Origin of the sequence: Anoxybacillus sp. LAT27 (assembly GCF_022030075.1) — a bacterium.
GTDB classification, from domain to species: domain Bacteria; phylum Bacillota; class Bacilli; order Bacillales; family Anoxybacillaceae; genus Anoxybacillus; species Anoxybacillus kestanbolensis.
Window position 1 is genome coordinate 344,187 of record NZ_JAIWYK010000445.1, and the last position, 112,307, is coordinate 456,493.

The following is a 112,307-nucleotide window of genomic DNA, read 5'->3' on the forward strand; positions in this document are numbered from 1 at the left end:
AACGTATGGATTGCGATTGCAGGCTTTTTAATAACCGGCGTCGGGTTGCCTGTGTTAGCAGTCAGCGCCATTGCAAGAACAGGAAGTGATTTACAACAATTAGCTAGCCGAGTACATCCTATATTTGGTGTTATCTTCACAACTGTTATGTATTTAGCAATTGGTCCGTTTTTTGGTATTCCGCGGACAGGTACGGTATCATTTGAAATTGGCGTGACACCATTTTTACCTGAAACGGTCGATCGATCCGTCATGTTAGCGGTGTATACTGTTGTTTATTTTAGCATATCCCTTTGGTTAGCGTTAAACCCTTCGAAATTAGTTGACCGAATTGGGAAGTTGTTAACACCGCTTTTGCTCGTTGGTCTTACATTATTTTTTATAAAAAGCATATGGACGCCTATGGGCACAATCCAAAAACCGACGGATACGTATGCAGACGCTCCGCTATTTAAAGGGTTTATTGATGGATATTTAACGATGGACGCCATTGCAGCACTCGTTTTTGGCATTATCGTCATTCAAGCGATTCAACAAAAAGGAATTACAAATACAAAACAAATCACTAAACTTTGTATTCAGGCTGGCTTTATTGCTGCTTCTGGATTGACGCTCGTTTATTTATCACTCGCTTTCATCGGTGCCTCAAGCGTACAAGCGATCGGCTATCGCGATAACGGCGGAGAAATTATTAGTCAAGCAGCCACTTACTTATTTGGTCAAGCTGGTACAATCATTTTATCGATCATTATTATGCTAGCATGCTTAACAACATCTGTCGGTTTATTGTCATCATGCGCAAGTTATTTTTCGAAAATTTCGCCAAAGTTTTCTTATCGAACTCTTGTCATCGTGATGAGCGGCTTTAGTGCTGTCATCGCAAATGTCGGTTTAACAAAGCTTATTTCGTTATCGATTCCTGTGCTTATTATCATTTATCCGTTAGCCATCACTCTTGTCGTTTTATCATTTTTACATGACTATTTCAACGGAAAACAAGCGGTTTACATCGGAGCGCTAGTTGGTACGTCTCTCGTTAGCATCGTCGATGGCCTGAAAACAGCAGGATTTGACGTATCAGCGATTTTATATGTATATGAAAAAACATTGCCGCTTTTTGAACAAGGAATTGGCTGGCTCACACCAGCACTTATTGGTGGACTGATCGGGCTATTACTAAACAAAACAAATCATGTCGCACGTACCGAAAGAAAAGCAAGCTAAAACGAGTGAAAGGGTCACCCCTTTCACTCGTTTTCTTTTAACCACTGGCGGATGCGTTCGAATGCCCCTTCCTCCACTTGTTCTACCGCAGCGATGGCTTTTTGTAACGCCAGTTCGTATTCGTATCGTCGGAATAGTTGTTCCGCTTCCTCTAATCCCGCATTTACCGCATGAAAACGGCGACGATAGCGGTTGCCGTATTGAATCACGCTCTCCGCTAATTGAGCTTGCTCAATCATTTCTTTCGTTTGATCATATACGTTTTGCACGAAAACAGTTGCCTCATCCAACGCTTGATGAACAGCTTCCATATTTAACGGTTTCCCATCTAGCGTAAGCGATACGCGCGTTAAACTTTCACGCGCCTCGCTTACTTGCAACATATAAGATTCTGGCAACCCAGGAAGTTTGCTTTTTTTCACGAGTCGAATCGCTTCAGACAATTGTTTTTTCATTTCTGCTAACTTTTCGCGCGCCGCTAGCTCGTCTTTGCGCAACGCATATAAATGTTCGCGGAATTGAACATGTTTTTCTTTCACCGTAGCAATTTGGGCCAAAATTTCTTCTAGTTCTTCACGAATCAGCGAGTAAGCTAAACGTTCTTCAATCATTTTCTTTTGAATTAACATGAATCGTTTCATTAACTGTTGTACTTGCTTTTCGATTTGTCGATATTTGTCAAGATCGCTTTGCGATAAATGGTAGCTTTGTTGTACAAACAACGTTTCATCGCGTGTTTCTTTCGTCTCTTCTTCTAATTCGTAAAGCGTTTGTTCAATTTTTTCTGTTTCTTCATGGACAAAACGTTCTGCATACACTTCTTTCTCTAACAAATCGTACAGCGTATCCACATCTTCTTGCACCTCACGAAGCAGTTTTTCTGCTTCATCTACAGCAAGCGTTTCTAACAACGCAAGCACTTCCGATACTTTTCCACGGATCGCTTCCACTTCTTTTTCCACCGGAAGATGATCAAGTACATATTCTTTTTCTAACAATTCACGATATCCTTCAATAATGTTGTCCAGTTGTGCCGGAATTTCAACTTGCACATCGCTTAACAAAAGCGGAATATGTTCAATAAAACGATTTAATTCATTTAGTTCGTTTTGAATAAGCAGCACAACTTCACGAGCAGCCAAATAATTTCCTTCCGTCGTTAGCTGCTCAAATGATTGAAACTGTTGTTGAAGCTCGTTTAATCTTGCTTCAAGCGCAGCTTCCGTACACCCAAACGTATGGCGTTGGGTAAGCATCGCTTTTTTCACGTGACGATACTTTTCTTTTAGCTGTTCAATTTCTTCACGATTTTTCTCTTCACTTCCGACTAATTCTTGCAGCTCTAATAAAATACGCTGAATGTTCCCTTCAATTTCTCGTAGTTGTTGCTCCGTTTGACGTAACGCCTCTTTTGCTTTCATAAATCGATATTTGACAACCGCTTCTTCAATATCAAATAGCTTTTCTTCAATATTCGGCAATTGAACAGTAACAATATCATCCCATTCATTTCGCCACTTTTCAAACAGCTGCTCCGTTTCTCCCATCATATTTAATGATTTAATTTTTGACAGCTCTTCTGGAACAGGACGATTCATTAAAGAAATCTTCCACTGCTCCAATTGATCAATTTGTTTATATAAACGTTTTCGATGCACATATGTATATGTAAGTCCTCCGATGACGAGGAGCGCACTAATCGCTACAAATTCCATAATGGGCCTCCTTGTTGTCAAACTTTCTTTTTTTATGGAGAAGGCATTTTCTTTTCAATGATTTTATGATACCATGTTAGCAACATTTTTTGAGCAAAAATTTTAATTTTTTTCCTAAAAAACGTGATTTTTGTCGAAGTTTGCGCCTAAAGGAGTGACTAATGTGCGCGATGGGCATATTCATACACCATTTTGCCCTCACGGAAGCGACGATGCGCTCCATGAATATATTGAAAGAGCCATTTCGCTCGGTTATACAGATATTTCATTTACTGAACACGCACCGCTTCCGAAAGGATTTATAGACCCAACCCCTTACCAAGATAGTGCAATGAAAGAAGAGCAACTAGCGTCGTACGTATCCATTTTACAATCATTAAAAAAACAGTACGAAAGAAATATTCGTATTCGCATCGGATTAGAAGTTGATTTCATTCTCGGATATGAACAAAAAACGAAGGAGTTTTTAAATGAAATTGGTCCACAATTAGATGACAGCATTTTATCTGTTCATTTTTTACACGTTGACGATCGATACATGTGTATCGATTATAGCGAAGACATGTTTGGCGACATCGTTACATCATTTGGTTGCATTGAACGAGTGTACGATGCATATTATCGTACTGTTTTAGCTTCTGTTGTAGCCGATTTAGGGGTGCACAAACCAAAACGGATCGGACATATAACACTCATCCGCAAGTTTCATCGCGCATATCCGTGTGAATACGATGCAACAAACATCATCGCACACATTCTCGATGAAATGAAAAATCGTCAACTGGAGCTTGATTATAACGGCGCTGGCGCAGTAAAACCGCTTTGTTTAGAGCCATACCCACCTCATTGGGTAGTCAAGGAAGCCGTCAAACGCGGCATCCCTCTTGTGTATGGTTCAGATGCCCACTCGGTCGCTGGCCTTCACCAAGGAGTCGAACATATGTTGATATAAAGGAGTGAAGAACATGTTTCATGCACAAACATATACAGGGACAAGAGAGGAAAATTATACACTTGTCATCGAACAACTGAAAGCGTTAATTTCAGATGAAAAAAATGTTGTAGCGAACTTAGCGAACGCTTCCGCTTTATTGAATTATTTTTTGCACGATATTAATTGGGTCGGTTTTTATATAGCCGAAGGAAACGAACTCGTTCTCGGGCCGTTTCAAGGGTTACCGGCTTGCGTGCGCATTCCGTTCGGCAAAGGGGTATGTGGAACGGCTGCTATTGAGAAACGAACAGTACGTGTTGCCGATGTTCACACCTTCCCGGGTCACATCGCATGCGATGCGGCATCTCAATCTGAGATTGTCGTCCCAATGATGAAAAACGGTGTTTTCATCGGTGTGCTCGATATTGACAGCCCGATCAAAAATCGCTTTGATGAAATAGATGAACAATATTTACAACGTTTTGTTGAAACGCTTGTTCAGCATCTCAACATATAAGAAAGAGGCCGATGAATTGGCCTCTTTTAATATTCTTGCACAACAACTCGGTTCTTTCCCGTCCGTTTCGCTGTATACAGCGCTTCATCCGCACGATTAAATAGCTCTTTCACAGAGTCAACACGATTTTTCTTCCAATACGACACGCCACAAGAAATGGTCACAGGTGGATTCGTTAGTTCACGAACTTTTTGTACTAAACGATTGGCGATCGATACACCCGCATGAATGGACACTTTCGGTAAATAAATAGCAAGTTCCTCTCCACCCCATCGAGCTCCAATATCGTTTTGGCGAATGTTTGCTTTAATAATGTTTGCCACTTGAATAATGATTTCATCACCTACTTGATGTCCGTACGTGTCGTTTACTTTTTTGAAATTATCAATGTCTATTAAAATAAACGTACCTAATCCGTCCTCTTCCATCGAACGTTGGATGCGTTCGTCTAAGTAATGACGTGCGTATAAATTCGTTAACCGATCGGTAATGACCATCCGTTCGAGTTCTTCACGCAACGCCGCGTTTGTAAACGCCAACGTCGAGTGATGAATAAGCGACTGCAACAATTTAAACATATCAAACGAAAAATGATACGCCTCTTGATGCAATACAATTGCTACACCTTTCATCATACCACGCATCATCGGCACAGCCATAAGCGAGCGAAAACGTTTCGTATCATTGCTATGGATTTTCACATCACCTAAAAATAACGTATCACGTGGATGTTGAATACGATGAAAAACGAAATCTACATATGCTTTTGCTTCACGCGATTGAAAAAAAGATGTACTACCCGGAAGCACTTTTCGCTCTTTTTCTTGTAAAATAATAAAACCGACTTCTTCCGCATCAAACGATGTTTTGATTTTTTCGATCATAAACTGCAAGGCGTCTTGGAAACGTAAATTTGTGTTCAAGTGGTGAATCGTTTCATTAATGAGTTGTAAGTCAGCAATTAATCGTTTCGACTGTTCGTACAATTTTGCATTTTCTAAGGCGCTACCAGCTGTATTTGCCAGCAAGGAAATAAAACGCATCTCTCGCTCTGGAAGTTCCATAACTGTCGGAGCAATCATTTCGATGACGCCATAAATCCCTTGCGCCCCTTTAATCGGAGCATAAATGACAGACTTTTTATGGACAAGCGAATCGTGGAGCTGAATTTGCCCCGTCACGTACGCCTGCATTGCTCCCATATGCTCATCTTCATTTTCAAATGTGAGCAATTTAATCGGCAAATCACGATCTGTCGTGCTGTCATACGACAAAAACAAGTGGCAAGTAAACGCCGGATACACTTCCTTTAACGTTTTCACAATTTCTTCAAGCACATCTCCGATATTCATTGACGCATGAATTTTTGTTGCTGCTCGATGCAACTGTTCATATCTTTTTTCCTCGCTTAACACCTCGGACACTTTACGAATGCGAGCAAACACTTTTAAAAAATCTTGCTTTAGTTTGTTTATAAACGCTTTCGGCAACATATTTCGTTCATGTAGTTGAAAGCGAATAAGTCCGAATGAATCTTCTGAAAAATGTATACCAAATTGAACCGTTTTGATTTCGCTTCTTTCATCCAAAATCACAACGTCATCAAATTGTTTTTTTAACTGTTCATCAAACGGAATCGTATGTCTTTCTCGATGTCGCTCAATCGTTCGGTCTGTCGTCATTTCAGGCTCAAAGACATGCTTAAACGGGTTAAGCGTGTAAAACGTAACATTTGACAGGTGAAACTCGTTTTGTAATAGGGTGATAAGTGCTTGAATCATGCGAGGTAAATCGGTAAAATCTTCTTCACTTAAAAACCAATCAAAAAACTTTTGTTTAAATATTGCGTATTGATCGCGCTCTTGAACGTTCATTTTTTTCACTCACCCGCACATACTTCCTCTCTTTATATGTACAAACCATATAAATAAAAAAATGAGAGTTTCTGTAATATCCCTAAAGCTTAAGACCTATTAATTATATCATACCATAATCCTTATTACAAAGACCATACAAAAATGATTGACTCAGACGCAAAAAAAAACTATAATAGCCTTTGTGTAAAATATTGCAGCCTTTGTGCTCACATTTGTATGTCCATTTTGTTCCCCTTAGAGACGTGCGTCTCTAATTGGAGGTTGTATCGTGTAACTCTCAGCTGCTAGGGCGAGGATACATGAAAACAAAATGGCGATAAATGGTGAGGCACGACTGTTTTTATTTTACCAAAAATAAAAACAAAGGAGGAGCATTTATGGCTCGTTATACAGGTCCAACATGGAAAATTTCTCGCCGCCTTGGCATTTCATTAAGCGGCACAGGTAAAGAGTTACAAAAACGTCCTTACCCACCAGGTCAACATGGTCCAGGACAACGCAAAAAACTATCTGAATATGGCATTCAGCTTCAAGAGAAGCAAAAACTTCGCCATATGTACGGTGTAAACGAACGTCAATTCCGTAAAACGTTCGAAGAAGCAGGTAAAATGGCTGGTAAACACGGTGAAAACTTTATGATCTTACTTGAGTCTCGCTTAGACAACCTTGTTTACCGTTTAGGTTTCGCACGCACTCGCCGTCAAGCTCGTCAGTTAGTTAACCACGGTCACATTTTAGTTGATGGCAGCCGCGTTGACATTCCTTCTTACCGTGTAAAGCCAGGCCAAACGATTTCTGTTCGCGAAAAGTCTCGCAACCTTCAAATCATTAAAGAAGCGCTTGAAGTGAACAACTTCGTACCTGACTATTTAACACTTGACGCAGACAAATTAGAAGGTACTTACACTCGTTTTCCTGAACGCTCTGAGTTGCCTGCGGAAATTAACGAAGCATTAATCGTTGAGTTCTACTCTCGTTAATGAAAAAATCCTCTCTGCCGAAGCAGAGAGGATTTTTTATGCATAACGAATTAAGTAATACTTTTTCTTACCACGACGAATGATGGTAAAACGTCCTTCCATACGGTCTTCTTCTGTCATCATTTTATTCACATCTTGCACACGCTCACCATTGATATAAATCGCTCCGTTTGTGACATCCTCACGAGCTTGACGCTTCGATGGGCAAATACCGCTTGCTACAAGTAAATCAACAAGCGCCATCTCTTTTTCATCGCAGACATACGATGGCACATCTTTAAAACCTTGTTCAATTTCATCCGCTGTTAGTTTGGCTACATCTCCGCTAAAGAGCGCTTCAGAAATGTTGATCGCCTGCTGCAACGCTTCTTCCCCATGAACGAGGCGCGTCATCTCAGCAGCTAGCGCTTTTTGCGCTGCACGTTTTTCCGGTGCTTCAGCCGTTTGTCTTTCCAATTCGATAATTTCTTCATGGGATAAAAACGTAAAGTATTTTAAATATTTCACAACATCACGATCATCAGTGTTAATCCAAAATTGATAGAACTCATATGGCGACGTTTTATCAGCATCAAGCCATACTGCCCCACCTTCTGTTTTTCCAAATTTTGTTCCATCTGCTTTCGTTACGAGTGGAACGGTTAATCCAAACACTTTCGCATCTTCTTCTGTTTTCCGAATGAGCTCTAATCCTGCTGTAATGTTTCCCCATTGGTCACTGCCACCTACTTGCAACTTACATCCGTACATTTCATATAGCTTGAGGAAATCGTACGCTTGTAAAATCATATAACTAAATTCTGTAAATGAAATCCCTGTTTCTAATCGCGATTGTACGGATTCTTTTGCGAGCATGTAGTTAATCCCAAAGTTTTTCCCAACATCGCGCAAAAATGTAATGACATCAAGCGAACCAATCCATTCATAGTTATTTGCAATAATGGCTGGATTGTCGACTTTCTCAAAATCTAAAAAACGGCTTAGCTGTTGTTTAATTCGCTCACTGTAATAAGCGACTGTCTCTTTTTCATTTAATTTTCGCTCTGCTTTCTTTCCGCTTGGGTCTCCAATGAGTCCTGTTGCCCCACCGACGAGCGCAATCGGTTGGTGCCCTGCTTGTTGAAAACGACGCAACATTAAAATTGGAAGCAAATGACCAATATGTAAACTATCTGCCGTCGGGTCAAAGCCGCAATATACTTTTACGCTTTCTTCTGCCAACAACGCTTTTAATCCATCTTCATCTGTCATTTGATTAATTAAACCACGAAATTGTAAGTCTTGAAGCAAATCCATCTCAACCACCCTTTCTTTTTTCGAATTCAAACAAAAAACTCGTCCTTCACACGAAGGGACGAGTTTCATCGCGGTACCACCCTACTTAGAGAACGTACGTGTTCTCTCACTTCATTGACATAACGGTCTACACCGTCTTTTGCTACTTCGCATAAGCGGTTCACAAAAGATGCTCACGGAGGTAATTCATGCTCATCTATGCGCTAGTTCGCACCAACCACTAGCTCTCTGTTCGCAGGGAGATAAGCACTACTCGTTCCGCTCATCGCTCGATTATTTACATGTCAGTATATCCTCTTGTATCATAAAACACCAACTGTTGTCAAGATCTTCAAACAAATTTAAACATTCTTCGATACGAAAAGACAAATTATGATATAATAATGAAGATACAACACAGATGGGAGGTCACTATGTCAGAAAAACAAGTGCGATTCTCATGGCAAAAACTATGGCGTCATTTTACGATCACATATGAAGTCATCTGGAACGTATGTTTAATTATATTCATCGTAAGTTTATGTGCGTTCAGCTTTGCTTTCGGTGTCGGGGCAGGATATTTCGCCTCGCTCGTGAAAGATGCCAAGCCGATTCCATACAAAGAAATGAAAAAAGATATTTATAACTATGAAGAAACAACACATATTTACTTCGCCAATCGCGAATATCTCGGCTATTTTCGTTCAGACCTAGAACGCGATGAAGTCAAACTTTCGCAAGTTTCTCCTTATTTCATTCAAGCCGTCATTGCGACGGAAGATGAACATTTTTATGAACATAAAGGGGTTGTACCAAAAGCTATTATACGTGCCATTTTTCAAGAAGCAACAAATTCCTCTACACGTAGTGGAGGAAGTACATTAACACAGCAACTTGTAAAAAATCAAATTTTAACGAGCGAAGTGTCATTTGAGCGCAAAGCAAAAGAAGTGTTACTTGCTTTACGCCTTGAGAAATTTTTTACGAAAGATGAAATTTTAGAAGCCTACATTAACGTTGTACCGTTTGGACGAAACGCATCCGGACGAAATATCGCCGGTGTCCAAGCTGCTGCAAAAGGCGTTTTTGGCATCGATGCGAAGGAACTCACATTGCCACAAGCGGCTTTTTTAGCAGGATTGCCACAAAGTCCGTTTCGCTATACACCGTTTACAAGCAAAGGGGAGTTGAAAAACGATTTATCCCCAGCGTTAAATCGGATGAAAACTGTATTATCGCGCATGAAAAAAGCAGGATACATTTCGGAAAAACAATACAAAGAAGCGCTAGCGTATGACATTGCAAAAGATTTTGTGTCTTCCTTGCCTTCTCCTGTTGAAAAGTATCCTTGGCTCACGTTTGAAATCGAACGACGCGCAAAAGATATTTTTATTGATTTATTAGCGAAAAAAGACGGATACGAACGACAAGATGTACGATCAAATGATCAACTATATAGGGAATATGCTGAAAAAGCGGAAAAACAACTGCGTCAAAATGGGTATACAATTTATACGACAATTGATAAAAACATATATGAACGAATGAAAGCAATTGTTGAAAAATATCCTTACTTTGGAAGCGATACGATTGTGCGAAAAAAAGATGAAAAAACAGGGCAAATGGTTTCTGTTCGTCAACCAGTCGAAGTGGGAGCGATTTTAATCGAAAACAAAACAGGCCGGATCATTAGTTTTGTCGGCGGACGAGATTATAAACGGGAACAGCTCAATCACGCAACACAAGCATATCGTTCAAACGGTTCAACGATGAAGCCACTTCTTGTTTATGCACCAGCGATGGAAATGGGCATCGTTCAGCCTGGCTCTGTTATCCCAGATGTCGAGTTGGAAATCCCAACGAAACAAGGTCCGTACCGACCGAAAAACGCGGATGGAAAAACGCATGGCTTAACATCCGTACGTCATGCGCTGAAAAAATCGTATAACATTCCTGCTATTCGGACATATGCGCGCATCATCGATCAACGACCAATCTCATATTTGGAAAAAATGGGCTTTACAAGTTTAACAACAGGAGATGGACACAACTTATCGCTTGCGCTTGGCGGATTAACAAAAGGTGTAACGATTGAGGAAAATGTAAATGCATATGCTACGTTTGCAAACGGAGGAAAGTTTATTGACGCGTATTTAATTGAAAAAATCGTCGATAAAAATGGACAAATTGTATATGAGCATAAATCCAAGCCGACGGAAGTATTTTCACCACAGACTGCTTACTTAACAATTGATATGATGCGTGACGTCATTCGTTCTGGTACAGCAGCTTTCTTAAATGGCAAGCTGAAATTTTCGGCCGACTGGGCGGGAAAAACCGGAACGAGTCAAAATACGAAAGATGCGTGGTTTGTTGCAACAAATCCAAATGTTACGTTCGGCACTTGGATGGGGTACGATACGCCCAAACCGCTTCAAAAAAGCTATAAGGGATTATCATATTCGCAAAGAAACTTATTGTTATGGGCACAGTTAATGAATGGGGCATATGATATTCGCCCAGAACTCATTGCGCCAAAAGAGCGATTCCGCATGCCTGGCGGAATTGTTAAACGTTCGTATTGTGCTATTTCTGGATTACTTCCATCAGAGACGTGTAAACGATTTGGACTGATAGAAACTGACTTGTTTAATACCGCATTTGTGCCAAAACAAGAAGATCGGTACTTAATCAACGGTACTTTCGTTGAACTAAACGGAGAACGATACGTTGCCTTGCCGACAACACCAAAAGAATTTACAAAAGAAGGCGTCATGATTGACACTTCGTTACTTGAACAATGGGGAATTCAGCAGATAAAAGATACGAGCAAATTGTTCCCTCAAAATGATCAATGGAAGCATGTATTTGTCGCAAAAGCGCTTCAAGAAAACGGAAAAAAACCTGACCCAATCGCTGTATATCAAAAAGGAAATACGCTCGTTTGGAGCGAACATCATGAACAAGATGTCATTGGATATCGCGTATATTATACAGCATCAGAAACAACACCGTTTCAAGTCACGGCGACGATACGTAAAGGAGAACAAAAGAGCATACTGTTAAAACAAGGGATGTATTACGTTACTGCTGTCGATATTGCTGGATTGGAGTCGAATCCGTCAAATATCGTTCGCATGCTGCCTGCTACACCACCTGAGCAATCAACCGATGAACAACCGATAGAAATACCAGCAGAAGAACAGTCATCAACAAACTAAAAAAATCGGGCCATGCCCGATTTTTTTAATCTTCCATTGTTGATAAGTCACCTGTCGGTAAGTTTAGCTCCCAAGCTTTCAAGACGCGGCGCATAATTTTTCCGCTTCTCGTTTTTGGAAGTTTGTCACGAAACTCGATTTCGCGTGGCGCTGCATGCGCAGCTAAACCTTTTTTCACGAAGTTGCGAATGTCTTCTTTTAGCTCTTCAGACGGCTCATACCCTTCACGTAAAGCGACAAATGCTTTAATAATTTCGCCGCGCACCGGATCTGGCTTTCCGATGACACCCGCTTCAGCTACGGCTGGATGTTCAACGAGCTTACTTTCTACTTCAAACGGGCCAACGCGCTCTCCAGCTGTCATAATGACATCATCAATCCGCCCTTGGAACCAGAAATATCCATCCTCATCCATATATGCCGAGTCTCCAGAAACGTACCAATCCCCCGGTAAAAAGTACGATTCGTATTTTTGTGGATTATTCCAAATTGCGCGCATCATCGACGGCCAACCTTTTTTAATCGCCAAATTCCCCATGCGATATGGCGGCAACTCATTTCCTTGATCGTCAACGATCGCTGCTTTGACTCCAGGAATCGGTTTCCCCATTGATCCTGGTTTAATTTCCATACACGGATAGTTGCAAATGAGTTGTGCTCCTGTTTCTGTCATCCACCACGTATCGTGAATGCGACGATTAAATACTTTCATTCCCCAGCGCACGACTTCTGGATTGAGCGGTTCACCGACACTTAAAATATGGCGAAGTGAACGTAAATCAAATTTTTTCACAAGCTCGTCCCCAGCACCCATTAGCATGCGGAACGCTGTCGGTGCACTATACCATACTGTTACACCATAATCTTCAATCGTCTTATACCACGCTTCAGGATTAAAACGTCCACCGACAATGACGTTGGATGCGCCGCAAAGCCACGGGCCGAAAATGCCGTATGATGTTCCAGTCACCCAACCTGGGTCAGCTGTACACCAATATACATCGTCTTCTTTTAAATCTAATACCCATTTTGCTGTTTGATAATGTTGAATCATGGCGTTATGCACATGCAATACACCTTTTGGTTTTCCTGTTGATCCAGATGTATAGTGTAAAATGAGTCCATCTTCACGTCCGACCCATTCAATATCAAAATGTTTGCTTGCTGCGTTCATTCGTTTTTTCAAATCAAAAAATGGACCTTCTTCTTTAATGTCATCGCCAACTAAAAATACGTATTTTAATGCTGGCAACTCATTTACCGGTACGCGCGGTAAAAGTTCAGGTGTTGTAATAATCACTTTTGCCTCGCTATCTTCTAAACGGTCACGGACTGCTCCTTCCATGAATGCCTCAAAAAGAGGGCCAACAATTGCACCAAGTTTAATTGCACCAAGCACAGAGAAGTAGAGTTCAGGCGAGCGAGGCATAAAAATGAAGATGCGATCACCTTTTTCTACATCAGCTACTTCTTTCAGCACGTTGGCTACTTTATTTGAAAACTCCTTCATTTCTTTAAACGTGTACTTTTCTTCTCTTGTCGCATCGCGATAATAAAGAGCTACTTTGTTTTTTCGAAACGTTTCCGCATGGCGATCGATCGCCTCGTACGCCATGTTTACTTTCCCGGTTTCATACCACGAAAAATGTTTCTCTGCTTCAGACCAGTCAAACGTTTGATACGTTTCTTCATAGTTTTTCAGGTTGAAATCCCCTTGAATGACTGGTAGCGTTTCCACTTTAATCATCCCAAACTCCCCCTTGTTTGAATTGTTACACTCGTATTATATTATACTATAAACAATTTCTCAATTTTTAAAAAATTTTCATTTATGTTTATTATGAAAACGATTTAATTTTTATTTTTTTATGTATAATTGAAGTGAGATTATTTCAGTAGGCGGTGGGGCAATGGAACATAGAAAAACATATAACGCAAAACAATTAAAAACGCCAAAAGGAACGTTAATTATTGAGGGACCAATTTCTCCTAAAACATTGGCTAGCTATGAATTTCACCATGACTTAACAGCATTTCGGCAACCGCATCAACAACATCGAGCACTCATCGAGATTGCTGGCCTTCCAGAAGGACGCATTATTATCGCCCGCCACGGTCATACGATCGTTGGTTATGTTACGTTTTTATATCCCGATCCACTTGAAAGATGGTCACAAGGAAAAATGGAAAACTTAATCGAGCTTGGGGCCATCGAAGTCATCCCTGATTTTAGAGGTTGCGGGGTTGGGAAAAATTTATTGAAAGTGGCTATGATGGATGATGCGATGGAAGATTACATCATTATTACAACAGAGTACTATTGGCATTGGGATTTAAAACGAACCGGATTAAACGTATGGGAATATCGAAAGGTCATGGAGAAAATGATGAACGCAGGTGGGCTTGTTTGGTACGCGACCGATGACCCGGAAATTTGTTCGCATCCAGCGAACTGCTTAATGGCGCGTATTGGAAAACGGGTCGATCAACAATCGATTCAAAAATTCGATCAGCTACGTTTTATGAACCGTTTCATGTATTAAAAATAAAGGGGATGGGGAAATGATTGTCGAACAAATGATGAAAACGGATGTCATTGCACTAAAGCCGTCAAACACAATCGCCGACGCACTAAACATTGTTAAGCAAAAAAATATTCGACATTTACCGATTGTTGATGATGAATATCGTGTTGTTGGTATCGTTACGGATCGCGATTTACGCGATGCAAGTCCATCGATTTTCCATGCAAATGAACATCTCGAAGATTTACAAAAGCCGTTAAGTACCATTATGAAAACAAACGTCATTACAGGACATCCACTTGACTTCGTCGAAGAAATAGCCGCTTTATTTTACGAACATCGCATTAGCTGTATGCCCATCACGAAGGAAAACAAACTCGTAGGCATTATTACGGAGAGCGATTTGCTATATACGCTTATCCAATTAACCGGAGCACATCAACCTGGCTCCCAAATTGAAATTAAAGTGCCAAACCGGACAGGAATGTTAAGTGAAGTCGCTTCCGTTTTTCACAAGCGAAATATAAATATTTCAAGCGTTCTCGTTTATCCTCATGAAGATGATATGTACAAAGTGCTCGTCTTTCGCATTCAAACGATGAACCCGATGGCGATTATTCATGATTTAAAAGAACAAGGATACGATGTATTATGGCCGAACTTGCCGGGGGTTTCATCATGAGCAAAAATAGCGTATTTATTTATTCCGATGCGTTTCAAACGTATAAATTCCACGATCGCCATCCATTTAACCAACTACGTGTCAAACTGACATATGACTTATTGCAAACACTCGGCGCGCTACATGACGGACAAATTGTAGCACCACGCCTAGCGACAGACGAAGAATTAGCGCTTGTTCACGATGTCGATTACATTGAAGCAGTAAAGGAAGCTGGAAAAGGCCAACTATCAGAAGATGTTGCGCTTAATTATGGTCTCGGCACGGAAGATACACCGATTTTTCCAAACATGCATGAAGCGAGTGCCCTTCTCGTTGGCGGAACGTTAACAGCCGTTGATTATGTACTTTCTGGAAAAGCTGAACATGCGCTCAGTTTAGGTGGAGGACTCCATCATGGATTCCGCGGTAAAGCATCCGGTTTTTGCATTTACAACGATAGCTCTGTCGCCATTAAATATATGCAGGAAAAATACGGTGTTCGTGTCTTATATGTTGACACAGATGCCCATCATGGCGATGGAGTACAATGGACATTTTATGATGATCCGAATGTGTGTACATTTTCGATTCATGAAACAGGACGCTATTTATTTCCGGGAACAGGAAACGTGAATGAGCGGGGACAAGGAAAAGGATATGGCTACTCATTCAACATTCCTGTTGATGCATTTACAGAAGATGAGTCGTGGCTTGCTGCATATAAAGAAGCTCTCATGGAAATCGCCGACTTCTTTCGGCCTGACGTCATTTTAACTCAAAACGGTGTGGACGCTCATTATTATGATCCGTTGACTCATTTATGTGCGACGATGCGCATTTACCGCGAAATTCCAAAACTTGCGCATCAAATTGCTCATCAATATTGCAACGGACGTTGGATTGCGGTTGGTGGTGGGGGATACGACATTTGGCGCGTCGTTCCGCGTGCATGGGCGCTATTGTGGCTCGAAATGACAGAACAATCCGATATTTCTGGACGTTTACCGGAAGAATGGGTCGCTCGATGGCAACCTCATGCTCCTGTTTCTTTACCACTCGAATGGGATGATCCAGAAAACTTATATTCACCCATTCCGAGAAAAGCAGAAATTACAGAAAAAAATGCCCAAACGGTCATGAAAGCGCTTCAGCCCATTCGAAGTAATAAACAACGATTAAACTTATAACAAAATAACAAGGGTGTTCCGAAAGTAGCGGACACCCTTCTCTATGTTTGTTCGCACGTGAAATATGCGTTTTTCTTTAAGAAAAAAGTTTAGTTAGCCACCTATTTTGTCGAATCGCGATATTCAATTCGGTGCGGCAACACAACGATGTGATTGTCGACATGCTCTTTATTCATATATTTCGTTAATAAACGCATCGCCACTGCACCAATATCGTACATCGGTTGCACGACTGTCGTCAGCTTCGGACGAACCATGGTAGCTAAACGCGTATTATCAAAACCGACAACTTCTAACTCATCAGGAATGCGTATACCATGATCTTGTGCCCCGTGAATAACGCCGAGCGCCATTTCATCGGTTCCAACAAAAATCGCCGTTGGTCGCTGTGCAAGTTCGGCTAGCTTTTCATACGCTTCCATGCCTGAATCGTACGTATAGTCCCCCTCCACAACGAGCGCCTCATCATAAGCGATATTCGCTTCTTCTAAAGCACGACGATAGCCAGCTAATTTTTTTAATCCGTTAATTGGATCATTTAAAGGGCCTGTTACATAAGCAATGCGTTTATGCCCTTTTTCTATTAACATATGTACCGCATCATACGCTGCTTGCTCGTAGTCAATGTTGACGGACGGAATAATATTGTTTTTTTCAATTGTGGCAGCTAATACGATCGGTACATCTGACTTTTTAAACTGCTCGACATGTTCTTCCGTTACGTCGCCACCCATAAATAAAATACCATCAACTTGTTTAGCGAGCATCGTGTTTAATAAATGCAATTCTTTTTCTTTATTTTGATCCGAGTTACTTAAAATGATGTTATACTTGTACATTGTTGCAATGTCTTCAATTCCGCGTGCCATTTCTGCAAAAAAGATGCTCGAAATATCCGGAATAATGACGCCGACTGTTGTCGTTTTTTTACTTGCTAATCCGCGCGCTACCGCATTCGGACGATAACCAAGCCGTTCAATCACTTCCAACACTTTTTTGCGCGTCGAAGGCTTTACATTTGGGTTTCCATTCACAACGCGTGAAACGGTTGCCATCGACACGTTTGCTTCTCTTGCTACATCATAAATTGTTACATTCATCACATACACTCCTTTTTTACGCTCTATATATCGAAAACTGTCGTACATCGCAATTTTATGTAAAATTATCATACGATAAATGATTGCCTAAGTGCAACGTTTTCACAAATAAATTCATAAGAAAAGCTGGTGAACAATCACCAGCTAATTTGCTATGCTTTGACAAATTGTTTTTGGAATGATTTTAATTCTTCCATAAACTCATTGAATTGATTAATATCCATTTGTTGTGCGGAATCAGATAACGCAACCGCAGGATCTGGATGTACTTCCGCCATGACCCCGTCTGCTCCGATGGCAAGCGCAGCTTTCGCACAAGGTAAAAGTAAGTCACGACGTCCTGTTGAATGCGTTACATCGACAAAAACAGGCAAATGCGTTTCTTTTTTCAAAATCGGTACGGCTGAAATATCAAGCGTGTTGCGCGTCGCCTTTTCATATGTGCGGATGCCACGCTCGCATAAAATGATTTGCCCATTTCCTTGCGACATAATGTACTCCGCTGCATGAATAAACTCTTCGATCGTTGCAGCTAATCCCCGTTTTAATAATACCGGTTTATTCACTTGACCCGCGGCTTTTAACAACTCAAAGTTTTGCATATTGCGCGCTCCGATTTGAATAACGTCAATATAATCGAGCGCTGTTTCAATATCTGTTGGCGTTACAATTTCACTAATGACTGCTAAATCAAATTCATCTGCTACACGCTTTAAAATTTTCAATCCTTCTACGCCAAGTCCTTGGAAGTCATACGGTGACGTACGTGGTTTGTAAGCACCACCGCGCAATAATTTTAGTCCGTGTCGTTTGATCGCTTGCGCCACTTCCGCCACTTGTTCATAGCTTTCAACCGCACATGGTCCCATAACGAAATATTGATTACCATCGCCGATTTTTTCCCCTTTTACATCGACAATCGTATCCTCCGGCTTTTTCTTTCTTGATACAAGCAACGCCTTTTTATGGTCATCTTCTTGCAAATCGAGCCCTGCTTTAAAAATTTCTTTAAAAATATGTTTCAACGTCGCCGTATCAAACGGTCCGTCGTTATGTTCTAGAATTAAATCTAACATTTTTCTTTCACGAACAGGGTCATAAAAGTACGTCCCTTGAGCATCTTTAATTTTCCCAATTTCTTGAACAACACGCCCGCGTTCATTAATTAACTTTAACAGCTGTAAATTTAACTCATCAACCTTTGCTCTCAGCTCGTCTAATCGTTCGTTACTCATACATCTCATCCTTTCTTTATATAAGCTAAAAAATATGGTACATTTCTATATAATTAGAGATTATTATAAACGAAGTGGATAAAGTTGTCACCCCTTTATTTATAAAACGCGTTTAAGTAATAAAGAATTTTTTAATTTTCGAAAAAGAAGGTGGGAAGCTTGATTTTTGCATTAGACATTGGCACACGTTCAGTAGTTGGCATTATTTTAAAGGAAACAGACGGACGATATCAAGTTGAAGACATTGTCATAAAAGAACATGAAGAACGAGCGATGCTTGACGGACAAATTCATGACGTACTTGCTGTTTCTAACGTCATTCTCGACATAAAGAAAACGTTAGAGGAGCGGCACGGGCCTTTGACGCGCGTATGCGTCGCAGCGGCAGGTCGTTCATTAAAAACAGAAAAAGGAAAAGCAAGGATTTCAATTAAAGGAAAGCCGCTTTTAACTCATGAAGATGTCGCGTACTTAGAACTCACCGCCGTACAGCAAGCTCAAATGACGTTAGCAGAAAAATCAGCGAATGAAAAAAGTTATCACTATTATTGCGTCGGTTATTCCGTCACGCGCTATGAAATTGACGGCGAAGAAATTGGTAACTTAATTGATCAGCAAGGAGACGAGGCAAGCGTTGAAGTGATCGCTACATTTTTACCGAGACTCGTTGTTGAGTCACTTCTTGCAGCACTACAACGCGCTCATTTAGAAATGGAGGCGCTAACACTTGAGCCGATCGCCGCACTAAACGTGCTTATTCCTCCAACGATGCGACGATTAAATGTAGCACTTGTAGACATTGGCGCAGGAACATCTGACATCGCCATTACCGATCTCGGTACAGTCATCGCCTACGGCATGGTACCGATGGCAGGAGATGAAATTACTGAAGCAATTTCAGACGCCTATTTGCTTGATTTCCCTCTTGCTGAACAAGCGAAACGCGACTTGCATTCGAAAGAAATGGTAACAATTACAGACATTCTCGGGTTTGAAACAGAAGTGACTCGCGAACAAATGATTGCCACGATTTCAGATGCCATTGATCGACTTGCTGATGCGATTAGCAAAGAAATTTTACGATTAAATAATCATCAATCTCCGAAAGCAGTTATGCTTGTTGGAGGAGGGAGCTTGACGCCTGAACTTCCAAAACGGCTTGCTCACAAGCTTCATCTTCCAGAAAATCGCGTTGCTATTCGTGGTATTGATGCTATTCAAAAATTGCATATCGATCGTGAAGAAATGAAACATCGACCAGAACTCGTCACCCCGATCGGCATCGCAATTGCCGCAAAGCAAACACCGATCCAGTACGTGACAGTTCATGTAAATGAACAAACAATTCGCCTATTTGACATGAAGCAACTAACAATCGGTGATGCCTTACTCGCTGCAGGCATTCAACTACATAAACTATACGGAAAACCTGGCTTAGCGTGCGTCGTTACGTTGAATGGACAGGTTATTACAGTTCCCGGGACACACGGAGAACCACCAACCATTATAAAAAATGGTGAGCTAGCGACATTTGATACACCAATCAAAAGCAATGACCATATCATAGTCGAAAAAGGAAAAGATGGGAAACAAGCTGTGATTCGGCTTCGTGATTTGCTCGAATCATTGCCGACAAAGCATGTAACGATAAATGATCAACACTACAACATTGAGCCACTTATATTACGAAACGGAGAAGCTGTTTCTCTCGATGTCGTCTTATGTGATCGTGATGACATTGTCGTTCATATGCCTGAAACGATTGAACAGCTTCTAAAAGCAACAAAAAACGACCACCTTCTGAAACAACTTGAACCGTTTACAATCACGTTGAACGGAAAACAAATAAAATTTCCTGAATGGTGCGGAACAGTGTATCGAAACGGAATGGAATGTCAACTTTACGCAACGTTTGAAGACGGCGATCACATTGTCGTTCATGAACAAAAAGAGCGAACGATCGCTCAAATAGCGGAAGCAAGACAGTTGAAAGTTCATTACTCGCTTCCCATTATATTTAACGGTGAAACGTTAACATTAACAAAACAAATTGGTGTATTTTACCGTAACGGTGAACAGCTTCATAAGGACGATCTCGTTCAACATGGAGATGAGCTTCAATTTAGCGAGCGAAAACTCGAACCGTTTATTTTTCAAGATATTTTTCAATACGTTGAAGTTGATATTCCTCACGGGGCATCAACAACATTTACATTGCTAAAAAACGGAGAACCAACAACATTTTATGAACCACTTACACCAGGAGATCAACTTGAAATTGTTTGGCATAAGAAAAAGCAACTATGAGCGAGTCATAGTTGCTTTTTCTTTATTTTAAGTTTTCTGGATTTAATGGTTCTAGCTCTGGAAGGACAAAACGGCCGTCTTTTCGGATGAGCACACCATCAAAATATATTTCACCGCCGCCATATTCCGGACGTTGAATCATAACCATGTCCCAATGAATATTCGAGTGATTGCCGTTGTACGCTTCGTCATAACATTGTCCCGGCGTAAAATGGAAGCTTCCATCAATTTTTTCGTCAAACAAAATATCTTGCATTGGATGTTGAATATATGGGTTTACTCCGATCGCGAACTCACCAATATAGCGCGCACCTTCATCTGTATCAAAAATTTGATTAATGCGTTCTGTGTCGTTTGCTGTTGCTTCAATAATTTTTCCATCTTTAAACGTTAATTTCACGTTTTCAAACGTAAATCCTTGATAAGGAGAAGGTGTATTAAACGTAATGGTACCATTGACAGAATCGCGAACTGGAGCCGTATATACTTCTCCGTCTGGAATGTTCATTTGACCTGAACATTTTATAGCAGGAATATCTTTAATGGAGAACGTTAAATCTGTACCCGGTCCTGTAATGCGCACTTGATCCGTTTTATTCATTAACTCAACTAGAGCATCCATCGCTTTATCCATTTTCCCGTAATCTAAGTTACATACGTTGAAATAAAAATCTTCGAACGCCTCTGTACTCATTTTTGCAAGCTGTGCCATCGATGGATTCGGATAGCGGAGCACCACCCATTTCGTTTTCGGTACACGAATGTCACGATGCACTTTTTGCATAATTGTTTTTCCATGAATTTTCATTTTATCCGCTGGCACATCAGCAAACTCATTAATGTTGTCTCCAGCACGCAAGCCGATATAAGCATCCATCTCTTTCATAACATTCGCTTCGAACTCAGCCATCATGTTAAACTGTTCTTCTTGTGCTCCAAGCAAAAGGGCACGATCAACTTGGTGGTCTTTTAATGAAACGAACGGATGCGCACCTACTGCATATGCTTCACGCACAAGCGCGATCACAAGCTCCCGTTGCAAACCGAAGTTTTCGATTAATACCTTTTCTCCTTTTTGTAAACGAAGCGAGTAATGAATTAAGTTTTTCGCTAACTTTTCAATACGTGGATCTTTCATTTGTCTTCCTCCATTCCATCATATGTACATGTATATTGTAACCGATCTACAAAAAATTTGGAGTTTTTTGCAGGATTTTTTCTTTTTTTGTCGAATGAAATGTAAAGTATACAGAAAGGAGTTTTACAATGAACGTTATTTTATACGGGAGCATTGCACTCATCGCCATCGCCTTTCTCATTTTAGTCATTTATGTTATCCAAACGTTAAAAACGTTGCAAACAACGTTACAACACGTTGCGAAAACCGTCGAAGAAGTTGAAAAACAAATGCATGAAATCGGAAAAGAAACGGCACAATTACTACATAAGACGAACGCGCTTGCGGATGATGTGCATAAAAAAGCAGAAAGTTTGCAAGGTGTATTTGATGCAGTCAAACAAGTAGGAGTCACCGTTCAAACATTTAGCGACTCCATTTCTAAAACGTTAACAACAAATGAAAAAAAAATTACACAAGCCATTCAATGGGGACAAACGCTTGTAGAAATATGGACAAAATGGAAAGGGAAACGAAAATAAGGAGGGTTTCATATGGCTAAAAATAGTTCTTTTCTACTTGGGACAATTGTCGGGGGAATTGCAGGCGCAGCAACAGCACTATTCTTGTCGAGCGAACGTGGAAAGCAGTTATTAACCGAATCAGCACAACATGGAAAACAACTGCTGAATGATTTAAAAGAAAGCAATATAAATGAATGGAGAAAAAGTGAAGAAAAAGAAGAACTGATAAAAAGCGAACAAGAGAAATCACATTCCGTTTCATCTATTCCGATTCCGCTTCCTTCATCAGATGTGGAACAGTTGTTAAAAGAGACAGAGGAAGCTGTGAACGATGTGGAAAAACATTTGAATAAAGGAATGGACACGCATGGAGAAAATTGAGACAGTAGAACAGTTTGAACAAATTTGTTTGTCCCATCGTCCATTTTTATTGATGAAACATAGTCTCACGTGTCCGATTAGCCATCGGGCATGGGGGGAGTTCGAACGTTTCACAAAAGATTTTCCGCACATTCATGCATATTATTTACATGTACAACACGCACGCCCATTGTCGCAACATATTGCAGAAACGTTTCATGTTAAACACGAATCTCCTCAAGTGTTATGGGTGACAAATGACGGAGTAGCGTGGCATGCTTCGCATTGGAACATCACATACGAACAAATGCAAAAAGCAACTATGAACGCATCATAGTTGCTTTTTGCTTATACGTGAACGGATTGTTCATATCTTTGTTGAAATTTTTGAATATCGCCTGCTCCCATAAAAATAAGCACAGCGTTATCATGTTGCTTTAATACATCGACTTGCTCCTCGTCTAAAAGCTTTGCCCCTTCGATTTTAGCACGCAAATCCTCGATAGATAATTTCCCTTGATGCTCACGAGCAGAGCCAAAAATATCGCACAAATATACCGCATCAGCTAACGATAAGCTTTCAGCAAATTCATGTAAAAATGTTTGTGTACGCGTGTATGTGTGCGGTTGAAAAATCGCAACAATTTGACGATCTGGATACTTTTGTCTTGCTGCTTCGATCGTTGCACGTATTTCAGTCGGATGATGCGCATAATCATCAATAAGCACTTGTGAACCAAACGTTTTCTCATGGAAGCGACGTTTCACGCCAGGAAACGTTTTTAATCGCTCTTGAATAATGCTTACATCGATCCCTTCATAATGGCAAAGCGCAATGACAGCAAGCGCATTAAGCACGTTATGATCGCCATATCGCGGAATATGGAAAGAAGCAAAAAACGTATGGCGCACAAACACATCAAACGATGTCCCTTCTGGTGTTTTCACAACATTTCGGGCTTGAAAATCGTTATCTTCACCGAACCCGTAAAAAACGACAGGAACTTTAGCTTGAATTTTTTGTAAATATTCATCATCCCCACAAGCAATAATTCCTTTTTTCACTTGCCACGCCATTTGTTGAAATGCTGAAAACACATCTTCAATATTTACAAAGTAATCTGGATGATCAAAATCAATATTTGTCATAATCGCATAATCAGGGGAATATGCTAAAAAATGACGGCGATATTCGCACGCTTCAAATACAAAATACTTGCTCCCTTCTCTTCCTTTTCCAGAACCATCACCGATCAAATACGATGTCGGTTCTGCTCCCTGCATCACATGAGCGAGCAATCCTGTTGTTGATGTCTTCCCATGGGCGCCTGTCACAGCGATACTCGTAAATTTTTGTAAAAATTCACCTAAAAACTGATGGTAACGAATGACGGGTACACCGAGTTCACGAGCGGCTACAATTTCTTCATGTGTATCAGGAAAAGCGTTTCCAGCAATCACAACCATATTTTCTTGAATATTTTGAGCACTAAATGGGAAGATAGGAATCCCACGTGCTTCTAAAGCTTCTTGCGTGAAAAACCGCTTATCATAGTCCGATCCTTGCACGACGCATTTCATATCATGTAATACTTGTGCGAGTGCGCTCATTCCAGTTCCTTTAATGCCGACAAAATGGTAAATAGTCATAAGAAAACCTCCACCAACTATCGTTGATCTATATCACAGTATATGACATAAATTCCGTTTTGCTATTTTCACGATATGTAACAAACTTCATTATACCATCGTTTGCCCACGATGATAAGAAAAACTGATAGAAGAACGTTCTTCTATCAGTTTTTCCGTGTTATTGAGGCGTATACTCCACTTTTTCAAGGCGCGGATTTGGACGATAACGCCGTCCTGCTTTCGCTTGATGTTTTCCATTTAACAATACATTATCTCCTGTAAAACCAATGTGCACTTTCAATAAACTACTTCCCACACCATACATATCAACTGGCACACCTTGTTTTTCAAACTCAATAATGCGCTGTTCATTAAAACCGCCACTAACAACGATTTTAACATGTTCAAATCCTTCGCGATCAAGCGCTTCGCGTAAAGCAAAAATAAGCGGTGGATTGACGCCACGTGGATCAAATGTGCCAAGCACTTCTGGATGGCGAATAAAATATTGATCGATCATCGTCCGAGACGTATCAACGCGAACAGCCTTTAGCTTATCGCCAAATTCACGGGCCACTTTCAGCGCATCTGTAATACAGTCATTGTTGTAATCAACAAGAACAATTAAATCATCATCTGGATATTTTGCATGATACGCTTTTGCTGCCGCAACTACATCGCCATCAAACAATTGAATGAGGGCATGCGGCATCGTCCCCATGCCTTGTTTTCCCCACCACTCGTTCATCGCATGGGTCGCTTGAGCGGTGGAACCACCAATAAACGCAGCGTATCCATCACCCGCTTGCATCATAAAATGATCATCCCGATCTCCCATAAAAATGACCGGCTTTTGTACACCAGATAATGCCGCCGCTTTAACTACATTGTATACGTTTGTTGCTACAGATGTTCGGCGCGCTAAAATTCCATCAATAATGCCTTCTAAATACCCAAAATTTTGATACGGCCCTGTAACCGTAAGCACCGTCTCAAACGGACTAATTTTGTCTCCATCTTTTAACGAGTAAATCTCTAATTTTTCTGGTTCATCTGCAAACGTATGCAACAAGGCGATCACTTCATCGGTGCCACATAAGACAGCATGTTCTTTTTGAAAAAATTGCATTGTGACGATATTATCCGGACGAAATTCTTTGACGATTTCACGCGTTTTTAAAAAATATACGGCTGAAAACCATCCGTCTCGCACACGCTCATCAAATTTAAACGTTTTATTTGTTAGCCGTTTAATTTTCCCTTGTAATTTCAACTCGATCTCTTTCATTTTTCTTTCCCCTTCAGCCATCGTTTTCACGTCTTTAGCATAGCACGTTTTCTATTTCACGACTACTCCGTCTAAATTGTATCTTGTAGTTGCTCAAGATCTTGCTCGTCAATTAGCACATCGCGTGGCTTGCTTCCTTTTGGTGCCGATACAATCCCACGCTGCTCCATCATTTCAATTAAGCGCGCTGCCCGATTATAGCCGATACGAAAACGACGTTGCAAACTCGACGTCGAAGCACCACCTTGTTGAACAACAAACTCACATGCTTCATAAAAGAGCTCATCATCTTCCTCAGCTTGTACATGTTGTTGCAACAACTCATCGTGTTGAAATAAATAAGACGGTTCCATTTGTTGACGCACATGGGCAACGACGCGCTCAATTTCTTCATCCGATACAAAATTGCCTTGTAAGCGAATTGGTTTTGCTGTTCCGTTTTCTAAAAATAACATATCGCCTCGCCCAAGTAATTTTTCAGCACCGTTTATATCAATAATTGTACGTGAATCAATTTGTGACGATACAGAAAAGGCAATGCGCGTTGGGATATTTGCCTTAATTAAGCCGGTAATGACATCAACAGACGGTCGTTGTGTAGCAACAAGTAAGTGCATCCCACACGCCCGCGCTTTTTGGGCAATACGGCAAATGGCTTCCTCTACATCGGCTGGAGCAACCATCATTAAATCCGCAAGTTCATCAATGACAATAACGATATACGGTAAGTGTTGTTCCGGTTTTTGTGCTTTTCGTATTAACTCATTATAACGAACAATATCGCGCACCCCTGTATGTGCAAACAACTCATATCGCCGCTCCATTTCAGATACGGCCCATTTTAATGCTGCTGTTGCTGCTTTTGCATCTGTAATAACTGGGCTAACTAAATGTGGAATATGATTGTACGGTGCAAGTTCGACCATTTTCGGATCGATCAATAATAACTTCACTTCGTGCGGTGTTGCTTTATATAACAAACTTACTAACATCGCATTCATGCAGACGCTTTTCCCTGATCCAGTTGCTCCCGCAATCAATCCGTGCGGCATCTTTTTTAAATCAGTAACAACTGGTCTCCCTGAAATATCTAATCCTAAGGCAACAGCTAACGGGGATTGTGATTGTTGGAACACCTCGCTTTGTAATACTTCACGAATGAAAACAGGGCGGCTTGAGCGATTAGGCACTTCGATTCCGATCGTGTTTTTCCCAGGAATAGGCGCTTCGATACGAATATCTACAGCCGCTAAATTTAATTTAATATCATCCGCTAAATTCGTAATTTTATTCACTTTTACTCCAAGTTCTGGTTGCACTTCAAAACGAGTCACCGTCGGACCTTGGGTCACGTGAACGACTGTTGCTCCAACATTGAAATTTTTAAACGTCTCATTTAACCGCTCTGTTTGCTCTTTTAGCCACGTTTCATCGCCCTCATGCTGAATCGCTGGAGCATGCAATAGCGATAACGGCGGAAACGTATAAGATCCCTGTTGCTGTCGCTCTTTCCATTTTTCTCGATCTTGTTTTAACATTATCACGTTATATGGCACACCGCTTCTCTTTCTCTCTCGTCCCTCATTCGCCTGTTCAATTTTTTCTTCTCTACACTCCTGCTCTTTACTTTCTCCTACTTGTGTTTGCGTAACTTGTTCTTCACCAGCTTCCCTCTGCACTTCTTCTTGTTGCATTTCTTCTTTTTCATGAACAACATCTTTCTCTTCATGATGAATTGGCTCACTTGCTGGCATATGCACATGTTCGTTTGTTTCATCAACAAGCTGCTTTCCTACAGATTCATCTCTTTGTGTATGCGCATATTCGTTTGTTTCAGCTTCTTCAACGATCGGAAGTTCAAATTCAACAACCGCATCATGTTCTTTTTTTCGCTCAACACGCTCCATTCGCTTATAACCAAATATAGGCGATGGCACATCTGTCGGACGAAACGTGCGTGATTCGTTTACTGTGCGCTCTATGCGTGTTATTTTTTTCTCAGAGGAAACGGTTTGCGGTGATGAGCGCTTTTGTTCATATATTCGCTCTTTTTGTCTTTCTTTTGGTTCATCTGGAATTAATGGAAAGCGAAATTTCCCTTTCGGATATTCATAAACAACTTTTGCCTCTACATGTTTATGATCATTTTTTTGTACGGAAGGGGGGCGTTTGCGCGTTTCTTTTGCCTTATCATTTTCTCCAAATAAATAACGAAGTAATGCCTTAAACCAACCCATTTAATCCTCACTCTTTCTTTTGTACATTCGGTTTTATTTTACCACAAAAAAAGCTGACTGCCGTGACGGAAGTCAGCTGAAAAATGGTTGACCTACTTCGTACTCATCATCTAAAACGAGAATCCCTTTCTCTTGTGGGGCGTTTGGCAAATCGAGTTCACGGGCAGAACAAATCATTCCGTAAGACTTCACCCCACGAAGCTCTGCTTCTTGAATGACTAGACCGCTTGGCATGACCGCTCCGACTTTTGCGACAACGACTTTTTGTCCCGCTTCTACGTTCGGAGCCCCGCATACAATTTGCAATGTTTCCGTACCAACGTCTACTTGACAAACACTTAACTTATCAGCATTCGGATGTTTCTCTTTTTCTTTCACGTAACCGACAACAAATTTCGGTGAAAAATCAGCCTTTAATTGTTCATTTACACCATTTTTTTGCAATATGTTGTTAATCGTAGCGATTACTTGTTCGTTTAGTTCAACGACTCCATTTCCTTCAAATGTGCTATATGTAGACGCATGAAAAATATTGTAACCAACTGTTTCACCTGTTTGCTCATCATAAATGCGCACAACATCCCCTTTTTTCTCAAAAGCACGCACTTGTGGATCAACAACTTTTAAAGTAATGAGTAACGTGTCGCCAATGCCTTCTCGATTGTAAAATACGTTCATCATTTCTCATCCTTTCGACGATTTTTTCCAAGAATAAAAATCGGTTGCAGTTGCCCACCTTCATATAAAAATGAAAGCGCAGTAATCGGCACTCTGCCACTTGCAAAAAAACTCATCGTTAACTGCGCAAGTACATCATAGCCGATTTCGTTTTCAATGTCAGCAATAATGAGCACATCTTGATGAGGAACCGAAAGCAACATCGTTCCTTTTATTTTTTCGGAAAAACTTTTCAAAAAAGCATCATTCAATATGCGACTTGCATCATATCCATCGTTTGTATTCAAAAAATAAAACGTATTGCCACCGACACGATCTTCTTTTACTGTCGTAGGCAACGAACGAACGTTAAAACGGGCAATTTCTTTCAATTGTTGCACATTCCAACGCTCGGATTCAACTAAACGTTCATCAATGAGCCGATACGTTGTTCCTAAATCGAGCGCATAATAAATGCGCGTTTCTGCTGTATGATCGTCATAAATAAACGCAGCGCCTTCGTTCGTCGTTGTCGGGAATGAGGTAGAGCGAATAACCGGATATATATGTTTTTCTTTTCCATGTAACGGCGAATCATCATGTAACGCCGTTAACGTTTGTTCGACATAATAAACAATTTCGTCAATGGCACGCTCTTTCTCAACCTCCCATTTTGCGATAATAGGGGGTAACGAAATCGTCACCCCTTTTTTCGTGTCACGATGCTCAATGCGAAGTGTATCTTTTTTTCGATCCCATCGAAATTCCCATGGGTAGTGGGATAATCGTTGTTGAATATGCTCACTTATTTGCTTACTATTCATCACGCTCACCTAAGCTTTGAATAAAAGCGACGATTTCTTCTTTCGTTTTCCGATCTTTGCTGACAAATCGTCCTTTCTCTTGGCCATTTTCATATGCAATAAAACTCGGAATACCAAAAACGTTGTGCTCCGCAAACAAGTCGAGCAATTGATCGCGATCGACCGCATAAAACGTATAATCGGAAAATTGTGCTTCAATTTCTGGTAAAACCGGTTTGATGAATTGACAATCCCGGCACCAATCAGCTGTAAACATCATAATGACTTTCCCATGTTGAATCGCTTCGTTATATTGTTCGATCCGTTCAATCGTTTTCATTGATTTCTCCATCCTTTCTTTTGATGTTCGTATTGCCCTTTCAACATATGAACAATATGTGTATACATCGTTGTTCGGTCGATGGCTCCGTTCGTCAAAATGCCGATCGCTCCTTCATTTGAACGAACATCGCGACGATCGGCGTATTCGTCTATCACTTCAGCTAATTCTTTCCCAGTTTTTAATTGTTCACTAATTTCGGCAGGAAGCGGAATGCGCGCCCCTCCTGCCACAACGACAACGCCGTCCCGATCTACAAGCGCACCCCAATTACATAGCCAGACTGTTCCATTACGTGCAACAAATACGCCTCCTTCTAAACCTATTCCGATATGTGCTTGTTGTTCATGAACAGCTAACGTTGCACGCTCAATCGCACCTTGCAACGTTTCTTCATCGGAAAACGGTTGTTTTGACACACTCGGCTGCACGTCACTCGCTATAATCGCATGATGTGCCTCATGAAATACAGCTTTTACCGCTTTTACTTTCGTATTGTTTTTTGTTCCAACTGCAATTTTCATCGCTTAATCACCTTAACCGTTATGACGAATCGCATCGACTGTCGCACGGTCACATTGTTTTACAAGCGCAATTAATAACTGTTTTGCCGCTTCATAGTCATCCACATGAATGATAGAAGCATGTGTATGAATATAGCGTGCACAAATGCCAATGACAGCCGAAGGAACACCACTATTTGCGACATGTACTCTGCCTGCATCTGTTCCCCCACCTGGTGAAATAAAATATTGGTATGGAATATTGTTCGTTTCCGCTGTATCTAAAATAAATTCGCGCATGCCGCGGTGAGTAATCATTGTACGATCATAAATGCGCACGAGCGCCCCTTTCCCAAGATGCCCGAACTCTTTTTCGTCTCCTGTCATGTCGTTCGCTGGGCTTGCATCTAGCGCAAAGAAAATATCTGGTTTAATCATCGTTGCTGCCGTTTGTGCACCGCGCAATCCGACTTCTTCTTGAACCGTTGCTCCAGAATATAATACGTTCGGCAACGTTTCATCTTTTAATTCCTTTAACAACTCGATCGCCAAGCCACAACCGTAACGATTATCCCATGCTTTCGCCATAATTTTTTTCTCGTTTGCCATCGGTGTAAACGGACAAAGCGGTACAATTTGTTGCCCCGGACGGATGCCCATGCGCTCTGCATCGGTACGGTCATCTGCTCCAACATCAATAAGCATATTTTTCATATCCATCGGCTTTTTTCGTTGCTCTTCATCAAGCAGATGAGGCGGGATCGAGCCGATGACTCCAACAATCGGACCTTGATCTGTTATGATTTGTACACGTTGAGCGAGCAGTACTTGACCCCACCAACCTCCAAGCGGTTGAAAGCGAATCATTCCTTGTTCTGTAATGGCAGTGACCATAAAACCCACTTCATCCATATGCCCTGCAACCATCACAACTGGACCATCTTCCGTTCCGCGCTTCACTCCAAAAATGCTCCCAAGCCGATCTTGCACAATTTCATCGGCATATTTTTGTAACTGTTCACGCATGAAGGCGCGCACCGCATGTTCATTTCCCGGTGCTCCCGGCAATTCCGTTAACGTTCGAAATAACTGCAAATCCATCGCTGTATCCCCTTTCTTTTCTCGCTATTTGTCATTGTAGCGAATTTTACATGTAGTTTCCACTCGAACAATTCGGTATACTAAAAGAAAAAGTGGAGGAATGCATATGCGCATGAAAACATTTCTTACCGGTATCGTTGTCGGTGCAACAGCAGCATACATATTTGACCAATGGCAACATAGACGTTTGATTTCATCTGAACAAGCGCTTCAAAAAGCGAAAGAAGCTTTTCAACAAACGGGTGACATTACAGGATCGTGGATTCAAACAACCGTTGAGATGATTGAAAAAAACGGGTTGCGCTATACTGTCTATCGAGGAGGAATCACTCGTCCAACCGATGCATATGAATGTCTCATTGATGCAAAAACAGGGACGATTATTGAAGCACGAAAATTGTAAAACCCAAGCAAAGCCGCTTGGGTTTATTGACGTTTAACGGATTCAACAATTTGAAACTCATCATTCCAACGAACAGCCCGATAGTACGCATCGTGATAAAATGTAAACCATGCGTTTTTTTCCATTCCATAGGCGAGCCATTTTTGCTTAGCAAAAATAGACGTCATCGGGTAATCATCGTATGCCATAACCCAAAGCGGATTTTGATGGGCGTGTGTCGGCATTAAGTCACCGAGATGAATGGCTGTTTCCCCTTCGGATGTGATCATAATGATCGCATGTCCGTCACTATGACCGCCTGTATGAATCATCGTTACCCCTGAAACGACTTCCAACTGTTCCGCAAACGTATCGACTTGATCAACAATGGCTTCCCAGTTTTCTTTCCAATACGTGTTGCGCGAGCGCATGTTTGGTTCTTTCATCTCCGCCCACTCTACCGCCGACGTAATAATGCGCGCACGTGGAAACGTTGGAACGAGCGTATCTCCTTCCCATGTTGTTAAACCGCTCGCATGATCAAAATGTAAATGTGTCATTAATACAACGTCAATGTCTTCAGGTGTTAAAGAAAGAAGCGCCAATTGCTCTATTAAAGAAGATTCTTCTGTTACCCCAAAGTTCCGCTTTTGTTTTTCATTCAGCTTTCCACGTCCAATACCCGATTCAATAAGTATGTTTTTCCCATCCACTTGCAATAAAATCGGATCCGTACGAAGTGGAATTTGATTTTGTTCGTTGCATGGGTATTTTTTCGTCCAAAGGGGCTTTGGTACAACACCAAACATCGCTCCCCCGTCTAAATGTGTAATTCCCCCATTCAACCACGTCATTGTTATTCGACCGATCGTTAATTTCTCCATCTTTTCTCCCCCTTGTCTTCTCTCATCATCCATTTTAACATTACGAAAATATTCAGAAAAGAAGAAAAACCTATGCCCAATTATGACATAGGTTTTCGATACTTCACTTCACAACGGTAAATCGGATTTCCTTTTTCTGAAAATTTTTGTTCATATTCAGTCATCACATTTCCTTCAAAATCACTTCGGTGAAGATCAAGGCTGACGTATTGAAGAACTAAACCGTATTGTGAAAAACTAACAAGGGAATATTCAAACAACCCACGGTTATCCGTTTTAAAATGAATTTCTCCCTCATCCATTAAAATATTTTCATATAACTCCAAGAACGAGCGATACGTTAGACGTCGTTTTTCATGGCGCTTTTTCGGCCACGGATCGGAGAAGTTCAAATAAATACGCTCTACTTCTCCTTTAGCAAAAATATTCGTTAAGTCTTTTGCATTGACATTTAATAAGCGCAAATTTGGCAAATCGTTCTCGATCAATTTGTCGAGGGCGCATACAATGACGCTCTCATATAACTCAATTCCAATATAGTTAATGTGAGGATTCATTTTTGCCATTTCGGTAATAAAACGGCCTTTCCCTGTCCCAATTTCAATATGAATCGGACGATCGTTTGAAAACAATTCATGCCAACGTCCTTTATATTGCTCTGGTTGTGGAATAATGTATTGCGGATATGATGCAATTTTTTCTTTCGCCCAAGGCTTATTTCGTAAACGCACGTCTCATCCTCCGTTTCTCTGTATATAAAAAGATAAAAATGGCCATATTATAAAGCGAATAGGGGGATGAACATGGCCATTAATCATGAACATCAATTAACTGTGTTAAAAGATATTTTATCGGAACATCACCTTGATCGTTCAGGAACCGTTTCAGAATGTGAACAAATTGAACGGCTCGCCAAATCGTTAATGACGAACGATGCTGTCCATTCTGAACTGAAACAAACATTGTCCCATATTTACACGTATAGTCAAAACGGCAAAAATGCAACCGATCTTTCTTTACACATCGATCAACACGAACAGCAACTTGCGAATTGGATGGATCAATTAACGTAGCACATGTTCAAGGAAATGCAACAGTCGTTGCATTTCCTTTTCATTATTCCGTCCTTTATGCCATGCAAGCAACGTAACCGTTTGAACAATCGTATACCATTTCATACGTAACTGTAATTGTTCATCGAACTCCATACCGTATTCTTCTAGCCAACTCGCCCACTGCTCTCTTGGAATGTAAGCATATAACAACATTCCGATATCAATCGCCGGATCCGCAATCATTGCGCTATCCCAGTCAATTAAATACAATTGATCATCTTCTGTTAACAGCCAGTTATTATGATTCATATCGCAATGACAAACGACATATTCCATACAATACACATCATCTACGTGTCGCTCTAAAAATGCCAATGCGTCCCGAACGGTCGGATGCGCCTTTAATTCAACGTATTCATTTTGCTTTACTTCCTCTAGCAAACGATGAGGTACTAAAGGTTTTTTACCAAGGCGCTCCATCATTCCCAACAATTCTTTCGAGCGATGAATTTTCCGAAGCAATTGAGCAACTTGTTTGCTAGTCATATCACTCGGCTTTAATTCACGCGCTTGTAAAAATTGTTGGGCGGTAATTACGTCTCCATTTTCCATTCGTTTCGTCCATACTAATTTTGGGACGATTCCTTCCGCTGATAAAACAGCTAAAAATGGTGAAGAATTGCGCTTTAAAAACAACTTCTTCCCATCGTACTCCGCAATATATGCATCCCCTGTCGCACCACCTGCCGGGGAAATTTCCCACTCCTTACCTAGTAACTGTTCCAAGTGAGCTCACCTTTCGACTTAGTCAAAATAAAAATTGCAATTGTCATCTTACTAGATTTTATCTTTCCCATCGTTTCCCCGTCAACATTCAATTAATACCCACGTCCCAATTCCATTAATTTCAATAAAGCGTTCGCACTTTTTCTCTACTTCTTCCCGATTTGAGCTGAAAACGACTTTCCATTTTCCTCTAGAAAGAGGTAATGTCGTTTTTTTCTCCTCATTATGATGAACGACAACAATTTGTTCCCATGGACCATACACACCCACATCGACAAGCTGATAGGCGATCACGGATGGATGGGTATCGTAAAACTTGATATGACGCCGAACTTGATCGGCAGTAAAAAAACGAAAAGCAGCATGTTTTTTACGAAGCGCAATAAGAGCCGCTATCTCTCGAATATCTTCTTCCCATTCACTTTTCCGCTCCCAATCGATTCGATTCACTTCATCAGGAGCGTTATAGCTGTTTTCAATCCCTTGTTTCGTTCGATAAAACTCTTGACCGCTGTGCAAAAATGGAATACCTTGGGATAATAAAACGATCGCGGTCGCTAGCTTTTGGCGCTTCCGACGAATATATTCGCTCTCATGCGCATTAGCAATCATCATTTTATCCCATAATGTATGGTTATCGTGACATTCGACATAATTGACACTTTGCCTTGGCGAAAAAAATAGATGAATGCTTCCTCGAATAACTTCCATTACCGCTTCCTTATATGAGCAATCTCCTAACGCAAATCCTTGATCGTGGACTTGAAACGTACTTCCTTTTACATAATCCCGAAATCGATCGTTAAAATAAGCAATACGAGGCGTATGTTTCGCGTTTGCAATCGTTGTCTTTTTTTCTTGAGGTAATGGAGTAGCTAACTCCCATCCCTCTCCAAGAACAAGAACAGTCGGATCAATTGCATCGATAGCTCGGCGAACGTCATTCATTGTGTCGATATCTAAAATGCCCATTAAATCGAAACGAAATCCATCGACACCATATTCACTTAGCCAATACGTCACCGAATCAACGATAAATTTTCGTACCATTTTCCGCTCAGATGCTAAATCATTCCCAACTCCTGTTCCATTCGATGGATAACCGTTTGATTCGTATCGGAAATAATAACCCGGTACAAGCTGTTCAAACGATGATGTTTCTCGAATATATACGTGATTATAGACGACGTCTAAAATGACGCGAATGCCTTCTTGTTGAAACGCACGAATCGCCTGCTTTAACTCGATGATACGTGCATATGGATCGGTTGGATCCGTCGCATAACTTCCTTCTGGAGCGTTGTAATGAACCGTGTTATATCCCCAGTTGTATTCAAATGGCTCGAGCTCATCCACTCCTTCGAAATCTTGCACAGGCATAAGTTGAACATGTGTCACACCGAGCTGTTTTACGTACGAAAGACCCGTCACCGTTCCGTTTGGTCCTAATGTGTCCTCCTCCGTTAAACCGAGATATTTCCCTTTATGTTCCACGCCACTTTTAGGATGGATCGTAAAATCACGAACATGCATTTCATAAATGATCGCATCCGTCATAGAAATAAACGGAGGCATCGTTGGTTTTTGTATGTTTGTCTTCGAAAGGTCAACAACAACACCGTATGTGCCGTTAACTGAAACTGCTTTTGCATAAGGATCCACTGCTTCTCGCCAAACAAAATTGATATATGTCTGATACGTATACAAAAAATATTCCATGTTTTCATAAACCGTATAAGTCCATACTCCTTTTTGTTCGCGCACCATGGCATAAGTTGTTTCTTCTTTCGTCTTCGGATGAGTAAGCTTTAATAACACCTTTGTTGCCGTCGGCGCCCACACTTTAAACGTCGTTTTCTCTGGTTTGTACGTTGCACCAAGATCATTTCCGTCATATGCGTATAAATCGTCAAACGCTTTTGTTCGCATCACCGCCCCTACCAGTAAAGGTGTTTGCCATCCTTCTTCGGTATAAACGACATATCGTTTCCCTAACGGAACGATAAAAGGGGCGAGACACTCATATTTTGTAAATGAGTGTTGTTTCTCACTTGAACGAACTGTTAAACGGTATGCTGTTTGTTCTTCATCGCATAAAAAAAATATTGGTGCACGTTCGTGAACAACATCGTTCGGTACCAAAATAGTAATTAACGTCAACTCATCTAAATAGGCTTCAAACGAGTGTTGTTTTGTCATCATTATCGGTCACCAACTTCCAGTTTTGAAGTCAATTATTTTTGTTGTAAAATGAACTCAATAAAAAAGAGGGGGAAAATCATGCATTCATGTATTTCATGTAGCGTTCCATTTCCGCTTTTACCATCTGGTTACTTACTTATTATGCAAGAAGAACAAAAAAAGTATTTATCCTTACCATAATTATAAAAAATCGAAAAAGAGGCTACGCTTCATTCGTCAGCCTCTTCTATTTCTTCAATAACGAGCGGATCGTAATAGCGTGCATCACAATATGTGAGCAATGATTGCGCCGCCTTCAGTTGCGTATGTTTCAATGGCATCGTCAACTGTCTGAGTGACATAAACCATGTCTCATAATGACGGCGATCGACGATATCAAGATCGCTCGGTGCGTAGCGATAATCAATATACCCTTCTCGATTAATCAACACTTTTTTGATCGGCATATCGACGGAAAATTGCTTATAAATCGTTTGAACAACTTTTTCCGTTCGATGAAGCGAAATCATCGGAGTGACGATTTTTCTCTCCACATCATCGACAATCTCCGTCCAAAAACGTTCAGCTGAGCCAACAATAATGTTATTTTTCCGTTCTTCCGTAAACGCAACGCACCACGTCGTTGTTGGACTAATCAAAATCGTATTAAGCTCGACAGGAGCTTTTTTTAATAAAAATACAGGCTTGTACATACATAAGTATGTATCTGGAAAACGTTGCAAAAAATATTTTAAATATACGTCATAATAATATTTCGGATCAATAACGGATTCTTCCGTTAACGTCGAGCTCGCCCAACGAATTTGCAGTTGAAACAGCTTTTCTAAAAATAATATTTTCAATTCTTCAATCGTTCTTGGTTCGGACGGAATAGAAAACATAAAGTCTTCCTCTTCTTGCGACCGTTCATTTTCATCCGTCACATCTTTTACTTTTTTCCGTTTCCATATTCGCTTAATCTTATCAAAAAGTGACGGTTCCTCTTCAAGCCATTTCCATGACTCATGTACATGCGACTCCACTTGTGGCACCAATTGACCCGTCTCCCATGCATGCTTCATTCGTTCCCATTGCTTCTTTTTTAAACGAATAAACTCGCTCGGATAATGATAAATATCTAGCTCGTAGCGCGAAATATAGTCTTGAAGCTTAATGAGCTGTCCCACGCCTTAACCTCCAGCAATCAATTGTTACTTTCATTCTACAACAAAAGCAACAACGGGCAAAGAAGTGAAGCGAAAATTGCACTTAATGTCATCGCTACCGAGCTAATCGCTGCTTCTTTTTTACCAATTTCAAGCGCTTTTGCAGTACCGATGCCGTGTGAAGCCGCTCCTAGTCCGCTCCCGACCCCTAAAGCTGTGGTCAGACGCAAGCGTTGAAAAATAGTCGGTCCAAACATGGCACCAAAAATCCCTGCAACCATGACATATACCGCTGCAAGCGTCGGTATACCGTCAATCAACTTTGCAATATCCATCGCAACAGGCGAAGTAACCGATTTCGGAATAATCGAGCGAACAACTCGTTCTGGTAAATGAAAAAGACGCGCTAATAATAAACCGCTACCCATTCCAATGATCGTCCCGAAAAATGTACTACATAACAACGGCCATAAAAACTGTTTTAACGTATGCCGATGTTGGTAAAGCGGCAAAGCTAGCGCGACAACGGCTGGTCCAAGCAAATGAACAAGCCATTTTCCTCCGCTCATATATTGTTCATACGACAAATGAAAAAGCGATAACATGATGATGATGACTACTGTGCTCGTAGCGATTGGCACAAGCAAAGGAAAATAAAAGCGAGCATACAATTTGCGCATCGCCATATACACGACAATCGTCCACAAAAGCATAATTGCGCCGATCATGCTCCTTTCACCTCATGCATTCGCTTTTGTTCACGTGTTTGTGCCCATTGACCGATGAAACCAGCAAACAACATGACGATCATTGTGCTCACGATGACAACGAAAATAGACCATATCCCTTTCCCTAAAAAAAGTTCAACATAATCAATGATGCCAACAGTTGCCGGAATAAACAAAAGTGTTAAATGAGACAAAAGCATGTTAGCACCACGGGAAATCCACTCTTCCTTCACCATTCCGGTCATTAACAATAAAAATAGCAACAACATCCCTATCATACTACCTGGAATAGGGATGTGTAGCAGTTGCTGAATAATTGAACCAAAAATATACAGCATATACAATACCCCGATTTGAATGACCGTAACCCCCATCTCTTCTCCCCCTGTTATTAAATTATGAAAGAGGAAAACGCATCAACGGCTTATATTTCGGCGTTTGATCCATATGTGTTTCGTATAGCACAACGTCGTGTACGAAAAAGCGAATGTCTTCTCCTTCAATCTTTCTCGGATATGTTTCAAGTGAGAACGGAAACGATCCGTTCCATTTTTTCGCCAACGTAATATGTGGCGTGAACGGTCGAGCATCAAGAGAAAAACCTATCTGCCGGCAAACGTCATACACATCTTGACGAAGGGAAAACAAACGGGACTCTTCTTTTACGCCATACCATAAAATACGAGAACCAAACGAATAAACTTCGCTCAGCTGTAACGAAAATGACTGATGTTTTCGAACTACTTTTGGCATATACCCTGCAATTTGTTTCCGCTCTTCTTCCGTTGTCCTCCCTAAAAATGCAAGTGTAATATGATAATCTTCTTCATGAACGAACAAACGAAATGGCGCTTTCCATTCAGATATAAAGCTATACAACTGCTTTTTTACTTCATTTGGCAAAGGTATTGCCAAAAAGTAATGCATATATCGTCCCACCTTTAATTTTCTAAATTTTATCAAAATTCATGTAGTTTTCGCAACGCCTTTTTTGACTGCCAAGCAAAAATGACCATTCCTCCAAATGTCAACAATCCAAAAAATAAATATACATGCTCGATTGTCCAACGTTCTAAAATATATCCACCTACAAATGTACAAAACCAACTACCCAGTCCATTTCCAACTGTCGCATAAAGCGATACAGCCGTCGTACGCACGTGTGCAGGGGTAATGTCACGCACATATTGAAGGGCAGCTGGAATAAACAAACCGACAGACGCCCCTTGTACAATTGTCGTGGCATACACGATCATTAAAGGTGGTTCAAAAAAATAAAACAACCAACGAGCACAAGACAAAGCTGTCGCAACGAATAACACATTCATCATCCCAAACTTTCGGACGACGCCGTCAGCAAATTTCATAAACGGCGCTTCACTTCCCGCCGCTAATAAAAAAGCAAGTCCTACCCCTGTAAGCGTTCCACCTAAATCAGTAATCAAAATGCCGAAATAAAAATTATTAGCATAAACGGGACCGAAAACAAGAAACGTCGTTAACAAAAATAAAAGAAACCGAGGAATATGAATTAACTCTTTCATTCCTTCTCGGATGTTCACTTTTGCACTTGACTGTTCTCGCGGCAACTTCCATGCAAGCACACTCGAAATAATGAGCAAAGCAACGAAAATGTAAAAAATAAAACGAAGATCGAACCACTCAGCTACTTGCCCAGCAACTGGAACAGCAGCAGCAAATCCAAGCGCACCCCAAAGACGGATCGATCCATATCGTTCATTCGCCTTTTGTACATAATGAAGCGTAATACTGTCAGACAATGGAACGATACCACTTTGCGTGACTGCAAGCAGTGCGGCAATCACAAGCAACCATGCATATGAATGAACGAACGAATACATAAAACCAAAAAAAGCTGTACCTAATAAAGATACGATTAACACTTGAACTGGCTTACGCGTATAATCGCTTATCATTCCCCAAATTGGCTGGATAAAAATCATAACGATCGGACTAATCGACATAATCATCCCGATTTCCGTTCCCGACAATCCGACTTCATCTTTTAAATACACAGATAATAATGGAAAAAGCGAGCCGAAACTAAAAAACTGCAAAAAGTAAAATATGCGAAAAATACGTGTATACACAAAAAATCCCCCATATCAATATAAAATGACGAAAAGTACCGTCATGATCGACGGCACTTTTCATTATAACATATTTTTGGAAATTGTCATTTTGCTAATTCATAAATCGCTTGGGCGTAAATGGCTGTTGCTTTAAGTAAATCATCGATAAACATATACTCATCTTTTTGGTGCGCAACATCTGGGCGATTTGGGAATAACGGACCAAACGCTACCCCTGCTTGTAAAGAACGCGCATATGTCCCCCCACCGATCGCAAGCAATGATGCTCGTTCTCCCATCTGTTCTTCATAAACGCGTTGCAACGTTTGAACGAGCGGATGGTCTTTTGCTACATAGTGGGGTGAAGAGTTAGAAAAGTTTGATAACGTAAAGTGATGACCGTTTGCGACTCGCTCGATCACTTCTTTCGTATGGGCAATGTCGCTCGTCACAGGGTAACGTAAATTGATACCCATCTTCCCACCATGCTCACTCGTATATGAAAGAACACCGACATTGATCGTTAAATCTCCTAATTCCTCATTTGTATGCGCAACCCCTAATTGCTTTCCGCGCGTATCTCCATAAAAGTATTGAGAAACGAAACGAACAAATTCGTTTGCTTGTGGATCGAGTGTTTCATCTGCTAAAAATTTTGCAAGCCATAGCCCTGCATTCACTCCGTTGTTTGGTTCCATCCCATGCGCAGAAACACCGCGAACACATAACTTCATCGTTTCGCCATCTACATACACCTCACCTTCAAGTGTGTGTACTTGTAAAAATTTGATAAAACGATCTTTCATATCGTTTCCGTTCGTTAACTGCAAAACAGCCTCTGCAAAATCAGGAACCATATTGTATCGACGACCGGCTTGAAATGAAAGAAGAACTGCATCCATTTGTTGATTCATTGGTTGTTGAATAAGATCAAAATCGGCAATGCCTTTTTCAGCGTAAATAATCGGAAAGTCGGCATCTGGGGCAAATCCGAGCGTCGGCATTGGCTCGGTTTGAAAATATCGTTCGACGCATTGCCAATCGCTTTCTTCGTCTGTTCCAATAATCATGCGCACGCGTTTAGATAATGGTAATCCAAGCTCTTTTACAATTTTCATTGCATAAAAGGCAGCAATCGTCGGCCCTTTATCATCTAATGCACCACGTGCGTAAATTTTCCCATCTACAATCGTTGCCCCAAACGGATCAAACGTCCATCCGTCACCAGCAGGAACAACGTCAACATGACATAAAATACCAACCATCTCTTCTCCATGACCCATTTCAATATGTCCAGCCAACCCATCAACGTTTTTCACAACAAATCCTTCTTCTTCCCCACGTTTCAACATGTAACAAAGTGCTTCATACACTTCTTTTCCTAGCGGGGCTTCTTCTGTTGCTGTTTGTTCATTGCGTACACTCGGAATACGCAAAAATGTTTGTAAATCTTGCAAAAGCGCTTTTTCTCGCTTCTTCACTTCTTCCATCCAGTTCATACTCGTCATCACTTTCACCTTTCCTTAAGAAAAATATGGTATTAATTGTGTAAATATTGTGTAAAATTCAGCAAATTTATAGCATTTTTCGTATGTTTTCGTGTAAAATAAATAGTGAGACATCTAGTTTTTCATCTTTGTTGTACCATGCGAATGATGTGACGATAGGGAGTGATCATTTGAAACCATCTACCGATCGCATGCTAACCCGTATTAAGTCCGTCTACATGTTCATTAATGAGAGAGGGACAGTGACAACGCAAGAGCTCGTGGACGAATTCGGCATTACTCCACGAACGATTCAGCGGGATTTAAACGTGTTAGCATACAACGACTTAATTCACAGCCCTAGCAAAGGTAAATGGACAACAACTAAAAAAAGAGTGAAGATGTCGTCATAACGAAATGGATATAGACGGAACCTGAGCGGTGCAGGTTCCTATTTTTTGTCTTCTCCTTTTAATAAAGCAATTTCTTCATCTGTCAATTCACGATACTCTCCCGGTTCTAACGTTTCATCAAGCGGGATTGGCCCCATTTGTATGCGCTTTAAGTAAATGACACGTTTACCGACCGCTTGAAACATTCGTTTAATTTGATGAAACTTTCCTTCTGTAATTGTAATTCGTACGTCTGAACGCAAACCCGAGCGGATGACCACAAGCTCTGCCGGCTTTGTTTCGTATCCATCATCGAGCACAACACCGCGTTGAAAAGCGACAACATCATCTTCAGTCACTTCCCCATCAATAATTGCTTCATATATCTTCGGCACATGTTTTTTCGGCGACAGTAGCTGATGGGCAAGTTGTCCATCATTTGTTAACAACAATAGCCCTTCCGTATCTTTGTCAAGCCGTCCGACAGGAAATGGATTGAACATACGATCTTCCTCTTCTAACAAGTCAACAACCGTTTCTTCCACCGCATCTTCCGTTGCTGAAATGACCCCTTTTGGCTTGTTCATCATTAAATAAATGAACGGTTTATACTCCACTTCTTCTCCCCACACAGTGACAACTTGTGCTTTTGGATCGACATGTATTTTTGCATCTTTAACGATCGTTCCATCGACTTTGACAACGCCTGCTTTCAATAATTTTTTCACTTCTTTTCTCGTTCCATAGCCCATATTTGCTAACAGTTTATCAATTCGCAGCACTAAAACCCCTCCAAATGTTTTTCATTTTTAGGCGTTCGTCCATACATCGATGTCAATTGTCACATATACTGCCTACGTAACAACTAAAGCGAAAGGAGTTTTCTAAATGGACGAACGCCAACAACAGCAACAACAAATGCCGGGCATGCCGTATTACGGAGGCTCTCCGTTTACACCGGGATTTCCGATAGGATTTCCAGGAACACCAGGATTTCCGGGTACACCAAATTTTCCAAGTGGTTCCCTTGAACGCCGTGTTGATCGCCTTGAGCGCATAACAGAACGTCAACAACAACAAATTAACAATTTAAACCGACGTCTCCAACGCGTTGAGCGCCAGCTCGGATTCCCGTTTAGCAGCGACTTCTAATACAAAGGAGAAGGCTATGACACAGCCTTCTTTTCTTTTTTTCTAAAAAATGAAAACCGATTTCCAAATAACGCATATAACAAGTTCGAACGTTCACTTAAATAAAAATAAACAGCTGCTCCGATTCCCCCACCACATGCAACAATAATCACCGATTGGATCATGCTACCGTTGTAATGAAGGAAACGATCGAGGAGCTTCACAATCGGCCAAACGACTGCGCACATCATTGTCGTCAAAATTCCCATAAACAATACACGCTTGGCAACAAAATGATACCGATAATTTGTATAACGCTGAATAACCCATAAGTTTAACCCGACCGATAAAGCATATCCGATTGTCGTTGCCAAAATAGCCCCTACCGTTTCAAACGAAACGATCAGTATATAGTTAAACAACAATTTAAACAAAAGCCCAATCGTTAAACTAATTACAGTAAATTTTTGTTTATTAATTCCTTGCAAAATAGCTGCTGTCACAGAAAATAAGGCAAAGAAAATAGCTGTTGGCGCATATGCCCGCAACACTTCCGTTCCTAGTGGATCATAGCTATAAAACGCAGCATATACGTATTCAGATAAAAGAGCCATGCCAATAACTGCAGGCAACGTAATAAACATAACGACTTGAAACGTGTCGTTTAAATATTTTCGTAACCGCTTGCTTTCCCCTTGCACGTAAGCTTTCGTAATGGTGGGAATAAGCGTTAAGCTAAACGACGTTGCTAACGTGACCGGAATAATGACGAGTTTTTGCGCCCATACGTTAAAAATACCGTATGCGTCCTCAGAAATCGCACCGAGCCCGATACTTGCCATCGCTTTATTAAACGTAAATTGGTCAATCAATTGATATAATGGCATCGCTAAGCCAACAAAAGCAAAAGGCGCAGCATAGGCGATCAATTCTTTATACATTTCTGTTAATGACATATGGACCGTGCCACGATCTTGTTTTAATAGTTCATCTAAAAACGATTTCCGCTTAAACCAATACATAAATAAAACAGCTAGTCCACCAACGGCACCGATAAATGCTGCAAACGTCGCCACTTGAATAGCCGTCACAAGTGAGCCATCGAAAATGCGCAGCACGATGTAGCTACCCGCAAGCAAAAAGACGATGCGTACAAGTTGTTCAACAACTTGCGACAACGCTGTCGGCCCCATTGACTCATGCCCTTGAAAAAAACCACGAATTAAACTCATCATCGGCACAAGCAATAAAGCGAAACTGACTGCACGAATGACAGAAGTGACATCAGCAATGGAATTGCCATGTCCGTCATCATTGACAACGAACGGTGCTAATAGCGGTGCACTCATATACAAAACAAGCCAAGCGAGGAACCCTGTAATTGCCATTAACGTTATCCCTGAACGAAACAATTTTCGGCCAATCGCATATTCTCCAAGTGCATTGTATTTCGAGACAAACTTTGATACCGCAAGCGGCACCCCCATCGTTGCAATACTAATAAACAACGTATATGGAACGTAACCGTACGAATAAAGCGCTCCCCCTTGTTTCCCAACAAGCTGATAAAATGGGAAGACATATATAAGACCTAATATGCGCGATAAAAACACGCCTCCCGTTAAAATAAATGTGCCTCTTAACAACTTTGATGATGACATATTATCCCTTCCTTAACGGATTCATTGCTTCACTTATTTTAGCACACTTTTTTCTTTTTCATAAAATCATTATAATCATAACAGAAAGGGCGTGAAAGTGATGACATATGATGTTATAGTCATCGGTGGAGGACCGTCAGGACTCATGGCAGCCATCGCCGCTGGGGAACGAAGTAAGCGTGTGCTCCTCCTTGATAAGGGAGATAAGCTCGGACGAAAATTAGCTATTTCTGGCGGCGGGCGTTGCAATGTGACAAATAGACGACCAGTCGATGAACTTATTCAACACATTCCAGGGAACGGTCGTTTTTTATATGGCGCATTTTCAATGTTTAATAATGAAGATATTATTCGCTTTTTTGAACGACTCGGTGTTCCGTTAAAAGAAGAAGACCACGGTCGTATGTTTCCGGTGAGCGATAGTGCGCAATCTGTCGTACAAGCCCTTCTTCGCGAGTTAAAACGATTGCGCGTCGACATTCGCGTCCATACCCCTGTAAAAGATATTGAATATAAAGACGGGGCTGTTTATGGCGTGAGGCTACAAACAGGGGAAGTCATTCAAACGAAAGCAGTTGTCGTCGCCGTCGGAGGGAAATCTGTGCCACATACCGGTTCGACAGGGGACGGCTACGCATGGGCAGAAAAAGCTGGACATACGATTACAGAACTGTTTCCAACCGAAGTGCCGATTGTTTCACATGAACCATTTATTCAAAAGCGAACGTTACAAGGATTATCACTACGCGATGTAGCATTAAGTGTGTTAAACGAAAAAGGAAAACCAATCGTCACACATCGAATGGATATGATTTTTACACATTTTGGTATTTCTGGGCCCGCTGCACTACGATGTAGCCAGTTCGTTGTGAAACAGTTAAAAAAACAGCCTTCTACGATCATGACAATCGATGCACTGCCAGACGAAAAAGAAGAGACATTATTTCAACGTATTGTGCACACGATGAAAGAGGAGCCGAAAAAAACGATAAAAACTATTGTCAAGGGAACGATCTCTCTCCCAGAGCGATATGTATTGTTTTTATTAGAACAGACGAAGATCGATCCACAAACGGTCGCAAGCACACTCAGTCGTGAGAAAGTGCGGATGTTCGTTTCGTTATTAAAAAAATTTTCTTTTTCCGTACATGGCACGTTGCCGCTTGAAAAAGCGTTCGTCACAGGTGGAGGAGTATCCGTCAAAGAAGTCCACCCGAAAGAAATGGCATCCAAGCTGATGAATGGTCTTTATTTTTGTGGGGAAATTTTAGATATTCACGGCTATACAGGTGGCTATAATATTACCGCAGCGCTCGTGACCGGTCGGCTTGCAGGTATGCATGCTGCTATGTATGCAAACCAATAAGATCGCCGATCAAGCGATCTTATTGGTTCCTTCTATGTTATACAAGTTCTCCATTCCAGCCAAGCATGCCATCAATGACGTTACAAACATCATACCCATGTGCCTCTAAATAACGGCAAACGTGTTCACTACGCACGCCAGAACGACAAATAATCACATATGTTTTCTGTTTGTCTAGTTCACTCATTCGTTCAGGAATGTCCCCCATTTTTATATGAATCGCTGATGGAATCATTCCGAAAGCGACTTCTTCATCTTCGCGTACATCAATGATATGGACACGCTCTCCCGTTTGCATTATTTGTTTTAATTGAGCGGCTGTCATTTCTTTCATCAATCTCTTCCTTTCTTTAGCGAAAGCCCCCCGCCACATGTGCGAGAGGCTTTGTACATTAATTTGCAACAATGTTCACTAATTTTCCTGGTACAGCGATCACTTTACGCACCGTTTTTCCTTCAATTTGTTCTTTAATTTTTTCGTCTTCCATCGCCAATTGTTCAAGTTGCTCTTTCGTTGCATCTGCAGGAACGTGTAATTTCGCACGCACTTTTCCGTTTACTTGAATGACGATTTCAACTTCATCTTCAACTAATTTCGCTTCATCATATGCTGGCCAAGCTTCATATGCAATCGTATTGTTATGTCCAAGCTTCTCCCATAATTCCTCAGCAATATGAGGACAAACTGGCGACAATAACTTCACGAATCCTTCCATATACACTTTCGGTAATACAGGCGCTTTATATGCTTCATTAATAAACACCATTAACTGTGAAATCGCTGTATTGAAACGAAGCGCTTCGTAATCTTCGGTTACTTTTTTCACTGTTTGATGATATACGCGCTCAAGCGTATCTGTTTCTGGATTGTCAACGATTTTTGGATTTAATTCACCGTTTTCTTCAACAAATAAGCGCCATACGCGATCTAAAAAGCGACGTGCACCGTCAAGCCCCTTTGTCGACCATGCAATCGATGCTTCTAAAGGCCCCATAAACATTTCGTATAAACGTAATGTGTCCGCCCCATGACTTTCAACAATATCGTCTGGATTGACGACATTTCCTTTTGATTTGCTCATTTTTTCATTATTTTCCCCAAGAATCATTCCTTGGTTAAATAGCTTTTGGAATGGCTCTTTTGTCGGTACAACGCCAATATCATATAAAAACTTATGCCAAAAACGCGCGTATAACAAGTGCAATACAGCATGTTCTGCCCCACCAATATAGATGTCAACAGGTAGCCATTTTTCTAGTTTTTCAGGATCGGCTAATTGTTTATCGTTATGCGGATCGATGTAACGCAAGTAGTACCAGCAGCTTCCTGCCCACTGTGGCATCGTATTCGTTTCGCGGCGACCTTTTTTGCCTGTTTTCGGGTCAACAACGTTCACCCATTCTTCGATGTTTGCTAGTGGAGACTCTCCTGTGCCTGACGGTTTAATTTCATCTGTCTTCGGCAACACAAGCGGCAACTCTTCCTCTGGCACTGGTGTCATCGTTCCGTCTTCCCAATGGATAATCGGAATCGGTTCGCCCCAATAACGTTGTCGGCTAAATAACCAATCGCGAAGGCGATACGATACTTTTTTCTCTCCTTTTCCGTTGGCCTCTAGCCATTCGATCATTTTTTTCGTTGCTTCTTCTTTATTTAAACCGTTTAAGAAATCAGAGTTCACATGTTCCCCATCGCCTGTGTACGCTTCTTTTGAAATGTCGCCACCGGCAACGACTTGTTTGATCGGCAAATTGAATTTTTTCGCAAATTCATAATCTCGCTCATCATGCGCTGGTACCGCCATGATGGCGCCTGTACCGTAGCTCATTAGCACGTAATCAGCGATCCAAATCGGCAATTTTTCCCCATTGGCTGGGTTGATCGCGTAAGCTCCTGTAAATACACCTGTTTTTTCTTTCGCTAAATCGGTGCGCTCAAGATCGCTTTTGCTTTGAATTTGTTTTAAATAAGCTTCAACCGCTTCTTTTTGCTCAGGTGTTGTAATTTTCTCAACGAGCGGATGTTCAGGGGCAAGCACCGCATAAGTGGCTCCAAATAACGTATCTGGACGCGTTGTAAACACCGTAAACGTTTCATCATGTCCATCAACTTGAAAATGAATATTTGCTCCTTCTGAACGGCCGATCCAGTTGCGTTGCATTTCTTTTATGCTTTCAGGCCAGTCTAATTCTTCTAAATCTTCAAGTAAACGGTCCGCATATGCCGTAATGCGAAGCATCCATTGTTTCATCGGCTTACGAATGACTGGGTGTCCCCCGCGCTCGCTTTTTCCATCGATCACTTCTTCATTCGCTAATACCGTTCCTAATGCTGGGCACCAGTTGACCGGCACTTCATCCATGTACGCTAATCCTTTTTCATATAGCTTTAGGAAAATCCATTGTGTCCATTTGTAATAGTTTGGATCAGTTGTATTCACTTCGCGATCCCAGTCATATGAAAAACCGAGCGATTTAATTTGACGGCGGAAGTTGTTAATATTTTTTTCTGTAAATTCGGCTGGATCATTTCCTGTATCCAGTGCGTATTGCTCCGCTGGCAATCCGAACGCATCCCACCCCATCGGATGCAATACGTTATACCCTTGCATGCGTTTCATGCGCGCTAAAATGTCCGTCGCTGTGTATCCTTCTGGATGACCAACGTGCAATCCCGCCCCTGATGGATACGGGAACATGTCAAGCGCATAAAACTTTCGCTTTCCGTCGTCTTCTGTCGTTTTAAACGTTTTATTTTCTTCCCAATACTTTTGCCATTTTTTTTCGATTTCTCGATGATTAAAACTCACGTGACAAACCTCCTTTTAATCCATTTTTAACAAAAATGAAAAACAAAAAACCTCCCATCCCAAAAAGGGACGAGAGGATTCTCCCGCGGTACCACCCTTGTTAGCGCACGAATCGTGCACTCACTTTCATCATTAACGCAGATTCACGGCGCATGCTACTTCATTCGCACACGCGACTCCAAGGCGAGTTCGTAAACAAACTTCGGTTGACTCGCACCACCCGTCAACTCTCTGCATGCCATTTGTTTACTACTACTCCTTTTCACCGTCATTTTCCATTATTTCGTTATACACATTATTTTAAAAAATTTACACCCTCGTTGCAAGTGTATTTAAGCATGGCTGCTCAATCATATAGATGATACACATGATACAAAAAGTATAAAATAATTAAAAATATTTCAGGTAGTTATTTTATTATGATTAGGTTATTATACACTAAAATGAAAGGGAGTTGACAATAAATGATGAAAAAATTTTTTCTCATCTTCTCTATTCTCATCAGTTTTCTTATTCTCGGATGCCAGTCGGAACAAATGAAAAAATTTATTGTTTTCGGGAAATGGGACGGTGTATATGTAGCAAAAAAAGATGCTCCTTTTGTTCTTAACTTCATTTTATTAAGTGACAGCTCTCTAACAAACGTGACATCTATCGATTTTCCCGGAATCTCACACGCAATCGATGACATGCAATATGATCTTATCAAAGGTGATAAATACAAAGACTTTCAATTATTTAATATCGCTGTAAATTTACGTTTAAAAGAGGTAAGTAGCGCGACACTATCTAAAATAACTCTCATATTTGATCAAAAATATAAAGAGACATTCCCGATCGGTCAAATCAAGTTAGCTGTAGACGAGAAAGAAATATTTACTCCACAAAATGAGTATGTGACAGCTTATCCAAATACGCAATTTTTTCAAGCAAAGCTGAAAAACATTTCAGAACATACGATTCAAATAAAGGGTGTAACTGTAGAAAACACTTATTTACAGACAAAAGATGTAAAAATAAACGATAAATCAGAAAAACGGAGTGTAAGTCCAAACGAAACAATAAATATGTATTTTACTCTTGCTGAAAAGGCAGAACAAAACGCTCACTTTTATATTGTTTCACCAAAAATTGAATATGAATTAGCAGGAAAAGCATCAAGCACATATATTGATCCTGTTTTTTACGGGGTGACAAACCTTACTAAAGAAAAACTAGACAATATTTTTTTAAAAAACTGAGTGATTCCCCACCCGGAGCATGTCCGAGTGGGGAAATTACGTTTCATTATGATATTCCGCTTTTGCTTCTTGCCCTTTTTTCACATTCCTTTGTTTCACTTCTTTTACCGGATCACCGAAATCTTTCGCATGCAACGTTTTTTGTTCTGGATTGTTTTGTTTCGAACGTTTTTTCATCGTTTTCCTCCTAGTGACGAAGTAAAATCATATCGTTTTGTAATTGTTCAAGCTGCAGGCGCATGCGATGCAATTGCTCGCGCTGTTGGGCGTTACAACTTAACGAAAAATGCGCCAAATCGGTCACGGCATGTTCGAGCATTTGCTGGGCTTTTACATATTCTGTATCGTTATAATGTTCAAGCTTGCTTGCTTCTGTATATTGCTCTTTTGCATAGCGAAGCACATCTTCACAATGCTGCAAAAATTCATCCATCGACTGTCTTGTTGCCATACGCATCCCTTCCTTTCTTTCGTATCGCTTTATAGTTTGTACATTTTCTTGTCATTTATCACAGCACCGTTGAGTTTCTCGCTTGAAACGTGCTACAATGCTAAAATGATGCGAGGTGATAAACATGAATCCTTTTCCATATACAAACGACAAGAAACGATACCATACATGGAATTATCATTTACGCCAAACGTTCGGTGAAAAAGTGTTTAAAGTGTCGCTTGATGCAGGATTTGATTGTCCGAATCGTGATGGCACCGTCGCGTATGGCGGTTGCACATTTTGTAGCGCTGCCGGTTCCGGTGATTTTGCAGGTAGACGAACGGACGACTTAGTAACGCAATTTCATACGATTAAAGAAAAAATGCATACGAAATGGAAAGATGGCAAATACATCGCCTATTTTCAAGCGTTCACAAATACGCATGCACCCGTTGACGTCTTGCGTGAAAAATTCGAAACGGTGTTACATTTAGAAGGTGTCGTCGGTTTATCAATCGCTACACGCCCCGATTGTTTACCTGACGATGTCGTTGACTATTTAGCCGAATTGAATGAGCGAACGTATTTATGGGTCGAGCTTGGCTTGCAAACCGTTCATGAACAAACGGCTACTTTAATTAATCGCGCACATGACTTTTCGTGCTATGTAGAAGGAGTACAAAAGCTACGTAAACATGGCATTCGTGTTTGTGCCCATATTATTAACGGATTACCGCTTGAAACGTATGACATGATGATGGAAACAGCAAAGACGGTCGCTCATTTAGATGTGCAAGGGATTAAAATCCATTTGCTTCATTTGTTAAAAGGAACGCCGATGGTGAAACAATATGAAAAAGGAATGCTTCGCTTTTTAACGTTCGATGAGTATGTTCAACTCGTTTGTGATCAGTTAGAAGTATTACCGCCAGAAATGATTGTTCATCGGATTACAGGGGACGGCCCTATCGATTTAATGATCGGTCCGATGTGGAGCGTCAATAAGTGGGAAGTGTTAAATGCCATCGATGCTGAATTGGAGCGACGCAATAGTTATCAAGGGAAAAAATATGTGCGAAAGGAAGAAAGATGATGAAACTGATGCGCATTTTGCCGTTTGCGCGCTCGCTTATCGACTTAGCAGTCAAAGAGGGCGATATCGTCGTCGATGCAACGGTTGGTAACGGCCACGATACGCTTTATTTAGCGGAACGTGTTGGCCAGTCTGGACATGTGTTCGGGTTCGACATTCAAGCGCAAGCGATTGAAAATACGACAAAACGATTGCACGAACATCATATGGAAACACGTGTCACGCTCGTGCAAGCAAGCCACGCGGAACTTCATGCACATATCCCTTCCGAATATAAAGGACGCATTACCGGAGCGATGTTTAATCTCGGTTATTTGCCCGGGGGAGATAAACAAATTGTCACAAAGCCAAACTCAACGATTGCTGCGATTGAACAATTGCTTGAGATCATGGCCCCTGAAGGAATCATCGTTCTCGTCATTTACCACGGTCATCCCGAAGGAGCAATCGAACGTGATGCCCTTTTGCAATACGTTTCAACAATCGATCAACAACGTGCACACGTCGTACGATACGAATTTATAAATCAAATCAATCATCCACCGTTTATTGTTGCGATTGAGAAGAGGTAAAAAAGTAGCGATCGGTTCTCCCTATCGCTACTTTTGTTTTGTTAGTGAAATATGTCTTCTAAATGAACAAACAAGCTTCCATGATACATCCGTTTTCTTACGCATACATCCATCTTTGCCATTTTCGATACATTCGGCCATTCCAGTAAAAGAAGTGGGATGTCATGCCGCCAGAACGCAACAATTGTTTCGCTAGCTTACGAATGGTTTCTTGCTCATGCACTTTTTCATCTGATAAATATAATCCGAGCAAGCCACGATGAATAAAGCGATGAAATTCACGATGTGGCAATTGTGCAATATGGCGATCTGCCTCTTCAATGAAATGACGTAAACGAGCAAATAGCGTCTCCTCATTCGGATAATAAAAGCAAAAATTTAAATCTCCACCTTGTCGGTCTTCCTCTTGATCAATGAAATAATCAAGCAAAATGTGCAGCCCTTGTACGTATGGAAAATAGCTGTTGCGCACACGTTGTGCAAGAAGCTGATCGAACGCATCGTTGCAGGCGTAAGCAACTAGACAAAAAATACCGAGCGTTGAACCAGAACAAGCGGAAAATTCGTACCACTCCATTTTCGGCAACGATGCTTCATGTTTAGCGAACCATTGCTTCAAGCGCGGAATGCGCTCTTCTTTTTTTACATGTTTATGTACTTGTAAGTCACAATAATATGATGCAAGTTCATGTAAAAATGGAGCGATCACTTCATAATGTTGAACTCCTCCCAACATTTCTTGGCACGTATCGACAAGAGCATGCAAATAGCCATCGTCATCTTGTTCGGCACGATAACGATAATATGCCTCTTTTTTTGCTCCAATAGTTAACGCATGGATCATTGAATCGTGCAACGCACGAAAGTCAGTCGGATCAAGCGACGTACTGCGATCGCATAAATTATCGAGGTAATCGCTAATCGTTTGATAAGCAACGATAAAACGAATGCATCGCTCCATTTCTTTTCCCGCCAGTAAAGCTAAAATCGCGCCCCCTTCGCAATGAAACGTTTTTGTTGCGATACTCGCTAACGCCTGTTTGCGCAATTCTTCATCTGGAATAGCTTCTGCTCTTTTTTTCCAAACGGCTAGTTCCCGGTGAACAAGCGGAAAAACGCGATGATAGACAGCTCGCATTAGACTAAACGGATTTGTTGGAACGTTCAATGAGTTCACCCCTTTGCAGCTGCAAAGTTAAAAACGTATGGGCATATAAAAATACTTGTTCACGTTCAAGTTCGTTAAAAATCTCGTGATATAGTTTTGGCCATTCTTTATACACTTTTTCACTTACCGTCAACTGATCAAACCATGATTTCACTGCACTTTTATCGACAATTTTATCATCTCCCGCCTGCATGACAAGCATCGGAACGTCTGGTAAGTCCGCAATTTTATCATGAGCAATCCGAATGGCTTTGACTAGCTCACGATACCAGCGAACAGACACTTTCGTCACGTATAATGAATCGTTTTTATCCATCTCACGCACTTCTTCATTTCGAGTCGCCATCTCCACCGTTAACCCTGATGGAAAACGCTTTTTCGGATGAATGACATTTAAAATGTGCGAAGCGATTTCAAGTGCTTTGGACGGATAGTGAACGAGCCCTAAACATGGAGAAGATAAAATGACACCGCGCACAGGAAGACGCTTTTCTTGCAATGTACGAATGACGACGAGCCCCCCCATGCTGTGACCGAGTAAAAAAACAGGCTGTTCATACACGCTTGCTTCATGCACCCAACTGGCAACCGCTTCGATATATTCGTCAAAGGAATCAATATGTCCTCTTCGACTGCGTGATGTCGTTCCTTGCCCTGGTAAATCTCCTGCAACAACATGAAAACCGTGCATGCGAAACATTTCAATAAGCCATTTATATCGTCCATGATGCTCAGCCGCACCGTGAACGATCACGATCGTTCCTTTTGCATTTTCTCCTTCCCATTTCCACATATACACCCCTCCTTTATGTTTACGAATAGCCGAAAAATTTGTACACTAAATATAACAAAACGAAACGAAAGGGACGAGTGAAATGATTTATCCATATAAAGAACATACACCAAACATCGCACGTTCTGCTTTCATCGCCGATTACGTCACTATTACAGGTGATGTAACAATTGGAGAGGAAACGAGTGTTTGGTTTAACACTGTCATTCGTGGAGATGTCGCACCAACGATCATCGGCAACCGTGTAAACATCCAAGACAACTCTGTCCTTCACCAAAGCCCAAACAATCCACTGATCATTGAAGATGATGTCACCGTCGGACATCAAGTCATTTTGCATAGTGCGATCATCAAAAGAGGCGCACTCATCGGCATGGGTTCGATCATCTTAGACGGTGCCGAAATTGGTGAAGGTGCGTTTATCGGCGCTGGCAGCCTCGTTCCACAAGGAAAAAAAATCCCGCCACGCACACTTGCATTCGGTCGTCCTGCGAAAGTGATTCGTGAATTAACTGAAGAAGATGAGCGTGAAATGGCACGCATTCGTCGCGAATATGTCGAAAAAGGACAATATTATAAATCACTTCAAGTAAACAAACCACGCGACAAATAAGCGTGGTATTTTTACATTGTTTTATTATTGACTTCACATATGTATTTTATCATAAAATCAGGGGGATTTGCTTATGTTACGAAAATGGTACGATTGGGAGTGCAAGTTGTTTTACAGCATTAATCGTTATTTTGATCAAAAATGGCTAAACACCTATTTTCGTTCAATTACACACGTTGGAGGGGCTACATTTTCAATTACATCGGTTATGCTAGCCATTTGGCTATTGCGGGATGAATGGCGCGATACTGCTATCGCAAGTGCGATCGCCTTAGCACTCAGCCATATTCCTGTCGCAATGATGAAAAAAATATATCCTCGCAAACGACCGTATATTTCACTGCATAAAACGAAAGTAACAAAAAACCCATTAACTGACCATTCATTTCCATCAGGACATACGACTGCAATATTTTCTGTCATCGTCCCATTTTTACTATACGCCCCGTCATTAACAATCTGGCTCTTGCCGATCGCATGTAGCGTTGCTATTTCGCGCATTTATTTAGGGCTTCATTATCCTTCTGATGTACTTGCTGGTTGTATGCTCGGTACGTTATTTGGTATTGCTTCATTTTCTGTTCTTACTTAAAAAATAGGAAAGGAGAGCTACATCTTGTAACTCTCCTCTTTTCCTTACTTCGCTAACTCTAATGCTTGTTGTTTTAACGCTTCTGCTTTATCTGTACGCTCCCAAGGGAGATCAATATCTGTGCGACCAAAGTGGCCGTAAGCAGCTGTTTGTTTGTAAATTGGACGGCGAAGGTCAAGCATTTTAATAATGCCTGCTGGGCGAAGATCAAAGTTGTTGCGCACCACTTCAATTAATACATCTTCAGACACTTTGCCTGTGCCGAACGTGTCGATTGAGATCGATACAGGTTGTGCCACACCGATCGCATATGCTAATTGCACTTCACATTTATCTGCAAGGCCTGCTGCGACAATGTTTTTCGCTACGTAACGAGCCGCATATGCTGCCGAGCGGTCTACTTTCGTTGGGTCTTTTCCTGAGAAAGCCCCACCGCCGTGACGAGCATAACCACCGTAAGTGTCAACGATAATTTTGCGTCCTGTTAACCCTGCGTCACCTTGTGGACCACCGATGACGAAACGACCTGTTGGGTTAATGAAATATTTTGTATTTTCATCGATCAACTCCGCTGGAACGACAGGTTGAATAACATGTTCTTTAATGTTGCGCACAATTTGATCTTGCGTAATTTCTGGATGATGTTGTGTGGAAACAACGATCGTATCAATGCGTACAGGTTTGCCGTTTTCATCATACTCCACTGTCACTTGCGTTTTTCCGTCCGGGCGTAAGTATGGTAAAATGTCCTCTTTACGCACTTCTGCTAAACGGCGCGCAAGCTTATGGGCAAGTGAAATTGGAAGCGGCATAAGCTCTTTCGTTTCGTTGCACGCGAAGCCAAACATTAATCCTTGGTCTCCTGCACCGATCGCCTCGATTTCTTCATCTGTCATTTGTCCTTCACGAGCTTCTAACGCTTTGTCAACACCCATCGCAATATCTGGAGATTGTTCATCAATGGATGTTAATACGGCGCACGTATCTGCGTCAAAACCGTATTTTGCACGCGTATAGCCAATTCCACGAATCGTTTCACGGACAATTTTCGGAATATCTACATATGTAGATGTTGTAATTTCTCCGCTCACTAAAACAAGTCCTGTTGTTACACTCGTTTCGCACGCAACACGCGCATTTGGATCATTTGCTAAAATCGCATCTAAAATCGCATCGGAAATTTGGTCACAAATTTTATCCGGATGCCCTTCCGTTACAGATTCAGATGTAAACAGACGACGTTTAGGCATTCAAACATTCCTCCTCAGTATAATGACAAATGATACGGTACTCATCCCTCTTATTATGGTCTATCGTGAAAAAAACCTTTCCCTCAGAGGAAAGGTTTTTGCATTTGTCTGCGCCTTTCACTCTTATCGTTCAAGGGCGTTCCCTTGCCACAGGTTAGCACCTTTTCACGTATGTGACGGTTGCTGGGTTTCATCGGGCCTGTCTCCCTCCACCAACTCGGGATAAGAGTATCCGTTCATTTCAGCATCATACCACATCCGTACGAAACGAGTCAACGTTTTTCTATATGGATTATTTTGAAATTAAACTGAAGAAAAATACACGAATTAGTATGGACTATTTATTAAAATGTGTTATACTTTTTACATAAAGATAAATCAAACAAAGGTAGGTTTTGTCCAATGAATTCCATTGAACTGACAAACAAATTATCAACACTCTTACAAAGGGATGGGGTTTTTCATAACTTATCTGTACCACGACTAGTAGAAAAAGTACTAACTCGGAAAGAAGGCATCCTAACTTCATCAGGAGCAATTTGTGCAACAACTGGGAAATATACAGGCCGTTCTCCAAAGGATAAATATATTGTCGAAGAACCGTCTGTGAAACATAAAATTGATTGGGGAACTGTCAATCAACCTATTTCTGAAGAGGTATTTGATAAGCTTTACAACAAAGTGATCGATTATTTAATGACAAAAGAAGAACTATTTGTATTTAATGGCTTTGCAGGCGCAGATCCAGCTTATCGTTTGCCGATTCAAGTGGTCAACGAATTTGCTTGGCATAACTTATTTGCTCATCAATTGTTCATTCGTCCAACAGCGGAAGAATTACAAACACATGAACCACAATTTACAGTCATTTCTGCACCAACATTTAAAGCTGATCCATCTATTGATGGCACGCGTTCAGAAACGTTTATTATCATCTCATTCGAGCGCCGCACTGTACTAATTGGTGGAACAGAATATGCAGGGGAAATGAAAAAATCGATTTTCTCTGTCATGAACTTTTTATTGCCAGAGCAAGGAATCTTCCCGATGCACTGCTCAGCAAACGTCGGTCAAGAAGGCGATGTCGCGCTCTTTTTCGGTTTATCAGGCACAGGGAAAACAACGCTTTCTGCTGATCCAAACCGTCGGTTAATTGGCGATGACGAGCACGGTTGGTCAAACAACGGTGTCTTTAATATTGAAGGCGGATGTTATGCCAAATGCATTAACTTATCACGTGAAAAAGAGCCACAAATTTTTGATGCGATTCGCTTCGGCTCTGTATTAGAAAACGTCATCGTTGACCCAGACACGCGCATACCAAACTATGACGATGCAACATTAACTGAAAATACGCGCGCAGCATATCCGCTCGAAGCGATGGATAATATCGTGCAGCCGAGCGTTGCTGGCCATCCGCATACAATCGTCTTTTTAACAGCAGATGCGTTCGGCGTATTGCCGCCAATTAGTAAATTAACGAAAGAACAAGCAATGTACCATTTCTTAAGCGGCTATACGAGCAAGTTAGCGGGCACAGAACGCGGAGTGACAGCGCCGGAAGCAACATTTTCTACATGCTTCGGTTCACCGTTTTTACCGCTTCCTGCAACGCGTTACGCAGACATGCTTGGTCAAAAAATTGACGCCCACGGTGTTCAAGTGTTTTTAGTAAACACCGGTTGGACTGGTGGTGGATACGGCGTTGGTGAACGAATGAAGCTATCGTATACACGCGCGATGGTAAAAGCGGCGTTAGAAGGAGAATTAAACAACGTAGAAACTGTTCAAGATCCTATTTTCGGTCTTCATATCCCGCTTCACGTTCCCGGTGTGCCTGATGAAGTGTTACAACCGAAAAGCACATGGGCAGATCAGGAAGCATATGAACAAAAAGCAAAAGAGCTCGCGGCGAAGTTCCGGGAAAACTTTAAAAAATTCACAAACGTTGATCCACGCATTGAACAGCTCGGCGGACCGATCGCAATCGAGTAGGAGGAGGTGATTAACCTCCGTCCTCTCACACCACCGTACGTACGGTTCCGTATACGGCGGTTCAATCAAGATCAGTGACGCAAGAAATTTTTTTGATTTAAGAGCATCGTTCTTCTTCCTTCCGTAAATAGCTGATCTTCTTATGCCAGTCGTCACTCCACCCTCCAAGAGATCCCCCACGGGATTCACCGTTTCCTTTCTCTTGGGAGGCACTTCGTTTTCTGGGTTCATCATGACGGACTGAAGCCAAGGGCTATTTTCTCTTGATTGTTCGGTTCTTCCGAATCGTTCTAGACCGATTCGTACGACGACCTCTGCTGACTTCTGATGGTTCAGCTACTTATCACGAAGTAGGTTATGAAGCGTACTTCACGTATCCATCAGACCTCCTCGGGTAAGAGTGCAATCTTTCCTTCCATCTATCTGCTTCATTTACTCTGTATCACCTTCGGCAGAAAGGGCTTTGTTTTGTTTAGCAAACTCACCCAATGATACCTAGCCTTATATGAAGTTCTAGCCTTATATGAAGTTCTAGCCTTATATGAAGTTCTAGCCTTATATGAAGTTCGTGTTCCTCAGACCGGAAGTTTGCCGCCCGCTTCCTTCAGATTCCGCGTCACCACGGACACCCTTGCGTTAAACTAACTGCTACTTCTGCCTTCGCAGTTCGGGACTTTCACCCTAGAGATTGCACCCATGCCGAGCACACTAAAAACGCCAAATAACCCTCTCCAAGAGGGTTATTTGGCATGCCTAAAACATGTGGGTATTCTTTTTCTGCAGCTCATGATCACAAACATTGCGTATGGACACAACGACGCTTAACACTAAACTTGAAGGGTGTGTAATCCTAACCCATAATCTCCTTTAATTTCCTTAAAAAAGTCGCTCACAGGTGTTTTTTATATTATTCTTTATGTTACTTTATATAGAAATTTTTGGTATATAACATTTTAGTTCATGTATTTCATTCACTTTTTTTCCTTTTCATGAATAAAAGAATTATGAGGAAAACAAATAAAATAAGTGTAATCCATAAGGAAATAGAGTAAGCCTTTTTGAATAACTGAATAGTCCATACTGGTGCCCAAGCATCCTCCCCTAGTAGCCAATATGCGATCACATTTGAAATTCCAATACCTTCTGTATTCGGTTTCAGTGATTGATAATAATTAAGTGCTAAACTAATACTGCAAACTATGGATACGAAAAAAAGTGCAGTAATTGTCATAAGGAGTGTTTTAGATAAATTTTTTGTTCTTCTATAGAATAAATAAGTAGAAATTAAAAGAATAATTAACAAAATGTAATAAAAATAAAGTTCTGGATTGAACATGATTTCACTCCTAATGAAAAACTTAAGGGAAGTAGATATCTACTCCCTTTAAGATTTTTTAATTATTTATTGTTTTCCTCTTTTTTCTTCTTAACATCTTCTAATAACCAAGAAAGTGCATGGGCAAAACCATTGTCTTTTTCGTGTTTCAAGAAATATTTATCTCCTGTTGTATCAGCAAGGAAAGTAACTTGATCATTTTCAATTGCTGTTAAATCTTCATGACTCACAAAACCGTACATATCAATAAAACCAACAAACTCCGCATTGTATTCCTCTTTAAGTTGTTTTTTCACCATACTAACATGTTTCTCCTCCACGTGTGGTTTAAAGGCAAGTGTTATACGCTCGTCACCTTTTACAGCACGTGCTACAAATTGTTGAGGATTAACTTTGTGTTTCTTTACAAATTCCTTTAATTCCTTAAATTCTAATGGCCGAGAAAATGTGATAGTGGTATTAATATCCTCAACTTTTTTGTTCTTAATTTCATTATTTTTTTCGGTAATAAGTTTCTTGTATTTTTCTACACCCAATTCTGTTTTCTCAATATTTTTATACTGCTCTATTAGATTCGATTTATCAAAAGTTTGTTCCACTTCTTTATCCCCATTAGAAGCAGCATTCCCAATTTCAACTATGTTAAAAGTAAAGGCCAACGCACAACCTAGTCCAGCTACTGCCAACAAAAATTTTTTGCTCCAAGCCATCTTATTGACCTCCTTAAATAGTTACTATACCCGTGGTGCTAGTTGAGTGCTAGCGCTCAATTAGTCCGAGTGTGACAAGTGAATAGACCAACAAACGCCATCAAGTGCCACTTCAAATCCTGAAATGGGGTTGGCACAAATGTTTGTAATCCGATACTGATCGGCAAGGACAGAGAACACCGTCTCAATCACTTTTCGTTTATCTTTGATCCATCCCTCCCATGGTGACGATGAGTAATGCTTCTGTTTTCTGCGAGATGGAGTCCAGAAGGTAATTTGATATTCTTTATATATCTTTATTTGTAAATAATAACCAAAAATCCCTCGTCACCCAAATTGTAGAGATGGGGAACTTGTGTCATGGCTATTTCAGCGGCGACTCGATCATGACAAAACGCTTCCGCCACCTCATATCCCATTGGCAATCATTGATCGGTCACTTGAAGATAAAGCTTAAATCCGTAGTACCACTTCTGTTTCAACTCACAATACCCGATGTCAGCGATACCTTCTTAGAATTGTTGGACGTGATGCATTCTTGCATTATGGAACAACTCGATCGACATACTGTCTACGACTGCATAGGCATGGCGTTTTCCACGTTTAGCGAGTTCAGCGAATCCATTTGATCACGAAGAACAACGCTCGACACCGTCGATTGTACCGAAACCGTTCGATAAACTGTCGGTTGGTGAACAAGTTTCCCTCCACAAAGCAATGCCATGTCCGTTCAGAAGAAAAGCCCAACGGTTTTCCTAATAGATAAATGGCAATGATCACGGCATCTTTTTGTTTCACCAATGATGATTGCGGCGCTGCAAATATAGTTAAGAAAATGGTCGCATATTGTTTTTGAATTTTCGCTTGGTCTGTAAATGAAAGTGCTCTTGCACGGGAAGTCTCCTTTCGAGTGTTGACTGGCATTTTCATTATATATAGAAAATCTATGGGGAAGGGCTATTTACTCGATTTTATCTAGAACCACAGGTTTTATTTATGATTCTGTACTATTAGGTTGATTTTAATTATGGTCTTCCAAGGTTATCCCCGTAAGTAATCGCACGATAGCCACCACCATTTATGCAGTTGTTGTAATCAATAAAACCTTTTTTACTCATAGCAAAGTTTAACTGTATTTCTCCGCTGTCTCCGCTATCTCCATCTCTAAAATCTTCCCAGTTTGTTGTAAAGAAATACTGTTGGGAAACTACTGTACCTAATGCAACTACTTCTGATTCTTGGTTATCTACTCCACCGTCTGTCTCGAAATCAAATTTTGGATCAGGTAAATTTGTAGTAGAAGCATAAGCACTAATCTCTAAATCCAATGAATTATCAGGAACAGCCGTCATATCAACGGTAAAATATGCTGGAGAATTGTCACAACTTGTCCCAGGGTTATCTCCACCATTGTTATATTCTTTAATTTGACTCACATTATACGAATCTAAGGTAAACTTACTTTCTGTTCTAATATAGTAGAAGCCATCGTATCCAAAATACGATTTGAGACTACCTGTTCTCGGTACGTACGATCCGTTGCTGTAATTAGAGTAACTCCAAGATGTTGAATCTCCTGCTGTTTCCGCTAAAGCAGTTTCTCCTAATACGAAATTAGCAAGAATAGCAGTCAATGAAAATGTAAGTATCTTCTTTTTATTGAACATAATAACAACCTCCCTTAAGGTTAGTGCATTGAATGCATGTAACTATTCAGTCGCATAACCAAAGTGAGCTGAATAATTACTTTGACTTAATATTAAAAAAAAAAAAAAAAAAATTGTCAATATTTTTTATATTAAATTTGTTATTGTAAAGGGGAAATTTAGGCTCTTCACCACAAGTTGTACTTGAGATTTTAAGATAGGTATGCATAGGGAAAATAGAGGGTACAAAAAATGCGAATTTTCCTGTATGGTAAAGGTGATCAAACCAAACCTGGAGGAAAATTCGCATGTACTCTCCGTTTATCAAAGAACTCATCGATTTACCAGATGTTTTGATTCAAAAGGTACGAAAAGAAGAAGATCGTTGGATTTTCGAACTTTCTCTGTCCGAACAATGCTCGGTTTGAAGCGCACGATCAAAATGATATGCAAAAAGAAGCAATGGATGCATGGCTATGCTCAGCGAATCGGAATTTTTTGGATTGAACTTCCTGTCAAGCGCAGATGTTGTGGTGCGTGTGGCATGACATTCAGCACGTCTTATCCAGCCATCTCTCCTCGAAGTGTGGCGACGGATGCTTTTCAGCAATGGGTCGCGCAATCTTGCATCGGAACATCATTTAGGCAGTGGCTTGTATGCTCAAGCTTCCTTATACGACCGTGGAATGTTGGTTTTATACTCATGCCCCTTCCTATCGAATGACATCCAACCAAAGGCGGTTTGTATTGATGAGTTTGCTTTTCGAAAAGGGCATGACTACGGAGTGGCGATCATGGATGCCGAAACGGGAAAAGTGCATGCTATTGAAGCAGGAAAGAACGAGGAAGCCATTGGACGTGCGTTGGCTCATGTGTCTTGTTCTGTTCAGTTTATCGTGAGCGATTTAGCTCCAGCGATGAAAAAAGCCATTCAAAGGGTTTGCCCAGAGGTGACACACGTGGTCGATTATTTCCATTTCATCCAGATGTTTACGGATGCTTTAGAGCGTTGTCGCAAATATGTAGACAATGGGGACAAGAAACACGGAAATGTTCGTTACGTTTGCCGTTTATTGAGCACATGCCCAGAGAAATTGACGGAGGAAGAACGTCAAATCTTACGAGAATGGTACAATGAAAGCGATTACTTAAAGTCGGTCTACCAATCGCTCCAACATTTTCGTTATGTGTCCAAAAGCAGAGACGAGCAACAGGCGAAACGACGTTTGGAGGCTTGGATGCATCGGTATTCGTTTTGTCCTTGTTCGGTTGTGCGCGCGATTGCAAAAGCGCTCGTCAAGCGAACAGAAGAAATCGTTTCTTGCATTTTATCCCCTTACTCGAATGGGAAAATGGAAGGAACGAATAACAAGATCAAGCTGATGAAACGTCGAGGATACGGATACAGAAATATCCAACGTTTTGCATTGTGGGTTTGGTTAGAAACAGCTAACATACTTTAATGGCAGGGGCAAGTACATCTTCAAGTACATCTTTTGGTGATGACCCATTTTTCATATGTTCGTACAAACCATTTCATTCAATGAAACATATAGTAGTACATAGAAACAAAGAAAAGGAGGTTAAAGATGAATCAACTATTTGCGATTCCTCAATTAAAAGATATACGCCACCTTCTCCCTACTCGCTCTGGACAATCGTATAAAAAAACAACACTTGAACAAAAAACGCACATCATTATTCATCATAGCTTGACGAAAACAGGCTCCGCATTTGCGTTTGCCAATTATCATGTAAGCAAAGGATGGCCCGGGATCGGATACCATTTTGTCATTGAACAAGACGGAACGATTCATTTTTGCAACGACTTAGAAGCGATTAGCTACCATGTCGGCAACCATAACACTTATTGCATCGGCATTTGTTTAACAGGTGATTTTCGCACACAACAACCGACGAATGAACAAAAACAATCATTGAGAACGTTATACAAAACGCTTGTAAACATCTTGCCGAACTATAAAGACGTGAAAGGACATAACGAACTAAAAGGATACGAATGGAAGCAATGTCCTTGTTTTAACTATGCGCAAGTATTAGCAGAAAAAGAAAACATCGAAATGAAAGAAGAAGTCAAACTGTATACCGTCGAACGAGGAGATACGCTATGGGCAATTAGTCAAAAAACAGGAGTAAGTGTCAAAACGTTATTACGCCTAAACCCACATGTTGATCCAAGAGCATTACAGCCCGGGCAACAAATAATCATTGAAAAACTAATAAAAAAAGAAGAAGTGAAGGCCCCATCACAACCATCCAATCAAACACCGAAGCAACAAAATCCAATTGAACAACTGATAAGTAAGCTTCCGAATAAAGTATTGCAATATGGTGATCGTGGCGAGGACGTACGCATCTTACAGCAAGCGCTAAATACGATCGATTTTAAATGTGGGGCAGAAGATGGGATATTTGGTCAAAAAACGTTAGATGCCGTGAAGCGAGTCAATCTTATGTTTTTAGGCGGAAATAAAAAAGGTGTTTATGACGAAAAAACGAAAAATTATATAATAAGTAAACTAAAAGAAAAAATGAAATAGCTTTCAATCATACATCTCCCCTATAATAAAACATAAGGGGGGATATTTGTCATGCATATGGCAGACGCGCTTATTTCACCTGCGGTAGGAATTGCGATGTGGGGGGCTACGGCAGGTGTAGCTAGCTACTCATTAAAAAAATTAAACATCGAAACAGATGAAAAAAAGCTACCACTTATGGGGGTGCTTGGCGCATTTGTATTTGCCGCGCAAATGATCAACTTTGCGATTCCTGGTACAGGGTCGAGTGGACATTTAGGCGGCGGATTGTTACTTGCCGCTTTGCTCGGTCCATACGCCGCCTTTTTAACGTTAGCTGTCGTTTTATTTATTCAAGCACTCTTTTTTGCAGATGGCGGGCTGTTAGCGTTTGGATGTAACGTGTTTAATCTCGGCTTTTACACATGTTTTATCGCCTATCCATTGTATAAGCGCCTTATTCGCCGAACAAACATATGGTTTGCCTCCATCATCGCTGCCGTTGTTGGATTGCAACTCGGTGCGTTTAGTGTTGTCGTTCAAACGGTATTATCGGGGAAAGTGGAGCTTCCTTTTACTACATTCACGCTGTTCATGCAACCCATTCACTTAGCGATTGGCATCGTTGAGGGTATCGCTACGGCTACCGTCATTTCGTTTGTAATGAAAACAAAACCAGAGCTTGCACAACAAACAGATGCACCAATGAATCGCCTTATTGGCATACTCGGTGTACTCGCTCTCATGATTGGCGGTATTTTTTCGTCTGTTGCATCATCCAAACCAGATGGGCTAGAATGGTCCATTTTTCACACCGCAGGGACGGATGAACTGCGTGTGACAACAACGCTTCATACAATGCTTGAGCGTCTTCAACAATCGCTCGCCTTGCTGCCTGATTACAACTTAAAAAGCGGCAATGTATCGATCGGGTGGATCGACATTGGGACAAGCATTTCTGGCATCATTGGTACATTCATTGTTGCGATCGCACTCATGACACCATATATCATAAAAAAATGGAGAAAAGAAGCATGATCCATGTATATCGACGACATGATGTCCACCCGCTAAGCATGCTTATTATAACGTTTACATACATCTTCGTCGTTGCCTCATTTCATTCATATGCTTTTATTGAAATGATGCCGTTATCGCTTTACCCGATCACTATGATCGTTTTTTATCGTCTTTCTATTCGGCATATAAAAAACATCCTGCTCGCCTCTCTACCGTTTATCACGGCTATAGGCGTTTCGCAGTTGTTTTTTATCGACGAACGCATATCATTTTTTCATTGGCATATCGAAGCAGGTTGGCTGGCATTCACTACTTTAGTTATTAAAAATACACTTGCCATACTTGCAGCAACGGTGTTATTTTTAACGATACCGATCGAGCAGCTCGCAGGGGCACTTCTTTCGTTACACATCCCAAGATTGCTCGTTGTTCAATTACTTTTGACATATCGATACATTTTTTTATTTTTAGAAGAAGCAAAACGACTTCGTCAGGCGTACATGTTGCGGGCCCCACACCACCGCGCCATTCAGTTATCTGTTTGGGGATCACTCGTTGGACATTTGTTGTTGCGAACATTTGAACGTGCCGAACGCGTGCATGAAGCGATGACATTACGTCGCTTTTCTATTCAACGTATGCATATAAAAATCAAACGATGGACAATAAAAGAAATGATTTACACATTTGTAGTAGTTGGATTGTTCATCGCTTATCGGTTGGTGGTCATATGATACACGTATCAAATATTTGCTACACATACCCAGATGGTCATAAAGCGATTCACAATATCTCCTTCTCCGTTCAAGAGGGGGAATGTATCGGCATCATTGGAGCAAACGGTGCAGGAAAATCAACATTATTGAAGCTACTTGTCGGATTGTATATATCAAAAAAGGGGGAAATCATCATTGACAATATGCCTATGTCGAAACAAACGTTACGACATATTCGCCGCATCATCGGCTTTACATTTCAACAAGCAGACGACCAATTATTTATGCCTACCGTCTACGATGATGTCGCATTTGCACTTCGCAATGACGGCATGAATGAAGACGAAGTAAAAAAGCGCGTAACAAACTCTTTAAAGATCGTCGGAGCTATTCATTTAGTAGATCGACCTCCTTATCGTTTATCTGAGGGGGAAAAACGGCTTGTCACTTTAGCTACTGTGCTTGCGATGGAACCGAAAATATTGCTGATGGACGAACCGACGGCGGCGTTAGATCCGCAGGCTCGCCGAACACTAATACATCTCATTCAAGCGTTGCCACATACAAAAATCGTAACGACACATGACCTCGACTTCGTCCTTGAATGTTGTGAGCGAACGATTGTACTTGCAAACGGAACGATCGTATATGACGGTCCAACAGAAGCTATATTAACGAACGAACCATTTTTACGCGAGCATCATTTGGAGCTTCCTCTTATGCTACAGGGGAGAAAATAAGGCGTGGGTGATTGCCCACGTCTTTCTAAAAACAAAAAAGCGCCGAGATGCGACGCTTTACTTTTCTTTCACCATTTTTCCTACAACATTTTCTTTCGCTTTATGCGAAAGGTCATCTATATTTAATCCATATCCGAGTGTTCCGTACACATATCCTTCACGTGGTTCAATGAGTTCCGTTTGCTCATGATAAAGCCTTGGTGTTTTCCATAGCGCAATTAACGCTTTTGTCATCGGCATTTCATAATAACGATCCGGCCATAGTTGTTTAATATATTGTTTAACGAGCGGATAATATTTTGAACTCATCGCTGGGAACAAATGATGTTCTGTATGGTGCGAAAAGTTAAAATGCAATACGTCGACCCACTTCGGAACGATGACGGTTAGGCTATTCGCTAATGGATCGTTCACTGGGACGAGCGGATTTAAGCGATGGTTTGTTGAAATGTATCCCATCACGATCGCATTTCCAATAAGTAGTGGAAGAACGAACGCAAAGAGCCATTTTTCTACTCCGATCATCAACAATAATCCAATCCATACCGACCATGGTAAGACAAATTGCCAGAATACGGCACGACGACTTCCTTTTTCAAACTCCTTCCAAAAATGAAGAAGCATATGAAGCGAATGAACTGTAAACATCCCTGCTAAAGACAAAAACGAAAAAGCCGCACGAATCGGAAACGGAATGCGATAAATCCAACGAAGAAACCGACTTTGAGCTAAACGTTTGATCGTCGGCCACGCATCCGGATCAAGTTCCTCATGTTGTGTATGCACATGATGCGTTGCGTTATGCCATTTTCTCCACAACTTTGGACCTGTGCAAAGTGGCAAAAATGCAATGCCTCCTAACAAATCACGAAGCCACGCCCGTTTGACAACTGTTCCATGCAAAATTTCATGTCCTAAAAACCCTAAACCAGCAAAACAAAATCCAATAACAACTGAAAGCAATCCGTTCCATAACCAATGGAGATCAAATAAAGAAATCGTGACGATGCTGCTAACTAAAACGAGCATGTAAGCAAGACCACCAAACAGACGAGACGGAACAGGACGGAACGCTTCCTCAGGCAAATACGGGGCAATGCGAGCCGCATACCACCCAAATGAATGAAATTGTTTCATGTAACAAAAAACTCCCCTCATACGTGAACACTTCGCTTTAAAAAGAAATGAATATTCAAACATCTCCTTTGAAAGCTTATTGCCATCGTATCATTTATATTCTTGTCCTGTCAATAAAATTTATTACTAGGTCATATGATTTATTTATATGATATAGTTACAAATCATGAAATGTAGTTGTGTAATCGTCATAAATGTGTTTCAATGAAGGTAAAAATGTGGAATATGGAGTGATCCTATGGGTATGCCGTTAGAAGTACAAACAATGATCGTCACAAATGGAAAAGAAAAACGAATTGAACACAACTTATTTGTATTACAAAAAGAAGGCTATCGTTTATATCCGCTTGATGTCCCATTAGAAGTAAGACGAACAAAACACGGAGAAACAACGGGAAAAGCGATTGTCAAAAAACTTACCTTTGAAAACGAAACAACGATCGTTACATATGAATTAATTGCTTTGCATTCGATTAATTAAACCGTCGGGGGATGTGCTCGGCGGTTTTCTTTTTAGGTCATTCACACATTTTTATTAGGCGCATACGATAAAGCAAACGACAGGAAAGAGGGGAAACACATGCGAAAATGGGGGTTTTTGCTCATTATTTTAATGTTTTTACTTACAGCCTGCTCATCAAATGATGTAAAAACGTTACGCGTTGCAGAAGTAACTCGATCCATTTTTTACGCTCCACAATACGTGGCAATTGAAAAAGGTTTTTTTGCTGAAGAAGGGCTTCATATTGAGCTAAATACAACGTGGGGCGGCGATAAAACGATGACGACACTTTTATCAAACGGAGCGGATATTGCGCTCGTCGGTTCCGAAACGTCCATTTACGTGTATAGCCAAGGAGCTGTTGATCCGGTCATCAATTTCGCGCAATTGACACAGACCGATGGTACATTTTTAGTTTCACGTGAACCAATCGCCAACTTTACATGGGATCAACTAAAAGGAAGCACATTTTTGGGGCAAAGAAAAGGCGGAATGCCACAAATGGTCGGAGAATACGTTCTCAAACAACACGGCATTGACCCACACAAAGACTTAAATCTCATCCAAAATATTGATTTTGCTAATATTGCCAATGCATTTGCAAGCGGAACAGGCGATTTCGTCCAACTATTTGAGCCAACTGCTAGCATTTTTGAACAAGAAGGAAAAGGATATATTGTCGCTTCATTCGGAACGGAATCTGGTCATCTCCCATATACGACATTTATGGCAAAACAAAGTTTTATCGACAAAAATAAAGATGTCATCGAAAAATTTACACGTGCCCTTTATAGAGCACAACAATGGGTACAAACACATGATGCGAAAGAAATTGCAACAGTCATTCAACCGTACTTTGAAAATACAGATATCGCTCTCATTGAAAAAGTCGTCGATCGCTATAAACAACAAGGTTCATACGCAACTGATCCGATTTTAGATGAAGAAGAATGGAACCATCTTCAAAACATTATGAAAGAAGCAAACGAGTTGCCATCGTACATTGAGCATTCCATTTTAGTGAATACATCGTTCGCTGAAAAAACGAAAAAGTAGGTGAACATCATGCCCATTTTAACGATTGATCAAGTGATGCACGCCTACGTCACAAAGCAATCTGCCGTATTGGCGCTTGATCATCTATCGCTAACTGTCGAGAGAGGAGAGTTTGTCTCCTTTCTCGGCCCAAGCGGCTGTGGAAAAACAACACTTCTTTCAATTGTGGCGGGGCTCATCAAACCAACAAAAGGTCGTGTGCTTATCGAAGGAAAAGAAATTCACACGATGAGCCAAACGATCGGATATATGCTCCAACACGATTATTTGTTTCCATGGAAAACGATTGAACAAAACGTGACACTCGGATTAAAACTGACAGGCAAATATAGCGAGAAAACGAGAAAGCAAACGCTCTCCCTTCTACATCAAATCGGTTTGCGTGACGTGGACGATCGTTACCCTTATGAATTATCGGGAGGAATGCGTCAGCGCGCAGCACTTGTTCGCACACTCGCAACCGATCCAAAAATTTTATTGTTAGACGAACCGTTTTCAGCACTTGATTACCAAACAAAGCTTAAACTTGAAGATCTTGTATGGGAGACGTTAAAACAATATCGAAAAACAGCACTTCTTGTCACACACGATATCGGTGAAGCGATTGCGATGAGCGATCGGATCGTTTTATTTACTGCAAAACCCGGAAAAATTAAACGAATTGTTACTGTTCCAGACTCATTAAAAGCTTGTACACCATTTCAAGCCCGCCAACATCCAGATTTTTCACCGCTCTTTCAAATGATTTGGAAGGAGTTAGAGAGCATTGAACAAACATGAGTGGTTGCAACGTATATATGATCAATATATGGCATATGAAAAACGGGAAAAACAAATCGTCCGTTTTTTTCAAGTAATCATTGTCATTACGTTTTTTAGTTTATGGGAAATCGCAAGCCGATTTCATTGGATTGATCCGTTATTATTTAGCTCCCCGTCTTCCATTTGGCATTTGTTTATCGCCAAAATACGCGATCATACATTGCTAACACACACGACCGTCACATTAACAGAGACGGTGCTGGGCTTTATTGCCGGAACGATGATCGGCGTTTGTTTTGCAGCAATACTTTGGTGGTTTCCGCGCATCTCTCACATCGTTGATCCGTATTTAGTCATTTTAAACGCGATGCCAAAAGTAGCGCTCGGTCCGATTTTAATCGTTGCACTCGGACCGAATATGACATCGATCGTCGCAATGGGAGCGATCATTTCGATCATCATTACAACGATTGTCGTTTACACCTCATTCAAAGAAGTCGATGCAAACTATATAAAAGTGCTTCGAACATTCGGAGCAACGAAACGACAGTGGTTTACAGAGGCCATTTTACCTGCCTCCTTTCCAACAATCATTTCAACGTTAAAAGTAAACGTTGGTCTATCTTGGGTTGGTGTCATCGTTGGTGAATTTCTCGTCTCAAAACAAGGGCTCGGTTATATGATTATTTACGGATTCCAAGTGTTCAACTTTACGCTCGTTTTATTAAGTTTGCTTATGATCGCGTTACTTTCAAGCATCATGTATCAACTTGTAAGTTGGTTTGAAAAGAAATTAGTGAAAGGCGCATAACCCCACACGTCAAAAAGCGGTGGGGTTTTACAACATTCCCCGCCGCTGTAACTCTTGTTTTGTATATGTCCATACGCCATCTTTCATAATAAAACTAAATCGTTCATCTTTCGCTATTTCATCTGGTATATGCTCAATGAGCACAGGACCATTTGTTTCAAAATACGACTCCCTTTGTTCCAAAGATTTAACATGGGCAAAATAAATATTTTTTACAATCGTTTCATTCGGACGGTTGACTTCATACTGTCCAATGTACGTGATCTTTTCAACGACCCCTCCCGTTTCTTCCTTTACTTCGCGAATTGCTGCTTGTTTTGGCGTTTCTCCTTTCTCTATTTTCCCGCCTGGAAACTCCAAGCCACGTACAGCGTGATTTGTCAATAACCAACGACCACCGTACCGACAAATAACGAAAACATGTTTCGGTTGCTGCGAGAAAGGATGGTCAGAAAAAGAAAGTCGAACGTTGTATCCGTAGTAATCTTGAAATACAATCATCACCGTCTACCCTCAACTGTATGTTTTCTTCATTGTACCACACAGTAAAGTTGTCGACAGCTTTTATAACTGTATGACACCCATCGTTTCAATTTGTTGTTTCGCTTCCTCATCGCCAAGTTCATAAATCATTTCATACACTTTTTTCATCGCGTTGTCATACCCGTCGTTCGGCCGATCATAATGATATTGCACATATGGCACATGTGCACGCCAAAACGATTGCCAATCGGATGAATACATTTCATCAAAATACTCCCGTAATTGAATGATTTCTTCATCCGTCGCTTCAATGCGAAATTCCCATGGTGAAGCCGTTTTCACTTGTGAAATCTCACCACGTGCCACCGAAACATAATACGTTTTTTTCATCGACCCACCTCTTTTTCGTTTGTTACAGTTAGTGTGAGTCGATTCATTTATTTTCATGCAACAAAAGCACTCATCTGCGACTGAACATGCAAATAAGGTGGGACCACTCCCACCTTATCCGAGAAACGATTTGAGCATCCATACATGTTTTTCTAAACTTTGATGAATGCCTAAAAGCATATCGCCTGTTGTTTCATCTCCAATTTCTCCGGCGTAGTCCATGCCAGCTTTCAATTCTTCAATCATCGTTTCAAAATCGCGAACAATTTCCGCTACCATTTCTTCCGCCGTTTCATTTCCTTTTGCTTCATGTACAGATGCTACCGCTAAATAATCTTTCATCGTTGCTAGCGGTTTTCCACCTAATGCTAATAAACGTTCTGCTAACTCATCAATATGCAGTGCCGCTTCATTGTACAACTCTTCAAATTTTGTATGCAACGTAAAAAACTGCGGCCCTTTCACATACCAATGGTAGTTGTGTAATTTTACATATAACACGTTCCAGTTTGCAATTTGTTTGTTGACAATATCAATTAATTTTTCTTTCACACTAATTCCCTCCTCGATTATAAACTTTCCCCTTCTTCATTGTAACAAACAAAAAATTTTTTGGAAAACGATACGCTTTCATATTAAAATGGAGGATGGAGGCTTTTGACTGTTCATGATAAATATATAAATATTTATAAAAATCTGATGATCATTTTATGTGAAAAAAGTCAAAAAGGGGCTGGGAGAAGATGATTCGCACGTACAAAGTCATGCTTCTGCCCAACAATAAGCAAAAGACGAAGCTTTTTCAATGCGCAGGTGTTGCCAGATGGGCGTATAACTTTGCATTAGCGCAACAACAAGAAAATGATAAACAAGGTGGCAAATTTTTAAGTGATGGCGAACTAAGAAAAAGATTAACGCAGCTCAAACAAACGAAAGAGTACAGTTGGCTCAATCAATTCTCAAACAACATCACAAAACAAGCGATCAAAGATGCGTATCAAGCCTACAAAAACTTTTTTGAAGGACGGGCGAAGTTTCCGAAGTTTAAAACAAAAAAGCGAACACGCCCAAGTTTTTATCAAGACACCGCCAAAATCAAAATCACCGACACGCATGTGAAACTAGAGAAACTGACGCCTTCCAAAAAGAAAAATAGACAGAAATTCAATTGGATCCGTCTTGCTGAAAGAGGACGTATTCCTCACGGTGCACATATAAAGTATGTCAATCCGCGCATCGTGTTTGACGGACTTCATTGGTTTTTAACGGTCGGTGTAGAGGAAGCGGAAGTGAAACATGGAACATACAACGAAGGCATTGGTATTGATTTGGGAGTAAAATCGTTCGCTACCGTCAGCAATGGGATGACATTTCCTAACATCCATCACATGCCTCAAGTGAAAAAGCTTGAAAAACAAATGAAGCGAATGCAAAGAAAAATATCGCGAAAATATGAAATGAACAAAATCCAAACAGAAAGGGGGGAATTCCGTTACAGAAAAACGGAAAACATCAAGAAACTAGAATTCCTTGTTTTGAAAAAACGCCGAAGGCTAAAAAATACCCAGCTAAACTATACCCACCACATCACCACGACGTTGGTGAAAACCAAGCCAGCGTATGTCGTGATGGAAGACTTGAATACAAGTGGCATGTTAAAAAATCGCAAGCTATCGAAAGCGATTCAACAACAAACATTCCACGAGTTCAAGCGGCAAATGACGTACAAATGTGCATGGCATGGGATCGAGTTGATCGTGGCGGATCGCTTTTATCCTTCAAGCAAAAAGTGTAGCCGTTGCGGTCATGTAAAAGAGAAGCTTTCTTTATCCGAACGGACGTATCGCTGTGAGGCGTGTGGGCTAGAAATGGATCGTGACCTCAACGCAAGCATCAACTTGAAAAACTATGTCAAGTAAAGCACAACATGTACCCATCCGTTAGTGGGGAAGTGAAGCCTTCGGAGCGCCAAGGAAACGAGAGTAGCGTTTCGCGAAATCGGGCGCGATGAACAAGGAAGGAAACATAGACTTTTATAAGTTTCTTATAAAGTCTTGTAAGTTTTCTGTAACGGGATATTGTATGTTGCTCACTTTTATTATTTCTATCATCATTGTATTTGTCGTGCTCATTTTAAGCGTTTTAACGACCTCAAAAGCATACAAATACAAACATACTATTGATGAATTGCCGAATGAAAAAAATAAAGGTTCAGACATGTAGCATCTGAACCTTTATTTTTTAACCAAATACTTTTTTCAATTGTTCTTTTGGCTGCGATAGCCAATATCGCATAAGTCGCTTAGCTCCTTCTAAATCGTGCAATTTCGCTTGACCGCACTCTTTTTCCGTTGCAGCTGGCACTTCTGTAACCGTCAATGCCTCATTCATCGTCGCCTCAAGTAAATCAATAATTTCTTCGACTGTTGGCGTGCCACTAACGACTAAATAATACCCCGTTTGACATCCCATCGGAGAAATATCGATAATATCAAAATGAGCGTATTTTTCAGCATGCTTACGAATGTGCACCGCTAGTAAATGTTCAAGCGTATGAATCGCTGCCGGTTGCATCGCTTCTTTATTTGGTTGACAAAAGCGAATATCAAATTTATTCACAACACCGTCGCTACCGACTTGATGAACACCACAATGGCGAACGTACGGTGCTTTGACCGCACAATGGTCTAGTTCAAAGCTTTCTACTGAAGGCATATATGTCACCTCTTTTTCAATTGTTACGTTTTTATCATACACAAAAGTCCGACTTTTTTCATCTTTTTTTGTTGGAATTGTTTCGTCCAACTATGTTACAATAAGAAAAAATAGGGGCGGGCGTATTACATGAAACATATATTCATCTTACTCATTCGTTTTTATCAACGATTTATTTCCCGTTTAAAACCACCGACATGTCGCTTTTATCCGACTTGTTCGCATTACGGATTAGAAGCGATTCGTCGCTTCGGTGCACTTAAAGGAGGCTATTTAACAATCAAACGCATTTTAAAATGCCATCCATTTCATCCAGGTGGATTTGATCCTGTGCCAGAGAAAGAGCAAAAATAGTTGCCCTTTCTCTTTTTTTTCGATATGATAAACGTTGTAAATCGTAATAATTACGCTTTATCAAAAGGAGGAGGAAAATGAAAATCCCTGTTACCGTATTAAGCGGCTATTTAGGTTCTGGAAAAACGACGTTGCTTAATCATATTTTAAATAATCGTGACGGATTAAAAATCGCTGTCATCGTCAATGACATGAGTGAAGTCAATATTGACGCTGAATTAATTAAACAAGGCGGGTTTTCGCGTACAGAAGAAAAGCTTGTACAAATTCAAAATGGGTGCATTTGCTGTACGTTGCGAGAAGATTTAATGAAAGAAGTTGAAAATCTTGTTAATTCAGGAAATATCGATTATATCGTTATCGAATCATCGGGCATTAGCGAACCGATTCCTGTTGCTCAAACGTTTACGTACATTGACGAGGAGTTCGGGATCGATTTAACATCGAAATGTCGATTAGATACGATGGTTACGGTCGTCGATGCTCATCGTTTTTGGCATGATTTCGCTTCCGGTGAAACGTTATTAGATCGCAAACAAGCGATCGATGAAACAGATGTGCGTGAAGTCGTTGATTTATTAATTGACCAAATTGAATTTGCGAACGTGCTCATTTTAAATAAAATTGATTGTATTTCGGAAGAAGATGCGGACGAATTAGAAGCACTTCTTCGTAAATTAAACCCAGAAGCGAAAATCATTCGAACAACGTACGGAAAAGTGGCACTTCATGACATTTTTAATACCCGTTTATTTGATTTTGAAAAAGCAAGTCAATCGGCTGGATGGATGAAAGAACTAAACGAAGAACATACACCTGAGACGGAAGAATACGGTATTTCTTCTTTCGTATATCGCCGCCGTAGACCGTTTCACCCTCAAAGACTTATGCGCTGGCTTGAAAACTGGCCGGTTGAAGTCGTTCGTGCAAAAGGATTTTTCTGGCTCGCGTCGCGCAACAATATGTGCGGACTTCTTTCTCAAGCTGGACCGTCCATTATGATTCAAGGGGCTGGCGAATGGATTGCCACATATCCTCCACATGAACGTGAACAAATTTTACAACAAGAACCAGAATTACGCGCCAAATGGAACGATACGTATGGTGATCGCATGACAGAACTCGTGTTTATTGGAATCGATATGGATGAACAAGCCATTTCTTCTTCACTCGATACATGCTTATTAACAGATGAAGAAATGAGCAAAGATTGGTCAACATTTGTCGATCCACTCCCACCATTTGTTTCTGTTTCATAGTTTTCAAATCGTAACGATTACGATATAATAAAACAGGAGTGAGAAAGATGTTATCTGACGATCAGAAACATCTTTCTTTATTTGGAAGGAGGAAGAAGATGAAGGTAAAAACCATTTTATCCATTATACTTACGAGCACACTGCTATTGTTTGGATGCTCGCAACAAGAACAGACGAATGAATCGAAGAATGAGGAAAAAAACGATCAACTTATCGTTTATACAACTGTATACCCTCTTCAAGACTTTACTGAAAAAATTGGTGGCAAGCACGTTCAAGTGGAAAGCGTATATCCTCCCGGCGTTGATGTGCACACATACGAACCGACGGCAAAAACGATGCAACAAATCGCAGATGCTGACGCTTTCATTTACATCGGTCAAGGAATGGAAGGATTTGTTGACCGCGTTGTCAAAACGTTAGAAAATGAACACGTCAAGTTCGTGGAAGCAACAGCTGGGATGGAATTGCTTCCAGCCAACGATACTCATGGAGACGAACATGCTCATGAAGATGAACACGCCCATGAAGATGAGCATGAGCACGGTGATGTAGATCCTCATGTCTGGTTAGATCCGATATATTCAATCCAAATGGCTGAAACGATTAAACAAACGTTAACAAAACTAAAACCGGAAGCAAAAGACGATTTTGAACAAAACTTCGCTTCATTAAAGCAACAGCTTGAACAACTCGATCAACAATTTCAGCAATTAATAAAAGAAGCAAAAAGAAAAGAAATTGTTGTTGCTCATGCCGCATACGGCTATTGGGAGAAACGATATGGCTTAAAACAAATAAGCGTGACTGGGCTATCGCCAACAAACGAACCGTCACAAAAGCAGCTTGCTTCGATTATTCAAATCGCCAAAGACCATGACATACACTATATCTTTTTTGAGCAAAACGTAACATCGAAAATTGCTGAAGTTGTGAAAAACGAAATCGGAGCTGATGTACTTATCCTTCACAACTTAGAAGCACGAACAAATGATGATATAAAAAACAACAAAGACTACTTCGCAATTATGAATGACAACATCTCTGCACTAAAAAAAGCTCTACAATAAGCGATCATAACGGTCGCTTATTTTTTTGCATATTTTTTCCCTTTTCAAATCAAACTAGGAGACGACAATGTATGGAAAGGGATGAACATTTCGGTATGGACCACGTATTAACCGCAAGAACGCTTTTTGGTACAACGATGGCATTTCACATTATTTTCGCCACCCTTGGCGTTGGAATTCCGCTTATGATTTTATTGGCTGAGCTACTATATCAAAAAACAAAAGACAATGACTATGCCATCATGGCAAATCGTTGGACGAAAGCGCTCGCCATTTTGCTCGGTGTAGCGATCCCGTCTGGAACGATTGCGGGCGTACAACTTTCTCTTTTATGGCCCGGTTTTATGGAAGTAATCGGAAAAGTGATGGCACTACCATTTCAAATTGAAATTTATGCGTTTTTCGTTGAAGCGTTATTTTTATCCATTTACGTATATGCAGCTGACCGCATTTCACCAACGATGCGCATCGTAAGCTTAATATTTGTGGCCATCGGGGCAGCTGCTTCTGCCATTTTAATTACGAACGTACATGCCTTTGAAGGTACACCGACAGGCTTTCGCATTGAAAACGGGCAAATTGTTGACGTCGATCCATGGAAGGCGTTTTTTAATCCGAGCTTTGCCGTCACAGCCACACACGTTGTTTTATCCGCCTATATGACCGGATCGTTTATGATCGCTTCCATCGCTGCCTATAAGATGTTGAAAAATAAACATAACGAGCGCATTCAGCTTTTTCATAAAAAAGCACTGATGCTCGGGTTAACAGTCGGTGGCGTATTTTCTTTACTCACGGCAATAAACGGACATGAATCAGCTCAACTTCTTCATGAATATCAACCAGAAAAATTAGCGGCTGCTGAAGGATTGTTTGAAACGCAGTCACACGCTCCACTCGTTATCGGTGGTTTTACAGATCGCGAAACACAAACAGTAAAATGGGGAATTGAAATTCCGTGGTTACTTAGCTTTTTAGCTGGTAATCGCTTCGATACCGTCGTTGTCGGGTTAAATGATTTTCCAGAAGAATGGTGGCCCCCTCTATTCGTCCATACACTTTTTAACGCCATGGTCGGAATTGGCATGTTTCTTCTCCTACTTTCAACTGTCGGGTTCATTTGGCATCGCATAAAGAAACAACATACATTTCCAAACTGGTTTATGCGAACAGTTGTTACTGCTGGGCCGCTCGCTCTTCTCGGCATTGAATTTGGCTGGATTTTTGCTTGCACAGGCAGACAACCATGGGTCATTTATCGCATGATGACAACGGCAGAAGCTGTAACACAATCAACAAATTTAGGAACACTTTTTCTTTTATTTACGTCCATTTACGTATTTTTACTCATCGCCGTCGTGCTCGTCTTGCGATCGTATTTTCGCCGCCATCCGATTGAACAACAGTTGTCTATAAACATATAGAAAGGAGCAAGATGATGACAGATGAATTAATTGCGATTTCAATTTTATGGGGATTTATTTTTATTTACGCCGTCATGGCGACGATGGACTTCGGAGCAGGTTTTTGGTCGATGGTATATATGAATCGTCCACAAACAAAAGCAACGAAAATCGCAAATCGATATTTATCGCCAACATGGGAAGTAACGAACGTCTTTATCGTCGCGATCGTCGTAGCGCTCGTTAGCTTTTTTCCTGGGGCGACGTTTATACTTGGAACGATCTTGCTTATCCCTGGTAGTATTATTTTACTTTTGCTTACCGTTCGTAGTGCATTTCTCGTTTTTTCGCACGTTGCCCCTAAATATGAAAAAGTGCTCATTTACATTTCAGGCATAAGCGGTTTGCTTATTCCAGCATTTTTAATTAGCGTCTTGCCCATTACACATGGGTCTTTCGTTGAAACAATGAATGGTGTCAGTCGTCTTCGGCTCGATCGTCTGTTTACAAGCCCACATGAGTATGCGTTTATTGCCTTTGCGATTACAAGCACGCTTTTTCTTTCTTCGCTTTTATTAGCGGATTACTCAAATGAAGCGAATGAAGCGGAGGCATATGCGATCTATCGTCGCGATGCGCTTATTATAGGACCATTCGCCCTTCTCTCCTCGATGTTGATTATGATTACGATGCGAAATGAAGCACGGTGGCTATACGATGGAATGATGTCTCATTGGCCATGGCTTGTCGTTTCCGTCATATTGTTCCTTTTAGCTGGCGGGGCGCTTTTTCTTCCCCCATGGAAAAAGAAACATGGACGCGGAATACCGCGTCTTGCGGTGGTTGCGATCGTTTTGCAATATTTTTGTGCGAGCTATGCATATGGGAAAGCTCATTTACCGTATATGATTTATCCGAATGTAACCATTGAGTCGGGATTTACACACCCGAATACGTTTCGTGCCTTATTTTTGACGTATATCGTTGGTTTTGCAATTTTATTTCCAGGATTCATTTATTTTTGGCGGCTGTTTATGAAAGATCGACGCTATGTAGCAAAGGATGAAAAATAATGATTGCAAATGTTGAGATTTTTCGTTATAGTTTTAAACGTAAACCTTTTTCACACAATATATTGTGATGATAAACAAGATAATAACTATATATTGAAACCGACAAGTGAAGGTGTCCAAACGGACTTAATAGGGAATCTGGTGCGAATCCAGAACTGTCCCCGCAACTGTGTGCGCAGACGAAATGGAAACAACACCACTGTATATGTCAGCTGTTTTATGGCGCATATATGGGAAGGAATCCAAAGTAGGAAGAAGCGCAAGTCAGGAGACCTGCCTTCCTTGTATCGTTTCATATTCTTCGGGGATTGAGAAGATGAAACGATGGTAAAAGCATGCCTTTTTCCATCGTTTCATCCGCTCAACGAGAGCGGATTTTTTTATTTTCTAGGGGAAGGGATGTTATATGGTGTACATAAAACAACAAACAGAAGTAAATGAAGAAACGATCCGCACATTATTGTTTCATATTTTCAAAGATTTTCCACACTTATCAAGCGAGCGATACATCGAGCGTACGATACGGTCGCTGACGTATACAAAATCATACGATGACATGATGAACAAACTCATTTTAAATGCACTTGACGAAATCACCGTAGAACAACCTGATTGGACGTTTGTCGCAGCACGCCTTTATTTACAACAGCTATACAATGAGGCTGCTATAAATCGGGGTTATGATGTATCCGACACATACCGCTACTTTTATGAGTTACAAACAATGCTCGTTGATCTCGGTATTTACGATCCGTTTGTACTTGAACGATATACGAAAGAAGAACTACAAGAAGCGGGGACATGGATCGATCCGAAAAAAGACGAGCAATTTACATACATCGGATTACGCACACTCGTTGATCGTTATTTAGCGAAAGGATATGACGGAGAAATTTATGAGTTGCCACAAGAACGCTTTTTAACCATTGCTCTTACGCTGATGGTGAATGAGCCAAAAGAAAAACGAATGGAGCTTGTCAAAGAAGCGTATTGGGCGTTATCGAACCAATACATGACGGTCGCTACACCAACGTACGCCAACGCAGGTAAATCTTACGGTCAATTATCGAGTTGTTTCATTGATACAGTCGACGATAGCTTAACCGGCATTTATGAATCAAATACAGACGTCGCGCGTTTATCAAAAGGCGGTGGAGGGATTGGTGTATATTTAGGTAAAATTCGGGCACGCAACTCGGATATTAAAGGATTTAAAGGCGTATCGTCTGGTGTCATCCCATGGATGCGTCAATTAAACAATACCGCTGTATCGGTTGACCAGCTTGGTACGCGACAAGGAAGTATTGCCGTCTATTTAGACGTTTGGCATAAAGACATTTTCTCATTTTTAGACGCGAAACTAAACAACGGCGATGAACGGCAAAAATGCCATGATTTATTTTATGGCGTATGCATCCCTGATTTATTTATGGAACAAGTCGAAAAGCGTGGCGATTGGTATTTATTTGACCCACATGAAGTGAAAAAAGTGATGGGGTGGAAAGATAAAGATGGGAATCCGCTAGGTCTTGAAGATTTTTACGATGAAGAACGAGGGTGTGGTTCGTTCCGCGAAAAATACGAAGAATGTATCAATCACCCAGAGTTAAGTAAAGAACGTGTACCCGCCATTGAAATTATGAAGCGCATTTTAAAATCACAATTAGAAACGGGTACACCTTATATGTTTTATCGCGACGAAGCAAATCGAATGAATCCAAATAAACATGCGGGCATGATTTATTCTAGCAATTTATGTACGGAAATTATGCAAAATATGAGCGCGACTACCGTAACAAAAGAGTATACGCAAGATGGTGAAATTATTATTCATAAAAAGCCAGGCGACTTTGTCGTTTGTAACTTATCTAGCATTCATCTCGCTCGCGCCGTACAAGACGATGTACTCGAACGATTAATTCCGATTCAAGTGCGTATGCTCGATAACGTCATCGACTTAAACGAAAATCGCATTGAAGTGTTGCAAGCGGTGATGACAAATAAAAAATATCGGGCAATCGGTTTAGGTGCATTTTCATGGCATCACTTATTAGCGTTAAAAGGAATCAAGTGGAATAGTGAAGAAAGCGTTGATTTCGCTGACAAGCTATTTGAAAAAATCGCTTATTTAACGATTCGAGCAAGCATGGAATTGGCGAAAGAAAAAGGAGCATATCCGGCGTTTGCAGGTTCTGATTGGCATACAGGGAAATATTTTGACCTTCGCGGTTATCATTCCCACGATGAGTTAGATTGGGATGAGTTAAAAGAGCAAGTGATGAGACATGGAGTGCGGAATGGGTATCTCATGGCGCCTGCGCCAAACGCTTCGACATCCGTTTTAGCAAACGGAACGGCGTCATGCGACCCTGTCTTTAATCGCTTATATTTTGAAGAAAAGAAAAATTATAAAATTCCTGTTACCGTTCCTGATTTAAATGCCAAAACATTTTGGTTTTACGAAAATGCCTATGAAGTGGATCAAAAGATGAGCATTCGTCAAAATGCCGCTAGACAAAAACATGTCGATCAGTCGTTAAGTTTTAATCTTTACGTATACAACACGATTAAAGCGAAAGATCTTTTGGATTTACATTTAACGGCATGGAAAGAACGGTTAAAATCAACGTATTACGTTCGCAGCACTGCCGTAACGATTGAAGAATGCGATGTTTGCTCATCGTAGGAGGATAAAAAATGAACGTGCTTATTTGCTATACATCGAAAACAGGAAATACAAAAGAAGTCGCTCTGTTAATAGAAAAAGCTTTTTACTCATACGGACATGCGGTGAAAACGATCGATATTGAACATATATTTGCGATCGAATCGCTCATTCATGAGGCGCATCTTCTTTTATTCGGTTCATATACATGGGGAAATGGACAACTTCCAGATGAAATGAGGAAGCTACTTCGTTTTCTTATCAAAGAACGAAATCTTCCTTTGCCTCCTGTTGCGCTGTTTGGCACAGGAGATCAAATGTGGCCATACTATTGCCGTGCTGTCGATGAAATGGAGTACCATTTACGAAAAGTGACGACTGTGCTCGGCACGTTAAAAATTGAACAATCACCGCGCGGCCATCAACAACACTTACCGACTGTATTCGTACAACAGCTACTAGAGGAGGTTGACCGTTTTGTTATTGACGAAAGTAAAATTGCTCGAGCCGTCGCATCCAAATAAAGCAACGAGCATTATCAATGGAAAAGCAAGCGGCATTTTAAACTGGAACGATATCAAATATAGCCATTTTTACGATATATACAAAATGTTGCTCGGCAACTTTTGGACGCCGTTTGAAATTAATATGTCAGATGATATTAAACAATGGCATGCGTTAAGTGAACGGGAACGGGATGCATTTTTACACATTATCGGCTTGCTTTCAATTTTAGATTCTGTTCAACCAAATTTTATTGGGGCGATGAAAGAATACATTACCGATCCGAGCGTCAAAGCAATTTTTTCGATTATCGAACAGCAAGAAGTCGTTCATAATCAATCGTACTCGTACGTTCTTGCTTCGATCGAAAAATTATCCGAGCAACATCGTGCGTTTGAAATGGCACGAACAAATCCGCACATTTATAAGCGAAATGAACACGTCATTCTCGTCTATGAAGCATTTCGCGAGCAACCAACGGTGGAGACGTTTTGCCGCGCGCTCGTCGCTTCGCTCGTCTTAGAGGGGATTAATTTTTATTCTGGGTTTGCCTTTTTTTACAATTTGGCAAGAAACCAAAAAATGCTCAAAACATCAACGATGATTAGTTATATTAATAAAGATGAGCTATGCCATAGTTACTTTATTTCTCAACTTGTACGCGCAGTGTTATGGGAAAATCCACAAATTGATGAAAATGGAGCGTTTTCTGCGTGGATATATGACTATATCGACGAAGCCATTCGTTACGAAACAGAATGGTCGCGCTTTGTGTTGCGCGATATTGATGGCATTGACGTCATCGAAATGGAAAAATATATTGAGTACCTTGGAAATAAACGGTTGCGCATGCTTGGATTAGACGATCGCTATGACGCGGATGAAAATAGCATGCCTTGGATTCGCGTCTTTAGCGATGAAAATGTAAACTTAGGCAAAACCGACTTTTTTGAAGCCCGTCCACGTTCATATACGAAAACAACCGATGTGAACGGGTTTGATGAATTGTAAAAAGGTGGGTCATCCCACCTTTTTACTCTAGTGATCGTACATATGCCGCAATTTGCTTTATTTCTTCTTCGCTAAGCTGCTCTACTTCTTTTATCCGGTGACGTACAATAGCTTCTTCAATCGTGCTTGCGCTTCCATCATGTAAATACGGGGCAGTCGCCCACACGCCACGCAATGTAGGGGTATCCCACTGTTTTGGAGTTCGCGGGTTTGTAAATTGTGCACGGGCGTCCCCAGCCGAAGGGCGATCAAGTATATTCGTTGTTCCAATGTCGTGCAAAAAAGACGTTTGTGCTGTAGTCAGTTGTCCGTTACTATTTACCGCTTTTACACTATCTGTAAAGTACGTCCCTCCATGGCAACTTACACAGTTCCCTTTTCCAAAAAATAATTTTTCTCCTTTTTTAGCTATAGGTGTCAAACTTCCATCCTTCTCTCGATAAGGACTTTTAGGAACAGGAAATGAATGGGGGTCATCGAGATACGCAAAAAGCGCATCAAACATGTGCTGAATATCATCCGGTAACGGTTTACTAGGATCGTATTGTAACATCCCTCCCATCTCTCCTTGGACGGTATGAATATAGTCAGTAAAGTCATCTCGTGACCCATCCCACATAAACAGTCCTGTTTTCGTCGCTAAAATATTGCTTGGTACATTTCTAGGTCCTTTAGGTGTTAACAGTGTCAAACCATTGATATCGCCATCACTATGACAAGATGCACAACTCATCCAATTATTTTTTGTAATCTCAGCTGCATATTCATCACTATTTGCGCTATAAAATATTTTTTTCCCTTCCCTTACAAGTGGAGATAATGAATCTTTAGAAATGAGAGAAATATTTTTTTCCGTTTGTCTCGCTTTTGCGTATATTTGTTCCCCACCTGTTTTGATAATTGCGATTTCATGACTCATCGCCTGATGTATATACAATGTTTTTCCATCTGGGGAAATAACAATTCCTCTCGGATTATCTCCTTCAATTCGTCGTAATACTTGGGTAGCATTGCCCCCTCGGGCAAGATCGAAAACAACGAGATCTTCACTTCCAGACATAATGGCATACGCTTTTTTCCCGTTAGGATGAAACGTAATATCGTATGGATTGGACACAATGATCGTCTCATTATTTACATCTGTAACATTGATTTCTTCAAACAACTCTTTTCTTTCATTTAATATTTCTTCATCTCTATCTAAACGAATAACAGAAATAGCAGGAAAAACTGTCTCCTCAAAATGAATCGGTGTATCGATATTTGTTAATAAATGCGGGACATACGCCCTCTTCCCATCAGGAGTAATCACAAACTGCTCTAATGTATTTGGAATGCCTTGACTTTTTTTACGGTCATCCCGATCGGGTGAGAGTGCTAATGAGATACGTTTTATGATTTTTCCTTTTCTAGCATCAATGACAGTAATTTTCCCCTCTAAATAATGAGGCACATATAATTTTTTCCCATCTGAAGTAATTGTTACTGTTCGTGGCCGATCACCTATCTGAATATCTTTTTTTACTTTTCCATCTTGTAAATCAATGATAGATAATGTACCTGACCGATAATTTGCAACATATAACCAACGACCATCTTGGCTCGTTACTAAGCCAAACGGTTCGAGACCCGTTTTAATATGACCAACTACCTTTTTCTTTTTCAATGAAATAACATCTACGCGATGATCGTACATACAGGACACATATAAAAATTGTTCGTCAGGACTTAATGTTAATTGGCGTGGCTCACGTCCGACAGGAATTTCTATCTTTTTCTTCTTTGTTTTCGCATCGACAATCGTTACAGTAGGCACATCAATATTTGCAACATACAATTCATTACCAGCTCGGTTAATAACAATATTGTTACTGTTGACTGCCACATGGCGCAGCTCCGATTGATTGGACATAAACATCGGTTGTTTCGTACACGAGGCTAGAAACAACATAGAAAGAAAGAGTGCCCATCTTTTCATATTTATCCCCCCACGTAGAGAAGGGCGGTCGGTTTATACCGTCCGCCTTTTACTTTTCTTTTACTTCAACATTAACAAGAATCGGAGCTATTCCGTACGGACCGTCTCCCGCTTGGATTTGTGGTACATTATCCCCGTCTGTATTACCAGACTGATCATCTTTTTTATACACGTCCCCAGTGTCCCAAAACTCACTTGCCTGCATCCCTTCTTTGATGCTAGGCCCGTCAATAATAAGATTATAAAAGTCTACATAACGTGAAATAATTGTTTCACGATCTAGCTCTTTCGGCTGTTGTTGATCTTGATCTATGTTGTTTAAATGATTTACGGCCAATCGAAATACACTTGAAAGCGCCCCTGCTACAAACGGATCGTATTTCATCTCATCTTTGGCGGTTTTATAAACATGCAACGTCTTATCCCAGAAATGTTGATCCATCGCTACATAAATATGACGTGCAGCTTCCCGATACTTCTCTTCTTTTGTAGCTAGAAATGCAGCCGTTAATCCCCGAATCGCTCCAAGCTGTGAAAGAAGCGTTGGCTCTGATTCATCTACTCCTTCTCCAACTGTAAAACCGTTTGCAACAAGTCCATCCGTTCTTATTAGCTTTGCAACAATGAAATCAGCCTGCTTCCGAATAAGTTCAAGAGCCCGTTTTCCTTCCTCTGTATGCAAACCTTCTGCTTCTTCTCCATTCGCATAGCCAACCGGTAAGCCGTCAATTGCTCGTTGAAACATACGGAGTGCTTCCATTGTATAACCTGCATCGAACACGTTCATATGCTTGCCTTGCTCTGTGCCACTATGTTCCTCCACAAATGTTCCTAATTCATCATTGAAGTGCATCGCATCTACGTTTTTAAAAATTGTAAGCAAAATATCCCGATTCACTGAATAAGGATCGTCACTTCGTATATCGTTGTTTTCGTTCTCATCAATGTTTTCATTTGGTGCTTTTGGATAAGGTTTGCCGTCAAAAACAGCTAAAAACGCTGGATTTTGATTTTTGTTTGCCTTTCGTTGATCCGTCATACCAAAAAACTCAGCCGCCGGCCATAACATAAGCCATTGATCTTGCAAAAAGCTACGCTTATCTTTCAAAATGAGCTGTTGAGCATCAGGTGCTTGATTATCTCCATTTTCAACAACTTCAACTTGATGTGGCAAATATACAAATCCTTTTTCCGGATCATAAGTTCCTTTGTTCAATGAAGTAAGCTTGTCATTTTTTGCATCATAAAATAAATGGTCACGAATAAACAACAACTTATTCCATATTTGCTCAGTTAAAATCATTCCTTGCATTCCATCAGCCGAACTAACCCCTAATGCAATATTTGAATGCTGATCATCATTTGCCGTTTTTGCCTCTACTTCTTCGTCCTTATCAACCGTATGGAACGCACTTAAAAAATCACCAGCCCATAAAGCTTGTTTTAAAAACGTTGCCCCGTAAGCTGCAGGAACAAGCATTTTATTCATTTTTTCACGAGCCCATCGCAACGTTTGGAAATCTACTTGGTACACTGGGACGTACGTACCGTCATCATTTTCTGCATATATGTCTGTGTCCACTTGTTGGATGTAATGTGGATCCCCACTTTCATACTCAATGAATGTAGGAAACATATTGCGAAATATTTCTTCGTGTGGATATCCAACTTGATCAGCAAGTAAATAAAAACGTTCAGCCAATACTTCATGACCTTCTTTTCCGCTTTGTTTCGCTAATTTTTTTGCTATAGGACCGTGAATAAGATGCAAACCGAGCCCTGATTTTTCCGTTACCTCATACATCGCTTCCTCAGAATATTCGTAAGATTCTACCCCTGCAATATAATCAAACTCCGTCGGTTCATTTATTTTTCGAACATCTAACAAATCTAAATCTAATCCTAATCCTTCTGCTAAAGGTTCACCAGACAGTTCAAACTCTGAATACGCAAACATATTTCCTGCTGTTCGAAACGTGTAATCAGTTACCGGAACTTGAATCGCAGTTTCTGTTTCTTCTTTCTTTCTCTTCTTTGTCGTTGGTTCGGCACAACCACTAACGACAAGCGATGAAGATAAAGAAATAGCCAAACCAACTTTCATCCATTTCCCCATAATCTCCCTCTTTCTAAAATTGAAATTCATTATCAAATTTTATGATACTCGATACACATGTTTTGTCAACAAAAAATGGATGACACCATTCATTGACATACGATACATATAAATTTTTTCAGGTCTGGTATGAAAGTTTTGTTCAAACATATGTATCGCTTTGGGAAGAGAGAATGAATCAACAACAAAAACGTTCATACATGATGGGACAACGCACGTGTCAGACGTACATGATGTGGTAATAAAAGCATCATGAGCATCTAATATGTGAACAAACGACTGATCGTTCGCAACAAAGCGAAGCAAGTAATCCGTCATTTGTGCTATCGTTTTATAATATGTAACGGGAGAGTCACAAGAAGCGATCGGAAACGATGATGTTGCCCGTTCAATTCCTTTTAGCAACGTAAGTGATGAACGATGAGGTGGAGATATGCTGTAATGATAAGTTAATACTTCATTTAAAAACGGTTGCCACAACGTCATCTCCCCCTTAGTTCACTCGTTTTAGCTCCCCCATTTGCTCAATGACAGCCTGAATGGAACTCCATGAACGCTTTACAAAATAAATCGGCTTATGTTGATCTTTTGCTTTTTGTTTAATGACCTTTGCTAAATTGTGGTTAATGTAATCCGTCATGACAAATACGATATCGACATGCTCTGGAATTTGTCGCTTCACCATATTCACTTTTCGACCATCTAAATGAATAATCTCCTGAAATCCTGAGTTTTTTAATTTATCGGTAATGTTTCCTAAATGATCTGCTCCAACAACTAATAATGATGACATGTAACTCCCTCCGAATTTTTTGTCTTATCTTGCACAATTTCATTCTAATTGAGAATGATTATCTGTGTCAACATATAATGATAAAAATTCTCATTATTTTTGCTCATTTTTTCATGTTATGTCTTGCCAATGTTTTGTCTACACTAACATCAGCATAACGAAAGGAGGGAATGATTGTGGCAAAAGATGTACTTTGTGAGGTGCAAAACTGTCAGTTTTGGTCGCAAGGCAATCGATGTAGTGCAGACGCAATCTATGTCGTAAGCCATGCCGGTGCAACAGCGACGAGCTCGACAGAAACAGACTGTAAAACGTTCCAACCAAACGAATAACTAAAAACCCCTTGCCTGTCGCAAGGGGTTTTTCACTTTTTCATGTTAAAAACAATGAATAGACACATTTTTTTAAAATTATCGCCACAGTTTTGCAACATTTCCCTCACCGCTTCTTCACGTCTTAGGGTTACTCTTATACATAGTAAAAAAACATTTTGTATCGTTGGAGGGGAATATATGAGCGACGTGCTTTTACTTAGCCGTTTTCAATTTGCCATTACTGTTTTTTATCATTTTTTATTCGTCCCGTTGACCATTGGTCTTATTGTTTTAATTGCATGGATGGAAACACAACATGTACGAACAAAAAATCCGCTTTATCGACAAATGGCAGATTTTTGGGGGAAATTGTTTGCTATTAACTTCGTTCTTGGCGTAGTCACAGGCATTACGATGGAATTTCAATTTGGTACAAACTGGTCTGAGTATTCGAAATATATGGGGGATATTTTCGGATCTCCACTCGCCATTGAAGCGCTCGTTGCTTTCTTTTTAGAATCAACATTTATGGGCATTTGGCTATTTGGGAAGGATAAAATTTCACCAAAACTTCGTGCGTTTTCGATTTGGATGGTTGCGCTTGGCACAAACATTTCTGCGCTTTGGATTATTACAGCAAACGGCTTTATGCAAAATCCGGTTGGGTATATTGAAAGAAACGGACGTATCGAACTGCAAAACTTTTGGGAAGTGGTAACAAATCCATATGCATGGCATATGTTCGTTCATACCGTCGTCAGCTGTTATATCGTTGGAGCGTTTTTTGTCATGGCAGTGAGCGCATGGCACTTATTACGAAAACAGCATGTCGAGTTTTTTAAAAAATCGTTTCAATATGGGCTCATTTTAGGATTGATCGCCGCAACAGCGACACCGTTTATCGGTCATAAATCAGCATCGTTTGCAGCGAAAATGCAACCAGCTAAAGGGGCTGCACTTGAAGCAGTTTGGGAGACAAAAGAAAGTTTACCATTTCACATTATTCAAATTCCAGACCCAAAAAATGGGCAAAATATCGTTGAATTTTTAACGATCCCGAAGCTCGGTAGCTATTTTTATACACATTCGTTTGATGGAAAAGTCGTTGGATTTGATCAAATTCCAAAAGATGAACGTCCAAATGTTAACATCGTCTTTTATTCATTTCGTTTAATGGTGGCGCTCGGTTTATATTTTGTCGCTCTATTTTGGTACGGATTTTACTTATATCGCAAAAACAAATTAGTGGAATCACGACGTTTCTTAAAACTTGTGATGTATTCTGTATTGCTTCCGTATGTCGCTATCAACGCTGGCTGGGTCGTTGCGGAAGTCGGACGTCAACCATGGACGGTGTATGGCTTAATGCGCACAGCCGAAGCCGTATCACCAATCTCCCTTTCACAAATCATTTTCTCACTCGTCAGCCTCGTATTGTTTTATACTATCTTGCTTATTGCTGACGTGTACTTAATGTTGAAATATGCGAAAAAAGGACCGTACACATCCGCGGCTACGAAAGGTGGGGGAATGCAACATGTCTCATGAAATAGTTGCGATCATTTGGTTTGGTCTATGGGGACTTATTTGGACGATATACTTTGTGTTAGATGGATATACGCTCGGTACAGGCATGTTGTTTCCGTTTTTAGCGAGAAACCGTCAAGAGCGAAATCAACTACAAGAAGCGGTTGGACCGTTTTGGGGTGGCAATGAAGTATGGTTAATTACAGCGGGCGGAGCTACATTTGCTGCGTTTCCAGCTGTTTACGCTGACTTATTTAGCTTCTTATATACGCCGATGATGCTCATTTTATTCGCGCTCTTTTTCCGTGCTGCTGGATTGGAATTTATGCATAAAGACGATGCACCGCTTTGGCAAAAAAGTTGGAAATGGGCATTTACAATTAGCAGTTTTGCTTTAGCACTTTTATTTGGCGTTGCCTTTGCGAATTTGTTTTACGGCTTAAAAATTGGCCCATCTGGATATGAAGGAACGTTTTTTAGTTTGCTTCATCCGTACGGTTTGTTAGGCGGATTATTGTTTATCAGTTTATTTATCGTCTCTGGTGCTCTTTGGGTCATGCTAAAAACGGTTGGAGAGGTAGCGGAGCGAGCGTATGCAGTCGCGCGCCCTGCTGCTATTGTTGCAACGGTCATATTATCCCTTTTCTTCGTTGCAACAAGTAATCGGACACCTTTGTTTCACAACTTTACAAAAGCACCAATTCTTTGGGTCGTTCCAGCGCTTACTTTCGTATGTGCATTACTGATGTTATTGTTCGTTTGGCAAAAACGAATTGGACTTGCATTTACGAACATTTGCTTGACGATTTTCACACTTATGGCAACTGGTTTTATCGGCATGTTCCCAAATATGCTTCCTTCCCGCATCAACGATGAATATAGCACAACGCTTTTTGAAGCAGCAGGAAGCGAATTGAACTTAAAAATTATGCTCGGCGTCGCCATCGTTATGGTACCGATCGTCGTAGGCTATCAACTTTGGAGTTATAAACTGTTTAAAGAAAAAATTACGAAAGAAACAGCGAAAGGATATCAATAAGAGGAGGCTTTTTACGCCTCCTCGACCCATTTTTTTAGCTTATGGCGCATCAGTTTGTTTGTAGCATTGCGCGGCAAATGATCAACAATGTAAATTCGCTTTGGCACTTTATATTTAGCCAATTTACTCATACAAAACAACTTTAATTGTTCTTCCGTTGCTGTCCCATCATATAATACAACAAATGCATGTGGCACTTGTCCCCATGTTTCATCAGCAACTCCAATGACGCCTGCTTCTTTTACTGCCTTATGTTCCAAAAGTACCGCCTCAATTTCGGCAGGATATACATTTTCTCCACCAGAAATAATTAAATCTGAACGACGGTCAAGCACATATAAAAATCCTTCTTCATCCATATATCCAACATCTCCGGTATATAACCAACCATCTTTTAAAACCGCATTCGTTTCCTTTTCGTTTTGCCAATACCCTTTCATGACGCTCGGACCTTTGACAACAATCTCTCCTACTTCATTGGCATTCAGCCGGTGTCCGTCTTTTTCAATGCGAATGCCCATATGAAACAGCGGCTTTCCTGCTGAGCCATGTTTATGACGAGCATCTGGAGGTAATGTAGCCACTTGAGAAGCAGTTTCTGTCATACCATATGTTTGATATACAGGTATATGCCAATTAGCACACGACTGCAATAACGGTTGCGAAACAGGTCCTCCTCCAACGAGCATACAACGAAATGACGAAGGATACGGCTGCTTGAGTTGCTGAATTATTTGTTGCACCATGGTGCTGACAGCGGACATCATCGTAACTTTCCCTTGCAAAATAAGCTCATTGCTACGTTTCGCGTCAAATGATGACATAATATAAACACTCATGCCATAAATGACGCTCCGCATTAAAATCGACAAACCACTAACATGAAAAAAGGGAACAGCCGCAAGCCAACAATCATTTTCATGCAAGCCAAGATTTAAAGCGGAGCCAATCGCACTCCACCAATGATTCCCATATGTTTGCATAACTCCTTTTGGCTTTCCTGTCGTCCCTGATGTATACATAATGGTTGCTACATCATCAAGATGGTACATCGTTTGCCATTCTCCATCTCGTTCTCGGAGTTTTATAAATTCATTCCATTCAATTACTCGTTCGTCTGGAAATGGCTCATCACAAATGACGAAACGCGCCCCACTATGATCCAACTGCCACTTTATTTCTTCTATCGATAAGCGTACATTTTGTAACAAAACAATCGCTCCGATATAATGAAGCGCATGAATGACTTCGACCATATGTATACTATTTTTCATTAAGATAGCTACAATGTCGCCTTTTTTTACACCGAGATAAACAAATTGCCTTGCCCGTTTTACTGTCCGATCATGAAGTTCCGCAAATGAAATCGCTTGTGTGTCATCGTATAGCGCTACACGATTCGGAGTTAAATGTGCACGTTGACGTAACCAATTTGGAATCATGTTCACACCACCTTCAAAAAAACAGCTTGATGTATGCACATCAAGCTGTTTTATTTTTATGGAAAACGCGGGAACTGCTTGAAGTCCGGTTTTCTCTTTTCTTTAAATGCATCGCGTCCTTCCTTAGCTTCATCCGTTGTATAGTAAAGAAGCGTTGCATCTCCAGCAAGTTGTTGAATGCCTGCAAGTCCATCTGTATCTGCATTAAACGCAGCTTTTAAGAAGCGAATAGCTGTCGGGCTTTTTTCTAAAATTTCTTCCGCCCATTTCACCGTTTCTTCCTCTAACTGTTCAAGTGGAACAACTTTATTCACTAGTCCCATTTCTAGCGCCTCTTGGGCATTGTATTGGCGACATAAATACCAAATTTCACGCGCTTTTTTATGACCGACAATGCGCGCCAAATAACCTGCTCCATATCCTCCATCAAAGCTACCGACTTTCGGACCTGTTTGACCAAAAATCGCGTTATCTGCTGCAATCGTTAAGTCACAAACGACATGTAGCACGTGACCACCGCCGATCGCATAACCTGCAACCATCGCAATAACCGGCTTGGGAATAACACGAATTAAACGTTGCAAATCTAATACGTTTAAGCGCGGAATTTGATCATCCCCCACATATCCACCATGTCCACGCACTTTTTGGTCGCCACCCGAACAAAACGCTTTGCCGCCTGCACCTGTTAAAATGATGACACCAATATTAGAGTCGTCACGTGCATATGCAAACGCATCAATTAATTCCATTACTGTTTTCGGACGAAACGCATTATGTACTTCAGGACGATTAATTGTGATTTTTGCAATGCCGTTATACGTTTCGTACAAAATATCTTCATATTCCCTCTCTTTTATCCATTCAATCGCCATACAATAAACCTCCTCTTAGCACAAATTGTTGAACAAGCGTACCAAACCGCTCACGCTGCTCCATATGCACAACGTGTCCAGCTTGCGGAACGGCAATGAGCGTTCCGTTTGGTAATAATTGTACCATTTCTGACGCAATTCGACAAAACTTTTCATCGTCTTCTCCACAAATCAACAATGTCGGCATATGTAATTGATGCAATGCCCCCCACCAAGAAGGTTGTGCGCCTGTCCCCATCCCACGTAAACTGTTAGCTAGTCCAATCGCTGTATGCTGTAACCGTTCTTCACGGAGCCGTTGTTGCACACTTTTTGGTAACCGTTGAAGAGAAGAAAATAACGGAATGTTCTCCCAGCGATCGACAAATGAGGCGACGCCATGTTTTTCAATAAATTGTGCTAATCGCTCGTCTTCTTCGCGACGTTTCATTCTTTCTTTTTCTGTTTTTAGACCGGGAGAGCTACTTTCTAATATGAGCGTTTGAACATACTGCGGATAAAGAACCGCAAATGTGAGCGCAAGTCTTCCCCCCATGGAATATCCTAATACATGCGCTTTTTTTATTTCTAATTGCTCCAATAACGTAGCAATATCTCTCGCGACGATCTCGATGTCATATCGCTGTACAGCTGAAGGAGCATCCGTTCGTCCGTGACCGAGAATGTCAATGGCGATGCACTGCATATGTTGGCTCCACGTTGAAATAAACGGATGCCACGTTTGACAGCTGCCTGTAAATCCGTGTAGTAACAACAGCGGTTGTCCATTACCGTACATTTCCACATAATACGTTTGTCCTCGAACGACAAACTTCATGTTCATTCCCCTTTATTCAACAAGTTGGACATTTCCTGGGAAACATCTTTCCACAATTTCCGATGGATTTTGACATTATATTCACGTGATGTCGGAACTTCAATGACGTTTAATGTCGGGCGTGAAAGAGCGTCCGTCATCGCTCGTCGAAAATGTTCCCACGTCTCTACTTTTTCATAATGCCCATTATACATGTCAACAGCATGCTGAAATGATAAATGTGTCGGCGTACCAAATAACCGTTCGAAATGCTTTGGTTCATTCGCTTGCGGTAAGAAAGAGAAAATACCTCCGCCGTTATTGTTTAGCACGATGATTGTCGCATGTAGCTGTTGTAATTTCGCTGCCAACAAACCGTTTAAATCATGATAAAACGACAAGTCGCCAATCACTAACACAAGTGGTTGGGAAACGTAACTTGTCCCAAGAGCACTAGATACAACTCCATCAATGCCGTTTGCTCCTCGATTCGCTAGTAAACGGATTCGTTTATTCGATGACATAAAAAACGTATCCGCATCACGAATAGGCATACTGTTGCCAACGTAGAGTGTTGCTTTGTCTGGCAATAGGTTGGCAAGTTCAATAAATATTTTCCCTTCAAACATGCTCGTCTCTTCTTCTGCTTTCAACAAAATGTGTTTTGCACGTTCATTCATATATTGCCACTTGCTCATCCATTGCGACGAACGAAGGGAATGTGAAGCACGTTGCGCTAAATCATAACAAAATTGAACCTCATTTGCTTCTATCAGTACTTGAAGCGCCAACGTTGGATCGCGCCATTGTCCCGCTTCATCGACAACTATTTGTTTTACTTGTTTATGCTTTTGCAACCAAACATAAAGCGATTTCGATACAGGCATCGCTCCGAACCGAATAACGACATCTGGAACAAACTTATCCGCAAACGTTTCATTTTTTAACATCGCATCATACGATTCAATAATACATCGTTTCTCGTGTGTACCTGTCCGCAATGGAGAGAGAGGATCTGCTAAAATAGGGTATTGCAATGCTTCCGCTAACTTCACAACTGCCTCAGAAAAACCTTCGATATGCAAATCTCCGCATATAATGACCCCTTTTTCGACACCGCTCAACTCCGCATGCAACTCATCGATCATCTCTTCACAAAGATGCTTACTTCCTTTATACACGATGCGAGTTGGAGAAGATGGCAAAAACAGCGGCTCATCGATCGTTGGAACGAGTGGTTCGCGCAACGGTACGTTAATATGAACCGGTCCTTTTGGGACAGACGATGCAACGTATACCGCACGAGCAGCCACCATTTCGGCATAACGAAGCATTCGCTCATTTCCTTCTGGAAGCGCCATATCAACAAACCATTTTACATATGAACCATACATATGCAACTGGTCAATTGCTTGTGGAGCGCCAACATCACGCAGTTCATGAGGGCGATCAGCCGTAATCACAACGAGTGGGACACGTGCATAATAAGCTTCAACGATTGCTGGATAATAATTTGCTACTGCTGTCCCTGATGTACAAACAAGAGCAACTGGCTCTCCAGAAGCCTTCGCCATGCCCAATGCGAAAAAAGCAGCGGAACGTTCATCAATATGAACATGAATATTTAACGTTGGGTGTTCAGCCATAACCATCGCTAGAGGAGTGGAGCGAGAACCAGGGCTAATGACTACTTGGTGTACTCCCATATGAGCTAGTTGCTCAACGAAAGCTGTGACATACGCTGTCATTTCATTCATCTCCATCACCCCCTAACGCTGATAACATCGGTTTAAACTTTACATTCGTTTCCTCGTATTCATTATGTGGATCGGAATGAGCAACAATGCCACATCCTGCAAACAAATGTGCTTTATTGTCTTCAAGCAATGCCGAACGAATCGCAACAGCAAACTCTCCGTTTCCGTTCGCATCAACCCAACCAATCGGAGCGGCATACCATCCACGATCAAGCGGCTCAATCTCCCGAATCGTTTGTACCGCCTTTTCTTTCGGAAATCCCCCGAGCGCAGGGGTTGGATGAAGCCGTTCAACGAGTGAAAAAATCGAGACGCCTTCCTTCACTTTCGCCTGAACAGGCGTATATAAATGTTGAATATGTCTCATTTTCAAAAGCGTTGGTTCGTTCGGAATGACAACTTCCGTACATACTTCATTCATTGCTTGTTTAATCATATCGACAACAAACGCATGCTCGCGGCGATTTTTATCGTCTTGAAGCAACCAACGTCCAAGTTCTTCATCTTCTTTCACCGTATGTCCACGGCGAATCGATCCCGCCAAACAAGCTGTTTCACACGTATGCCCATTCTTTCTCACAAGTTGCTCCGGAGAAGCCCCGATGAAGCAAGTAGAGCCATTTTCAAAAGCAAAAATGTAGCTCATCGGTTGTTGCTCCCGTAAAGCACGTAACACATGAGAACGATCAATTCGCCGAGAAGAAGAAAGAAATAATTCACGTGCTAAAACGACTTTTTCAATTGCATCATTTCGAATAAGATCTGTCGCGTAATGAACGGCACGGAGCCATTGGTCACGAGCAACTTCTTCTTTTTTCACAATGTGAGCACGATGCCAATCGCTCTCATCACGTGTGTGAAATAAAGAATCGATCATTTCTTCAATCTGATTGAGCGATTCATGAACAACATTGACTGTTAGCCATATTTCATCTCGTTGCTTTGTTAACAAAAATGTAGGCACAACAAATTGGGCAGAAGGAAATTCAATCCAATGTTCATCTGACTGTTTCAGCGGGTCAAAGGCAAATCCTCCAAACATCAGTGGCCCTTGCCCTTCAATGAAAGCGCCTTCTACAATTTGTTTCCATTCTCGTTCGACGTCACGAAACCGCTTTTTCGTCTTTTCTTTGCTTTTTATAACTTGAGCTCGTCCAAGTCCAACAAATGTTCGTTCGTGCAAGCAATCCGACCAGTAAAAACGTTGCCCATAAAATAACGTTTCACCCGCAGAGAAAAAAGCAAGCGGATCGATTTGTTCCATTCTTATGGTAATACTAACCATATGCTCTTTTTTCCCTAATACATGACGCAATTGGTCAATAACTTTGTTTTGATATAAAGTAACCACCTTTTATCACGCCTATACTTAAACTTTTTGTCCCTTTTCCATTATAATATTGTTTTTTAGAGATAGGAAACAATTTATATTGTCAAGACATTGACACATTTTCCCCACTTCCCTAAACTTATTGTGAACGACATTTTACTTAAAGGAGAAGAATAGTATGCCAACACCAGTACGTTCAAATACTCAAACGGTTCATTATAAACGAGACTGGCGCGTTTGGTGGCGATTATTGCGTCCACATACGCTTACTGCAGCGTTCGTTCCTGTTTCCATCGGCACTGTGCTTGCAGTAGATGAAACGCCAATTCACTTCCCTTTATTTTTTTCTATGCTCATTGCTTCATTATTTATCCAAGCAGCAACAAATATGTTTAATGAATATTACGACTATAAACGAGGGCTTGATACACCTGAATCCGTCGGAATTGGTGGAGCGATTGTTCGCGATGGCATCTCACCAAAAACAGTTTTACTGCTTGCTTGGTCTTTTTTCGCTATCGCCATGTTACTTGGCGTTTATATTTGTGCCAACAGTAGTTGGTGGCTAGCTGTGATCGGCACTATTTGCATGGCAGCAGGCTATTTTTATACAGGCGGACCCGTTCCGATCGCCTATACCCCATTTGGTGAATTAGCAGCAGGGTTTTTCATGGGTCTTACCATCATTTTAATTTCATTTTTTATTCAAACGGGCACAATTACATCAACACCTGTTCTTGTTTCTGTTCCCATCTCTATTCTAGTTGGTGCTATTTTATTAGCCAATAACATTCGCGACTTAGACGGAGACAAAAAAAGCGGACGAAAAACGTTAGCCATTTTACTCGGTAGAAAACGTGCCATTTGGTTGTTAGGCGGCATGTTTGTCACATCATTTTTATGGATTGTGTTACTTGTTTTTACGAAAACGATTTCGCCATGGACATTGCTCGTATTTTTCAGTGTCCCAAAAGCGTGGCGAGCAACGAAGGGGTTTATTGGAAAAACGAAACCGATCGACATGATGCCAGCCATGAAAGCAACAGCTCAAACGAATACGCAGTTTGGATTTTTACTCGTTATCGGTCTATTTATTCATTATTGGATGCAATAATTGTTAAGAAAAACCATAGTCTTGGCGCTATGGTTTTTTCTTTTTAGTCCATACTATGCGTAGTTAAAACTTGAAGGAGGGAATTTATTGTGCAGGATATATCTGCTTTACGTGACCGTTTATTGCAAGAAAAACGACAAATTGAGCAACGGTTGAAACAAAACGATCATTTCGGCCTCACGCGAACATCTACTCATGATTCAGTTGGCGAATTATCGAATTATGACAATCATCCTGCTGATACTGGCACAGAATTATATGAACGAGAAAAAGATATTGCGCTGAACGAACATACAGAAAGAGAGCTTCATGATATCGAGCTTGCACTTCAAGCGATGGAAGATGGGACATACGGTATTTGCAAAGTATGCGGGAAACCCATTCCGTTCGAACGTCTCGAAGCCATCCCGACGACAACATATTGTAAAGAACATAGCTCTGACCAATTTATTTCACAACAGCGCCCAATTGAAGAAAGTATTTTGTCTCCTCCATTTGGCGAATTTGTCGTTCATGAAGATGTAGAAACTTTCGATGCTGAAGATAGTTGGCAAAAGGTTGCTCGCTTCGGTACATCAGAAACACCTTCAGATGTTCAAGAAGATACGGTACACTATGATCGCATGTATATTGATGCTGAGGAACAAATCGGTTACGTCGAACCGTTTGAAACATTTGCGGCAACCGATCTTTATGGAACGGGCATTACAATTTATCCAAACATTGTACATGAACAATATGAACAAATGCTCGATGACGAACAACTCATGTCTCCGCTCGGTGATCTTCCAGCTTACGAAAAAGATCCTTATACTTCATAAGAAAGTCCTGTGAGCATATGCTTACAGGACTGACTTTTTGTTAGTGAATACGCCAAATGTCATGAGCGTATTCTTCAATCGTTCGGTCACTTGAAAAATATCCAGAACAAGCGATGTTCGTCACGCTCATTTCTAACCACTTTTGGCGATTTTCATACGCTACTCCCAATCGTTGTTGTGCATCAGCATACGATGCGAAATCCCGTAGGACAAAATATTGATCATTATGAGCAAGCAACGAATCGTAAATCGGCTCGAAGTGATCATATGCATCTGAAAAAAAGCCATTCACAAGCTGATTTACAACTTGATGAATCCGTTGATCATGGTGATAATATTCATACGAATGATATCCACCGTTGGCATAATAGTGCAACACTTCTTCTGCAGTCAATCCAAAAATAAACATATTGTCGTGACCGACACGTTCTAAAATTTCAATGTTGGCCCCATCGAGCGTTCCGATCGTCACAGCTCCATTCATCATAAATTTCATGTTTCCGGTCCCTGATGCTTCTTTGCTTGCCGTCGAAATTTGCTCACTTACATCAGCGGCTGGAAAAATTTTTTCTGCCAATGAGACACGGTAATTTTCTAAGAAAATAACTTTTAACCGCCCATTAATTTGTTCGTCGCTGTTCACCTTTTGTGCAACAGAATTGATTAACTTAATAATCCGCTTCGCATAATGATATCCCGGCGATGCTTTCGCGCCAAAAATAAACGTACGTGGATACATATCAAAATGTTCATCTTCTTTTAATCGGTTATATAAATGCATAATGTGGAGTACATTTAACAACTGTCTTTTATACGCATGTAACCGTTTCACTTGCACATCAAAAATCGATGAGTCGTCTACAGTCACCCCTGTTTTTTCGTAAATATATTTAGCTAACTTTTGTTTATGGTGATGTTTCACTTTTTCTAATCGTTCTTGAAATGCATGATCAGTTGCATACTTTTTCAACTGAATAAGCTGCTCAGGCTGCTTTATCCATTCCATTCCGATCGCTTCGGTGATAAGAGAAGAAAGCTCCGGATTTGCTTTCAGCAGCCAACGGCGATGGGTAATCCCGTTCGTTTTGTTATTAAATTTTTCTGGAAAGTATTCGTAAAATAACTTCATTTCCCGATGCTTTAAAATTTCGGAATGTATTTTCGCGACCCCATTCACACTATAGCTCCCTACAATCGCTAAATGGGCCATTTTCACAAGCCCATGAGCAATAATCGCCATCTCCTCGATTCTTTTCCAATCGCCAGGATATCGATTCCATAAATCACGACAAAATCGTTCATTAATTTCTTGCACAATCATATAAATTCGCGGCAGTAGCGGTTGGAAAATGTAAATAGGCCATTTTTCCAACGCTTCAGATAATGTTGTATGATTTGTATAAGAGATCGTATTTGTCGTAATGTGCCACGCTTCATCCCATCCCATTCCTTCCTCATCTAACAAAATTCGCATCAGTTCTGGAATGGCTAGAACTGGGTGGGTGTCATTCACATGAATCGCTACGTGTCGATGGAAATGTTGTAAATGTCCGTATCGTTGCCGATAGTCGCGCACAATGCTCCCAATGCTTGCAGCAACAAGAAAATATTGCTGTTTTAACCTTAAAATTTTTCCTTCATCGTTCGTATCGTCTGGATACAAAAATTCAGAAATAGCTTCTGTTTCTCGCTTATATTGCATGACATGTTTATGAAGAGGAAACTTCGCTGGCTCCGCACTCCATAGTCGCAGCGTGTTGACAGTTGTCGTATCATACCCGATGACCGGCATATCATAAGGAACGGCCATCACTTTTTCTACATCATAATGTCGAAACGTTAATCGACCGTTTTGTTCGTAGCACTCCACTTTCCCCCAAAAATTGACCTCTACCGCTAAATCTTCTTTTTTCACTTCCCAAACATTCCCATGACGCAACCATTGCTCTGGAAGCTCCACTTGATAACCATTCACAATTTTTTGATCAAATAAACCGTGCTTGTAGCGAATACCTTGCCCATGTCCAGGTAAGTCAAGAGAAGCAAGAGAATCTAAAAAACAAGCAGCTAATCGACCAAGCCCTCCATTTCCGAGACCTGCATCTATTTCCGCTTCTTCAATACGAGCCAATTCAATGCCGAGCTCTTTTAATCCTTGCTCCACGACATCGCGTATACCAAGATTCATTAAATTGCTGCCCAACAAGCGACCTAGCAAAAATTCAATGGACAAATAATATACTTGTTTTTTATGTTCAGCACGATATCGTTCATTCGTCTGAATCCAATGTTTGCTAATGTACTCACGAATCATATGGCCTAACGTATTGTATTGATCCAGGACAGTGGATTCCCAAAACCGCTTTCCATACATCATTTCTAATCGCTTCAAAAACGTTTGTTTAAACTCTTCCTTATCCGTGAACATAGATGCCACTCCCAGCCATTAATTCGTCGTATAGTTGATTGTATTTAAATGCCGATTGTGCCCAGCTGTAATCCTTGTTCATTGCTTGTTTCATAATTGTCTCCCATATTTCTTTTTGTTCATAAAATGACCGTGCGCGCTGAATGGTATATAACATATCATGCGCATTAAAGTTTTTAAACGTAAATCCCGTCCCTTCTTTCGTAAATTCGTTAAATGATTGTACCGTATCGTTTAATCCACCTGTTTCTCGAACGATCGGCACAGCCCCGTAACGCATAGCAATCATTTGTCCGAGACCGCACGGTTCAAATTGAGATGGCATTAAAAACATGTCCGCACCGGCATAAATTTGATGTGCAAGCTGCTCTGAAAAACCAATATATACACGCACACGATCAGGGTACGTCATCGCCATATCATGAAAGAAATGTTCGAACTCCCATTCCCCTGTTCCGAGAATGATCATTTGCACGTTTTCTGCTATTATTTCGTGAAATACACATTTCACTAAATCTAATCCTTTTTGCTTTGTTAACCGCGACACAATGGCAATGACAGGGACATCTTCTTCTGATGGCAAAGAAAAATGTTGTTGGAGAGCTCGTTTGTTAATGCTTTTTCGCGCAATTGTCGTTACATCATACGGCACTGCAATATACGGATCTTTTTTCGGATTGTATATTTCATCGTCAATTCCGTTTAAAATGCCAACTAGATGCGAACTTCTCGCCCGCAATAACCCGTCAAGCCGTTCACCATAATATGGCGTTTGAATTTCCTCTTTATACGTTGGACTGACCGTTGTAATCATATGCGCCGAGACAAGCGCCCCTTTCATAAAACTGACGTTTCCATAAAACTCTAAATGCTCAATAGAAAAATAGCGGTCGCTTAAATTCAGCAAGTCCCCTAAAATTTCGCGTGGGAAAATACCTTGAAATTGTAAATTGTGAATTGTAAATACCGTTTTCATTCGTGCGTAAAATGAATTGTTCGTATATTCTTCACGCAATAAAAATGGAATCATACCTGTATGCCAATCATGGCAGTGGATTACATTCGGTTGAAAATCAATGACCGGAAGAGAATCGAGTACAGCGCGACAAAAATATGAAAAACGCTCGCCGTCATCGTAATGTCCATATAATGAATCTCGCTTAAAGTAATACTCATTGTCGACGAAATAATATGTAATTCCTTCATATTCTAATTGTTCAATTCCACAATATTGTCTTCTCCAACCAACACGAACGACAAGCTCAGCAATTTTATGCATTTTTTTTCGCATATGTTCTGGAATTAACCCATACTTTGGTAACATGACACGTACATCTGTCCCAAGCTTTTTCAACTCTTTTGGTAATGCACCAGCCACATCTGCTAACCCGCCTGTTTTTACGAATGGTACACATTCTGATACGACAAATAATACTTTCACGATTTCATCAGCGCTCCTTGTATTGTTCCTTTTCGAATGACGATTGGCTCCTTCGGTGTCCCAGTTAATTTCACCCCATCGCCAATTCGGGCATCTTTATCAACAATGACATATTCAAGATGACAGTTCTCTCCAATTTGACTTTTTTGCATAATGACACTATTTTGAACGACAGTCCCTTTTCCGATTTTCACAGCTCTTGAAATAATACTACTTTCAATTTCTCCTTCGATCACGCATCCATTCGCGATCATTGTGTTACGAACAAAAGCATGTGAGGTATATTTTGTCGGTGGTTCGTCTTTTACTTTCGTATAAATCGGTCTTCCTTTCAAAAACAACTGCTTCCATATTTCTGGTTGAAGAAGCTCTAAACTATGATAAAAATAACGTTCAATACTATCAATGATCGCAACATATCCATCGTATTCATAATCGCACACCGTTAACCCATTTGTTTCATCATTAACAACATCCACAATACTTTGATAATGATTTCTTTGTTGGTTAGCAATCAAATCGAGTAACAACGATGTTTCTAAAATGAACATGTCAATCGATCGCCCTTGATGACATACGCGTGTAATGTCGCACCCATTAGCAATATGTCTTCGCAGCACTTCTTCATAATCGATGTTACATACTGTATAACTATTGCAAATGAGGGCGTACTTTTGTGTACTTCGCAAAAAATAATCGATATGTTGCTGGAAATGTTGAAATGATCCAATATGAGAAATCGGGAGATCTGGCGAAGGAAAAAAGAATAAGCCATCGCGTTTTCGATTCAAATCCCAATTTTTACCTGAACCTAAATGATCCATTAACGAACGATATTGATATTTTGGGAAAATGGCGACACTTTCAATCCCTGAATTAACCATATTTGATAAAACAAAATCGATTAATCGATAGCGCCCAGCGAACGGAACAGCGGCAATAGAACGTTGAAGCGTCAAATCATTCATTTCACGCTTATATGTCGTTGCATCAATAACCCCGAGCATTAATTTTCCCACGCTTTCTCATCCTCTCTCTCTGAAAAATGTCCCAAAAGCTCCTCTGTCACAAGAATGACTTCCCCGTCAAATTGATCGGCACAAATGAACGTTCCATCGGGAATTTCCATGTTTGGTGGAACAATCGCTTTTTCAATATATACATTTTTACCAATTACAGCATTAGGCATAACAACGCAATCTTTTACTGTTGCACCTTGTGCAACATACACCCCTTGAAACAAAACAGAATGCTCCACATTCCCCTCAACAATGCATCCTTCATTCACTAAAGACTCTTTCACATGCGCATACGGAGCAATATATTGCGGCGGTTCATTCGGATTCACTGAATAAATACGCCACGTATAATCAAATAAATTTAACGCTGGGGTATCTTCTAGTAAGTCCATATTTGCTTCCCATAAACTTTTTACCGTTCCGACATCTTTCCAATATCCTTTAAATGGGTAAGCAACGAGTCGCTTTTTTTCATCAATTAACAAAGGAATAATATCTTTGCCAAAATCATGGCTTGAGCGATCATTTCGATTATCCATTTCCAAATATTCTTTCAAAATCGACCATTTAAAAATGTAAATGCCCATCGAAGCTAAATTATTTTTCGGATGTGCTGGCTTTTCTTCAAATTCGACAATTTCCATCTCTTCATTTGTATTCATAATTCCAAAACGGCTCGCTTCTTCCCACGGTACTTCAATAACAGAAATCGTCACATCTGCCTTCTTTTCAATATGATATTGCAACATATCTGCATAATTCATTTTGTAAATATGATCGCCAGAAAGAATGAGCACATACTCTGGATCATACTGCTTTAAATAGTTTAAGTTTTGATAAATCGCATTTGCTGTCCCTTTATACCATCTCATTTCCGACGATTCAGCATACGGTGGAAGAACGGTTACCCCACCATTTTTCCGATCTAAATCCCACGCGCTCCCAATGCCAATATACGTGTTTAACTCTAACGGCTGATATTGGGTGAGTACCCCAACTGTATCAATGCCAGAATTGGCACAATTACTTAGTGTAAAATCAATAATGCGATACTTTCCTCCAAACGGAACAGCCGGTTTAGCTAAATTTTTTGTTAATGAGCTTAATCTACTCCCTTGCCCCCCCGCGAGTAGCATAGCGACGCACTTTTTTCGTACCATGGTTTCCCTTCCCTTCTCTTTTTCTTGTAGGTCGTAAAATTGTTATAGCATACGGCGGAATGGTCATTTCAATATGATACGGCTTCCCGTGGTATGGTTGTTCACGTGCCGCAAGCAATTTTTTGTTTATGTGCCCCGTCCCCCCGTACGTAACATCGTCACTATTGAATACTTCTCGATACGATGTAAGAAGCGGTACACCAACTTTGTAATCATGATATGTGACGTTTGTAAAATTACAAACAATAATTAACGTATCTTCTTCTTTTTTTCCTCGCCGAATAAAAGAAAAAATACTCTGTTCAGCGTTGTTTACATCAATCCATTCGAAACCGTCTGGATCGTGATCACATTCATATAATGCTTTTTGTTTTTTATAAAAATGCGTGAGAGACTTCACGTAGTTATCCATTTTTCGGTGCATATCAAAATCAAATAACATCCAATCAAGTTGCTCTAGGTCTTTCCATTCATCAAACTGTCCGAACTCCCCACCCATAAACAACAGTTTTTTTCCTGGGTGCGTCATGAAATAACCGTAAAGCAAGCGGAGCTGAGCAAATTTATCCCAATAATCGCCCGGCATTTTGTTTAATAATGATTTTTTTCCATGTACTACTTCATCATGAGATAAAGGCAAAATGAAATTTTCTGTGTAGGCATACAACAACGAAAACGTCATTTTATGATGCATATGTTTTCTTTCGTGCATGCTCGTTTCCATATAAGTTAATACATCATTCATCCAGCCCATATTCCATTTGTAGTTAAATCCTAATCCACCGTCGTACGTCGGTGCCGTCACTTTCGGCCAATCCGTTGAATCTTCGGCAATCATTAATACGTTTGGATCAAAAGCAAAGACAACTTCGTTTAACTTTTTTAAAAATGAAATGGCATATGGATTTGGATGTAATACGTCACTATTTGGCCAATAAAGCATATTCGCCACCGCATCTACACGAAAACCGTCAATATGATAATATTGTAACCAAAACAAAGCATTCGAAATTAAAAAGCTGTGCACTTCTGGCTTCCCTAAATCGAAATTAGCTGTTCCCCAAACAATATTTTCCCGATCTTGCATATTCACATATTCATACGTCGGTTCGCCATCAAACATATATAGCCCATGTGCATCTTTACAAAAATGTCCCGGAACCCAATCTAAGATAACACCGATTCCTTCTTGATGACAGCGATCGATAAAATACATAAGATCGTGGGGCGTCCCATAGCGACTCGTTGCAGCATAGTAACCCGTTCCTTGATATCCCCATGAACGATCGAGCGGATGCTCAACAAGCGGTAACAGTTCAATATGAGTAAATCCATGCTCAACAACATAAGGAATTAACTCATCTGCCATCTCCGCATATGTATAACATTGCCCATCTTCTTTCTTTTTCCACGTTCCGAAATGAACTTCATAAATAAACATCGGTTGCTCATAAATAGGCTTTCGCTTCTTTTTTCTTTGCCACGCTTGATCGTTCCATTTGTATCCATCCAACTGATATACAATAGAGGCTGTATGGGGGCGTTCTTCAGCATAAAAAGCATATGGATCTGCTTTAAGAAGAGTGCATCCATCTTTTGTTATAATTTCGTATTTATATAAATGTCCTTCTAAATTTTCTGGAACAACAATCATCCATACTCCTTGATCGTTTATTTTTGTTAATTCATGCTCCTCTCCGTTCCAATCGTTAAATGTCCCAACAAGCCGAACTTTTTTGGCATGTGGGGCCCATACACAAAAACGCGTTTCCGTTCTCCCGTCTCGTTTCACAAGATGTGCGCCGAATAAATGATAGCTTTCATAAAACGTTCCTTCGTGAAATAAATGCAACTGCAAATCGGTTGGACTCATCGTTAGCAAATGTTCATCCTTCCTTTCCTAAAGGGATACAAAATCACTCCGTACTGATATATTACACTACGCCATGTAAAATTCCTGTAAGAAAATTAAGATATTTTTCGACAATGTTCAACAAATCACATGCTAAATATGGCGAAATGAAAATCAATACGAACGTCCATAAAATTGTCGTTTGATTGTCAAATGATAATTATATAGAATATTTTATAGTAATTATTTTTTATATTTTTTTATATTTATTATAAATAATAAGGGGGGCGTTTATATGTACGATTTTCATCATTTACCGCATGTAAAAGTGCAGACAACATCAAAAAAAGCACTTTGGACGACATTGTTATTAACCGCTTTTTTCACGATTGTGGAAGTCATAGGGGGCATTTTATCAAATTCCCTTGCTTTATTGTCAGACTCAGCACACATGGCGTCCGATGTGATTGCATTAGGGTTAAGTATGATTGCCCTTTATTTAGCTTCTCGTCCGCCAAATAAAAAATTTACATTTGGTTATTTACGGTTTGAAATTATCGCCTCATTTTTGAATGGGCTTGCACTTGTCGTTATTGCGGTGGGGATTTTTGTCGAAGGAATCCGTCGTTTCATTCATCCCGAAACCATTCAATTTTCCTTTATGTTAACGATCGCAACAATCGGATTTATCGTTAATCTTGTGTTAACAATCGTTTTAAGCCGGAGCATGAAAGAAGAAGGAAATTTAAATGTAAAAAGCGCTTTATGGCACTTTATTGGTGATTTACTAAGTTCCATCGGTGTTATCATTTCAGCTATTTTAATTTACTTCACAGGTCTATATGTATTTGATCCCCTCATCAGCGTAGTTATCGGTACCATTATCTTCGTAGGTGGGGCAAAAATTGTTCGAGAGTCGTATTTTATTTTAATGGACGCAGTTCCGGACGAATTTGATATCGAACGCATTCGCGCGGATATTTTATCTGTTGAAGGAGTCGAAGATGTACATGAATTGCATATTTGGTCTATTTCCACCGATCATTATTCTTTAACTGCACACGTTCTCATTCATGAAAACATTCAGCCATTTTGCGTCATTTTGGCGATCAATGAAATATTAAAGGAACGATACAATCTTTCCCACGTCACCGTTCAAGTTGAGCACCCATCGATTCATCAACATGGCGAGTATGGCAAGAAATTTTTAGAGGGGAAAAATAAAATGGATATGAGTGGAGAAGAAGGATGTAAAAACGTTCCTCTTATTTAGTGGCGTTAGGCATTTTACTGATCGTATTTGTGCTTAAACTGAAACAAAAGAAAATGGCTATTCCTCTATCTAAATCCTATTTCTAATTTAATTTTGCACAAATAAGAAAGGACATCCCACAAATAATATGGGATGTCCTTTCAATTAGTGACCCGTACGGGATTCGAACCCGTGTTACCGCCGTGAAAGGGCGGTGTCTTAACCACTTGACCAACGGGCCATATATTATTTCCAAAGTGGCTGGCGGAGAGCAAGGGATTCGAACCCTTGAGACGCTCATCACGTCTACACGATTTCCAATCGTGCTCCTTCGACCACTCGGACAGCTCTCCGTAAATGGCTCCGCAGGTAGGATTCGAACCTACGACCGCTCGGTTAACAGCCGAGTGCTCTACCACTGAGCTACTGCGGAACAAAAATAAAGATTATAATGGGCCTAAGTGGACTTGAACCACCGACCTCACGCTTATCAGGCGTGCGCTCTAACCAGCTGAGCTATAGGCCCATGTAAGCGGGTGATGGGAATCGAACCCACGACATCAGCTTGGAAGGCTGAGGTTTTACCACTAAACTACACCCGCATATTTGAATTTGCAAATGTTATGGGGCGACTAGTGGGAATCGAACCCACGAATGCCAGAGCCACAATCTGGTGCGTTAACCACTTCGCCATAGCCGCCACAATGATGCCGGCTGCAGGACTTGAACCCGCAACCTACTGATTACAAGTCAGTTGCTCTACCAATTGAGCTAAGCCGGCATAATATAAAGCGATATGAAACTGTATATGGCGGAGGAGGAGGGATTCGAACCCCCGCGCGCCTTTCGACGCCTCTCGGTTTTCAAGACCGACCCCTTCAGCCAGACTTGGGTACTCCTCCGTATAATATAACATGGTGGACCTTGTAGGACTCGAACCTACGACCGGACGGTTATGAGCCGTCTGCTCTAACCAGCTGAGCTAAAGGTCCTAAGCTAGTAGCGGCGGAGGGAATCGAACCCCCGACCTTACGGGTATGAACCGTACGCTCTAGCCAGCTGAGCTACGCCGCCATTATAAATATATGGTGGAGCCTATCGGGATCGAACCGATGACCTCCTGCGTGCAAAGCAGGCGCTCTCCCAGCTGAGCTAAGGCCCCTTGAAAATGGTCGGGAAGACAGGATTCGAACCTGCGACCCCATGGTCCCAAACCATGTGCTCTACCAAGCTGAGCTACTTCCCGTCCTCATAATGATATAAACATGGCGCGCCCGAGAGGATTCGAACCCCTAACCTTCTGATCCGTAGTCAGATGCTCTATCCAATTGAGCTACGGGCGCATATGAAGTGCCGAGGGCCGGACTCGAACCGGCACGGTAGTCACCTACCGCAGGATTTTAAGTCCTGTGCGTCTGCCAATTCCGCCACCCCGGCATGGCATATTGGAGCGGAAGACGGGACTCGAACCCGCGACCCCCACCTTGGCAAGGTGGTGTTCTACCACTGAACTACTTCCGCATCATGCGGGTGGAGGGACTTGAACCCCCACGCCAGAGGCGCCAGATCCTAAGTCTGGTGCGTCTGCCAATTCCGCCACACCCGCATCATGGTGAGCCATGGAGGACTCGAACCTCCGACCCTCTGATTAAAAGTCAGATGCTCTACCTACTGAGCTAATGGCTCAAAAAGAATCTGGTGCCGGCTGCAGGACTTGAACCCGCAACCTACTGATTACAAGTCAGTTGCTCTACCAATTGAGCTAAGCCGGCACATTATATATATTTAGATAGATCAAATCCACATTATTCAAAATGGTGGCTCGGGACGGAATCGAACCGCCGACACAAGGATTTTCAGTCCTTTGCTCTACCGACTGAGCTACCGAGCCATACATGGCGGTCCCGACGGGACTCGAACCCGCGATCTCCTGCGTGACAGGCAGGCATGTTAACCACTACACTACGGGACCAACTTTGGTTGCGGGGGCAGGATTTGAACCTGCGACCTTCGGGTTATGAGCCCGACGAGCTACCTGGCTGCTCCACCCCGCGATGATAAAAGTAAACCAATGTTCATATATGGTGGAGGATGACGGGATCGAACCGCCGACCCCTTGCTTGTAAGGCAAGTGCTCTCCCAGCTGAGCTAATCC

The 112,307-nt window shown here is 40.9% G+C and carries 103 protein-coding genes, 21 tRNA genes, 2 pseudogenes, 2 riboswitches and 2 other annotated features (1 of these 130 only partly in view); of the genes and pseudogenes, 48 read left to right on the top strand and 78 right to left on the bottom strand.

Features of this window, described 5'->3' with window-relative positions:
• Positions 1–1,224: the 3' portion of a branched-chain amino acid transport system II carrier protein gene (gene brnQ / locus LD028_RS17240; RefSeq protein WP_237812503.1), read on the top strand. The gene continues 105 nt to the left of window position 1, outside the view; 1,224 of the gene's 1,329 nt are visible here — the last part of the coding sequence; its start codon lies off the left edge, out of view; the stop codon is at positions 1,222–1,224.
• A 23-nt stretch (positions 1,225–1,247) separates the two neighbouring features.
• Here brnQ and ezrA read toward each other — a convergent pair whose 3' ends face one another.
• On the bottom strand, positions 1,248–2,939 hold the full coding sequence (ezrA, locus tag LD028_RS17245; protein ID WP_237812504.1) for a septation ring formation regulator EzrA: 1,692 nt from the start codon (positions 2,937–2,939) through the stop codon (positions 1,248–1,250).
• A gap of 163 nt (positions 2,940–3,102) precedes the next feature.
• On the opposite strand from ezrA, the gene hisJ reads away from it, so the two are divergent.
• Complete coding sequence (gene hisJ / locus LD028_RS17250) at positions 3,103–3,891, top strand: histidinol-phosphatase HisJ (protein WP_237812505.1); 789 nt, start codon at positions 3,103–3,105, stop codon at positions 3,889–3,891.
• Positions 3,892–3,904: 13 nt separating this feature from the next.
• Positions 3,905–4,390 carry a GAF domain-containing protein gene (locus LD028_RS17255; RefSeq protein ID WP_237812506.1) on the top strand — a complete coding sequence of 162 codons (486 nt, stop codon included), beginning with the start codon at positions 3,905–3,907 and terminating at the stop codon, positions 4,388–4,390.
• Positions 4,391–4,416: 26 nt separating this feature from the next.
• Here LD028_RS17255 and LD028_RS17260 read toward each other — a convergent pair whose 3' ends face one another.
• On the bottom strand, positions 4,417–6,273 hold the full coding sequence (locus tag LD028_RS17260) for a sensor domain-containing diguanylate cyclase (RefSeq protein WP_237812507.1): 1,857 nt from the start codon (positions 6,271–6,273) through the stop codon (positions 4,417–4,419).
• Between the two features lie 371 nt (positions 6,274–6,644).
• Between LD028_RS17260 and rpsD the strand changes: the two genes are divergently transcribed.
• Entirely contained in the window at positions 6,645–7,247 is a 603-nt protein-coding gene (gene rpsD / locus LD028_RS17265) for a 30S ribosomal protein S4 (protein ID WP_237812508.1), read from the top strand.
• A gap of 36 nt (positions 7,248–7,283) precedes the next feature.
• Here rpsD and tyrS read toward each other — a convergent pair whose 3' ends face one another.
• Entirely contained in the window at positions 7,284–8,543 is a 1,260-nt protein-coding gene (gene tyrS / locus LD028_RS17270) for a tyrosine--tRNA ligase (RefSeq protein ID WP_237812509.1), read from the bottom strand.
• Positions 8,544–8,594: 51 nt separating this feature from the next.
• Positions 8,595–8,818 (bottom strand) — a binding site (T-box leader).
• 138 nt (positions 8,819–8,956) lie between these two features.
• On the opposite strand from tyrS, the gene LD028_RS17275 reads away from it, so the two are divergent.
• The gene (locus tag LD028_RS17275; RefSeq protein WP_237812510.1) at positions 8,957–11,743 is read left to right on the top strand and encodes a transglycosylase domain-containing protein; all 2,787 of its coding nucleotides are present in this window, start codon (positions 8,957–8,959) and stop codon (positions 11,741–11,743) included.
• 25 nt (positions 11,744–11,768) lie between these two features.
• Here LD028_RS17275 and acsA read toward each other — a convergent pair whose 3' ends face one another.
• Positions 11,769–13,487, bottom strand: a complete 1,719-nt coding sequence (acsA, locus tag LD028_RS17280; RefSeq protein ID WP_237812584.1) for an acetate--CoA ligase — start codon at positions 13,485–13,487, stop codon at positions 11,769–11,771.
• 166 nt (positions 13,488–13,653) lie between these two features.
• Between acsA and LD028_RS17285 the strand changes: the two genes are divergently transcribed.
• Genes LD028_RS17285 through LD028_RS17295 form a run of 3 tightly spaced genes read left to right on the top strand, consistent with a single transcriptional unit; the run spans position 13,654 to position 16,119 of the window.
• On the top strand, positions 13,654–14,286 hold the full coding sequence (locus LD028_RS17285) for a GNAT family N-acetyltransferase (RefSeq protein WP_077429270.1): 633 nt from the start codon (positions 13,654–13,656) through the stop codon (positions 14,284–14,286).
• A gap of 19 nt (positions 14,287–14,305) precedes the next feature.
• On the top strand, positions 14,306–14,950 hold the full coding sequence (locus LD028_RS17290) for an acetoin utilization AcuB family protein (protein WP_237812511.1): 645 nt from the start codon (positions 14,306–14,308) through the stop codon (positions 14,948–14,950).
• On the top strand, positions 14,947–16,119 hold the full coding sequence (locus LD028_RS17295) for an acetoin utilization protein AcuC (protein WP_237812512.1): 1,173 nt from the start codon (positions 14,947–14,949) through the stop codon (positions 16,117–16,119). The genes LD028_RS17290 and LD028_RS17295 overlap by 4 nt, the downstream gene beginning before the upstream one ends.
• 101 nt (positions 16,120–16,220) lie before the next feature.
• Here LD028_RS17295 and ccpA read toward each other — a convergent pair whose 3' ends face one another.
• Together ccpA and LD028_RS17305 are read right to left on the bottom strand one after the other, a co-directional pair.
• On the bottom strand, positions 16,221–17,219 hold the full coding sequence (gene ccpA, locus LD028_RS17300) for a catabolite control protein A (protein WP_237812513.1): 999 nt from the start codon (positions 17,217–17,219) through the stop codon (positions 16,221–16,223).
• Positions 17,220–17,371: 152 nt separating this feature from the next.
• Positions 17,372–18,454, bottom strand: a complete 1,083-nt coding sequence (locus LD028_RS17305; RefSeq protein ID WP_237812514.1) for a bifunctional 3-deoxy-7-phosphoheptulonate synthase/chorismate mutase — start codon at positions 18,452–18,454, stop codon at positions 17,372–17,374.
• A 150-nt stretch (positions 18,455–18,604) separates the two neighbouring features.
• Here LD028_RS17305 and LD028_RS17310 point away from each other — a divergent pair, with 150 nt between their 5' ends.
• Positions 18,605–20,761: a cell division protein FtsA gene (locus LD028_RS17310; protein WP_237812515.1), complete on the top strand. Its 2,157-nt coding sequence runs from the start codon at positions 18,605–18,607 to the stop codon at positions 20,759–20,761.
• Positions 20,762–20,783: 22 nt separating this feature from the next.
• Here the strand turns inward: LD028_RS17310 and LD028_RS17315 are convergent, their stop codons facing one another.
• Entirely contained in the window at positions 20,784–21,899 is a 1,116-nt protein-coding gene (locus LD028_RS17315; RefSeq protein WP_077429266.1) for an aminopeptidase, read from the bottom strand.
• Between the two features lie 128 nt (positions 21,900–22,027).
• Here LD028_RS17315 and LD028_RS17320 point away from each other — a divergent pair, with 128 nt between their 5' ends.
• The 3 genes from LD028_RS17320 to ytxJ are packed head-to-tail and all read left to right on the top strand — an operon-like array spanning position 22,028 to position 23,099.
• Positions 22,028–22,420, top strand: a complete 393-nt coding sequence (locus LD028_RS17320) for a DUF948 domain-containing protein (protein ID WP_077429265.1) — start codon at positions 22,028–22,030, stop codon at positions 22,418–22,420.
• A gap of 12 nt (positions 22,421–22,432) precedes the next feature.
• Positions 22,433–22,783, top strand: a complete 351-nt coding sequence (locus LD028_RS17325; protein ID WP_004888997.1) for a hypothetical protein — start codon at positions 22,433–22,435, stop codon at positions 22,781–22,783.
• The gene (gene ytxJ / locus LD028_RS17330) at positions 22,770–23,099 is read left to right on the top strand and encodes a bacillithiol system redox-active protein YtxJ (protein ID WP_004888996.1); all 330 of its coding nucleotides are present in this window, start codon (positions 22,770–22,772) and stop codon (positions 23,097–23,099) included. The genes LD028_RS17325 and ytxJ overlap by 14 nt, the downstream gene beginning before the upstream one ends.
• 11 nt (positions 23,100–23,110) lie before the next feature.
• On the opposite strand, the gene murC is transcribed toward ytxJ, so the two are convergent.
• From murC to LD028_RS17370, 8 genes are all read right to left on the bottom strand, one after another.
• The gene (murC, locus tag LD028_RS17335; RefSeq protein WP_237812516.1) at positions 23,111–24,412 is read right to left on the bottom strand and encodes a UDP-N-acetylmuramate--L-alanine ligase; all 1,302 of its coding nucleotides are present in this window, start codon (positions 24,410–24,412) and stop codon (positions 23,111–23,113) included.
• A 160-nt stretch (positions 24,413–24,572) separates the two neighbouring features.
• Positions 24,573–25,682, bottom strand: a complete 1,110-nt coding sequence (locus LD028_RS17340; protein WP_237812517.1) for a nicotinate phosphoribosyltransferase — start codon at positions 25,680–25,682, stop codon at positions 24,573–24,575.
• A 71-nt stretch (positions 25,683–25,753) separates the two neighbouring features.
• Positions 25,754–27,919, bottom strand: coding sequence for a DNA translocase FtsK (locus LD028_RS17345; protein WP_077429262.1), 2,166 nt, complete (start codon positions 27,917–27,919; stop codon positions 25,754–25,756).
• Positions 27,920–27,991: 72 nt separating this feature from the next.
• Positions 27,992–28,597, bottom strand: coding sequence for a YtpR family tRNA-binding protein (gene ytpR / locus LD028_RS17350; protein WP_237812518.1), 606 nt, complete (start codon positions 28,595–28,597; stop codon positions 27,992–27,994).
• A complete protein-coding gene (locus LD028_RS17355; protein WP_237812519.1) occupies positions 28,597–29,400 on the bottom strand; it encodes a DUF1444 domain-containing protein in 804 nt (267 codons plus the stop codon). Before LD028_RS17355 ends, ytpR begins: the two co-directional genes overlap by 1 nt.
• Complete coding sequence (locus LD028_RS17360) at positions 29,393–29,719, bottom strand: thioredoxin family protein (RefSeq protein WP_226373800.1); 327 nt, start codon at positions 29,717–29,719, stop codon at positions 29,393–29,395. The genes LD028_RS17355 and LD028_RS17360 overlap by 8 nt, the downstream gene beginning before the upstream one ends.
• Positions 29,716–30,243, bottom strand: a complete 528-nt coding sequence (locus tag LD028_RS17365; RefSeq protein ID WP_237812520.1) for a DUF84 family protein — start codon at positions 30,241–30,243, stop codon at positions 29,716–29,718. Before LD028_RS17365 ends, LD028_RS17360 begins: the two co-directional genes overlap by 4 nt.
• 12 nt (positions 30,244–30,255) lie before the next feature.
• The gene (locus LD028_RS17370; protein ID WP_237812521.1) at positions 30,256–31,323 is read right to left on the bottom strand and encodes a M42 family metallopeptidase; all 1,068 of its coding nucleotides are present in this window, start codon (positions 31,321–31,323) and stop codon (positions 30,256–30,258) included.
• Positions 31,324–31,429: 106 nt separating this feature from the next.
• On the opposite strand from LD028_RS17370, the gene LD028_RS17375 reads away from it, so the two are divergent.
• Positions 31,430–31,726 carry a PepSY domain-containing protein gene (locus LD028_RS17375; protein ID WP_226373799.1) on the top strand — a complete coding sequence of 99 codons (297 nt, stop codon included), beginning with the start codon at positions 31,430–31,432 and terminating at the stop codon, positions 31,724–31,726.
• Between the two features lie 23 nt (positions 31,727–31,749).
• Here LD028_RS17375 and LD028_RS17380 read toward each other — a convergent pair whose 3' ends face one another.
• A complete protein-coding gene (locus LD028_RS17380) occupies positions 31,750–32,589 on the bottom strand; it encodes a YtnP family quorum-quenching lactonase (RefSeq protein ID WP_077429256.1) in 840 nt (279 codons plus the stop codon).
• A gap of 80 nt (positions 32,590–32,669) precedes the next feature.
• Complete coding sequence (gene trmB / locus LD028_RS17385; RefSeq protein ID WP_237812522.1) at positions 32,670–33,320, bottom strand: tRNA (guanosine(46)-N7)-methyltransferase TrmB; 651 nt, start codon at positions 33,318–33,320, stop codon at positions 32,670–32,672.
• Between the two features lie 72 nt (positions 33,321–33,392).
• Between trmB and LD028_RS17390 the strand changes: the two genes are divergently transcribed.
• Entirely contained in the window at positions 33,393–33,662 is a 270-nt protein-coding gene (locus LD028_RS17390; protein ID WP_237812523.1) for a YtzH-like family protein, read from the top strand.
• Here the strand turns inward: LD028_RS17390 and LD028_RS17395 are convergent.
• The 8 genes from LD028_RS17395 to pepV form a co-directional block, all read right to left on the bottom strand.
• Positions 33,654–34,430 (bottom strand): phosphotransferase family protein, encoded by a 777-nt coding sequence (locus tag LD028_RS17395; RefSeq protein ID WP_237812524.1) that lies wholly within the window; start codon positions 34,428–34,430, stop codon positions 33,654–33,656. The two genes, LD028_RS17390 and LD028_RS17395, sit on opposite strands and share 9 nt — an antisense overlap.
• Before the next feature lie 81 nt (positions 34,431–34,511).
• Complete coding sequence (gene pulA, locus LD028_RS17400) at positions 34,512–36,632, bottom strand: type I pullulanase (protein ID WP_237812525.1); 2,121 nt, start codon at positions 36,630–36,632, stop codon at positions 34,512–34,514.
• A 209-nt stretch (positions 36,633–36,841) separates the two neighbouring features.
• On the bottom strand, positions 36,842–37,798 hold the full coding sequence (locus LD028_RS17405; RefSeq protein ID WP_237812526.1) for an NERD domain-containing protein: 957 nt from the start codon (positions 37,796–37,798) through the stop codon (positions 36,842–36,844).
• 35 nt (positions 37,799–37,833) lie between these two features.
• Positions 37,834–38,505: an LrgB family protein gene (locus LD028_RS17410; protein WP_237812527.1), complete on the bottom strand. Its 672-nt coding sequence runs from the start codon at positions 38,503–38,505 to the stop codon at positions 37,834–37,836.
• Complete coding sequence (locus tag LD028_RS17415) at positions 38,502–38,879, bottom strand: CidA/LrgA family protein (RefSeq protein ID WP_237812528.1); 378 nt, start codon at positions 38,877–38,879, stop codon at positions 38,502–38,504. Before LD028_RS17415 ends, LD028_RS17410 begins: the two co-directional genes overlap by 4 nt.
• A 22-nt stretch (positions 38,880–38,901) precedes the next feature.
• Positions 38,902–39,432, bottom strand: a complete 531-nt coding sequence (gene thpR, locus LD028_RS17420; protein ID WP_237812529.1) for an RNA 2',3'-cyclic phosphodiesterase — start codon at positions 39,430–39,432, stop codon at positions 38,902–38,904.
• A 32-nt stretch (positions 39,433–39,464) separates the two neighbouring features.
• Positions 39,465–40,616, bottom strand: coding sequence for an MFS transporter (locus tag LD028_RS17425; protein ID WP_237812530.1), 1,152 nt, complete (start codon positions 40,614–40,616; stop codon positions 39,465–39,467).
• An 86-nt stretch (positions 40,617–40,702) separates the two neighbouring features.
• Positions 40,703–42,106, bottom strand: coding sequence for a dipeptidase PepV (pepV, locus tag LD028_RS17430; protein ID WP_237812585.1), 1,404 nt, complete (start codon positions 42,104–42,106; stop codon positions 40,703–40,705).
• A 170-nt stretch (positions 42,107–42,276) separates the two neighbouring features.
• Here pepV and LD028_RS17435 point away from each other — a divergent pair, with 170 nt between their 5' ends.
• Positions 42,277–42,498 carry a DeoR family transcriptional regulator gene (locus LD028_RS17435; protein ID WP_012574138.1) on the top strand — a complete coding sequence of 74 codons (222 nt, stop codon included), beginning with the start codon at positions 42,277–42,279 and terminating at the stop codon, positions 42,496–42,498.
• A 38-nt stretch (positions 42,499–42,536) separates the two neighbouring features.
• On the opposite strand, the gene LD028_RS17440 is transcribed toward LD028_RS17435, so the two are convergent.
• Positions 42,537–43,259 (bottom strand): pseudouridine synthase, encoded by a 723-nt coding sequence (locus LD028_RS17440; protein WP_309240419.1) that lies wholly within the window; start codon positions 43,257–43,259, stop codon positions 42,537–42,539.
• A gap of 106 nt (positions 43,260–43,365) precedes the next feature.
• Here LD028_RS17440 and LD028_RS17445 point away from each other — a divergent pair, with 106 nt between their 5' ends.
• Entirely contained in the window at positions 43,366–43,629 is a 264-nt protein-coding gene (locus LD028_RS17445) for a hypothetical protein (protein WP_237812531.1), read from the top strand.
• A gap of 14 nt (positions 43,630–43,643) precedes the next feature.
• Here LD028_RS17445 and LD028_RS17450 read toward each other — a convergent pair whose 3' ends face one another.
• Positions 43,644–45,269 carry a putative polysaccharide biosynthesis protein gene (locus tag LD028_RS17450; protein ID WP_237812532.1) on the bottom strand — a complete coding sequence of 542 codons (1,626 nt, stop codon included), beginning with the start codon at positions 45,267–45,269 and terminating at the stop codon, positions 43,644–43,646.
• A gap of 100 nt (positions 45,270–45,369) precedes the next feature.
• On the opposite strand from LD028_RS17450, the gene LD028_RS17455 reads away from it, so the two are divergent.
• Entirely contained in the window at positions 45,370–46,635 is a 1,266-nt protein-coding gene (locus LD028_RS17455; RefSeq protein ID WP_237812587.1) for a BaiN/RdsA family NAD(P)/FAD-dependent oxidoreductase, read from the top strand.
• A gap of 37 nt (positions 46,636–46,672) precedes the next feature.
• On the opposite strand, the gene LD028_RS17460 is transcribed toward LD028_RS17455, so the two are convergent.
• Both LD028_RS17460 and leuS read right to left on the bottom strand, forming a co-directional pair.
• Positions 46,673–46,969, bottom strand: a complete 297-nt coding sequence (locus LD028_RS17460) for a rhodanese-like domain-containing protein (protein ID WP_077429243.1) — start codon at positions 46,967–46,969, stop codon at positions 46,673–46,675.
• A gap of 58 nt (positions 46,970–47,027) precedes the next feature.
• Positions 47,028–49,445: a leucine--tRNA ligase gene (gene leuS / locus LD028_RS17465; RefSeq protein WP_237812533.1), complete on the bottom strand. Its 2,418-nt coding sequence runs from the start codon at positions 49,443–49,445 to the stop codon at positions 47,028–47,030.
• Between the two features lie 62 nt (positions 49,446–49,507).
• Positions 49,508–49,720: a binding site (T-box leader), on the bottom strand.
• Positions 49,721–49,909: 189 nt separating this feature from the next.
• Here leuS and LD028_RS17470 point away from each other — a divergent pair.
• Positions 49,910–50,686, top strand: a complete 777-nt coding sequence (locus LD028_RS17470; protein ID WP_237812534.1) for a hypothetical protein — start codon at positions 49,910–49,912, stop codon at positions 50,684–50,686.
• Positions 50,687–50,722: 36 nt separating this feature from the next.
• Here the strand turns inward: LD028_RS17470 and LD028_RS17475 are convergent, their stop codons facing one another.
• Together LD028_RS17475 and LD028_RS17480 are read right to left on the bottom strand one after the other, a co-directional pair.
• Entirely contained in the window at positions 50,723–50,863 is a 141-nt protein-coding gene (locus LD028_RS17475; RefSeq protein WP_237812535.1) for a hypothetical protein, read from the bottom strand.
• 10 nt (positions 50,864–50,873) lie between these two features.
• Complete coding sequence (locus LD028_RS17480) at positions 50,874–51,137, bottom strand: YtzC family protein (protein ID WP_003397789.1); 264 nt, start codon at positions 51,135–51,137, stop codon at positions 50,874–50,876.
• A 124-nt stretch (positions 51,138–51,261) separates the two neighbouring features.
• On the opposite strand from LD028_RS17480, the gene mnmL reads away from it, so the two are divergent.
• Together mnmL and mnmM are read left to right on the top strand one after the other, a co-directional pair.
• Complete coding sequence (mnmL, locus tag LD028_RS17485; protein ID WP_237812536.1) at positions 51,262–52,212, top strand: tRNA modification radical SAM protein MnmL/YtqA; 951 nt, start codon at positions 51,262–51,264, stop codon at positions 52,210–52,212.
• Complete coding sequence (gene mnmM / locus LD028_RS17490; RefSeq protein WP_035020069.1) at positions 52,212–52,784, top strand: tRNA 5-(aminomethyl)-2-thiouridylate-methyltransferase MnmM; 573 nt, start codon at positions 52,212–52,214, stop codon at positions 52,782–52,784. The genes mnmL and mnmM overlap by 1 nt, the downstream gene beginning before the upstream one ends.
• A 97-nt stretch (positions 52,785–52,881) precedes the next feature.
• Here mnmM and LD028_RS17495 read toward each other — a convergent pair whose 3' ends face one another.
• Complete coding sequence (locus LD028_RS17495) at positions 52,882–53,952, bottom strand: tetraprenyl-beta-curcumene synthase family protein (protein ID WP_237812537.1); 1,071 nt, start codon at positions 53,950–53,952, stop codon at positions 52,882–52,884.
• Positions 53,927–54,745 carry an alpha/beta hydrolase gene (locus tag LD028_RS17500; protein ID WP_171700371.1) on the bottom strand — a complete coding sequence of 273 codons (819 nt, stop codon included), beginning with the start codon at positions 54,743–54,745 and terminating at the stop codon, positions 53,927–53,929. The genes LD028_RS17495 and LD028_RS17500 overlap by 26 nt, the downstream gene beginning before the upstream one ends.
• Before the next feature lie 82 nt (positions 54,746–54,827).
• On the opposite strand from LD028_RS17500, the gene LD028_RS17505 reads away from it, so the two are divergent.
• Both LD028_RS17505 and LD028_RS17510 read left to right on the top strand, forming a co-directional pair.
• Positions 54,828–55,358: a gamma carbonic anhydrase gene (locus LD028_RS17505; protein ID WP_237812538.1), complete on the top strand. Its 531-nt coding sequence runs from the start codon at positions 54,828–54,830 to the stop codon at positions 55,356–55,358.
• 73 nt (positions 55,359–55,431) lie between these two features.
• The gene (locus LD028_RS17510) at positions 55,432–55,950 is read left to right on the top strand and encodes a phosphatase PAP2 family protein (protein ID WP_237812539.1); all 519 of its coding nucleotides are present in this window, start codon (positions 55,432–55,434) and stop codon (positions 55,948–55,950) included.
• Positions 55,951–55,994: 44 nt separating this feature from the next.
• Here LD028_RS17510 and metK read toward each other — a convergent pair whose 3' ends face one another.
• Positions 55,995–57,200 carry a methionine adenosyltransferase gene (metK, locus tag LD028_RS17515; protein WP_237812540.1) on the bottom strand — a complete coding sequence of 402 codons (1,206 nt, stop codon included), beginning with the start codon at positions 57,198–57,200 and terminating at the stop codon, positions 55,995–55,997.
• Between the two features lie 120 nt (positions 57,201–57,320).
• Positions 57,321–57,429: riboswitch (SAM riboswitch) on the bottom strand.
• 173 nt (positions 57,430–57,602) lie between these two features.
• Between metK and pckA the strand changes: the two genes are divergently transcribed.
• Positions 57,603–59,195 carry a phosphoenolpyruvate carboxykinase (ATP) gene (gene pckA, locus LD028_RS17520; RefSeq protein WP_237812541.1) on the top strand — a complete coding sequence of 531 codons (1,593 nt, stop codon included), beginning with the start codon at positions 57,603–57,605 and terminating at the stop codon, positions 59,193–59,195.
• A 967-nt stretch (positions 59,196–60,162) separates the two neighbouring features.
• On the opposite strand, the gene LD028_RS17525 is transcribed toward pckA, so the two are convergent.
• From LD028_RS17525 to LD028_RS17540, 4 genes and pseudogenes are all read right to left on the bottom strand, one after another.
• The gene (locus tag LD028_RS17525; RefSeq protein ID WP_237812542.1) at positions 60,163–60,531 is read right to left on the bottom strand and encodes a hypothetical protein; all 369 of its coding nucleotides are present in this window, start codon (positions 60,529–60,531) and stop codon (positions 60,163–60,165) included.
• A 62-nt stretch (positions 60,532–60,593) separates the two neighbouring features.
• Positions 60,594–61,241: a hypothetical protein gene (locus LD028_RS17530; RefSeq protein WP_163152044.1), complete on the bottom strand. Its 648-nt coding sequence runs from the start codon at positions 61,239–61,241 to the stop codon at positions 60,594–60,596.
• A gap of 49 nt (positions 61,242–61,290) precedes the next feature.
• Positions 61,291–62,134, bottom strand: a pseudogene (locus tag LD028_RS17535) (IS982 family transposase).
• A gap of 132 nt (positions 62,135–62,266) precedes the next feature.
• A complete protein-coding gene (locus LD028_RS17540) occupies positions 62,267–62,908 on the bottom strand; it encodes a hypothetical protein (protein ID WP_163152041.1) in 642 nt (213 codons plus the stop codon).
• Positions 62,909–63,195: 287 nt separating this feature from the next.
• On the opposite strand from LD028_RS17540, the pseudogene LD028_RS17545 reads away from it, so the two are divergent.
• From LD028_RS17545 to LD028_RS17565, 5 genes and pseudogenes are all read left to right on the top strand, one after another.
• Positions 63,196–64,350: pseudogene (locus LD028_RS17545) on the top strand (ISL3 family transposase).
• A gap of 126 nt (positions 64,351–64,476) precedes the next feature.
• Positions 64,477–65,448, top strand: coding sequence for an N-acetylmuramoyl-L-alanine amidase (locus LD028_RS17550; RefSeq protein ID WP_237812543.1), 972 nt, complete (start codon positions 64,477–64,479; stop codon positions 65,446–65,448).
• 51 nt (positions 65,449–65,499) lie between these two features.
• On the top strand, positions 65,500–66,465 hold the full coding sequence (locus tag LD028_RS17555; protein ID WP_237812544.1) for an energy-coupling factor ABC transporter permease: 966 nt from the start codon (positions 65,500–65,502) through the stop codon (positions 66,463–66,465).
• Positions 66,462–67,181: an energy-coupling factor transporter transmembrane component T family protein gene (locus tag LD028_RS17560; RefSeq protein WP_237812545.1), complete on the top strand. Its 720-nt coding sequence runs from the start codon at positions 66,462–66,464 to the stop codon at positions 67,179–67,181. The genes LD028_RS17555 and LD028_RS17560 overlap by 4 nt, the downstream gene beginning before the upstream one ends.
• Positions 67,178–67,903, top strand: a complete 726-nt coding sequence (locus LD028_RS17565; protein WP_237812546.1) for an energy-coupling factor ABC transporter ATP-binding protein — start codon at positions 67,178–67,180, stop codon at positions 67,901–67,903. Before LD028_RS17560 ends, LD028_RS17565 begins: the two co-directional genes overlap by 4 nt.
• Positions 67,904–67,960: 57 nt before the next feature.
• On the opposite strand, the gene desB is transcribed toward LD028_RS17565, so the two are convergent.
• Positions 67,961–69,040 (bottom strand): Delta(10) desaturase DesB, encoded by a 1,080-nt coding sequence (gene desB / locus LD028_RS17570; RefSeq protein ID WP_237812547.1) that lies wholly within the window; start codon positions 69,038–69,040, stop codon positions 67,961–67,963.
• 238 nt (positions 69,041–69,278) lie between these two features.
• Here desB and LD028_RS17575 point away from each other — a divergent pair, with 238 nt between their 5' ends.
• The 4 genes from LD028_RS17575 (at position 69,279) to LD028_RS17590 (ending at position 72,171) form a co-directional block, all read left to right on the top strand.
• Entirely contained in the window at positions 69,279–69,521 is a 243-nt protein-coding gene (locus tag LD028_RS17575; RefSeq protein ID WP_012574116.1) for a DUF2584 domain-containing protein, read from the top strand.
• Between the two features lie 99 nt (positions 69,522–69,620).
• A complete protein-coding gene (locus LD028_RS17580) occupies positions 69,621–70,598 on the top strand; it encodes an ABC transporter substrate-binding protein (protein ID WP_237812548.1) in 978 nt (325 codons plus the stop codon).
• A gap of 9 nt (positions 70,599–70,607) precedes the next feature.
• On the top strand, positions 70,608–71,378 hold the full coding sequence (locus LD028_RS17585) for an ABC transporter ATP-binding protein (RefSeq protein ID WP_077429228.1): 771 nt from the start codon (positions 70,608–70,610) through the stop codon (positions 71,376–71,378).
• The gene (locus LD028_RS17590; RefSeq protein WP_237812549.1) at positions 71,365–72,171 is read left to right on the top strand and encodes an ABC transporter permease; all 807 of its coding nucleotides are present in this window, start codon (positions 71,365–71,367) and stop codon (positions 72,169–72,171) included. The genes LD028_RS17585 and LD028_RS17590 overlap by 14 nt, the downstream gene beginning before the upstream one ends.
• Positions 72,172–72,198: 27 nt before the next feature.
• On the opposite strand, the gene ytkD is transcribed toward LD028_RS17590, so the two are convergent.
• The 3 genes from ytkD to LD028_RS17605 form a co-directional block, all read right to left on the bottom strand.
• The gene (gene ytkD / locus LD028_RS17595; RefSeq protein WP_237812588.1) at positions 72,199–72,672 is read right to left on the bottom strand and encodes an RNA deprotection pyrophosphohydrolase; all 474 of its coding nucleotides are present in this window, start codon (positions 72,670–72,672) and stop codon (positions 72,199–72,201) included.
• Between the two features lie 63 nt (positions 72,673–72,735).
• A complete protein-coding gene (locus tag LD028_RS17600) occupies positions 72,736–73,044 on the bottom strand; it encodes a hypothetical protein (protein WP_004888947.1) in 309 nt (102 codons plus the stop codon).
• 114 nt (positions 73,045–73,158) lie between these two features.
• Complete coding sequence (locus LD028_RS17605; RefSeq protein WP_012574110.1) at positions 73,159–73,596, bottom strand: Dps family protein; 438 nt, start codon at positions 73,594–73,596, stop codon at positions 73,159–73,161.
• Positions 73,597–73,787: 191 nt separating this feature from the next.
• Between LD028_RS17605 and LD028_RS17610 the strand changes: the two genes are divergently transcribed.
• Together LD028_RS17610 and ytzI are read left to right on the top strand one after the other, a co-directional pair.
• Positions 73,788–74,963, top strand: coding sequence for an RNA-guided endonuclease InsQ/TnpB family protein (locus LD028_RS17610; protein ID WP_237812550.1), 1,176 nt, complete (start codon positions 73,788–73,790; stop codon positions 74,961–74,963).
• A gap of 163 nt (positions 74,964–75,126) precedes the next feature.
• Positions 75,127–75,267, top strand: coding sequence for a YtzI protein (gene ytzI / locus LD028_RS17615; RefSeq protein WP_237812551.1), 141 nt, complete (start codon positions 75,127–75,129; stop codon positions 75,265–75,267).
• 18 nt (positions 75,268–75,285) lie between these two features.
• Here the strand turns inward: ytzI and LD028_RS17620 are convergent, their stop codons facing one another.
• Complete coding sequence (locus LD028_RS17620; protein ID WP_077429334.1) at positions 75,286–75,759, bottom strand: S-ribosylhomocysteine lyase; 474 nt, start codon at positions 75,757–75,759, stop codon at positions 75,286–75,288.
• Positions 75,760–75,888: 129 nt separating this feature from the next.
• Here LD028_RS17620 and yidD point away from each other — a divergent pair, with 129 nt between their 5' ends.
• The 8 genes from yidD (at position 75,889) to LD028_RS17660 (ending at position 85,098) form a co-directional block, all read left to right on the top strand.
• Complete coding sequence (yidD, locus tag LD028_RS17625) at positions 75,889–76,113, top strand: membrane protein insertion efficiency factor YidD (protein ID WP_237812552.1); 225 nt, start codon at positions 75,889–75,891, stop codon at positions 76,111–76,113.
• A gap of 77 nt (positions 76,114–76,190) precedes the next feature.
• Positions 76,191–77,372, top strand: a complete 1,182-nt coding sequence (locus LD028_RS17630) for a GTP-binding protein (protein WP_237812553.1) — start codon at positions 76,191–76,193, stop codon at positions 77,370–77,372.
• 98 nt (positions 77,373–77,470) lie between these two features.
• Positions 77,471–78,442, top strand: a complete 972-nt coding sequence (locus LD028_RS17635) for a metal ABC transporter substrate-binding protein (RefSeq protein ID WP_237812554.1) — start codon at positions 77,471–77,473, stop codon at positions 78,440–78,442.
• Between the two features lie 95 nt (positions 78,443–78,537).
• On the top strand, positions 78,538–79,866 hold the full coding sequence (locus LD028_RS17640) for a cytochrome ubiquinol oxidase subunit I (protein WP_237812589.1): 1,329 nt from the start codon (positions 78,538–78,540) through the stop codon (positions 79,864–79,866).
• Between the two features lie 11 nt (positions 79,867–79,877).
• Positions 79,878–80,918 (top strand): cytochrome d ubiquinol oxidase subunit II, encoded by a 1,041-nt coding sequence (locus LD028_RS17645; protein ID WP_237812555.1) that lies wholly within the window; start codon positions 79,878–79,880, stop codon positions 80,916–80,918.
• Between the two features lie 93 nt (positions 80,919–81,011).
• Positions 81,012–81,214: riboswitch (cobalamin riboswitch) on the top strand.
• A gap of 110 nt (positions 81,215–81,324) precedes the next feature.
• Positions 81,325–83,604: a ribonucleoside-diphosphate reductase subunit alpha gene (locus LD028_RS17650; RefSeq protein WP_237812556.1), complete on the top strand. Its 2,280-nt coding sequence runs from the start codon at positions 81,325–81,327 to the stop codon at positions 83,602–83,604.
• An 11-nt stretch (positions 83,605–83,615) separates the two neighbouring features.
• Entirely contained in the window at positions 83,616–84,107 is a 492-nt protein-coding gene (locus LD028_RS17655; RefSeq protein ID WP_237812557.1) for a flavodoxin domain-containing protein, read from the top strand.
• The gene (locus LD028_RS17660) at positions 84,061–85,098 is read left to right on the top strand and encodes a ribonucleotide-diphosphate reductase subunit beta (protein WP_237812558.1); all 1,038 of its coding nucleotides are present in this window, start codon (positions 84,061–84,063) and stop codon (positions 85,096–85,098) included. Before LD028_RS17655 ends, LD028_RS17660 begins: the two co-directional genes overlap by 47 nt.
• Before the next feature lie 22 nt (positions 85,099–85,120).
• Here the strand turns inward: LD028_RS17660 and LD028_RS17665 are convergent, their stop codons facing one another.
• Genes LD028_RS17665 through LD028_RS17680 form a run of 4 tightly spaced genes read right to left on the bottom strand, consistent with a single transcriptional unit; the run spans position 85,121 to position 89,985 of the window.
• On the bottom strand, positions 85,121–87,076 hold the full coding sequence (locus LD028_RS17665) for a beta-propeller fold lactonase family protein (protein WP_237812559.1): 1,956 nt from the start codon (positions 87,074–87,076) through the stop codon (positions 85,121–85,123).
• Between the two features lie 49 nt (positions 87,077–87,125).
• Entirely contained in the window at positions 87,126–89,192 is a 2,067-nt protein-coding gene (locus LD028_RS17670) for a hypothetical protein (RefSeq protein WP_237812560.1), read from the bottom strand.
• 39 nt (positions 89,193–89,231) lie between these two features.
• Positions 89,232–89,678: a diverged REC-like domain-containing protein gene (locus LD028_RS17675; protein WP_237812561.1), complete on the bottom strand. Its 447-nt coding sequence runs from the start codon at positions 89,676–89,678 to the stop codon at positions 89,232–89,234.
• Positions 89,679–89,685: 7 nt separating this feature from the next.
• Positions 89,686–89,985: a DUF2325 domain-containing protein gene (locus tag LD028_RS17680; protein ID WP_237812562.1), complete on the bottom strand. Its 300-nt coding sequence runs from the start codon at positions 89,983–89,985 to the stop codon at positions 89,686–89,688.
• Between the two features lie 176 nt (positions 89,986–90,161).
• Between LD028_RS17680 and LD028_RS17685 the strand changes: the two genes are divergently transcribed.
• The 3 genes from LD028_RS17685 to cydB all read left to right on the top strand — a co-directional run bounded on the left by LD028_RS17685 (position 90,162) and on the right by cydB (position 92,865).
• Positions 90,162–90,317 carry a DUF1540 domain-containing protein gene (locus LD028_RS17685; protein WP_009361637.1) on the top strand — a complete coding sequence of 52 codons (156 nt, stop codon included), beginning with the start codon at positions 90,162–90,164 and terminating at the stop codon, positions 90,315–90,317.
• 180 nt (positions 90,318–90,497) lie between these two features.
• Complete coding sequence (locus LD028_RS17690) at positions 90,498–91,847, top strand: cytochrome ubiquinol oxidase subunit I (RefSeq protein WP_237812563.1); 1,350 nt, start codon at positions 90,498–90,500, stop codon at positions 91,845–91,847.
• Entirely contained in the window at positions 91,837–92,865 is a 1,029-nt protein-coding gene (gene cydB / locus LD028_RS17695; RefSeq protein WP_237812564.1) for a cytochrome d ubiquinol oxidase subunit II, read from the top strand. The genes LD028_RS17690 and cydB overlap by 11 nt, the downstream gene beginning before the upstream one ends.
• Positions 92,866–92,876: 11 nt before the next feature.
• Here the strand turns inward: cydB and LD028_RS17700 are convergent, their stop codons facing one another.
• The 5 genes from LD028_RS17700 to LD028_RS17720 are packed head-to-tail and all read right to left on the bottom strand — an operon-like array spanning position 92,877 to position 99,086.
• A complete protein-coding gene (locus tag LD028_RS17700) occupies positions 92,877–94,307 on the bottom strand; it encodes an o-succinylbenzoate--CoA ligase (RefSeq protein ID WP_237812565.1) in 1,431 nt (476 codons plus the stop codon).
• 56 nt (positions 94,308–94,363) lie between these two features.
• Complete coding sequence (menB, locus tag LD028_RS17705; protein ID WP_006320645.1) at positions 94,364–95,182, bottom strand: 1,4-dihydroxy-2-naphthoyl-CoA synthase; 819 nt, start codon at positions 95,180–95,182, stop codon at positions 94,364–94,366.
• Positions 95,172–95,999: a 2-succinyl-6-hydroxy-2,4-cyclohexadiene-1-carboxylate synthase gene (menH, locus tag LD028_RS17710; RefSeq protein WP_237812566.1), complete on the bottom strand. Its 828-nt coding sequence runs from the start codon at positions 95,997–95,999 to the stop codon at positions 95,172–95,174. The genes menB and menH overlap by 11 nt, the downstream gene beginning before the upstream one ends.
• A gap of 2 nt (positions 96,000–96,001) precedes the next feature.
• Entirely contained in the window at positions 96,002–97,735 is a 1,734-nt protein-coding gene (gene menD, locus LD028_RS17715) for a 2-succinyl-5-enolpyruvyl-6-hydroxy-3-cyclohexene-1-carboxylic-acid synthase (protein WP_237812567.1), read from the bottom strand.
• Positions 97,728–99,086 (bottom strand): isochorismate synthase, encoded by a 1,359-nt coding sequence (locus LD028_RS17720; protein WP_237812568.1) that lies wholly within the window; start codon positions 99,084–99,086, stop codon positions 97,728–97,730. The genes menD and LD028_RS17720 overlap by 8 nt, the downstream gene beginning before the upstream one ends.
• 157 nt (positions 99,087–99,243) lie before the next feature.
• On the opposite strand from LD028_RS17720, the gene LD028_RS17725 reads away from it, so the two are divergent.
• Together LD028_RS17725 and LD028_RS17730 are read left to right on the top strand one after the other, a co-directional pair.
• Positions 99,244–100,179 carry a 1,4-dihydroxy-2-naphthoate polyprenyltransferase gene (locus tag LD028_RS17725; protein ID WP_237812569.1) on the top strand — a complete coding sequence of 312 codons (936 nt, stop codon included), beginning with the start codon at positions 99,244–99,246 and terminating at the stop codon, positions 100,177–100,179.
• 89 nt (positions 100,180–100,268) lie between these two features.
• Positions 100,269–101,000 carry a yteA family sporulation protein gene (locus tag LD028_RS17730; protein WP_237812570.1) on the top strand — a complete coding sequence of 244 codons (732 nt, stop codon included), beginning with the start codon at positions 100,269–100,271 and terminating at the stop codon, positions 100,998–101,000.
• A 40-nt stretch (positions 101,001–101,040) separates the two neighbouring features.
• On the opposite strand, the gene LD028_RS17735 is transcribed toward LD028_RS17730, so the two are convergent.
• The 5 genes from LD028_RS17735 to glgB are packed head-to-tail and all read right to left on the bottom strand — an operon-like array spanning position 101,041 to position 108,921.
• Complete coding sequence (locus tag LD028_RS17735; protein ID WP_237812571.1) at positions 101,041–103,428, bottom strand: glycogen/starch/alpha-glucan phosphorylase; 2,388 nt, start codon at positions 103,426–103,428, stop codon at positions 101,041–101,043.
• Positions 103,415–104,869 carry a glycogen synthase GlgA gene (glgA, locus tag LD028_RS17740; RefSeq protein WP_237812572.1) on the bottom strand — a complete coding sequence of 485 codons (1,455 nt, stop codon included), beginning with the start codon at positions 104,867–104,869 and terminating at the stop codon, positions 103,415–103,417. Before glgA ends, LD028_RS17735 begins: the two co-directional genes overlap by 14 nt.
• Positions 104,866–105,888 carry a GlgC family sugar phosphate nucleotidyltransferase gene (locus tag LD028_RS17745; protein ID WP_237812573.1) on the bottom strand — a complete coding sequence of 341 codons (1,023 nt, stop codon included), beginning with the start codon at positions 105,886–105,888 and terminating at the stop codon, positions 104,866–104,868. Before LD028_RS17745 ends, glgA begins: the two co-directional genes overlap by 4 nt.
• Positions 105,876–107,048, bottom strand: coding sequence for a glucose-1-phosphate adenylyltransferase (locus LD028_RS17750; protein ID WP_237812574.1), 1,173 nt, complete (start codon positions 107,046–107,048; stop codon positions 105,876–105,878). Before LD028_RS17750 ends, LD028_RS17745 begins: the two co-directional genes overlap by 13 nt.
• Complete coding sequence (glgB, locus tag LD028_RS17755; RefSeq protein ID WP_237812590.1) at positions 106,996–108,921, bottom strand: 1,4-alpha-glucan branching enzyme; 1,926 nt, start codon at positions 108,919–108,921, stop codon at positions 106,996–106,998. The genes LD028_RS17750 and glgB overlap by 53 nt, the downstream gene beginning before the upstream one ends.
• Positions 108,922–109,195: 274 nt before the next feature.
• Here glgB and LD028_RS17760 point away from each other — a divergent pair, with 274 nt between their 5' ends.
• Positions 109,196–110,173 carry a cation diffusion facilitator family transporter gene (locus tag LD028_RS17760; protein WP_237812575.1) on the top strand — a complete coding sequence of 326 codons (978 nt, stop codon included), beginning with the start codon at positions 109,196–109,198 and terminating at the stop codon, positions 110,171–110,173.
• A gap of 148 nt (positions 110,174–110,321) precedes the next feature.
• Here LD028_RS17760 and LD028_RS17765 read toward each other — a convergent pair.
• The 21 genes from LD028_RS17765 to LD028_RS17865 all read right to left on the bottom strand — a co-directional run bounded on the left by LD028_RS17765 (position 110,322) and on the right by LD028_RS17865 (position 112,206).
• Positions 110,322–110,393, bottom strand: a tRNA-Glu gene (locus LD028_RS17765).
• 21 nt (positions 110,394–110,414) lie between these two features.
• Positions 110,415–110,505 (bottom strand) — tRNA-Ser (locus LD028_RS17770).
• 5 nt (positions 110,506–110,510) lie between these two features.
• A tRNA-Asn gene (locus LD028_RS17775) sits at positions 110,511–110,585 on the bottom strand.
• A gap of 19 nt (positions 110,586–110,604) precedes the next feature.
• Positions 110,605–110,678, bottom strand: a tRNA-Ile gene (locus LD028_RS17780).
• Positions 110,679–110,683: 5 nt separating this feature from the next.
• Positions 110,684–110,754 (bottom strand) — tRNA-Gly (locus tag LD028_RS17785).
• Positions 110,755–110,776: 22 nt separating this feature from the next.
• Positions 110,777–110,852 (bottom strand) — tRNA-His (locus LD028_RS17790).
• A gap of 8 nt (positions 110,853–110,860) precedes the next feature.
• Positions 110,861–110,933: transfer RNA gene (locus tag LD028_RS17795), tRNA-Thr, on the bottom strand.
• A 28-nt stretch (positions 110,934–110,961) separates the two neighbouring features.
• Positions 110,962–111,054, bottom strand: a tRNA-Ser gene (locus LD028_RS17800).
• Positions 111,055–111,067: 13 nt separating this feature from the next.
• A tRNA-Ile gene (locus tag LD028_RS17805) sits at positions 111,068–111,144 on the bottom strand.
• 8 nt (positions 111,145–111,152) lie between these two features.
• Positions 111,153–111,226, bottom strand: a tRNA-Met gene (locus LD028_RS17810).
• 12 nt (positions 111,227–111,238) lie between these two features.
• A tRNA-Ala gene (locus LD028_RS17815) sits at positions 111,239–111,314 on the bottom strand.
• Between the two features lie 7 nt (positions 111,315–111,321).
• Positions 111,322–111,398: transfer RNA gene (locus tag LD028_RS17820), tRNA-Pro, on the bottom strand.
• Positions 111,399–111,418: 20 nt separating this feature from the next.
• A tRNA-Arg gene (locus tag LD028_RS17825) sits at positions 111,419–111,495 on the bottom strand.
• A gap of 8 nt (positions 111,496–111,503) precedes the next feature.
• Positions 111,504–111,589 (bottom strand) — tRNA-Leu (locus LD028_RS17830).
• Positions 111,590–111,598: 9 nt separating this feature from the next.
• Positions 111,599–111,673 (bottom strand) — tRNA-Gly (locus LD028_RS17835).
• Positions 111,674–111,677: 4 nt separating this feature from the next.
• Positions 111,678–111,758: transfer RNA gene (locus LD028_RS17840), tRNA-Leu, on the bottom strand.
• Between the two features lie 4 nt (positions 111,759–111,762).
• Positions 111,763–111,838: transfer RNA gene (locus tag LD028_RS17845), tRNA-Lys, on the bottom strand.
• Positions 111,839–111,848: 10 nt separating this feature from the next.
• Positions 111,849–111,924: transfer RNA gene (locus tag LD028_RS17850), tRNA-Thr, on the bottom strand.
• Positions 111,925–111,967: 43 nt separating this feature from the next.
• Positions 111,968–112,043 (bottom strand) — tRNA-Phe (locus tag LD028_RS17855).
• Between the two features lie 5 nt (positions 112,044–112,048).
• A tRNA-Asp gene (locus LD028_RS17860) sits at positions 112,049–112,124 on the bottom strand.
• Between the two features lie 5 nt (positions 112,125–112,129).
• A tRNA-Met gene (locus LD028_RS17865) sits at positions 112,130–112,206 on the bottom strand.
• Between the last annotated feature and the right edge of the window lie 101 nt (positions 112,207–112,307).

Coding starts and splice junctions, on each gene's coding strand:
- LD028_RS17640 (WP_237812589.1), top strand. CDS start 78,538: ATGGACCACGTATTAACCGCAAGAACGCTTTTTGGTACAACGATGGCA.
- LD028_RS17255 (WP_237812506.1), top strand. CDS start 3,905: ATGTTTCATGCACAAACATATACAGGGACAAGAGAGGAAAATTATACA.
- LD028_RS17415 (WP_237812528.1), bottom strand. CDS start 38,879: ATGGGGGTTACGGTCATTCAAATCGGGGTATTGTATATGCTGTATATT.
- LD028_RS17360 (WP_226373800.1), bottom strand. CDS start 29,719: ATGAAAACGATTGAACGGATCGAACAATATAACGAAGCGATTCAACAT.
- LD028_RS17750 (WP_237812574.1), bottom strand. CDS start 107,048: ATGGTACGAAAAAAGTGCGTCGCTATGCTACTCGCGGGGGGGCAAGGG.
- yidD (WP_237812552.1), top strand. CDS start 75,889: ATGAAACATATATTCATCTTACTCATTCGTTTTTATCAACGATTTATT.
- LD028_RS17610 (WP_237812550.1), top strand. CDS start 73,788: ATGATTCGCACGTACAAAGTCATGCTTCTGCCCAACAATAAGCAAAAG.
- murC (WP_237812516.1), bottom strand. CDS start 24,412: ATGACTATTTACCATTTTGTCGGCATTAAAGGAACTGGAATGAGCGCA.
- ytkD (WP_237812588.1), bottom strand. CDS start 72,672: ATGATTGTATTTCAAGATTACTACGGATACAACGTTCGACTTTCTTTT.
- menH (WP_237812566.1), bottom strand. CDS start 95,999: ATGAAGTTTGTCGTTCGAGGACAAACGTATTATGTGGAAATGTACGGT.
- LD028_RS17675 (WP_237812561.1), bottom strand. CDS start 89,678: ATGACGTTGTGGCAACCGTTTTTAAATGAAGTATTAACTTATCATTAC.
- LD028_RS17630 (WP_237812553.1), top strand. CDS start 76,191: ATGAAAATCCCTGTTACCGTATTAAGCGGCTATTTAGGTTCTGGAAAA.
- LD028_RS17735 (WP_237812571.1), bottom strand. CDS start 103,428: ATGTTCACGGATAAGGAAGAGTTTAAACAAACGTTTTTGAAGCGATTA.
- LD028_RS17645 (WP_237812555.1), top strand. CDS start 79,878: ATGATGACAGATGAATTAATTGCGATTTCAATTTTATGGGGATTTATT.
- metK (WP_237812540.1), bottom strand. CDS start 57,200: ATGCCTAAACGTCGTCTGTTTACATCTGAATCTGTAACGGAAGGGCAT.
- LD028_RS17295 (WP_237812512.1), top strand. CDS start 14,947: ATGAGCAAAAATAGCGTATTTATTTATTCCGATGCGTTTCAAACGTAT.
- LD028_RS17670 (WP_237812560.1), bottom strand. CDS start 89,192: ATGGGGAAATGGATGAAAGTTGGTTTGGCTATTTCTTTATCTTCATCG.
- LD028_RS17540 (WP_163152041.1), bottom strand. CDS start 62,908: ATGTTCAATAAAAAGAAGATACTTACATTTTCATTGACTGCTATTCTT.
- ytpR (WP_237812518.1), bottom strand. CDS start 28,597: ATGAACGTATTTTACAATCGAGAAGGCATTGGCGACACGTTACTCATT.
- LD028_RS17450 (WP_237812532.1), bottom strand. CDS start 45,269: ATGTCATCATCAAAGTTGTTAAGAGGCACATTTATTTTAACGGGAGGC.
- LD028_RS17390 (WP_237812523.1), top strand. CDS start 33,393: ATGGCCATTAATCATGAACATCAATTAACTGTGTTAAAAGATATTTTA.
- menD (WP_237812567.1), bottom strand. CDS start 97,735: ATGAATGAAATGACAGCGTATGTCACAGCTTTCGTTGAGCAACTAGCT.
- LD028_RS17375 (WP_226373799.1), top strand. CDS start 31,430: ATGCGCATGAAAACATTTCTTACCGGTATCGTTGTCGGTGCAACAGCA.
- LD028_RS17365 (WP_237812520.1), bottom strand. CDS start 30,243: ATGAAAATTGCAGTTGGAACAAAAAACAATACGAAAGTAAAAGCGGTA.
- LD028_RS17650 (WP_237812556.1), top strand. CDS start 81,325: ATGGTGTACATAAAACAACAAACAGAAGTAAATGAAGAAACGATCCGC.
- rpsD (WP_237812508.1), top strand. CDS start 6,645: ATGGCTCGTTATACAGGTCCAACATGGAAAATTTCTCGCCGCCTTGGC.
- LD028_RS17600 (WP_004888947.1), bottom strand. CDS start 73,044: ATGAAAAAAACGTATTATGTTTCGGTGGCACGTGGTGAGATTTCACAA.
- LD028_RS17285 (WP_077429270.1), top strand. CDS start 13,654: ATGGAACATAGAAAAACATATAACGCAAAACAATTAAAAACGCCAAAA.
- thpR (WP_237812529.1), bottom strand. CDS start 39,432: ATGCATTACTTTTTGGCAATACCTTTGCCAAATGAAGTAAAAAAGCAG.
- LD028_RS17575 (WP_012574116.1), top strand. CDS start 69,279: ATGGGTATGCCGTTAGAAGTACAAACAATGATCGTCACAAATGGAAAA.
- LD028_RS17470 (WP_237812534.1), top strand. CDS start 49,910: ATGATGAAAAAATTTTTTCTCATCTTCTCTATTCTCATCAGTTTTCTT.
- LD028_RS17725 (WP_237812569.1), top strand. CDS start 99,244: ATGCCAACACCAGTACGTTCAAATACTCAAACGGTTCATTATAAACGA.
- LD028_RS17550 (WP_237812543.1), top strand. CDS start 64,477: ATGAATCAACTATTTGCGATTCCTCAATTAAAAGATATACGCCACCTT.
- pulA (WP_237812525.1), bottom strand. CDS start 36,632: ATGATGACAAAACAACACTCGTTTGAAGCCTATTTAGATGAGTTGACG.
- desB (WP_237812547.1), bottom strand. CDS start 69,040: ATGAAACAATTTCATTCATTTGGGTGGTATGCGGCTCGCATTGCCCCG.
- pepV (WP_237812585.1), bottom strand. CDS start 42,106: ATGACGAGTATGAACTGGATGGAAGAAGTGAAGAAGCGAGAAAAAGCG.
- LD028_RS17560 (WP_237812545.1), top strand. CDS start 66,462: ATGATCCATGTATATCGACGACATGATGTCCACCCGCTAAGCATGCTT.
- LD028_RS17700 (WP_237812565.1), bottom strand. CDS start 94,307: ATGATTCCAAATTGGTTACGTCAACGTGCACATTTAACTCCGAATCGT.
- pckA (WP_237812541.1), top strand. CDS start 57,603: ATGAATTCCATTGAACTGACAAACAAATTATCAACACTCTTACAAAGG.
- LD028_RS17370 (WP_237812521.1), bottom strand. CDS start 31,323: ATGGATTTGCAGTTATTTCGAACGTTAACGGAATTGCCGGGAGCACCG.
- LD028_RS17340 (WP_237812517.1), bottom strand. CDS start 25,682: ATGAAAGAGATCGAGTTGAAATTACAAGGGAAAATTAAACGGCTAACA.
- LD028_RS17665 (WP_237812559.1), bottom strand. CDS start 87,076: ATGAAAAGATGGGCACTCTTTCTTTCTATGTTGTTTCTAGCCTCGTGT.
- LD028_RS17680 (WP_237812562.1), bottom strand. CDS start 89,985: ATGTCATCATTATTAGTTGTTGGAGCAGATCATTTAGGAAACATTACC.
- LD028_RS17480 (WP_003397789.1), bottom strand. CDS start 51,137: ATGGCAACAAGACAGTCGATGGATGAATTTTTGCAGCATTGTGAAGAT.
- LD028_RS17555 (WP_237812544.1), top strand. CDS start 65,500: ATGCATATGGCAGACGCGCTTATTTCACCTGCGGTAGGAATTGCGATG.
- ytzI (WP_237812551.1), top strand. CDS start 75,127: ATGTTGCTCACTTTTATTATTTCTATCATCATTGTATTTGTCGTGCTC.
- LD028_RS17290 (WP_237812511.1), top strand. CDS start 14,306: ATGATTGTCGAACAAATGATGAAAACGGATGTCATTGCACTAAAGCCG.
- LD028_RS17580 (WP_237812548.1), top strand. CDS start 69,621: ATGCGAAAATGGGGGTTTTTGCTCATTATTTTAATGTTTTTACTTACA.
- LD028_RS17635 (WP_237812554.1), top strand. CDS start 77,471: ATGAAGGTAAAAACCATTTTATCCATTATACTTACGAGCACACTGCTA.
- LD028_RS17505 (WP_237812538.1), top strand. CDS start 54,828: ATGATTTATCCATATAAAGAACATACACCAAACATCGCACGTTCTGCT.
- cydB (WP_237812564.1), top strand. CDS start 91,837: ATGTCTCATGAAATAGTTGCGATCATTTGGTTTGGTCTATGGGGACTT.
- LD028_RS17455 (WP_237812587.1), top strand. CDS start 45,370: ATGACATATGATGTTATAGTCATCGGTGGAGGACCGTCAGGACTCATG.
- menB (WP_006320645.1), bottom strand. CDS start 95,182: ATGGCGATTGAATGGATAAAAGAGAGGGAATATGAAGATATTTTGTAC.
- LD028_RS17655 (WP_237812557.1), top strand. CDS start 83,616: ATGAACGTGCTTATTTGCTATACATCGAAAACAGGAAATACAAAAGAA.
- LD028_RS17315 (WP_077429266.1), bottom strand. CDS start 21,899: ATGAAAGATCCACGTATTGAAAAGTTAGCGAAAAACTTAATTCATTAC.
- LD028_RS17355 (WP_237812519.1), bottom strand. CDS start 29,400: ATGAATAGTAAGCAAATAAGTGAGCATATTCAACAACGATTATCCCAC.
- LD028_RS17305 (WP_237812514.1), bottom strand. CDS start 18,454: ATGAGTAACGAACGATTAGACGAGCTGAGAGCAAAGGTTGATGAGTTA.
- LD028_RS17690 (WP_237812563.1), top strand. CDS start 90,498: ATGAGCGACGTGCTTTTACTTAGCCGTTTTCAATTTGCCATTACTGTT.
- LD028_RS17325 (WP_004888997.1), top strand. CDS start 22,433: ATGGCTAAAAATAGTTCTTTTCTACTTGGGACAATTGTCGGGGGAATT.
- LD028_RS17530 (WP_163152044.1), bottom strand. CDS start 61,241: ATGGCTTGGAGCAAAAAATTTTTGTTGGCAGTAGCTGGACTAGGTTGT.
- ytxJ (WP_004888996.1), top strand. CDS start 22,770: ATGGAGAAAATTGAGACAGTAGAACAGTTTGAACAAATTTGTTTGTCC.
- LD028_RS17475 (WP_237812535.1), bottom strand. CDS start 50,863: ATGAAAAAACGTTCGAAACAAAACAATCCAGAACAAAAAACGTTGCAT.
- LD028_RS17460 (WP_077429243.1), bottom strand. CDS start 46,969: ATGAAAGAAATGACAGCCGCTCAATTAAAACAAATAATGCAAACGGGA.
- mnmL (WP_237812536.1), top strand. CDS start 51,262: ATGAATCCTTTTCCATATACAAACGACAAGAAACGATACCATACATGG.
- LD028_RS17320 (WP_077429265.1), top strand. CDS start 22,028: ATGAACGTTATTTTATACGGGAGCATTGCACTCATCGCCATCGCCTTT.
- LD028_RS17410 (WP_237812527.1), bottom strand. CDS start 38,505: ATGATCGGCGCAATTATGCTTTTGTGGACGATTGTCGTGTATATGGCG.
- LD028_RS17500 (WP_171700371.1), bottom strand. CDS start 54,745: ATGTGGAAATGGGAAGGAGAAAATGCAAAAGGAACGATCGTGATCGTT.
- LD028_RS17565 (WP_237812546.1), top strand. CDS start 67,178: ATGATACACGTATCAAATATTTGCTACACATACCCAGATGGTCATAAA.
- glgB (WP_237812590.1), bottom strand. CDS start 108,921: ATGAGTCCAACCGATTTGCAGTTGCATTTATTTCACGAAGGAACGTTT.
- LD028_RS17525 (WP_237812542.1), bottom strand. CDS start 60,531: ATGTTCAATCCAGAACTTTATTTTTATTACATTTTGTTAATTATTCTT.
- LD028_RS17585 (WP_077429228.1), top strand. CDS start 70,608: ATGCCCATTTTAACGATTGATCAAGTGATGCACGCCTACGTCACAAAG.
- mnmM (WP_035020069.1), top strand. CDS start 52,212: ATGAAACTGATGCGCATTTTGCCGTTTGCGCGCTCGCTTATCGACTTA.
- ccpA (WP_237812513.1), bottom strand. CDS start 17,219: ATGAATGTAACAATTTATGATGTAGCAAGAGAAGCAAACGTGTCGATG.
- LD028_RS17510 (WP_237812539.1), top strand. CDS start 55,432: ATGTTACGAAAATGGTACGATTGGGAGTGCAAGTTGTTTTACAGCATT.
- LD028_RS17380 (WP_077429256.1), bottom strand. CDS start 32,589: ATGGAGAAATTAACGATCGGTCGAATAACAATGACGTGGTTGAATGGG.
- LD028_RS17345 (WP_077429262.1), bottom strand. CDS start 27,919: ATGGGTTGGTTTAAGGCATTACTTCGTTATTTATTTGGAGAAAATGAT.
- LD028_RS17620 (WP_077429334.1), bottom strand. CDS start 75,759: ATGCCTTCAGTAGAAAGCTTTGAACTAGACCATTGTGCGGTCAAAGCA.
- LD028_RS17445 (WP_237812531.1), top strand. CDS start 43,366: ATGGACGAACGCCAACAACAGCAACAACAAATGCCGGGCATGCCGTAT.
- LD028_RS17760 (WP_237812575.1), top strand. CDS start 109,196: ATGTACGATTTTCATCATTTACCGCATGTAAAAGTGCAGACAACATCA.
- tyrS (WP_237812509.1), bottom strand. CDS start 8,543: ATGGATTTGCTTCAAGACTTACAATTTCGTGGTTTAATTAATCAAATG.
- LD028_RS17275 (WP_237812510.1), top strand. CDS start 8,957: ATGTCAGAAAAACAAGTGCGATTCTCATGGCAAAAACTATGGCGTCAT.
- ezrA (WP_237812504.1), bottom strand. CDS start 2,939: ATGGAATTTGTAGCGATTAGTGCGCTCCTCGTCATCGGAGGACTTACA.